The sequence below is a fragment of the Streptomyces sp. NPDC050738 genome, from assembly GCF_040654175.1.
Classification (GTDB): Bacteria; Actinomycetota; Actinomycetes; order Streptomycetales; family Streptomycetaceae; genus Streptomyces.
Genome location: NZ_JBFAHN010000001.1, coordinates 584,354 through 698,388, shown reverse-complemented (window position 1 = coordinate 698,388; position 114,035 = coordinate 584,354). Strand labels below are relative to the sequence as shown.

The following is a 114,035-nucleotide window of genomic DNA, read 5'->3' as shown; positions in this document are numbered from 1 at the left end:
GCCAGGTGCGTCAGTTCGCCGTCGCCGGTCTGCTCGGCTGCCGCGACGAGCTCCTCCGCGCGGGCGTTGCGGAGCAGACCGCCCGGAGCGCTGTGGTTCTCCCATATCGCCTGGCGTACCTCGGCGGGGGTCGGAGTGCTCAACTCGGGTCCTCCTGGGCGGCGTCGGTGGCCGGGCGGTCGAGGGGATGGGTCGCCCACTCCAGGAGTCCGAGGAAGGACCGGTTGAGCAGGGCGGAGTCGGCGGGCCGCAGCGGCCGCTGGGCCATCAGCAGCGCCTGCCCGTACAGCGATTCGACGGCGGTGCCTGCCAGTTCGGCGTCCGGGATGGCGGCGATGCGGCGCACCAGCGGGTTGTTGTGGTTGAGGACGAGCCTGGCCCGGGGCGCCGAGCCGCGCAGCGCGCCGAGGATGTCGGTCCACAGCGCGTCGGCGTCGGCCTCCACGGCCGCGCGGTCGCGCTCGTGGCGGGCCTGGCGGTCGTCGAGGAAGAGCGCGGGGACCGTGACCGGCTGGAAGGCGCGCAGCGCGACGTCGCAGCCGAGCGGGTCGAGCGTGGTGCGGGCGGTGGCCAGGAAGGAGGCCAGCGCCAGCTCCTGCTGCGGGGCCACCGGGTCGAGGTGGGCGGTGACGGCGCCCGCGTCCAGCTCGGCGACGCTGACCCCGTCCCTGATCTGCGGCAGCATCGCGACGAGCTCGGCGTCGTACGTGTACCCGCCGTTGATCACGCCCAGTCCGTGCGCGGCGGCGATCGGGGCGACCTGGCGGAACTCCTCGACCGTGCGCGTGTAGTGCACCTCGGGGTAGGCGCGTACGAAATCGTCCAGCGTCACCCGCCCGTCGCTGGTCTCGAACGGCAGCCAGGGCAGCATCAGTTCCAGCAGATCGCTGTCGTACCTGGCGAGGGACTTCACCCCCAGGTGGTGCACGGCCAGGAAGGAGGCGAGCCGCTCCGGATCCCCCGCGGCGAGCTGTGCGAGCCACTCCCTGATGCGCCCGCCGAGCGCCTCGCGGACGGCGGCGAGGGTGTCGTCGTCGTAGAGGTTCTCGCGGGACGCGGTGGGGCGCAGGGTGTCGGTGTCCAGGACGACGCGGACGAAGAACGCCCAGTCGGGCAGCAGGTTGTCGGCCCGGTCGGTGAGCAGCATCCCCTTCAGATAGACCCGGTGACTGGCGTGGTGGGCGGGGCTGGTGGCGGCAGGCAGGACGTAGGCGACACCGCGCACGCCGGCGACCGGCAGGTCCAGGTCGACGGTGTCCAGCGGTGTGAAGCCGAAGACCTTGGCGCAGTGCCCGGCGAGGGCGACCCGGCGGGCGACCGGTGTCGGGTACGGGCGGTCCCACACGGCGGGCCGGTCGGTGACGGGGCGGGTCACGCCGTCCGGTCCGGTGAAGGTCACCTCGTACGGAAGCAACGAACCGAAGTCCCGCGCGAGTTCCTCGACACGCCGGGGATCCGTCCACTCCTCGGCGCCGGGCCGCGCCTCCAGATAGACGGTGGTGCCCGGCTCGGTCCTGGCCTCGTCGGGAAGGGTGCGCACGGTGTACGAACCGTCGTCGGTGGCCAGCCATTCGACGGGCGGCAGCTCGGGCGTACGGGCCGAGCGCGAGACGACCCGGATCTGCCGCGCCACCACGAAACAGGCCAGCAGTCCGATGCCGAACTGCCCGAGGAACTCCTGTCTGGCGCTCTCCAGACCGTCCCGCTTGGAGGAGCGGCCGATGGTGGCGAGCAGCGTGTGCACCTCTTCGGAGGTGAGGCCGATGCCGGAGTCCTCGATGGTCACCACGCCGGCGGCCGTCACCGAGAGCCGGATACGGACGGGGGCCCGCTCGTCCTGGGCGAGCCGCGCGGTGGAGGCGTCCACGGCGTTCTGCAGCAGCTCGCGGACGTAGACGCGCGGGCTGGAGTAGAGGTGGTGCGACAGCAGATCGACGAGGCCCCGGAGATCCACTTGGAAGGTGTTGGCGGCAGAGGCCGTGGCATCGGTTGTTTCGGGCGTACGGGAAGAATTCACAGGCAGTCACCTCGCGTGCTCATGCGCGGGGTCGGGCGATCGCGGGGTCCCCCCTCACGCATCGCGACGGGCCCGGCCCTGGAGCCTCACGAGGCAGTCAGGACGCGGTAGTTGGAAGCCATCGTAGGACCGGGCACTGACAATGCCCACGGAGATTCCGAGTGACGATCTTCGGCCAAGTCCGCCCCGGCCCCACTCATATGTGCGCCACCTCGCACGCCCGTGCGCTTTGTGCGGGAGAATGGATCTGTGACCTCAGCTACCGGCCCTGCCCCCGCCACCCCTGCCGCTCCCGTCCAGCCTCGGCTGATCGCCACCGATCTGGACGGCACCCTGCTGCGCGACGACAAGTCGGTCTCGGACCGTACGATCGCCGCGCTCGCCGCGGCCGAGAGAGCCGGGATCGAGGTCTTCTTCGTCACCGGCAGACCGGCCCGCTGGATGGACGTCGTCAGCGAGCACGTCCACGGCCACGGCCTGGCGATCTGCGGAAACGGCGCCGCCGTCGTGGATCTGCACGGGGGCCCGGGAGAGCACCGCTTCGTCGAAGTCAGGCCGCTGGAGCGGACCACCGCCATCATTGTCGTCGACATCCTGCGCGCGGCGGCCCCCGACACCTCCTTCGCCGTGGAGCGGACCGGCGGTATCCACCACGAGCTGGCCTATCCGCCCATGCACCTGGACCCCGCAGCGGGCATCGCCCCCGTCGAGAAGCTGCTCGCAGAGAACGCGGACGTCGCCGATCAGCCCGTACTGAAGATCCTCGCCCACCACCCCGAGCTGTCCCCCGACGCCTTCCTGGCCCTGGCCCGCAGCGCGGTCGGCGAGCGAGCCTCGATCACCCGCTCCTCACCGACCGCCCTCCTGGAGATCAGCGGCCCCGGCGTCTCCAAGGCCTCGACGCTGGAGCTGTGCTGCGCCGAGCGCGGCATCGCGCCCGCCGAGGTCGTCGCCTTCGGGGACATGCCCAACGACATCGAGATGCTGACCTGGGCAGGCACCTCGTACGCCATGGGCAACGCCCACCCGGACGTCGTGGCCGCGGCCTCGGGACGCACCGTGGCCAACAACGAGGACGGCGTCGCGGTCGTCATCGAGCAGATCCTGCACGGCCTTTAGGCCCCGAGGCCCCTACCGCAGCCTGACCCCGTGCTCCCGCAGCCACGGCACGGGGTCGATCCCCGACCCCAGGTACGGAGTGAGCCGCACCTCGAAGTGCAGGTGCGGCCCGGTGGAGTTGCCCGTCGATCCGGCCTGCCCGATCCACTGCCCCGACCTGACCTTCTCGCCCTGGTCGACGGCGGCCGCCGACAGATGCGCGTACTGCGTGAAGTACCCGCCCGGATGCTGGATCACCACCTCGATCCCGAAGCCGCCCCCGCAGCTCACCGACGCCACCCGCCCCGCACCGGCCGCCCGTACCGGAGTGCCCAGATCCACGGCGAAGTCCTGCCCGGTGTGCCGGTGCGCCCAGTGCGATCCCGCACTGTCGAAGCCCGCCGACAGGCCGTACGAGACGACGGGCGTCACCCAGGGCCGCGCGGATCCCCCGGTGTCCATCCGGACCGGCCCCGCGCACCGCCCGGCCGCCACACTCCGCGCGGCCTCCGACTGCAGCCGCTGCCGCGCGTCCTGCAGCTTCGCCTCGACGGACTGCTTGATCTCCGCGAGCCGCTTCTGCCGTACGGCGAGCTTCCGCCACGCCGCCCGCGCCGCCCCCTCGGCCTCCGCGTAGCTGCTCTCCGCCAGCTGCGCCCGCTCCATCATCCGCGAGAACGCCGCATCGGCCTGCTCGGCGAGCTCCATGCCGCGCAGCATGTCCTCGGGGCTGTCGGCCATCAGAAGCTGCACGGGATACGCGATCGCGCCCGACCCGCTGCGGTACTCGGCCCGCGCGACGAGCCCCATCTGGTCGTGGAACACCGCGAGTTCACGCCGCTTGCCCGCCAGCAGCCGCTCCATGGTGCGGGCCCTGGAACGCTCCGCGTCGGCAGCGTGCCTGCCGCGTTCGTACGAAGCCGTGGCCGTCGCCGCCTGGTCGTAGAGCCGCGCCACCTCGGCCCCGGTACGGGGCCCGTCCGAAGCCGAAGCGGCGGAGACGGGCAGGGCCGGCAGCAGGCACAGCACCGCGACCAGCAGCCTGCGGGGAAGTCGGTAGCGCATCCACGGATCGTGACCCCGCCGCAGGACAATTCTCCGTATTTACGGCTCACTCAGCGCCACTTGGCCTACAGCGGCACTTCCCATACCACCGTCGCGCCCGGCCCGCGACCGCCCTCCAGGCCGGGCCCGTGCCAGCTCGATCCGCCCAGCGATTCGGCGCGCCGGTTGAGATTGCGCAGCCCGCTGCGCCGCCCCCCTTCCGGGATGCCCACGCCGTCGTCACAGACCGAGAGACGTACCGCGTCACGCCCGTCCTCGAGATGCGCCGTCGCATCGACGACGACCTCGATCCTGCTCGCCTCCGCGTGCCGGAACGCATTGGACAGCGCTTCGCGCAGCGCCGCGATCAGGTTCTTCCCGGTCAGCTCGTCGACCATGGTGTCCACCGCGCCCAGGAAGCGGTGCGCGGGCTTGAAGCCGAGCGGCACGGCCGCCATGTTGATCTCCCGCAGCACGCGGGTACGCAGCCCGGACGGGGCCTCCGCGGGCCCCTGCTGGAGCGCGAAGATGGCGGTGCGGATCTCCTGGATCGTCACGTCCAGCTCGTCCACCGCCTTGCCGACCCCGGTCTGCACCTCGGGCACCATGGACCTGCGCTGGGCGCTCTCCAGCATCATCCCGGTGGCGAAGAGCCGCTGGATGACGAGGTCGTGCAGATCGCGGGCGATCCGGTCCCGGTCCTCGAAGACCGCGAGCCGCTCCCGGTCGCGCTGTGCCTCGGCCATCATCAGCGCGAGCGCCGCCTGCGAGGCGAACTGGGTGGCGAGGGTCCGCTCCGCCTCGGTGAAGGGACGGCCGCCGCGCACCCGCGGGGTGGCCAGCGCACCGAGGACCCGGCCCCCGCTGTGCAGCGGCAGCATCATGCTCGGTCCGTACCGCTCCGCGAGGCTGGTGACCATCCGGGGGTCGGTCGCGGCATCGTCCACGAAGACCGCCTCACCGGCCAGCAGCTTCCCGACGACCGGGCTGTCCTGCGGGATGATCACGCCCAGCGCGTCTCGCGGGTGGTCCGAGGAGATGGCCACGATCTCCAGGCCGCCCTCCTCCGAGGCCGCGGGCAGCAGCACCAGCCCGGCGTCCGACGCGGCGAGATGGCGGGCCTGTTCGGCCACGACGGCGAGGGCGTCGTCCGCGTCGCCGCCGGCCAGCAGCGCGGTGGTGACGGCCACCGAACCGTCGATCCAGCGCTCGCGCTGGCGCGCGGCCTCGTACAGCCGCGCGTTGCCGATCGCGATCCCGGCCTCGGTCGCGAGGACCCGCACCATGTGCAGGTCGTAGTCGTTGAACTCGCCCCCGCCGTTCTTCTCGGCGAGATACAGATTGCCGAAAATCTCTCCCTGCACCCGGATCGGAACACCCAGGAAGGTCCGCATCGGCGGATGGCCCGCCGGGAATCCCGCCGAGCGCGGATCGGTGGTCAGATCCGCCAGCCGTACGCTGTCCGGCTCGTGGATCAGCGCGCCGAGCAGCCCCTTGTGCCCGTCGGGCCGCCTCCCGATCGCCGCCGCCTGCTCGGCGGTGACCCCGTACGTGACGAAGTCGGAGAGCCCCGTGGACTCCTCGTCGACGACCCCGATCGCGGCATAGCGTGCGTCCGCCAGCTCGGCCGCCGTCTCGCAGATCCGGTCCAGCGTGGAGTGCAGTTCGAGCCCCGTGCCGACCGAGCGCATCGCTTCGAGCAGTTGCGGCACCCGCGCGGTGAGCTCGGTGGAGAGCCCCTGAAGGCTGCGGGTCGCCCGGGTGGCGGCTTCGAGAGGATCCCTGGGATCCGGCGCTGACATGCCCTTGAGACTAGTTAGTCCCATTTGTTGAGGAAAGTCGGCCCGGGGAAAGCCGGGTACCGACCAGATCGCCCTCCCGCTCGCGGTCCAGCATCCGCCGCAGCGGCCCCTCGCTCCCCGCCAGCTCCGCATGGCTGCCGCGCTGCACCACGCGCCCGCCGTCCAGCACGATCACCTCGTCCACACCCTCCAGGCCCTTCAGCCGGTGCGTGATGATCACGGTCGTGCGCCCCCGGGTGGCGGCGAGCAGATCCGCCGTCAGCGCGTCCGCCGTCGCCAGGTCGAGGTGCTCGGCCGGCTCGTCCAGTACGAGAACGGGGAAGTCGGCCAGCAGCGCACGGGCCAGCGCGAGCCGCTGGCGCTGACCTCCGGAGAGCCGGGCGCCGTGCTCGCCGACCAGGGTGTCGAGCCCGTCGGGCAGCTCGTCGGCCCAGTTACCGAGGCGGGCGCGCTCCAGCGCCTGGCGCAGTTCGGCGTCGGTGGCACCGGTCCTGGCCAGCCGGAGGTTCTCCCGTACGGAACTGTCGAAGAGGTGCGCGTCCTGCGCGCACAGCCCGACGAAGCCCCTGGCCGTGTCCCCGTCCAGCGAGAAGGCGTCCGTACCGCCGAGCGTGTACGTCCCCGCCTCCACGTCCAGGAATCGCAGCAGCACCTGGGCGAGGGTGGTCTTCCCGGCCCCCGAGACGCCGACGACGGCGACCCGCTTGCCCTCGTCGAGCCGCAGGTCGAATCCGCTCAGCGCCGTACGGTCCGCTCCGGGATACCGGGCGCTCAGCCCGCGCAGTTCCAGCGGGAAGGGCGAGGCGGGAGCGGCGGCCGGCTGCTCGGGCTCGTGTACGGGAAGAGGCGCTTCCAGCACCTCCATGACGCGCTCGGCGCTCTTGCGGACCCGCTGGCGGTACTGCACGGCCAGCGGCAGCCCCGTGACCGCCTCGAACGCGGCCAGCGGCGTCAGCACGATCACCGCCAGCTCCACTCCGGCCAGTTGCCCCTCGCGCACCGCGCTCACGCCCACCAGTGCGGCCCCGGCCACCGTCAGCCCGCACAGCAGCGCGATCAGGCCGCCGCCGAGCGCGGTGGCGCCGGCGCCCCTGGAGGCGATCCGGGTCAGGTCCCGGTCGGCGTCCCTGGCTCCGCGCAGCCGCGCGGGCAGGGCCCCGGCCACGGCCAACTCGGCGTTACCGGTGAGGAGATCGACGACCCGCGTCGCGAGCAGCCCGCGCGCGGGCGCCAGTTGACGCTCGGCCCGGCGTGCGAAGGCTCCGGTCACCAGCGGCACCCCGACCCCCGCGGCCAGCAGCCCGGCGGCCAGCACCGCGCCCGCGGCGGGCAGCAGCCAGGCCACGAACCCGCATGTGCCGACGGACACGACCACAGCGGCGCCCGCCGGCAGCATCCAGCGCAGCCAGTAGTCCTGCAGCGCGTCCACATCGGCCACGAGCCGCGACAGTAGATCCCCGCGCCGGGCCGTGCGCAGCCCCGCGGGGGCGATCCGCTCCAGCCTGCGATAGACCGAGACGCGGAGCTCGGCGAGCATCCGCAGCACGGTGTCGTGCGAGACGAGACGCTCCATGTATCGGAAGATGGCCCGCCCGATCCCGAAGGCGCGGGTGGCGGTGACCGCGACCATCACATAGAGCACCGGCGGCATCTGCGAGGCCCGCGAGATGAGCCACCCCGAGGTGGCCATCAGCCCCACGGCGCTGCCCAGCGCAAGCCCCCCGAGCACCAACGCCCAGGCCAGCCGCCCCCGTACGCCCCGGGCGCCGCCGCGCACCCAGGCGAGAGCAGAACGCGCGGACCCTTCCACGGGAGGCCGCTGGGGCTCCGGCGACTCCTCCCGTACCGGAACCGCTGCCGCGGATGCCGTCAGATTCTCCGCGGTGCCTGCGGGCCGAGGCACCGCGGCGGCCGCCCCCCACGACAGTTCCACCACCCGGTCGGCCACCGCCAGCAGCACCGGCCGGTGCACGACCAGCAGGACGGTGCGGCCCGCGGCCAGCCTCCGTACCGCATCGACGATGCCCGCCTCGGTCTCCCCGTCCAGCGCCGCCGTCGGCTCGTCGAGGAGCAGCAGCGGGCGGTCGGCGAGGAAAGCCCGTGCCAGGGCGAGGCGTTGGCGCTGACCGGCCGAGAGCCCCGCGCCGTCCTCGCCCAGCATGGTGTCCGCACCCTGGGGGAGTGCGGTCACGAAGTCGTACGCGCCCGCGTCCCTCAGCGCACCGAGGACCGCCGCGTCGTCCGCGTCAGGACGCGCGAGGCGTACGTTCTCCGCGATCGACCCCGCGAAGAGATACGGCCGCTGCGGCACCCAGGCGATCCGCTCCCGCCACCGCCCGGCGTCGAGGTCCGCAAGGTCGGTGCCACCCACCCGCACCCGGCCGCCCTGCTCCGGCACGGCGAATCCCAGCAGTACGTTGAGCAGCGTCGTCTTGCCCACCCCGCTCGGCCCGGTGACCGCCACGGTCTCTCCGGGTTCGACCACCAGCGACAGCGAGTCGAGCGACGGCTGGGCACGGCCTTCATGCCGTACCGATACGTTGTCCAGCTCCAGCCGCAGCGAGCCCGGCACGTCCTCCGTGCCGCCCGCGGGCAGCGGCTCTTCCAGTACGGCGAAGATCTCCTCCGCCGCCGCGAGCCCCTCGGCCGCCGCGTGATACTGCGCCCCCACCTGCCGCAGCGGCAGATACGCCTCCGGGGCCAGGACGAGGATCACCAGTCCCGTGTAGAGGTCCAACTCCCCCTTGACCAGCCGCATCCCGATCGAGACCGCGACCAGCGCGACCGACAGGGTGGCCAGAAGCTCCAGGGCGAACGAGGAGAGAAAAGCGATCCGCAGCGTCCGCAGCGTCGCCAGGCGGTACTCGTTCGTGATGGCCCTGACCGACTCGGCCTGCGCCTTCGCCCGGCCGAAGACCTTCAGCGTCGGCAGCCCTGCGACGACGTCCAGGAAGTGCCCCGACAGCCGTGACAGCAGCCGCCACTGACGGTCCATCCGGGACTGGGTCGCCCAGCCGATCAGCATCATGAAGACGGGGATCAGGGGCAGCGTCCCGGTGATGATCGCCGCGGACACCCAGTCCTCGGTGACGATCCTCGCCAGCACCGCGACCGGCACGACCACAGCGAGCCCCAACTGCGGCAGATAGCGCGAGAAGTAGTCGTCCAGCGCGTCGACTCCACGCGTGGCCAGCGCGGTGAGCGACCCCGTCCGCTGCCCGTTCAACCAGCCGGGCCCCAGCGCGGCGGCCCGCTCCAGCAGCCGCCCCCGCAGCTCGGACTTGACCGCCGCACTGGCCCGGTGGGCGGCGAGTTCCGTCAGCCAGGAGACGAGCCCGCGCCCGGCGGCGACAGCGCCGAGCAGGAGCAGGGGCGTCCGCAGTCCGGCGACACCGTCACCGTGCTGGAACGCCCCCACCACCACATCGGCGATGAGCATCGCCTGGGCGACGACCAGCCCCGCTCCGGCGATCCCCAGCACCACCACCGCCCCGAGGAAGAGGCGGGTGGCACGGGCGTACCTGAGCAGGCGCGGGTCGATCGGTTTCACGTGAAACATCCCTCACATGGAGAGCCGGAACTGCAACTAGTGCGCGACTTCGGCGATGTGCTGCGTACCGATCCGCTTGCGGAACACCCAGTACGTCCAGCCCTGGTAGAGCAGCACGAGCGGCGTCATGATGCCCGCGACCCAGGTCATCACCTTCAGCGTGTACGGACCCGAGGCGGTGTTGTCGATCGTCAGGTTCCACTCCTCGTTGAGCGAGGACGGCATGACGTCGGGTGCGAGCGCCAGGAAGATCGTCGCGACGATGGCGGCGATCGCGACCCCGGTGAGCGCGAACGCCCAGCCCTCGCGGGCCTTCGCGTTCATCAGCAGTGCGCCGACGAGCGCCACGACCACCACGCACAGCGTCGCCAGGGTGGCGCCGTTGCCGCGTTCGCTCTGCAGCCAGATCAGGAAGCCGGCCCCCAGCAGCAGCGTGAGGACGCCGGCCTTGAGGGCGAGCGCCCGTGCCCGCACCCGGATGTCCCCGACGGTCTTCAGCGCCGTGAACACCGCTCCGTGCAGCGTGCACAGGCCGACGAAGGCAAGGCCCCCGAGTAGGGCGTACCAGTTGAGCAGGTCGCTGAACGAACCGGCGTAGTCCTGATCGGAGTTGATCGGCACGCCGTGCAGCATGTTGGCGAACATCGCGCCCCACAGGAAGGGGAGCAGCAGGGAGCTGACGAAGAGCACCAGTTCCCAGTTGCGCTGCCAGCTCTCCTGCGGCCGCTGGTGGCGGTACTCGAAGGACAGCACACGCACGATCAGCAGCAGCAGCGCCAGCACGAGCAGCAGATAGAAACCGCTGAAGAACGTGGCGTACCAGACCGGGAAGGCGGCGAACATCGCGCCCGCCGCGGTGAGCAGCCACACCTCGTTGCCGTCCCAGACCGGACCGATGATGTTGATCAGTACGCGCCGCTCGGCCCGGTCACGGGCGAGCAGCCGGGTGAGGATGCCGACCCCGAAGTCGAAGCCTTCGAGGAAGAAGTAACCGGTCCACAGAACGGCGATCAGAAGGAACCAGAAATCGTTGAGGCCCATGGCGAATCTCCTCTCAGTACGCGAAGGTCAGGGGCTTGTCGGCATCGGCGTCGTCGTCGCCGCCGGAGGGGCCGCGCAACGTCGGGTCCTTGGCGGGCGGCTGCTCGTCGGTGTCGGGACCCTTGAGGATGTACTTGCGCATCAGCCGTACGTTGATCCAGAACAGCACCCCGTACAGCGCGGTCAGCGCGGCGAGCGAGATGGCCATCTCCGTCTGGCTGACACCGGGGGAGACCGAGTCCGCGGTCCTGATGAGCCCGAAGACCGCCCAGGGCTGACGGCCCATCTCGGTGAAGATCCAGCCGATGGAGTTGGCGATGAACGGGAAGTACAGCGAGAACATCCCGACCCGCCAGCCCCACTTGGTGATCGTCGGGCCGAGCTCCCGCTTGTTGGTGAGCATCAGCCTGGGGATCTCGTCCTCGGCGGTCCGGTGCTCCGGTAGCAGCCACTTCTTCTTCCGGGTGAGCCAGAATCCGGCGCCCGCCGCGACAGCCGCGGTGAGGCCGATGCCGATCATCAGCCGGAATCCCCAGAAGGTGACGAAGATGTTGGGGATGTAGTCCGAAGGACTGCCGCCGTACTTCTCGGCCTCGGCCGCGGCGGTCTCGTTGATGCCGGGGACGCAGCTGTGGAAGTTGTTGTCGGCGAGGAAGGAGAGCAGGCCCGGAAGCTGTATTTCAACGGAGTTGTGTCCCTCGCTGACGTTGCCCACCGCGAAGATGGAGAACGGAGCAGGGCACTCGGTGTCCCACAGCGCCTCGGCCGCGGCCATCTTCATCGGCTGCTGCTTGAACATCACCTTGGCCAGGGAGTCGCCGGAGAGCGCGACCAGAACACCCGCGATCATCGTGACGACGAGTCCGAGCCTGAGCGAGGTGCGCAGGGTCACGGTCCGCTTCCGGTCGACCTCCTCGCCCGCGTCCTTGCGCTTCTTGATCTTCCACAGCAGATAGCTGGAGACACCGATCATGAAGGCGCCGCCGGTCAGGAAGGCCGAGGACATGGTGTGCGCGAACTGCCAGATCGACGTGTCCTGGAAGAGCACGCGGAAGACGTCGTTGAGGCGGGCCTGGCCGGTGACCTTGTCGATCTCGTAGCCGACGGGGTGCTGCATCCAGGAGTTGGCCGCCAGGATGAAGAACGCCGAGGCCATCGTGCCGATCGCCACCAGCCAGATGCAGGCGCAGTGGATCTTCTTGGGCAGCTTGTCCCAGCCGAAGATCCACAGTCCGATGAAGGTCGACTCGAAGAAGAAGGCGATGAGCGCCTCCATGGCGAGCGGTGCGCCGAAGACGTCACCGACGAACTTCGAGTAGTCCGACCAGTTCATGCCGAACTGGAACTCCTGCACCAGACCGGTCGCCACACCGATCGCGATGTTGATGAGGAAGAGCTTTCCCCAGAACTTGGTGGCGTGGAAGTACTTCTCCTTCCCGGTCCGCACCCACGCGGTCTCGAGCCCGGCGGTGAGCGCGGCGAGCGAGATCGTGAGCGGTACGAACAGGAAGTGGTAGACGGTGGTGATGCCGAACTGCCATCGCGCCAAGGTCTCCGGCGCCAGAGCTAGGTCCACGTCGTCAGTCTCCTTATTTCGCCGTGGTATCAGCGGCAGTCTGCCCCTTTGATCCCAGACATCGAGGGAGGAAACGGGACACGCTTGTGAACGCGTTCACATTCACAAGCAATTATGGCGCACACACATTCGGCACGACGAAGGCGGGGTCCCCTAAGAGGACCCCGCCCATGTCACGAACGTACGCAGACGACTTACAGCTCCTTGCGGAAGGCCTCGGCCGCCTTCAGGAAGAGATCGTTCGCCTCGGTCTCGCCGATCGTGATCCGGATCCCCTCACCCGCGAAGGGCCGCACCACGACCCCGGCCTTCTCGCACGCGGCCGCGAAGTCGCCCGTACGCTCCCCCAGCCGCAGCCACACGAAGTTGGCCTCGGTCTGCGGGACCGTCCATCCCTGGCCGCTCAGCGTCTCGGCCACCCGGGTGCGCTCGGACACCAAGGAGCCGACCCGGCCCATCAGTTCGTCCTCGGCGCGCAGCGAGGCGACCGCCGCGTCCTGGGCGAGCTGGCTCACCCCGAAGGGCACCGCCGTCTTGCGGAGCGCGGCCGCCACCGGCTCGTGCGCGACGGCGAAGCCGACCCGCAGGCCGGCCAGTCCGTACGCCTTGGAGAAGGTGCGCAGCACCGCCACATTGGGCCGGTCCCGGTAGAGCTCGATGCCGTCGGGCACCTCGGTGTCCCGGTTGAACTCCCGGTACGCCTCGTCCAGCACCACCAGCACATCGCCCGGCACCCGGTCCAGGAAGCGCTCCAGCTCGGCCCTGCGCACCACCGTTCCGGTCGGGTTGTTCGGGTTGCAGACGAAGATCAGCCGGGTCCGCTCGGTGATCGCGTCGTACATCGCGTCCAGGTCGTGCTTCTCGTCGGCGTCCAGCGCCACCTTCACCGAGGTCGCCCCGCTGACCTGGGTGATGATCGGGTACGCCTCGAAGGACCGCCAGGCGTAGATGACCTCGTCGCCGGGGCCCGAGGTGGCCTGCAGCAGCGACTGCGCGACGCCCACGGAGCCCGTGCCGGTGGCCAGATGCGAGACCGGCACCCCGAAGCGCTCGGCCAGCTCGTTCATCAGCCCCGTGCACGCCATGTCCGGGTAGCGGTTGAAGGTCCCGGCCGCGGCGAGCGCACTCTCCATCACACCGGGCAGCGGCGGATAGGGGTTCTCGTTCGACGACAGCTTGAACGCGACCGGACCGCCCGCCGCGGCGGGCTTTCCGGGCACGTACGCGGGCACTGAATCCAGCGCGGCACGCAGCTTGGGGCTCTTCTCGCTCACAGCGGTCTCTCCTCGGCTCGAATACTGCTCACCCTATGAGGATTCCCCGGTGCTGCGAAGAGCCGAGTGCGACGGGCGTACGGAGAGGGGGAGCGCTCCCCGCCCTGGCGCACGCCGGTGGCTCACGCCGTGGCGCGCGTCCCCCGTAGAGGTGAGTTGAGACCTCATCGAAACATCGACCATGGGGCAGGCCCACACGGGTCGATGGGCGTCACTCCACCCTCCGTCCCCTCAACTCCCATGGCATCGAAGGGATTTGACCGTAAACGACCATGCAGAAACGTGACTGCTCGTGGGTGCATATGCACGCGGCCCCAACGGCCCACATCGCCCTACTATCGGCCTGCCATGACAGCAGCAGGGAAGCACCAGGTGAGCCGGGCGGAGACTCCCCGCAGGCCCGGACGGCAGGGACGAGCGGGCATCAGGGACGTGGCCGCCGCGGCCGGTGTCTCCATCACGACCGTCTCCGACGCCCTCAACGGCAAAGGGCGGCTCCCCGATGCCACCCGCCGCCATGTCCGCGAGGTCGCAGAGAGACTGGGCTATCGCCCGTCCGCGGCGGCCCGCACGCTCCGTACCGGCAAGTCCGGCCTGATCGGCCTGACCGTGACCACATACGGGGATGAACCTTTCACCTTCACCGAATTCGCGTACTTCGCCGAGATGGCCAGAGCCGCCACCTCCGCCGCGCTCGCACGCGGCTATGCCCTAGTCATCCTGCCCGCCACCTCACGCCACAGCGCCGTGGACGTCTGGTCGAACGTCGCACTCGACGGAACCGTCGTGATCGACCCCTCCGACCACGACCCGGTCGTCACCGAACTCGTACGCCAGGGCCTTCCCGTCGTCTCCGACGGCCGCCCGGCGGGCACCCTGCCCGTCACGGCATGGGTCGACAACGACCACGAAGCCGCGGTGCTCGACATCCTCGACCATCTCGCCGCCGCCGGGGCCCGCCGTATCGGGCTGCTCACCGGGACCACCACCGACACCTACACCCGGCTCTCCACCCAGGCCTATCTGCGCTGGTGCGAGCGGGTCGATCAGGACCCGGTGTACGAGTCCTACCCGGCCCACGACCCCTGCGCGGGCGCGGTGGCCGCGGACCGCTTACTCGCCCGACCCGACCGCCCCGACGCCGTCTACGGACTCTTCGACCCCAACGGCACCGATCTGCTCGCCGCGGCCCGCCGCTACGGCCTGCGCGTCCCCGAGGACCTGCTGCTCGTCTGCTGCAGCGAATCCACCGTGTACGCCAACACCGAGCCGCCCATCACCACACTCTCGCTCAAACCCCGCAGGATCGGCACCGCCGTCATCCAACTGCTCATCGACGCCATCGAGGGCATCGAGCACGACCGGCCCGTCGAGCAGGTGATACCGACCGAACTCATCGTCCGGACGTCGTCCCAGCGACGCCCGCCGCGCACCACGGTCAGTCCGCCGCGCTCCCCCGCGCCGGACAACTGATCAGGCCATTCAGGAAAAATCACACCGAATCAACCCGTCAACCGTGGGCGCACCCGGATTCAACACCCCTGGTGCGTCACACAGGACGAAGCTCATTCCTATGATGGGCGGACGACACCGTGGACGACCCCGACCTGGAAGGTCCGACCGGTGCACGGCGGCGCGACGGTGGTGGAGGGGTCGATGACTCAGGGGGCCGGTCTGGAACCCACGGTGCGGACGGCTGCGGAGCCCGACTACTCCGTGCCGCCCGCGTACGCGCATGCATACGGATACGAGGGCGAGGAGCCTGCGGAGGCGGAGCCCGAGGGCTACACCCCCACTCAGCGCGATCTGCCGGTCATCGGCCGCGAGGGCCCCGGCGACACGGTCCCGGTCCCGACCGTCATCGAGGCCGCGCTCCCGGACGGTGAAGGCGGCCCGCTCTTCGTCGTCGGAGACGTCCACGGCTATCTCGACGAGCTGATCGACGCCCTCCAGGCGCAGGGCCTGATCGACGCCGAGGGCAACTGGTCGGCGGGCAACGCCCGCCTCTGGTTCCTCGGCGACTTCACCGACCGCGGCCCCGACGGCATCGGCGTCATCGACCTCGTGATGCGCCTCTCCGCCGAGGCAGCGGCCGCCGGCGGCTACTGCAAGGCCCTCATGGGCAACCACGAGCTCCTGCTGCTCGGCGCGAAGCGCTTCGGCGACACCCCGGTGAACTCCGGCGCCGGCACCGCCACCTTCCAGGCCGCCTGGCTCCTCAACGGCGGCCAGAAGGCCGACATGGACCGCCTCCAGGACGTCCACCTCCAGTGGATGGCCCGCCTGGACGCCATGGAGCTGGAGGACGACCACCTCCTGATGCACTCCGACACCACCGCCTACCTCGACTACGGCGACTCCATCGAGGCGGTCAACGACACCATCCGCGAGACCCTCACCCGTAATGACGCCGACGAGTGCTGGGACCTCTTCCGCAAGCTCACCAAGCGCTTCGCCTTCCGCGACGAGGACTCGGGGCCCAGCGCCGTCCAGGAGCTGCTCGGCGCGTACGGCGGCCGCCGCGTCGTCCACGGCCACAGCCCCATCCCGTACCTGCTCGGCCAGGTCGGCACCGAGGACGGCGAGGAGGAGTCGCGGCCGGTCGTCGAGGGTCCTCATCTGTACGCGGACGGACTGGCCATCGCCATGGACGGCGGAGTGACCATGGCCGGAAAGCTACTGGTCGTCCAACTCCCCCTGCATAACTGATCGCTGACGGGGAAGGCGCAGGAAAAGGCGCCGGGCGGGCGCGAACGGAGTGTTTTAGGGAAACCCCCTGTCACCCCGTGCCGTAACGGCTCTACCATCGGCTTATCCGTAGCAGGTTCTCCTCCGCTTCCGCCCAACTGCCCGTCACCAGACGGGCGCCCGGCCCTACGGAGCATCGGGGGATGCACATGAACAGCGCTCCGCACCTGCTGACCGAGGACCGCCCGGAGTTCGAGCGGATCCTCGACGAGGCACTGCGCACCGCGCACGACCGGCCCGATCTCGAAGGAGTCGGCCGGAGACTCAACACCGAGCAGCTGCGCACCATGGTTCTGGACGCCGGATCGATCGTCACCCAGGCCGCGTCCGCAGAGTACGAGCACTTCGTCAAGGTGCGCCAAGAGCTGCGCACGCCCGAAAGCCCCTCCATACGAGGCTCCGTGCTCGCCCCTGCGCTGGGCGAAGCGGCAGGGGAAGGCGCGGGCCTGGGCGCCGTCGTGGCCGTACTGGCTCCCGTTCTCGCGGGCACCGCCGCCCTGATCTTCCTTCTGGTGGGCTACATCCTCAAGCTCATCAGCCCACCGCCCGGCTTCGCGGACACCCTGATCACCGCGGGCTGGTTCTTCGGCGCACTCACCGCGCTGGCCATCCTGGTCGCGGCCGGCGGGCTGCTGCTCACCGCGCTGCGCAACGGTGCGACCGAGGTGCACGCCGAGGAGGAGCAGGAGGGCGACGAGCTCTCCGAGGAAGTGGCGCGGGCCCGTGACGCCTGGCGCCACGCACTCCTGGAGCGGGGCATACTCCCCTTCCTGCGCGACGCCCTGGCCGATCCGAGCGTCGACCCGACGGCCCCCGCTCCGTACCGCCCGGCGGGCCGCATCCCCAACCTCGGCTACAGCCGCCCCGACTTCGCCAGCCCCGACGAGGGCTCATCGGGCCAGCACCCCAGCTTCACCAGCCCGGACTTCACCAGCCCCGACTTCGGCGGCCCCGACCACCAGCCGGAGTGAACCGGCGGCCGGGGACTGCCTGTTGAGGCCCCAGCGAATCAGTCGGCGATGGGCAGATAGACCCGGTTGCCGGACGCGGCGAACTCCTTCGACTTCTCCGCCATCCCCGACTCGATCTCCTCCTGCGTGCCCCCGTGTTCGCGCCGGATGTCCTGCGAGATCTTCATGCTGCAGAACTTCGGCCCGCACATGGAGCAGAAGTGGGCGGTCTTCGCCGGCTCCGCGGGCAGCGTCTCGTCGTGGAACTCCCGCGCCGTGACCGGGTCGAGGGCCAGATTGAACTGGTCCTCCCAGCGGAACTCGAAGCGGGCGTCGGAGAGCGCGTCGTCCCAGTCCTGGGCGCCCGGGTGCCCCTTGGCGAGGTCCGCCGCATGGGCCGCGATCTTGTAGGTGATGACGCCGGTCTTCACGTCGTCACGGTTGGGCAGACCGAGGTGCTCCTTGGGCGTGACATAGCAGAGCATCGCCGTGCCCCACCAGGCGATCATCGCCGCACCGATGCCGGAGGTGATGTGGTCGTAGGCGGGCGCCACATCGGTGGTCAGCGGCCCCAGGGTGTAGAACGGGGCCTCTTCACAGATCTCCTGCTGGAGGTCGATGTTCTCCTTGATCTTGTGCATCGGGACGTGTCCCGGGCCCTCGATCATCGTCTGTACATCATGACGTTTGGCGATCGTGTTGAGTTCCCCGAGGGTCCTCAACTCCGCGAACTGGGCTTCGTCGTTGGCGTCCGCGATCGACCCGGGCCGCAGCCCGTCGCCGAGCGAGTACGTCACGTCGTACGCCGCGAGGATGTCGCTGAGCTCCTCGAAGTTCTCGTAGAGGAACGACTCCTTGTGGTGCGCCAGGCACCAGGCCGCCATGATCGATCCGCCGCGCGAGACGATCCCGGTCTTGCGGCGTGCGGTGAGCGGTACGTACGCGAGACGGACGCCCGCGTGCACCGTCATGTAGTCGACGCCCTGCTCGGCCTGTTCGATGACCGTGTCCTTGTAGATCTCCCAGGTCAGCTCCTCGGCCCGGCCGTCCACCTTCTCCAGGGCCTGATAGAGCGGCACAGTGCCGATCGGGACGGGGGAGTTGCGCAGCACCCACTCGCGCGTGGTGTGGATGTTGCGGCCGGTGGACAGGTCCATGACCGTGTCCGCGCCCCACTTGGTCGCCCATGTCATCTTGTCCACCTCCTCCTCGATGGAGGAAGTGACCGCCGAATTGCCGATGTTGGCGTTCACCTTCACCAGGAACCGCTTGCCGATGATCATCGGCTCGATCTCCGGGTGGTTGACGTTGGCGGGCAGCACGGCCCGGCCCGCCGCGATCTCCTCGCGCACCACCTCGGGGGAGACGTTCTCGCGGATCGCGACGTACTCCATCTCCGGGGTGATCTCCCCGCGCTTGGCGTACGCGAGCTGGCTCACCGCGCGCCCCTCGCGCCCCCTGCGGGGCTGGCGCGGACGGCCCGGGAAGACCGCGTCCAGGTTGCGTAGCCCCCCGCGCGGCGAGGTGTGCTTGATCCCGTCGTCCTCGGGGCGGACCGGGCGGCCCGCGTACTCCTCGGTGTCACCGCGCCCGATGATCCAGTTCTCCCGCAGCGGGCTGAGGCCGCGGCGTACGTCGGTGTCGATGGTGGGATCGGTGTACGGACCCGACGTGTCGTACAGCGTCACGTCCTTGCCGTTGGTGAGGTGCACCTGACGGACCGGCACCCGGAGATCGGGGCGCGAGCCCTCCACATAGCCCTTGTGCCAGCCGGGCGTGCGCCCGGTCTCGGCCGCTGTGTCCGTTGTGTCCTGGCTGACGGCAGGCGTGTGTGCATCTGCTGTGGTCATGAGACCTACTCCCTACGCCGGCATTACCCGGTAACAGGTTCGGCGGTCGGCGCAGCTGGTGTGCTGTCAGCGCCCTCTCAGCCCGGTGCTCCGAGCTCCCGCGTGTGCAAAGGTGCCCCCACGCTAGCGTCATGTCTGGCGCGGTGAACAGAGGGCCCCCCTCGTTCTTGCGATGATCGGGCGGTGACTTCTCCCCACGACACGCACGAGGCGCACGGCCACTCCCACAGCCACGGCCCCGCGGCGCCCGTGTCCCGGCATCTGCGCAAGGTGATCGCCGCGGTCCTGATCCCCTTCGCCGCAGCGGTGGTTGTCGGTCTGGTGGTGCTGTGGCCCGGCGGTGCGCCCGAGCACGCCCGCACCGGTGTCGGCTTCGACCAGCAGACCCAGCAGGCCAAGGTGACGCAGGTGGAGAAGGTCGACTGCAAGGACGTGAACGCCGCACAGAACCAGTCGTCGTCCTCGACGTCCTCGACGCCCGAATCCAACTCATCCAGTTCATCGGGCACCTGCGAGAAGGCGACCGTCGAAGTCACCACCGGCGACGACAAGGGCCGTACCTTCACCACCATCGTCCAGCCCGACTCACCGCGGCAGTTGCACGAGGGGCAGAAGGTCGTCGTGGCGTACGCGCCCGATGCCCCGCACGACCTGCAGTACTCGGTGACCGATGTGAACCGCAAGGTCCCGATGGCGGTGCTCGCCGCCATCTTCGCGGTGGCCGTGGTCGTCGTGGGCCGGATGCGCGGAGTGATGGCGCTGGTCGCGCTCGCCGTCTCCTTCGCGATCCTCTCCCTCTTCATCCTCCCCGCGATCCTGCACGGATCGAACCCGCTGCTCGTGGCGGTGGTCGGGGCGAGCGCGATCATGCTGATCGCCCTCTACGCGTGCCACGGCCTGACCGCCCGCACCTCGGTCGCGGTCATCGGCACCCTGATCTCCCTGCTGCTGATCGGGCTGCTCGGCTCGCTCTTCATCGGCTGGGCGTATCTGACCGGCAACACCGACGACAACACCGGTCTGATCCACGGTCTCTATCCCCACCTGGACATGAGCGGCCTGCTGCTCGCCGGCGTCATCATCGGCTCGCTCGGTGTCCTCGACGATGTGACGGTCACCCAGACCTCCGCCGTATGGGAGCTGCACCAGGCCGATCCGTCGATGGGCCCACGGGCGCTGTACCGCGCCGGCATCCGGATCGGCCGCGACCACATCGCCTCCGTCGTCAACACCCTCGTACTCGCCTACGCGGGTGCTGCCCTGCCGCTGCTGCTGCTCTTCTCCATCGCACAGAGCAGCGTGGGCATGGTCGCCAACAGCGAGCTGGTCGCCGAGGAGATCGTACGGACGCTGGTCGGCTCGATCGGTCTGGTCGCCTCGGTCCCGGTGACCACGGTGCTCGCGGCGCTGGTCGTCTCCGCGGACCGTACGGGACCCCAGGCCGCACCTGATTCCGTACACGTACCCGTACGCAGCGGAAAGGGCGGCGGGGGCCGCCGCCGCAAGGCCTGAACCGGCTGCGGCTCAGCTCAAACCCCCAGCGCCTAGCCCGCGTTCTCCTCGGCGAGAATCCGCCCCAGCGCCTCTTCGAGATTGCCTTCGAAGTCACCCAGCGTGCGCTCCTGCCCGAGCGGCACGAGCTTGTCCGTACGGTCGAGGAAGGCGATCAGCGGGGCCGTGCCGGCCTTGAAGAGCGCACTGTCCTCGCCCACTTGAAGCCGGATGTGGACGTCGGCGAGCGACTCGGGGTCGGTCGGCGCGATGTGCACATCGCCGTCCCCGGTAGGTGCGTTGATGCCGTCGAGCAGCAACTCACGCCCGAAAGCCCAGGTCACAGGCGCATCTCCGGGCAGATGGAAGGTCATCCGGATCGCGTAGGGGTCTGGCGCCTCGTACCGGAGCTCCACCGGAATACGGAACGAGAGCTCCTCGGAGACGAGAAAGCTCATCATGACCTCTGCCTGAACCGAATCGCGCATGTACCTCTACCCCGCAGTGGATGCCGTGTTGGAACAGAAGGATTGGCCGGGAATCTTCCCCCATGGCCCTCTTGACTTAATCGTGCTGTAAGCGCTACCAGATCACAAGGAGTGATATTTCAGATACTGATAGAGAACGCCAGCGTCCGTAGGAGTGTCCCGACTTCGGACCGTAGTCGGTCGACTGCGGGGAGGAGTTGACCGGCCTGGTGTGCGGGGAGAGAAATGGCCATCGTCGCGGCGCCGGAGCCGGCCGTGATCGGAATCGCCGCACAGACCGTGCCCAGGGCGTACTGCTCCCGCTCGACCACGGGTTGCATGCGCTCCATGGAGGCCAGCCGATCCAGCAGCGTGGACCGGTCCCGTACGGAATGACAGGTCACCGGCCGCACCGGATGGCGGTCCAGATGGTCCCTGCGGGCCTTCTCGTCGAGCTGGCTCAGCAGACACTGCCCGATCGCATGGGCGTGAGCCGTCTCACGGAAGTCCGCCCACTCCGAGACGGCGGGTGAGTCAGGGGTGTCGGAGACGGCGACGATCTCGATCTCCCCGTCGCGGTAGATACCGAAGTAGACGGGGGCGCCGATCGCGTCGCGCCAGTGCGCGAGCGACTCGACGATCGAGGTGCGACGGTTCTGCAGCGCTCCGCCGCCCGCCAGCCGCTCGGCGGCCGGCCCGTACACGAACACACCGTTCTCGCGGCGCAGATAGCCCTCATGGGTGAGGGTGCGCAGCAGGTGGTACGCGGTCGGCAGGGGAAGCCCTGCCTCGCGTGCGAGCTGTTTGGCGGGGGCTCCGTCCCGATGGGAGCCCACAGCCTCCAGCAGTCTCAGAGCCCGTTGCACCGACCCGATCAGGGTGGGTACCGCGGTTTGAGGCGTTGGCGTCGTGGCCAACTTTTCACCCCCAGGCGTGGACACCGCCACCCGCAAACCGCAGGTCACAGCGGTTCCGGGCCTTGGTTCCCAGGGGGCAGCAGAGGCCTGCCACTCTATCCGGAGCCCTTGAGGGGGTGAGGGGGAAAGCGTCTTCCGTTCCCTCACCCGGGCTAACGGCCGTACGGGCTACCAGTCGCTGCGCGAGTCCGAGGAGGACGACATGAACTTCCGTACGACATAGATCAGTCCGCCGACCAGGGCGACGAAGATCAGCGCCTTGAAGAGCAGGGCCACCACGACGCCGATCACCCAGGTGATCAGGGAACCGAACACGACCAGGGCGATGACGGGCACCGCGACCCACTTCACCCACCACGGCATCCCCGCGAATATCTCCCGAACCGCCATCGCCCTTACCTCTTCCTGGTGTCTGCAGACCTCGTGGTCTTCTGCTCTCGATGCTAGAGGCGGCAGGGGTGGCAGCGGGGCCCTCGCAGCCCTTGAACTCCCCTGACGCGACCCCTACGGGACCGGGGGTCCCCAGGGGCCGAGCCCTCAGCCCTCGGGTGGAGAGAAGACCACCAGGACCCTCAGATCCTCCGAGATGTGATGGAACTTGTGCGCCACACCGGCCGGTACGTACACCACCGAGCCCCGCGCGACCTGCGTCGTCTCCATCCCGACCGTGATCGAGGCGCGGCCGCTCGCCACGAAGTACACCTCGTCCTGGGCGTGCGGCTGCTGAGGGTCGCCGGCGCCCGCGTCGAGCGCGTACAGACCGACCGACATGTTCTTTTCGCGCAGGAACTGCAGATACGCACCGTCGTTGGCAGCGCGCTCCGCCTCCAGTTCGTCCAGCCGGAATGCCTTCATGGTCCGTCCGCCCCTGCCCTTGTACCGATCATGTCTGCCACGATCAGACACATGAAGAATTTCGTAGTCAAGACGGTCGCCAACGCGGCCGCCCTCCTGGTCGCCATCTGGCTGGTCTCGGGCATCACGCTGACCGGCGACTCCACCGGCGGCAAGGCATGGGCCCTGATCCTCGTGGCGCTCGTGTTCGGGCTGGTCAACTTCCTGGTCAAGCCCATCGTGAAGCTGCTCACCCTGCCGCTGTTCATCCTCACGCTGGGGCTGATCACGCTGGTGGTCAATGCCCTGATGCTGCTGCTGACGTCCTGGCTGGCCGACAAGCTGAACCTGGACTTCCACGTCGACGGCTTCTGGGCCGCTCTGGTCGGCGGACTGATCATCTCGATCGTGGCATGGGCGATGCACATGATCCTTCCCGACAACGACTGAGCGTGCGGCATGAGTGAAGCGGGAGACGGGACGCGGGCCGTACGCGCCGGCCTGCCCGCGCCCGTGCAGTACGAACCCGCCCTGCCGGGCCCGGTCTTCGCCGCCCATTACCACCTCTCGGGCGACCCGACCGGGCCGTACACCTACGGCCGGGACACCAACCCGACGTGGACACACCTCGAAGCGGCCATCAGCGAGCTGGAGTCACCGGGGGAGCCGGCCGAGACCGTCGCCTTCGCCTCCGGGATGGCCGCCGTCTCCGCGGTACTGCTCTCCCAGGTGCGCGCGGGCGATGCGGTGGTGCTCCCCGACGACGGGTACCAGGCGCTGCCGCTGCTGCGCGCGCAGTTGGAGGCGTACGGCGTCGAGGTGCGCACCGCGCCGACGGCGGGGGACGCGCAGCTGTCCGTGCTGCGGGGCGCCAGGCTGCTGTGGCTGGAGACGCCGTCCAATCCGGGGCTCGATGTGTGCGATGTACGGCGGCTGGCCGCCGCGGCACACGCCGGCGGGACCCTGGTCGCCGTCGACAACACCCTGGCCACCCCGCTCGGGCAGCGCCCGCTCGAACTGGGCGCCGACTTCGCGGTGGCCAGCGCGACCAAGGGGCTGACCGGGCACGGGGACATCCTGCTCGGCTACGCGACCTGCAGGGACGCGGAGCTGGCGGCCCGGGTGCGCACCTGGCGCAAGGTCGTCGGGGCCATCCCCGGGCCGATGGAGGCCTGGCTCGCACACCGCTCGCTGGCCACTCTCCAGCTGCGCGCGGACCGGCAGTCGGCCAACGCCCTGGCACTGGCCGAGGCATTGGCAGGGCGCCCCGAGGTGAGCGCACTGCGCCACCCCGGACGCCCGGGCGACCCCTCGCACCGGACCGCCGTGGCCCAGATGCGGCGCTTCGGCTGCGTGGTCTCCTTCGTACTGCCCGACCGGGAACATGCCGAGCGCTTCCTGCTCGCGCTGCGCCTGGTCGACGACGCGACGAGCTTCGGCGGCGTACGGTCCACGGCCGAGCGGCGCGGAAGGTGGGGCGGCGACGCGGTGCCGGAAGGTTTCATCCGCTTCTCGGCGGGGGCGGAGGACACCGGTGACCTGGTGACCGATGTGCTCAGGGCGCTGGACGAGGCGGCCCAGCGGTAACACCCCTACGTAAGACGGACGGTCCGAGCCTCCCCCCTCATGGCTCGGACCGTCCCGGTTCCGCGCGCGAAGAACCGCCCCATCAAGGCTAGTTGACTCTGCGTCAGTGTCCAATCACAGTAGCGACAGAGACCTATCGACATATTTATAGTTGGCTCGGCCGGGGCAGCTTCCGGAGGACGTCTTCGCAGCGAACCGGACAGGAGGGCAGGGACATGGATCTCGCCCTGCTCCGCACCTTCGTCACCGTGCACAGGGCCGGTTCCTTCACCCGTGCCGCCGCCCTGCTGGGACTCTCGCAGCCCGCGGTGACCAGTCAGATACGCACCCTGGAGCGGCAGTTGGGCCGCCCCCTCTTCCTGCGCCAGGCCCGCGGCGTCACCCCCACCACCATCGGCGACGAACTCGCCCACCGGGCCGCCCCGCATCTGGACGCCCTGGTCGAGATCACCGAGACCGGCCTCGCCGACGAGGCGGGATCACGCACCCTGCACCTCGCAGGACCGCCCGAGTTCACCTCCCTGCGCGCCCTGCCCGCGCTCACCGCCCTCGTCCCGCAGGGCCTCGCCCTGCGGGCCACCTTCGGCACCGCGGAGGAGACCCTGGAGGGGCTGGCGGCCGGCCACCACGATCTGGCGATCACCACGGCCCGGCCGCGCGGCGGGCTGCTCACCGCGGTCGCCCTCTGCGACGAGGAACACGTACTGATCGCCGCCCCGCGCTGGGCCGCCCGCATCGGACCCGGAGTGCTGCGCCATCAGGGCCCTTCCGTACTGCGCGAGCTGCCGGTGCTGGAGGTCCACGAGTCGCTGCCGCTGGTCTCCCGCTACTGGTCCGCCGTCTTCGACGCCCGTCCGGCCGCGACAGGGACGGTCGTGGCGCCGGACCTGCGGGCGGTGCTGCAGGCGGCGGTGGCCGGCGCGGGTCTTGCCGTACTGCCGCGATATCTGTGCCAGGAGGCCCTGGAACGCGGGGAAGTGGTGGCGCTCCTCGATCCGCCGGTACCTCCGCTGCGCACCTATTTCCTCGCGGTACGCACCGGCACGCTCGCGCTGCCGCACATCGCGCGGGCGCAGGACTGGCTGCTGCGCGCTGCCGCCGACTGGTCCTGACAGCTGTTCGACAGCGCCCGGAAAGTTTCGGAACGGGCCAGGCGGGCCACTCTCTTGCCATGACCGAACGCCCAGTGGTCAAGCGCACCGCACGCGCCATCCTGCTCGACGGCGCCGACCTCGTCCTCATCAAGCGGACCAAGCCCGGAGTGGATCCGTACTGGGTGACGCCCGGCGGAGGGGTCGAGCCGGAGGACGCCACCGTCGTCGATGCCCTGCACCGTGAGGTGGACGAGGAACTCGGCGCGAAGGTCACCGATGTCGTGCCCTGCTTCGTCGACACCGTCGAGCACATCCCCGAGGGCGGGGGCCCGACGGGTGTGAAGGTGCAGCACTTCTTCGTCTGCCGCCTGGAGTCGATGGATCCCTCCCGGCGGCACGGGCCCGAAATCGACGAGCCCTGCGGGGAGTACGAGATCGTCCGTGTGCCCTTCAGCCGGGTCGGGATCGCGGCCGTCCATCTCGTACCGCTGTCGCTGCGGCACTACCTGGACGGCAACATCGAGGGCGTACGGGCGATGCACGCGCCCGATCTGGGCTGACCGCTAGTCGCCCGTGGCCACGAGCTCCTCGACGCCGTCGTGGCGTATCCGCTCGAAGGGGACGCCGACGTTCTTCAGTGCGTCGAGACTGCTGCGGATCATGCCGGGCGGGCCTGACAGGAAGGCGTCGTAGGAGTTCCACGGCCCGTACTCCCGCACGACGTCCGGCAGTTGGGTGCCGCTGTCCACCACCGTGCGCACCTTCAGCCAGGAGTGCGCCTGCTGCAGCCTGCGCATCGTGTCGAGGTCGTACAGGTCGTGGTCGCTGCGGGCCCCGTAGAAGACTTCCACCGGGCGCTTCTCGCCGTGCTCCGCGACATCCTCGACGAGCGCCTTGATGGGCGCGATGCCGGTGCCGCCGCCCAGGCAGAGCATCCCGTTGACGGTGGTGTGGTCGACCGTCATCGAGCCGCCGGGCGGGCCGAGCCGGAGGATGTCGCCCGGGCGGGCCCGGTGGACCAGCGCTCCGGAGACCCAGCCGGCCGGAACCGCCTTGATGTGGAAGGAGAGCAGCCCGTCGGCGCGGGGCGCCGATGCGAAGGAGTAGTGCCGCCATATCCGCGGCCACCAAGGGGTCTCCAGGGTGGTGTACTGCCCGGCGAGAAAGGGGTACGGCTGGTCGGGTCTGAGCGTGACGACCGCTATCTCGGGTGTCCGCAGATCGTGCGAGACGACCTCGGCGAACCACCAGGGCGGCGCGCGGCGCTCGCTCTCGGCGGCCGCGTCGATCATCACCTGGGACATCTTCGTGTACGCACGGACCCAGGCGGCCTGCGTCTCCGCGCACCAGGTCCTCTCCGCGTACCGGGTCAGCGCCCCGATGAGAGCCTCGCCGACGGCCGGGTACTGCTCGGGCCTGGTCCCGTACTTGCGGTGCCCGCGGCCCAGGTTCTGCAGATAGGCGGCCAGGCGGTCGGAGTCGTCGAGGTGGTCCGCGGCGGTCAGCAGGGCCTTGAGCAATCGGTCGCGCTGGGAGTCCATGGCGGCCGGGAACAGCGATCTGACCTCGGGGTGGGCGATGAACAGCAGCGCGTAGAAGTACGAGGTCACCTTGTCCGCGACGGGTGCGATCTCCGCCAGGGTGCGGCGGATGAGCAGGGCGTCACGGGAGGCGCCGAGCGGATCCGGCTCGGGATCGGGCTCGGGCTCGGGATCAGGCGGGTTCACCTGGCCGGCCGGAGGAGCGGGGGCCGGCCCTCTGAACCAGCCGCCATCGGCCGACGTCGTGGTCGGAGCGTCCATACCCGTGCCTCGCCTCAGAACCTCGGCCGCCGTTCTCGTGGTCGGAGGGTCTCAGGCGTCCGGACCTCTGCGGACAAAGAGCGGGAAGTCCGGGTACTGGAGGTCGCTTTGTGGTTAGGCTCCGGTGCCCTGTGTCATTCCCGGGTCATCCCTGGATCAGCGCGTACGCCTCACGGAGATCGCCTCCCGCATAGGTGTGGGTGGCCAGTCGGGCGACGTGGTGGTCGGCGTTGACCGCCACCGACACCGGTACGGCGCCGAAGAGGTCCACGTCCGACAGCGAGTCCCCGTACGCGACACAGTCGTCCCTGCCGACCCCGAACTCCGTACAGAGCCGGTCGGCCACCAGCACCTTCGCGGCCGGGCTGAGGATCCCCGCAGGATCCACGGGGCGGGTGAACGGCACGTCGGGGAAGCGCGAACCGTGCGCCGCGTGCGCACCCCAGCCGAGCAGCCGCTCCACGAAGAACGACGGCGAGAGCGAGATGACGGCGCAGTAGTCGCCGCGCTCGCGTATCTCCCGCCACACCTCCTGGATCCCGGTCAGCCATGGCGCCGTCTCGAAGGCCGCCGCCACATGCGCCACGGTGAGGTCCGTCCACAGGGCATGCGCCCTCAGTGCGTACTGCGGTGGGCCGATGAGGCCGGTGGAGAGCTCCCTCTCCAGCTCCCCGATCTCCTCCAGCAGCCCCAGCTGCCGGGAGAGCTCCACCGGGGCCGCCGATCCGCGGATCAGCGTGCCGTCCAGGTCAAAGAGATGAAGTCGCGCCATGTGTGCCGACGCTAGTACAGAGGCCTGCGTGCTGGGGAAGACGCCCCCGCTCCTGCTTCCCGGCGCCGTGTTTCACGTGAAACACGATGCCGGCATCCCGGAAAGCGGTGGACGCCGTCCCGCCGCATCGGACAGCCTGACCCCCATGCCCTCACTGCTCGCCGAACTCTCCATCCGCCGGCTGACCCTCGGCGACCTCATCTCCTGCTCCGACCTCTCCGAGGACCGCGGCTGGCCGCGCGAGGAGCACAAGTGGGGGCTGCTGCTCGCGGCAGGCACGGGTTACGGCATCGACGACCCGTCGGGCAAGGGCCTGGCCACCGCCTGCGTGGTGACGTCGTACGGGCCCGGACTGGCCGCCATCGGAATGGTGTTGGTGGCCGAGCGCCATGCCAGGCAGGGCGTGGGCCGGCGCCTGATGAAGCACGTGCTCGCCGAGTACGCGGGCACCCCGCTCACCCTGCACGCCACCCCGCACGGCCGTCCTCTTTACGAGGAGCTCGGCTTCGTGACGACAGGCCGGGCCGAGATGGTCCGGGGCCACTTCCGCCCGTCGGGACCGGCGCCCACCGTCGCCACCCGCCCGGCCACGGCGGACGACCTGCCCGCGATCCTGCGCCTGGACGCCGAGGTCTTCGGCGGCGAACGCACCCATGTGCTCACCCGCCTGCCGGCCTTCGCCGACCAGCTCCGGGTCGCGGAGGACGCGAACGGCATCATCGGCTACGCGGCCGCCTGGCCCAACATGGACACCCAGGTCGTCGGCCCGCTCATCGCCCGTGACACGGAGACGGCCAAGGCGCTGGTCTCCTCCCTGGCGGAGGGGACGGACCGCCCCTTCCGTACGGACGTCGACGTACGCCATGAGGAGCTCCTGAACTGGCTGAAGGAGAACGGCCTGGAGCCGGTCTCCTTCAACGCGGTGATGACCTATGGGATCCCCGCCCTCCCGGGCGACTGGACCCGCCGCTTCACGCCTCTGACGGTTGCGGCCGGCTAGGGGCGTCCGCGGACCGCTCGGCGGCGTGGGCGCCGGCGACGATCCGGCTCCGGGAGACGCTTCGCCGCTCGAGGCCGCTGGAGACGACGGCCAGCACCAGCGCCGAGGCCGCGAGGACCGCCCCGACCCAGTTGGGCGCGGTGTAGCCGAGCCCGGCCGCGATGACGATCCCGCCGAGCCAGGCGGAGAGCGCGTTGCCGAGGTTGAAGGCACCGATGTTCACCGCGGAGGCCAGTGTCGGCGCCCCGGCTGCCTGGTCGAGCACCCGCTTCTGCAGCGGCGGTACGGTCGCGAAGCCGAGCCCGCCGATCAGGAAGATCGTGACGGCGGAGGCGATCTGGTGGTGCGCGGTGACCGTGAAGAGCGCCAGCACCAGGGCGAGGCCGCCCAGGGAGATGTACAGCATCGGCATCAGAGCCCGGTCGGCGAACTTCCCGCCGATGAGGTTGCCCGCGACCATGCCGAGCCCGAAGAGGACGAGCAGCCAGGTCACGGAGGACTCCGAGAAGCCCGCGACGGTGGTCATCATCGGCGAGATGTACGTGATCGCGGCGAAGACCCCGCCGAAGCCGAGCACCGTCATCGCCATGGCGAGCAGCACCTGCACATTGCGGAAGGCCGCGATCTCGTGGCGCAGATGTACGCCCTCGGGCCGGGGCTGCTCGGGGACGAGCTTGGCGACGCCCAGCAGTCCGAAGACCCCGAGCGAGGCGACGATCAGGAACGTCAGCCGCCAGCCGATGTCCTGCCCGATGAGCGTGCCGAGCGGTACGCCGACGACATTGGCCATGGTCAGACCGGTGAACATCAGGGCGATCGCCCCGGCCTTCTTCTCGGGGGCGACCAGATCGGCCGCGACCACCGAGCCGATGCCGAAGAAGGCGCCGTGGGCCAGGGAGGCGACGATCCGTCCGGCGAGCATCACGCCGAAGACGGGTGCGAGCGCCGAGATGACGTTGCCGACGATGAAGAGCCCCATCAGCAGCATCAGCATCTTCTTGCGCGAGATGCGGGTGCCGAGGGCGGTCATCAGCGGGGCACCGGCGACGACACCGAGCGCGTATCCCGTGACGAGGAAGCCTGCGGTCGGGATCGAGACCTGGAAGGTGTCCGCGATCTGCGGCATCAGCCCCATGATCACGAACTCGGTGGTTCCGATACCGAACGCCCCGATGGCGAGGGCGAGGAGCGCGAGTGGCATGGGGTTTCACCTTCCCGAAAAAGTTTGCACGAGCGCCTTACATGCAGAGACAATACTTGCAGACGCCGACTAATTGCAAACGCGGGCTATTGCGCCAGTGCCCTATCCTGGATCCCAGCCGCTCCGGCACGCAGGAGGAGAAGAACGCCATGACAGCCACCGATCCCGCACTGACCGCCCTCTCCCAGGGCTGGTGCGCCCTTTCCCTGCTGCACGGCCGCATCGACGGCCATATCGAGAAGGCGCTGCAGACCGGACACGGGCTGAGCGTGCGCGAGTACTCCCTTCTCGACGTCCTGAGCCGACAGCACAGCGGCCCCGGCGGCCACCTCCAGATGAAGCAGGTCGCCGACGCCGTCGTCCTCAGCCAGAGCGCCACGACCCGCCTGGTCACGCGCCTGGAGGACCGGCACCTGCTGACCCGCTACCTCTGCGACACCGACCGCCGCGGCATCTACACCGATGTCACCGAGGCCGGCCTCGCCCTGCTCGCCAAGGCCCGCCCGACCAATGACACGGCGCTGCGCGAGGCCCTCGACGAGGCCGCGAAGAATCCGGAACTGGCCCCCCTGGTACGGGCGGTCGAGGAGCTGAAGGCCCCCGCCCCGGCCGCCGTATAGCCTCCAGACCATGAGCGACCTGGAGATACGCCCCGCGGCCCCGTCCGACATCCCCGCGATCGTGGCGATGCTCGCGCACGACCCGCTGGGCGAACAGCGCGAGTCCCCCGACGACCTCGCCCCGTACGAGGCCGCCTTCGAGCGCCTGGCGGCGGACCCGAACCAGTACCCGACGGTCGCCGTCCGCGACAACCGCGTCGTCGGCACCCTCCAGCTGACCGTGATCCCCGGCCTCTCCCGCCGCGGTGCCACCCGTGCGGTCATCGAGGCCGTCCGCGTCCATGCCGACGAGCGCGGCAGCGGCCTCGGCACCCAGCTCATCGAGTGGGCGATCGCCGAATCCCGCCGCCAGGGCTGCCAGTTGGTCCAGCTGACCTCCGACATCTCCCGCGCCGACGCCCACCGCTTCTACGAGCGGCTCGGCTTCACCGCCTCCCACGTGGGATTCAAGCTCCAGCTCTGACCTACAGGCCCCGCCACCCGCCCTCGTCCACACCACCGGGGACGGCATCTCCGGCCTCGTACGGCTGCCGTACGTACACGAACGACCCGAGGTCCAGATGGCTCACCGAGCCGTCCTCGCGTCGCACCACCCGCAGCGTCTCCCCCAGGTGGTAGCCGTCCAGGCCGGTCCAGGTGCCGTCCTCCTCCGCACGGAAGCGCGAGCCCCGCCCGGGGCCCCGCAACGGGCTGAGCTCGACCGCGCCCTCCGCCGCCACCCGCAGCACGTAGGCGTACGTCCCCCAGTACCAGGGCCCCGTCAGCGCGAGCAGCGCCTGGTCGATGCCGGGCAGCGGCCGCCACGGCTCCGGGATCCTCGGCTCCGCATCGGCCGTGATCCGCACCAGATCCGCCGCGACCGCGCCGACCGCCACCCCCGACGTCGCATTGGCCAGCACGACGGCCGCCACACCGTCCTCCACGCTCACCCACAGCGTGGCGACGAACCCCGGCAGCGACCCCGTGTGCCCGGCCAGCGTCCGCCCGTCGCGCCGCGCCAGCTGCACCCCGAGCCCATAGCCGGCGTCCCAGTCCCCGGCACCGGGCGGCGCCGACGGTGTCCGCATCTCCCGTACGGAATCCGCGCTCAGCACCCGCTCGTCGCCCTCCGCGAGGAAAGCGGCAAAGCGACACAAGTCACCCGCCGTGGACCACAGTTGTCCCGCGGGCGCCATCAGTCCCAGGTCCTCGGACGGCTCCGGCAGCATCACATCCGCCCAGGGGTGCACCGCCCAGCCGCCCGCGGCCGGCGCCTCGGCCTGTGCGCTCGTACGGTGCATGCCCAGCGGCAGACAGACCTCGCGCCGCACCACCTCGGCCCACGGCTCGCCGCGTACGGCCTCGATCAGCGAACCCAGCAGCGTGTAACCGGGGTTGGAGTAGTGGTGGACCCGCCCGGCCGGGTGCGGCCCCGGGCGCTCGCCGAGCACGTCGGCGAGCTCGGGGCGCTCCGTTCCCGGCGTCCGCTCCCACCATGCGCCCGGGGTCTCCGCCGCCAGCCCCGCGGTGTGGCCGAGCAGCTGAGCGATCGTCACATCCCCCGCGCCCGTGCCGGGAAGGTGCTTCTCCAGCGGATCCCCGAGGTCGAGCAGCCCCTCGTCACGCAGCCGCAGCACGACAACGGCGGTGAACGTCTTGGTGATCGACCCGATCCGGTACTGCGTGTCCGCATCCGGAGCATGCCCCTCCACACACGTGCGCGCACCGGACCACACGAGCTGCCCGTCGCGCATCACCGCCCCGACCAGCGAGGGAGCGCGCCCTTCGGTCTGAGCGGTGGCGATGCGGTGCAGCAGGGCCCGTTGGGTCGTCGGAAGAAGTTCGGGGAATGCGGAAGAAGTCATGGTCGAGAGGTACCCCAACAGCCCGTACCCGTCGACCGATTAAGCCTCTGTGTCAGGTCTGCGCCATGTCCACGAAGCGCGAGTAGTGGCCCTGGAAGGCGACGGTGATCGTCGCGGTGGGGCCGTTACGGTGCTTGCCCACGATGATGTCCGCCTCGCCCGCGCGGGGTGACTCCTTCTCGTACGCATCCTCGCGGTGCAACAGGATCACCATGTCCGCGTCCTGCTCGATCGAGCCGGATTCACGCAGGTCGGAGACCATCGGCTTCTTGTCGGTGCGCTGCTCGGGGCCACGGTTCAGCTGCGAGAGCGCGATCACAGGCACCTCCAGCTCCTTGGCCAGGAGCTTGAGGTTTCGCGACATGTCGGAGACTTCCTGCTGACGGCTCTCGGACCTCTTGGACCCGCCCGCCTGCATCAGCTGCAGATAGTCGATCACGACGAGCTTGATGCCGGCACGCTGCTTGAGCCGGCGGCACTTCGCGCGGATCTCCATCATCGACAGGTTCGGGGAGTCGTCGATGTAGAGCGGGGCCTGGGTGACGTCCGGCATACGGCGGGCGAGGCGGGTCCAGTCCTCGTCGGTCATGGTGCCGGAACGCATGTGGTGCAGCGCGACACGGGCCTCGGCCGACAGCAGGCGCATCGCGATCTCGTTGCGGCCCATTTCGAGCGAGAAGATCACGCTGGGCAGGTTGTGCTGGATCGAAGCGGCACGGGCGAAGTCCAGCGCCAGCGTCGACTTACCCATGGCGGGACGGGCCGCGATGATGATCATCTGGCCGGGGTGAAGGCCGTTGGTGAGCTGGTCGAGGTCGGTGAAGCCGGTCGGGACGCCGGTCATCTCGCCGCTGCGCGAGCCGATCGCCTCGATCTCGTCCAGCGCACCTTCCATGATGTCGCCGAGCGGCAGATAGTCCTCTGTGGTGCGCTGCTCGGTGACCGCGTAGATCGCGGCCTGGGCCGAGTTGACGATGTCGTCGACGTCGCCGTCGGCGGCGTATCCCATCTGCGTGATCTTCGTCCCGGCCTCGACCAGACGCCGCAGAACCGCCCGCTCATGGACGATCTCCGCGTAGTACACGGCGTTGGCGGCCGTCGGCACCGACTGGACGAGCGTGTGCAGATACGGCGCCCCGCCGACCTTGGTGATCTCGCCGCGCTTGACCAGCTCGGCGGCGACCGTGATCGGGTCGGCCGGCTCGCCCTTGGCGTAGAGGTCGAGGATCGCCAGGAAGACGGTCTCGTGCGCGGGGCGGTAGAAGTCGTTGCCCTTGAGGACCTCCACCACATCCGCGATGGCGTCCTTGGAGAGCAGCATGCCGCCGAGCACGGACTGCTCCGCGTCGATGTCCTGCGGGGGGACCCGCTCGAAGGCCGAGGCACTGCCGCCGTCCCAGGCGCCGTTGTCCCCGCCCCGGTCGTGCTGCTCTCGACCGTTCGCCTGGGCCTCACCGCGCTGCCTGCGGGCGGGCAGACGGTCACCAGGACCGCTGTCGGCCCAGGGGTCGTCCAAGGGCTCGGAAATGCTCACCGGGCCGCCTCCTCCCGTCCGCTCCGCGGACCTCGCCGTGCCACTCTTTCTTACGGCACGGCTCTGACAAATGAGACGCCCGGCTCCGATTCCGGCGCGTCGGGCGACGGTCCACGGTAGGCCTGTCGCCGACGTCAGCCAATCTGGTTATCCACAGGCCCTGTGGGTGACGGACCCGTTGCTGTGGAGAACTCCCCAAAACCTGTGCACGACACGGGGGACAGCGCTGTGGACAACAATTCACCCCCACCCAACCACCCCACTTGACCTGCACTTTTATCATCCACCGGCTGTGGGGGAGAAAAACTTTCCCAACCGGACCAAGATCGCGACAAACAGCACACAGCCGAAGCGGAAACGAACCACCAAGTAAGGATCGCAGAGGCATTGCATCTCTTACCTGTGGAAGATTAGATTGATCCCCATGGCACAGGCCCCCGCTCCACCGAAGCGCAGCAGACGACTCCACGACCGGGAGATCATCTCCCTCGCCGTCCCCGCCTTCGGCGCGCTCGTCGCCGAGCCCCTCTTCGTCATGGTCGACAGCGCCATCGTCGGCCATCTCGGCACCCCGCAACTGGCCGGTCTCGGGGTCGCGGCGGCCCTCCTCACCACCGCCGTGAGCATCTTCGTCTTCCTCGCGTACGCCACCACGGCCGCCGTCGCCCGTCGGGTCGGCGCCGGCGATCTCCAGTCGGCGATCCGCCAGGGCATGGACGGCATCTGGCTCGCCCTGCTGCTCGGCGCCGCCGTCATCGCCGTGGTCATGCCCACCGCCCCCTGGCTGGTCTCCCTCTTCGGCGCCTCGGACACCGCTTCCCCCTACGCGGTCACCTATCTGCGGATCTCCAGCCTCGGCATCCCCGCCATGCTGGTCGTCCTGGCCGCCACCGGCGTGCTCCGCGGCCTCCAGGACACCAGGACACCCTTGTACGTCGCCGTGGGCGGCTTCGCCGCCAACGCGGCTCTCAACGCCGGTCTCGTCTACGGCGCCGGTCTCGGTATCGCGGGCTCCGCCTGGGGCACGGTGATCGCCCAGTTCGGAATGGTGGCCGCCTATCTGGTGGTGGTCGTACGAGGAGCGAGACGGTACGGCGCCTCGCTGCGCCCCGACGCCGCGGGAATCCGCGCCTGCGCCCAGGCCGGGGTGCCCCTTCTCGTCCGCACGCTCTCGCTGCGAGCCGTCCTGCTGATCGCCACAGCCGTCGCGGCCCGGATGGGCGACGCGGAGATCGCGGCCCACCAGATCGTTCTCTCCCTCTGGAGCCTGCTGGCCTTCGCACTCGACGCCATCGCCATCGCGGGTCAGGCGATCATCGGCCGCTACCTGGGAGCCGACGACGCCAAGGGCGCGCAGGAGGCCTGCCGGCGCATGGTCCAGTGGGGAATCGCCTCAGGAGTGGTCCTCGGCATCCTGGTCGCCGTCGCCCGCCCGCTGTTCATCCCCCTGTTCACCAGCGACGCATCGGTCCAGGACGCCTTGCTGCCCACCCTGCTGGTGGTGGCCGTCACCCAGCCGATCGCCGGGATCGTCTTCGTGCTCGACGGCGTACTGATGGGCGCGGGCGACGGCCCGTATCTCGCCTGGGCCATGGTGCTCACGCTGGCCGTCTTCACTCCGGTCGCCCTGCTGGTCCCCGCCCTCGGCGGCGGGCTGACCGCCCTGTGGTGGGCCATGACCCTGATGATGGCGGTCCGCCTGGTGACCCTCTGGCTGCGCGCCCGCTCGGGCCGCTGGATCGTCACCGGCGCCACCCGCTGACCTGCTGCCTGGTTGCCCTGTGCCCTGTGCCCTGTGCCCTGTTTCACGTGAAACAGGCCGAGTGTCCGACCGGGGGGCCGGGGGTCGTCCCCCGGAAAGCACAGCACGTGAAACAGCATGCGAAACAGCAAGAGGGCCGCACCCCGTGGGGTGCGGCCCTCTCTACTGCTCTACGAGCAATTGCTGCGATCAGGCAGCAACGACCTCGACGCCGAGCTTCGCAGCGACGTCGGCGTGCAGACGCACGGAGACATCGTGGGAGCCGAGAGTCTTGATCGGCGAACCGAGCTCGACACGGCGCTTGTCGACGACCGGACCACCGGCGGCCTTGATCGCCGAGGCGATGTCGGCCGGGGTGACGGAGCCGAAGAGACGGCCGGCGTCGCCGGAGCGAACAGCCAGACGGACCTTCACGCTCTCGAGCTTGGCCTTGACCTCATTGGCCTGCTCGATCGTCGAGATCTCGTGGATCTTGCGGGCGCGGCGAATCTGCGCCACGTCCTGCTCGCCACCCTTGGTCCAGCGGATCGCGAAACCACGCGGGACCAGGTAGTTGCGGGCGTAGCCGTCCTTGACGTCAACGACGTCGCCGGCCGAACCGAGGCCAGCGACCTCGTGGGTGAGGATGATCTTCATTTTTCGGTCACCCTTCCCTTATCGCGCGGTGGACGTGTAGGGCAGCAGCGCCATCTCACGGCTGTTCTTCACAGCCGTGGCGACGTCACGCTGGTGCTGCGTGCAGTTGCCGGTCACGCGGCGGGCACGGATCTTGCCGCGGTCGGAAATGAACTTCCGCAGCATGTTCGTGTCCTTGTAGTCCACGTAGACGGTCTTGTCCTTGCAGAAAGCGCAGACCTTCTTCTTAGGCTTGCGCACAGGCGGCTTCGCCATGGTGTTTCTCCTGTGTGATCAAGAAGTGGGGAACGAGCTGCCCTAGAAGGGCGGCTCGTCCGAGTAGCCGCCGCCAGAGTTGCCTGCACCAGAGTTACCGGCGCCACCGGAGCTTGAGCCCCAGCTGCCGCCGCCCTGCTGCTGACCGCCACCGGCCGGCGCGCTGGTGGCCCACGGGTCGTCGGCGGGTGCACCGCCACCGCCCTGCTGGCCTCCGCTGGGGGCTCCGCCCCAGTTGCCGCCGCCCTGCTGGCCGCCGCCTCCGCCGCCGTAACCACCCTGGCCGCCCTGCTGACCACCGCGACCGCTGGTCTTGGTGACCTTGGCCGTGGCGCTCTTGAGACTGGGGCCGACTTCCTCGACGTCCAGCTCGTAGACCGTGCGCTTGACGCCCTCGCGGTCGTCGTACGACCGCTGCTTCAGCCGGCCCTGCACGATGACGCGCATGCCTCGCGTAAGCGACTCCGCGACGTTCTCCGCCGCCTGACGCCAGACCGAGCAGGTGAGGAACAGGCCTTCGCCGTCCTTCCACTCATTGGTCTGCCGGTCGAAGATGCGGGGTGTGGACGCGACACGGAACTTCGCGACCGCCGCACCGGACGGGGTGAAGCGCAGCTCGGGGTCGTCGACGAGATTGCCGACGACCGTGATGACGGTCTCGCCTGCCATGGGTGAACCTCTCGGCGGGGATTGCTTCTGGCTGCTTGTTGCTACTCGGACCCGATGACCACTGAGCTAGAAGCTCAGTGGGTCTCGGGACGGAGGACCTTGGTCCGGAGGACCGACTCGTTCAGGTTCATCTGTCGGTCGAGCTCCTTGACGACTGCGGGCTCGGCCTGCAGGTCGATGACCGAGTAGATGCCCTCAGGCTTCTTCTTGATCTCGTAAGAGAGACGACGACGGCCCCAGGTGTCGACCTTCTCGACCTTTCCGTTGCCCTCACGGACGACGGAGAGGAAGTTCTCGATCAACGGGGAGACAGCGCGCTCCTCGAGATCGGGGTCGAGGATGACCATCATTTCGTAGTGACGCATGTAGAACCCACCTCCTTTGGACTCAGCGGCCACGGTCGATCCGTGGCAGGAGGGTCGTGATGCGTATGCAACGGTATCGGCCACCACTGACAATCCACCTCCCTGAGGAGGGGGCTCGGCTCGTGGTCAGGGCAGACACCGGCGCAGACCGTACAGAGTACCTGCACAGTGGCTTCCGGTTGAAATCCGGCGGTCAGGGGAGCCACTCTGTACACATCGGGTGTGTGCGGCGCTACTCTGCGCCGCCTTATGCCAGGAGGTGCCTCATGGCACAGGCAATTCGACGCAACCCCTCCGCTTCCCTCTTCGCCACGGACGGCAAGCCGCATCCGTTGCAGGACACCCTGGTCGCCCTGACCGTGGTGCTCGGTGCGGTTGCCTTCGCCACGTCGTTCTTCCACAACCTGCACCTGCTGAGCTCCTGGGCGGGGCTGGCGGGGATCCTCACCGGTGCGTACGGGATGTTCGTCTCGGTCACGACCCGCGAGCGGTTCCTGGTGATCCTCGGACTCGGCGCCTCTGCCGTCGGCTTCTTCATCGCCATGGCCCACGGCGGGCTCTTCGGCGGGGTGGTGGGCGGCTAGCGGCGCCCACGGTCCCCTCACTCCCCCTGCGGCCAGACGGGGCGCAACCCCGGCGCAGTAGGCTTCGGCGCGAGACACGCCTGCCGAGGAGCGCCCCGTATGAGCCTGACCCTGAGGACCATCAGCCGAGAGCAGCATCTGGCCTACATCCAGAGCCTGCCGTCGGCGAGTCACTGCCAGGTCCCGGCATGGGCAGACGTCAAGACCGAGTGGCGCTCCGAGAGCCTGGGCTGGTTCGACCCGTCCGGACAGCTCGTGGGCGCGGGCCTGGTGCTCTACCGGCAGCTGCCGAAGATCAAGCGCTACCTCGCCTACCTCCCCGAGGGCCCGGTCATCAACTGGTACGCGCCGAACCTGGGCGACTGGCTGCAGCCGATGCTGGCGCACCTCAAGAACCAGGGCGCCTTCTCGGTGAAGATGGGCCCGCCCGTCGTCATCCGCCGCTGGAACTCGACCGCGATCAAGTCCGGCATCCAGGACCCGGACGTGAAGCGGCTGCGCGACGTCGAGGCCACCCACATCGAGCCGCGCGCCTTCGAAGTCGCCGACAGGCTGCGGAAGATGGGCTGGCAGCAGGGCGAGGACGGCGGCGCCGGTTTCGGTGACGTACAGCCCCGCTACGTCTTCCAGGTGCCTCTCGCCAACCGCTCCCTGGACGATGTCCTCAAGGGCTTCAACCAGCTGTGGCGGCGCAACATCAAGAAGGCCGAGAAGGCCGGCGTCGAGGTGGTCCAGGGCAGCTACGAGGACCTCGCCGAGTGGCAGCGGCTGTACGAGATCACGGCAGAGCGCGATCACTTCCGGCCGCGCCCCCTCTCGTACTTCCAGCGCATGTGGACCGTCCTCAACACCGAGGACCCCAACCGGATGCGCCTGTACTTCGCCCGCCACAACGGAGTGAACCTCTCCGCGGCGACGATGCTCGTCGTCGGCGGACACGTCTGGTACTCCTACGGCGCCTCCGACAACATCGGCCGCGAGGTCCGGCCCTCGAACGCGATGCAGTGGCGGATGCTGCGCGATGCGTACGCCATGGGCGCCACTGTGTACGACCTGCGCGGCATCTCCGACTCGCTGGACGAGACCGACCACCTTTTCGGCCTGATCCAGTTCAAGGTGGGCACCGGCGGCGAAGCCGTCGAGTACGTCGGCGAGTGGGACTTCCCGCTCAACAAGCTGCTGCACAAGGCGCTCGATATGTACATGTCGCGTCGCTGACATCCCCGTAAGACCGTTCATACCTCTCATACACCGCAGCCACCAGAAAGGTTCCGGGCCCGGCCATGGCGCTCTCCCTCTACGTCGACACCGCGCGCTGGCGGGCGCACCAGAAATCCGTGACCGAGCAGTTCCCGGGGATAGTGCCGGTCTGCAAGGGCAACGGCTACGGCTTCGGCCATGAGCGGCTCGCCGACGAGGTGACCCGTTTCGGTTCCGACATGCTCGCCGTCGGCACCACCTACGAAGCCGCCCGGATGAAGGACTGGTTCGGGGGCGACCTGCTCGTCCTGACGCCCTTCCGCAGGGGCGAGGAGCCGGTGCCGCTGCCGGACCGGGTGATCCGTTCGGTCTCTTCCGTCGACGGCGTGCACGCGCTCGTCGGCGCCCGCGTCGTCATCGAGTGCATGAGCTCGATGAAGCGCCACGGCGTCGCCCAGGAGGACCTCGGCCGGCTGCAGTCGGCGATCGACGACGTACGGCTCGAAGGCTTCGCACTTCACCTGCCGCTGGACCGCACCGACGGATCCGACGCGGTCGAGGAGGTCATCGGCTGGATGGACCGGCTGCGTTCCGCCCGTCTCCCCCTGCACACCATGTTCGTCAGCCATCTGCGTGCCGAGGAACTGGCCCGTCTGCAGCAGCAGTTCCCGCAGACCCGCTTCCGCGCCCGTATCGGCACCCGGCTGTGGCTGGGCGACCACGAGGCGACGGAGTACCGCGGCGCGGTCCTGGACGTCACGCGCGTCTCCAAGGGCGACCGCTTCGGCTACCGCCAGCAGAAGGCCGCCTCCGACGGCTGGCTGGTGGTCGTCGCGGGCGGCACCTCGCACGGAGTCGGACTGGAGGCACCGAAGGCGCTGCACGGGATGATGCCGCGGGCCAAGGGCGTGGCGCGGGCCGGTCTGGCGACCGTGAACCGCAACCTGTCGCCGTTCGTATGGGCGGGCAAGCAGCGCTGGTTCGCCGAGCCGCCGCACATGCAGGTGTCGATCCTGTTCGTGCCCTCGGACGCACAGGAGCCGCGCGTGGGCGACGAGCTGGTGGCCCATCTGCGGCACACGACAACACAGTTCGACCGTCTCGTCGACCGCTGAGCACGCAGCCGAGCACGTAGCCGAGCAGACCGCGAAAAGGCTCCCCCGGATCCAGCCGGGGGAGCCTTTTCATGCGTGCCGTGAGGTCACGGTCACGGCTGTTTCCAGTGCTCCGCACCCCACTCCACGAGCTGCTCTTCGTAGTGGTGCGCCGCATGCCGCGGCGGATGCGCCGCCGCCCCCAGCACGAACTCGTCCGGCGCCCCGTCCAGCACACCCCCCGACGGGTCGTCGGAGCCGTCCTTGCGTACGACGTCGCGATCCGGCATGAGGATGTCCCGCACGATCACCGCGCAGAGGTACAGCGTCCCCGCCAGGTGCAGGATGATCGCCCACTGGTAGCCGTCCTGCGGCAGCCCCTTGGGCTTGTCCCCGCTGCCGATGTACGCCAGGTACAGCCAGATCCCCAGGAAGTACATCGACTCGCAGGCCTGCCAGATCAGGAAGTCCCGCCAGCGCGGCCGCGCCAGGGCGGCGAGGGGGATCAGCCACAGTACGTACTGCGGCGAATAGACCTTGTTGGTGAGGATGAACGCGGCGACGACCAGGAAGACGAGCTGGGCAAGACGGGGGCGGCGCGGCGCCATCAGGGCGAGCGCCGTGAGGCCGCCGCAGGCCAGCAGCATCAGCAGGATCGAGACGTTGTTGACCATGTCGACGTCGAGGCCACCGGGCGCCCAGCGCTGCTGGACGATCAGCCAGAAGGAGCCGAAGTCGACTCCGCGGTCATGGCTGAAGGACCAGAACTTGCTGAACCCCTCGGGCGCCAGGAACATCACCGGCAGGTCCACCACCAGCCAGGCCGCGAAAGCGCCCAGCAGCGCGGTCAGGAACTCCCGCCATTTCCCGGCCCGCCAGCACACCAGGAGGACCGGCCCCAGGATGAGTGCGGGATAGAGCTTCGCGGCGGTCGCAAGTCCGATCAGGATGCCGAACGCCAGTGGCCTGCTGCGCGACCACATCAGCATCGCGGCGGCCGTCAGCGCGACCGCGAACAGGTCCCAGTTGATGGTGGCGGTGAGCGCGAAGGCGGGAGCCAGGGCGACCAGCAGAGCGTCCCAGGGGCGACGGCGGTGGGTGCGGGCGACGCAGGCGGCGATGACCGCCGTACAGATCATCAGCATCCCCGCGTTGACCATCCAGTAGACCTGCTCGCGGTGCTGCATAGAGCCGCCGTGCGGGGTCAGCCAGGAGGCGACCTCCATGAACAGGCCGGTCAGTACGGGGTATTCGAGGTACTGCATGTCGCCGTTGATCTTGTCGAAGTACGGGACCAGATCGTCGGCGAAGCCGCGCCCGACATAGAGGTGCGGGATGTCGGAGTAACAGGCGTGCGTGTACTGGGAGGTGGCCCCCTGGAACCACGCCCAGTCGTAGCAGGGCATCTTCTGCACCATGCCGAGCGCGAACATGCCGATCGCCACGAGGACCACGACCCGTACCGGCGTCAGCCAGCCGTAGCCGGGCCCGGTCCCCAGCCGGGCGAACCGGCCGACGGGCCCCCCGATCAGCTCGCTGCCGGCGGCCGCGACTTCGTCCTGCCGCGTGGGTCGCACGACATCCTGGGGGCCGGGGGCGTCCTCGACGTCTCTGTGCACGCTCGTCATGGCCCACATCCTGCCGTACGCCGCTGTGGGCACGGCGAGGGCCGCCGCAGCTGGTGCTGCGACGGCCCTGGAGCGGCGGGGTGACCGGCTGTCAGCCGGTCGGTCAGCCCCAGATACCACCGTTCCCGTTCCCGTTGCTGCCTCCGTTGTTGCCAGGACTGCTCGTGGTGGCAGATGGCGTGGGGGTGGGGGAGCTGTTGTTGCAGTTCCAGTCCCACTTGCTGCTGCAGGTGGAGGACGGGGTGGGCGTCGGTGTCGGGGTGGGCGTCGGCGTCGGGATCGTGGCTGTCATGGACGGCGTCGGGGTCGGAGTGGGAGGCGGCGTCGGGGCGGGGCTGTGAAGGCCTCCGCCGTAGACGACCTCACCGAGGTCCTCGGCGGGCGGGAAGTCCTCGGACGGTGTGCCGTCGAGCGCTTCGGCCATGTAGTCGTGCCAGATCTGCGCGGGGAACGACGCTCCGTGGATCTTTTCCTTGCCGAAGGTGCCGTACATCTTCTCGAACTTGCGGTTCTTGTTCTTCTCGTTGTCGTCCAGGCGGTACATGTCGATGGCGGTCGACAGCTGCGGGGTGTACCCGACGAACCAGGCGGAGATGTTTCCGTCGGTGGTGCCGGTCTTGCCCGCGATTTCACGGCCGGGCAGCTGGGCCGACGTACCCGTGCCCTTGTCGACCACGGTCTTCAGTACGTCGGTGACATTGCTGGCCACCGCGGAGGAGAAGGCGCTCTTGGTCTTCTGCTCGTGCCTGTAGACCGACACCCCGTTCTTCTCCACCCCGGTGACGGAGAAGGGGTCGTTCTGCCGGCCGTTGTTGGCGAAGGTGGCGTACGCGCCGGACATGCGGATCGCGCTCGGGTTGGAGGTACCGATCGAGAACGAGGGGACGCTGGCGTCAGCCATGGTGCTCTTGTCGTCCTTGAGACCTGCAGCGACGGCCGCCGCCTTCACCCTGTCGGTGCCGACGTCCATACCGAGCTGCACATAGGCCGAGTTGACCGACTCCCGCATAGCCTCACGCAGGTCGATCGCATAGTTGGGCGCCTTCCCGACCGACTGCTTGTCATCGTTCTCCTGCAGCCACTCCTTGCCCTCCTTGTCGGTCCAGTCGCTCCCGTCGAACCTCTTGATCTTCAGGTCGTTCTTGCCGCTGTAGAGGCTCTTCGTCGATACGACGGTCCGCTTGGACCCGTCGTCCGGGTCACGCACGCCATCCGTGAGCGCGGCCGCCAGTACGAACGGCTTGAACGTCGATCCGACCTGGGCGCCGGTCACATCCGCGTTGTTGGTGAAGTGCTTGGTGGCATCTACACCGCCGTAGATGGCCTTGATCGCGCCGGTCTTCACATCCACCGAGGAGCCGCCGAATTGGACGTGGCTGTCCTCGGGCCTCTTGGGATCGCTGTTTTCCTTGCGGACCCTTTTGACAGCCGCTTCCAGTTGATTGACCTTCTTCTTGTCAAAGGTCGTGTGGATCTGGTAGCCGCCCTTGCTGAGGTCGTTGGACGTGATCTTGGTGTTGTTGGTGACGTAGGACTTCGCGAGGTCGACCAGATAGCCGATCTGACCGCTGAGCTGAGCGTTCTTCTTGAGCCCGTCGACGGGCGGCAGCGCCGTGAACTTGGCCCGATCCGCAGCGCTGATGCGCTCGTCCTTGACCATCTCGTCGAGAGTCCAGGACCAGCGCGCCTTGACCCTCGCCGTGTTGTGCTCGGGGGTGGCCTCCGGGTCGATCCCCCGATTGCCCGCCGGGTCGTAGTACGTGGCTCCCTTGAGCAGCGCGGACAGGAAGGCGCACTGGCTCGCGTTCAGGTCCTTGGCGTCCGTATGGAAGTACGTACGGGCCGCCGCCTGGATCCCATAAGCACCGCGACCGTAGTACGCGGTGTTCAGGTACCCCTCCATGATCTCCGGCTTGCCCTTCGTCGTCCCGACCTTGATGGAGACGAAGAGTTCCTTGAACTTACGGCTGAGAGTCTGCGACTGGTCGTCGAGCATCGCGTTCTTCACATACTGCTGAGTGATCGTCGACCCGCCCTGGGTCTGACCGCCCTTGGCCATGTTGACGAGCGCGCGCGTGATGCCCTGGGGGTCGATGCCGCTGTCGGTCTCGAACGTCTTGTTCTCCGCGGACATGACGGCGTACCGCATCTCCTTGGGGATCTGGTCGTACGGAATGATCTGGCGGTTGACCTCGCCGCCCGTGGCGACCATCTGGCTGCCGTCGGCCCAGAAGTAGACGTTGTTCTGTGCCTGTGAGGTCTTGGCGACGTCCGGAACGCTCACCATGGCGTACGCGATCGTGCCCGCGCCCAGCAGAACGCCGGCGAAGCCGATGCAGGTGCCCGTCACGAGCTTCCAGGACGGCATCCAACGCTTCCAGCCGTACTTGTCCGCCCGCGGATAGTCGATGATCCGCTTCTTGGACGGACGGCGCCCACGCCCGGCAGCACCATCGAATCCGCCACCGCCGGCGCCACCGCGCCCACCACCGCCGCGACGACCACCGCCACGGCCTCCGGGGCCGCCCGGCCCCTGCGGGCCGTCGCCGGGTCCGGGTGCACCGCGTCGGCGACTGCCGCCCCCGGTACCCCGCTGGGCGGCGCGCCTGGCTTCGGCACGTCCGCCGTACGGACGCTCCTCACCGTACGAACCGGAGGGCGACCCGGTAGGGGTGGACCTCGTGGGTGCCGCACGGCGGCCGGAGGGCTGCGGTGCAGCCCGCCTGTCCGCGGCGCGACCGCCACCTTGCGGCTGTGGCGGTTTGCGACGGTGCTCGCTCATCGAACGACTACTCCTCGGGCAGGCGAGATCGCCTGGAAGCGGCAGTTGAGTTCCGGTCCCCCCGACATGCGGACCTCTTGGTTCCGAGACAGCTGACGCCCCCTGGCGTCACTCGGTTCCCGGTGGTCTGCATTCCGCACACACTACGCACGGTCAAAACCTGCCGAGTGCCGATGTTCACCCCAAATCAGGCAAGTTGCCTCCTGCGAATTGGTGATGTGACGCCGTTCACGATGACCCCCCTTGCCCCAGACGCAAGGCCGTTCTATCGTGCTGATGTATCGAGTCGATACATCAGCACGGCATAAAGACTTCCGGACGATCCGCGGCAGCCAGAGGGGGCGAAGGATGAGCAGACGCGCAGGCATCCTCGAATTCGCCGTACTCGGCCTGCTCCGCGAGTCCCCGATGCACGGCTATGAGCTGCGCAAACGACTGAACACCTCGCTGGGGGTCTTCAGGGCCTTCAGTTACGGGACCCTCTACCCGTGCCTCAAGACGCTGGTCGCGAGCGGCTGGTTGATCGAGGAACCGGGGAGCGCCCCCGAGGACGCCCTGGCCGCTTCACTCGCAGGGCGCCGCGCCAAGATCGTCTACAGGTTGACGGCCGATGGGAAAGAGCACTTCGAAGAGTTGCTCTCGCACACCGGCCCCGACTCCTGGGAGGACGAGCACTTCGCTGCCCGTTTCGCCTTCTTCGGGCAGACGGAGCGTGAGGTGCGGATGCGGGTTCTCGAGGGCCGCCGCAGCCGGCTGGAGGAGCGCCTGGAGAAAATGAGCGCCTCTCTGACCCGGACGCGCGAGCGCCTGGACGACTACACACTTGAGCTGCAGCGGCACGGTATGGAGTCCGTGGAGCGCGAAGTGCGCTGGCTGAACGAGCTCATCGAGAGCGAGCGGGCGGGCCGGGATCAGCGACGATCCCCCGACGCCGGCGCTGCTCAGCAGGACACATCAGGAGATGCGGGCGGCCTGCCCCGGCACCGGGGTGCCACCCCGCCGGATCCGTCCGAAGACACCAAGTAACGAGGTCCTGCAGTCAGCAGGCCCTCATCCACTCAGAACACAGGGAGCACCCGGTATGGGTTCGGTTCGCGTAGCCATCGTCGGTGTGGGCAACTGCGCCGCCTCGCTGGTCCAGGGCGTCGAGTACTACAAGGACGCTGACCCCAAGGCCAAGGTGCCGGGGCTCATGCACGTCCAGTTCGGCGACTACCACGTGGGTGACGTCGAGTTCGTCGCCGCCTTCGATGTCGACGCGAAGAAGGTCGGCCTCGACCTCTCGGACGCCATCGGTGCCAGCGAGAACAACACCATCAAGATCTGCGATGTCCCCAACAAGGGCATCACCGTTCAGCGTGGTCACACGCACGACGGTCTGGGCAAGTACTACCGCCAGACGATCGAGGAGTCCGCCGAGGCCCCCGTCGACATCGTCCAGGTCCTCAAGGACCAGCAGGTCGACGTCCTCGTCTGCTACCTCCCCGTCGGTTCCGAGGTCGCTGCGAAGTTCTACGCGCAGTGCGCCATCGACGCCAAGGTCGCCTTCGTCAACGCCCTCCCGGTCTTCATCGCCGGCACCAAGGAGTGGGCCGACAAGTTCACCGAGGCCGGCGTCCCGATCATCGGTGACGACATCAAGTCGCAGGTCGGCGCCACCATCACGCACCGCGTGATGGCCAAGCTCTTCGAAGACCGCGGTGTCCGCCTCGAGCGCACCATGCAGCTGAACGTCGGCGGCAACATGGACTTCAAGAACATGCTGGAGCGCGACCGCCTCGAGTCGAAGAAGATCTCGAAGACGCAGGCCGTCACCTCGCAGATCCGTGACCGCGAGCTGGGCGAGAACAACGTCCACATCGGTCCGTCGGACTACGTGGCCTGGCTGGACGACCGCAAGTGGGCGTACGTCCGCCTCGAGGGCCGCGCCTTCGGCGACGTCCCGCTGAACCTCGAGTACAAGCTCGAGGTGTGGGACTCCCCGAACTCCGCTGGTGTCATCATCGACGCCGTGCGCGCCGCGAAGATCGCCAAGGACCGCGGCATCGGCGGCCCGATCCTCTCCGCGTCCTCGTACTTCATGAAGTCCCCGCCGGTGCAGTACTTCGACGACGAGGCCTTCGACAACGTCGAGAAGTTCATCAAGGGCGAGGTCGAGCGCTAAAGCTCCTCCATCGACTGATCGTTGAGGGTCCCCGGGCAATCCGCCCGGGGACCCTCTCCGTATGTGACTCTTGCGACTATGGCCGTCGTTCGTGATCTTCGCGTGCTGCTGCGCCTGTCCGGATTCCGGCGGCTGCTGGCGCTTCGGCTGCTCTCGCAGTCGGCCGACGGCGTCTACCAGGTCGCGCTCGCCACCTATGTGGTCTTCTCCCCGGAGAAACAGACCTCCCCCGCCGCCATCGCCTCGGCCATGGCCGTCCTCCTCCTCCCGTACTCCCTGATCGGCCCGTTCGCCGGCGTCCTCCTGGACCGCTGGCAGCGCCGCCAGGTCTTCCTGTACGGAAATCTGCTGCGGGCCGTCATGGCGAGCGGCACGGCCCTGCTGATCCTCGCCTCGGCCCCCGACTGGCTCTTCTACGCCTCTGCCCTGAGCGTCACCGCGGTCAACCGCTTTGTCCTGTCCGGGCTTTCGGCCGCCCTGCCCCGCGTCGTCGACCCCGGCCGGCTCGTCATCGCCAACTCCCTCTCCCCGACCGCCGGCACCCTCGCCGCGACCCTGGGCGGCGGACTGGCTCTGGGCGTACGGGTACTGGCCGCGGACTCCGACGCCGCCGTGGTCCTCCTGGGCGCCTTCCTGTACCTCTGCGCCGCCCTGTCCTCGCTCCGTATGTCACGCGAACTGCTCGGCCCCGACCAGGAGTTGCTCCAGCCCCGCCTCGCCGCCGCCCTGACGTCCACCGCACAAGGGCTCGTCTCCGGTGTACGACACCTCGCCGAGCGCCGCTCCGCCTCCCGCGCCCTGGCCGCGATGACGCTGATGCGCTTCTGCTACGGCGCGCTGACGGTGACGGTGCTGATGCTGTGCCGGTACGCCTGGACCACAGAGGAATCCGAAGGCCTGGCCCTGCTCGGCATCGCGGTCGGAGTCTCGGGGGCCGGGTTCTTCCTCGCGGCGGTGACGACCCCCTGGGCGGTGGGCCGGCTCGGCCCGTACGGCTGGATCGCGGCCTGCGCGGGATCGGCGGCCGTACTGGAACCGGCGCTCGGCCTCCCCTTCGAGCCGGTCCCGATACTGATCGCCGCATTCGTCCTCGGCCTGGTCACCCAGGGCGCGAAGATCTCCACCGACACGGTGGTCCAGTCCTCGGTGGACGACGCCTATCGGGGACGGGTCTTCTCCCTCTACGACGTCCTCTTCAACGTCGCCTTCGTGGGGGCGGCAGCGGTGGCGGCACTGATGCTCCCGCCCGACGGGAAGTCGGTCCCGCTCGTCGTCACGGTTGCCCTGATCTACGCGGCGGTTGCTGCGCTTATGTTCCGTTTTCGCCGCGGGTAAGTGTCACATCAAAGCCACAGAGCCTCTCCAGGCTGCAGAAACCCCGAATCGGACCGGTAACTTACGGTCGTCAACGACGCGCCAGTGCGCCTTTCCGAGGGGGACCTCCATCATGTCCACACCGCCGCCACAGGGTCAGAACCCGTACGCGCAGCAGCCCACCACCCCGTACGGCCAGCAGCCCCAGGGCGGCAACCCCTTCGGCCAGCAGCAGCCCGGGGTCCCCCCGCAGCAGCAGCCCCCGTACTTCAACCAGGGCGGCCCGATCCCGCAGGCCCCGGTGGGGCAGCAGACCGGCAGCGGCAAGGCCAAGAAGATTCTGCGCATCGTCATCCCGGTGGCCGTCATAGCCATCGTCGCGGTCACCTGGTTCGCCAACCGTGACGGCGCGAGCTCCGCGTCGGTCGGCGACTGCATGCACCGCGGAAGCGCCAGCGCCACCGACCCCGATCTCAAGGTCGTCGACTGCAGCGACGCCAAGGCCCAGTACAAGGTCCTGGCCAAGATCAAGGGCGACTTCAGCCGCACCGAGGCCTCGGCGAAGTGCACTGAGGCGGTGAAGGATGCCTTCCAGTACACCTACACCCAGACCAACAGTGGCTCGAGCTTCCTTCTCTGCATCGCGGAGTACAAGAAGTAGTCAGCACAGGCGAAGGGGCGGTGTTTCACGTGAAACACCGCCCCTTCGTCGTGCCACCGCCCACCATGTTTCACGTGAAACATGCACTCAGCTCTGCTGTGCGGCCCACCACTCCTTGAGCGCCGCGGCAGCCGCCTCGTGCTCCATCGGCCCGTTCTCCAGCCGCAGTTCCAGCAGGAACTTGTACGCGTTCCCGATCACAGGCCCGGGGCTGACGCCCAGAATCTCCATGATCTGGTTGCCGTCCAGGTCGGGCCGGATCGAGTCCAGCTCCTCCTGCTCCTTCAGCTGCGCGATGCGCTCCTCGAGCCCGTCGTAGGCACGCGACAGCGCGTTCGCCTTGCGCTTGTTGCGCGTGGTGCAGTCCGAGCGGGTCAGCTTGTGCAGCCGTTCCAGCATCGGACCCGCATCACGCACATACCGGCGTACGGCGGAATCGGTCCACTCTCCGGTCCCGTAACCGTGGAACCGCAGATGCAGCTCGACCAGCTTGGTGACGTCCCTGACCATGTCGTTGGAGTACTTCAGCGCGGTCATACGCTTCTTCGTCAGCTTCGCGCCCACCACCTCGTGGTGGTGGAAGGAGACCCGGCCGTCCTCCTCGAAACGACGGGTCTTCGGCTTGCCGATGTCATGCAGCAGCGCCGCCAGTCGCAGCACCAGGTCGGGCCCGTCCTGCTCCAGGTCGATGGCCTGCTCCAGCACGGTCAGCGAGTGCTCGTAGACGTCCTTGTGCCGGTGGTGCTCGTCGCTCTCCAGCCGCAGCTCGGGAAGCTCGGGAAGCACATACGCGGCCAGGCCCGTGTCGACGAGCAGTGCCAGTCCCTTCCGGGGATTCTCCGACAGCAGGAGCTTGTTGAGCTCGTCCCGTACCCGCTCGGCCGAGACGATCTCGATGCGCTCGGCCATGGCCGTCATCGCAGCGACCACCTCGCCGGCGACCTCGAAGCCCAGCTGCGCGGCGAAACGCGCCGCCCGCATCATGCGCAGCGGATCGTCGGAGAACGAGTCCTCAGGGGTGCCGGGCGTGCGCAGCACCTTCGCCGCGAGGTCTTCGAGCCCGCCGTGCGGATCGATGAACACCTTCTCCGGCAGCGCGACAGCCATCGCGTTGACGGTGAAGTCGCGGCGTACAAGGTCCTCTTCGATGGAGTCGCCGTACGAAACCTCAGGTTTGCGCGAGGTCCGGTCGTACGCCTCGGACCGGTAGGTCGTGACCTCGATCTCAAAGCCCTGCTTCTGACAGCCCACCGTGCCGAAGGCGATCCCGACCTCCCACACCGAGTCCGCCCACGGCCGGACGATCTGCAGTACGTCCTCGGGGCGGGCGTCGGTCGTGAAGTCCAGGTCGTTGCCGAGCCGGCCGAGCAGCGCGTCCCTGACCGAGCCCCCGACCAGCGCGAGGCTGAACCCGGCCTCCCGGAATCGGCGGGCGAGGTCGTCGGCGACCGGTGACACACGCAGCAGTTCACTGACCGCACGGTGCTGCACCTGGCTCAGGGCACTGGGGTTGTCTTCATTGGCATTCGGCACAACAGAAAAGGGTACGTGGCCCCAGCTGCCCGAGCGTCCCAGTTTCCGTGCCGCCCCGGTCACTCTTCCGATCATGTAGAACAGTCCGCGGCACTTCGCCACAGTGGGCCTCGTTACCATGCGTGGACGCACAACCGACGACCACTGAACGACGACGAGGGACGGGCGAGCGCGTGGCCGAGGCGGCAGACTTCCAGGGGACGGCTCCCTCACCTGCCCGCCGGTGGCTTCGGCGCACGGCAGCAGCGGCGGCCGGCGCCCCACTCGTAGCGGCCCTGATCTGCGGTTACGCCGCCGGTCCCGCACAGGCGGCGCCAGCGGCCTCGGGCTCCGGATCGGTAGAAGTCTCCCTCGATTCCCTCTCTCCCAGCGCCCCCGTGACAGGTGACACGGTCACCTTCACCGGCACGGTGACCAACAAGGGCAAGGAGACCGTGACCGGGGCCCATGTCGGGCTGACCGTGGGGCCGCGTCTCTCCGGACGTTCCGCGATCGACGACGCGTCGAAGCGCACGGGGTACACCCCGGGGGTCGACCCGGCGGAGATCGGCGGCAAGTACACGGTCAAGTTCCCGAAGCTGGCCACCGGCATCAGCCAGGACTTCACCCTCTCCGTCCCGGTCAGCAAACTGGATCTCGGGGAGGACGGTGTCTACCAGCTCGGCGTCACGCTCTCCGGGGAGACCTCGGGTTCCCAGTACGACCAGGTTCTCGGCATCCAGCGGACCTTCCTCCCCTGGCAGCCCGACGCACAGGACAAGAAGACCCAGCTCACCTATCTCTGGCCGCTGACGTCCCGGACGCACCTGACGGCGGAGACCGGTTCCGACGAACAGCAGACGCCGGTCTTCGCCGACGACAAGCTGGCCGCCGAACTCGCCCCCGGCGGGCGGCTGGAGCAGATGGTCTCGCTGGGCAGCACGCTGCCCGTCACCTGGGTGATCGACCCTGACCTTCTCGCCACGGTCGACGCGATGACCAGGAGCTCCTACCAGGTCAAGTCCGGCGACACCACGGTCGCGGGCAGGAACCAGGCAGTCGCCAAGAAGTGGCTGAGCTCCCTGGAAGATGCCGTACAGGGCCAGAAGGTCATCGCGCTGCCCTTCGCCGACCCGGACCTCGCCTCGCTCGCCCACCACGGCAAGAACGTGCCCAGCGCCCTGAGCCACCTCCAGCGCGCCACCGAGGTGGCCGTCACGACCGTGGAGACGGTTCTGCACGTCACGCCGTCGACCGACTTCGCCTGGCCGGTGAACGGCGCTGTGGACCCGTCGATCATCGATGTGGCGACCTCCGCCGGCGCGCACAACGTGATCGCGCGCAGCGACAGCCTCGAGGAGACGGCCGGCCTGCCGTACACGCCCACCGCCGCCCGCCCGATCGGCAGCGGCACCACCGCCGTGGTCGCGGACGCCAGGCTCTCCACCACCTTCCAGGGCGACATGTCGAAGGCGCGGAGCTCCACGCTCGCCCTGCAGAACTTCCTCGCCCAGACGCTGGCGCTCACCCTTCAGGACACGGAGAAGCAGCGCAGCATCGTCGTCGCCCCACAGCGGACCCCGTCGGCCTCCCAGGCCCAGTCCATGGCCGCCGCACTGCACGCCCTCGATTCCCAGCGCTGGACCCAGCCGACCGATCTGGTCACGGCTTCGAAGGCAGCCCCCGACGCCCGTGCCACGACCCGGGTTCCCAGTACTTCCTCGTACTCCGGCGCCCTGCGCTCCCAGGAACTGCCGGCCCAGGCCTTCCAGGACGTGCGGACCACCCAGACCAGCCTCGACGGCTTCAAGGTCGTCCTCACCCTGCCCGACCGGGTGGTCACCCCCTTCGGCAACGCGATCAATCGCGATCTCTCGACCTCCTGGCGCGGAAACGCGACGCAAGGCCTGGCTTACCGCTCCGGGGTGCAGCAGTACCTGACGAGCCTCACCGGACGAGTCCAGATCGTCCAGAAGTCGGACATGACGCTCTCGGGGCGCAGCGCGACGATCCCGGTGACGGTGCAGAACAAGCTGGTCCAGGGCGTCGGACATCTGACACTGCGGCTGAGGTCGGAGAACCCGACCCGCCTGCACGTCGGAAAGTCCAAGGACTCCATCGTCGAGCAGCAGGTGGAAGTCGACGGCGGCCACAGCCAGACGGTGAAGTTCACCACCACCGCCAACGCCAACGGCCCCATCACGGTCTACGCCCAGCTCTACACCGACGACGGCACTCCGTACGGCGAGGCAATGCCCTTCACCGTCAACGTCTCCGAGATGCCCGCGAACGTCATGCTGGTCATCGGCGGCGGCGTGCTCCTGTTGCTTCTCGCAGGGGTACGGATGTACACCCATCGCAAGCGCGCCGCCGCACGTGAGGCCGCGGCCGGGGGTGACATCCCCGAGCAGCCGGGTGACCCGACACCGGACACCCGACCGGAAAGCGGGGACCCTGCGGAGGCTAGTGAGAAGGTGGACCGTTGAGCGATCGATGTCGTGGCCGGTCGGCCGGGGACGATGAGGTGGGGTACCGATGAACGCGCCGTACGACGGTGACCGCGGCCAGGGTGCCGGGGGTGCAGATCCGGCGGGACAGGTGCCCCCGTCGCAGCCTGCCTCGGACCAGTACCCCCAGGCTCCGTACGCTCAGCCTCCCTACACCCAACCTCCGTACGCCCAGGACCCGTACCTCCAGGACACGTACGACTACGACCCCTACCGGGCTCAGGACCTCACGGCCCAGGACCCGGTGACCGAAGCGCTCTACGACCAGGCGGCCCACCCGCCGCCCCCGCCCGGCACCTGGGCGGACCCCCAGCCGCTCTACCAGCAGCCGGCCTCGCCGCAGTACGCCCCCAATCCCCAGGTGTGGGCCCAGACGCCCCCTCCTGAGCCCGAGGGCCCCTCCCGCTTCCTCCCGTACGGCGACGACGCGACCACCCAGTTCGTCGGCCTCGACGACCTGGTGAGCCAGGCCGCCGAGCGGCCCGACGAGCAGGACGCTTTCGCCTATCTCTTCCGGGACCAGCAGGGCACGGCGCCGAATCCCGCGCCCACCCCTGAGCCCGAGCCCGTCGCCCCCGTCCCGCCCAAGTCCGGTGGCCGCGCGTCGGGCATCCTGAAGTCGAGTGCGGTGATGGCAGCGGGCACGCTGGTCTCCCGCCTCACCGGCTTCGTACGCACCATGGTCATCACCGCCGCCCTCGGCGCGGCGACGCTCGGCGACGCCTTCACCGTGGCGTACACCCTGCCGACGATGATCTACATCCTGACCGTCGGCGGCGGCCTCAACTCCGTCTTCGTACCCCAGCTGGTGCGTTCGATGAAGGAGGACGAGGACGGCGGTGAGGCCTACGCCAACCGTCTGCTCACCGTCGTCATGGTCGCGCTCGGCGTCATCGTCGCCGTCGCGGTCTTCGCAGCGCCCCTGCTCATCCACCTGATGTCGTCGACCATCGCCAACGACCAGGCGGCCGACAGTGTCGCCGTCGCCTTCGCCCGTTACTGCCTGCCCACCATCTTCTTCATGGGTGTGCACGTGGTGATGGGCCAGATCCTCAACGCACGCGGCAAGTTCGGCGCGATGATGTGGACCCCGGTCCTCAACAACATCGTCATGATCTTCACCTTCGGCATGTTCATCTGGGTCTACGGCACCTCCGCCGAGTCCCGCATGGGCGTCGAGACCATTCCGGCCGACGGCATCCGGCTGCTGGGCATCGGCACGCTGCTCGGCCTCGTCGTCCAGGCGCTGGCGATGATCCCCTACCTGCGCGAGGCGGGCTTCCGCTTCCGCCCCCGCTTCGACTGGCGAGGCCACGGCCTGGGCAAGGCGATGAAGCTCGCCAAGTGGACCGTCCTGTTCGTCCTCGCCAACCAGGCGGGTGTCCTGGTGGTCACCCAGCTCGCCACCGCGGCAGGCCACGCCTCGGGCCGGGACGGCGCCGGCATCATGGCGTACTCCAACGCCCAGCTCATCTGGGGCATGCCGCAGGCGATCATCACCGTCTCCGTCATGGCAGCCCTGCTGCCGCGCATCTCCCGCGCCGCCCACGACGGCGACCCGGGCGCGGTCCGCGACGACATCTCCCAGGGCCTGAGGAACTCCGCGGTGGCGATCGTCCCGGTCGCCTTCGCGTTCGTGGCCCTGGGTGTGCCGATGTGCACCCTGCTCTTCTCCTCGAGCGGCGTGCAGGCGTCACAGTCCATGGGATACGTCCTGATGGCCTTCGGCCTCGGCCTCATCCCGTTCTCCGTGCAATACGTGGTCCTCCGCGGCTTCTACGCCTACGAGGACACCCGCACGCCCTTCTACAACACCGTCATCGTCGCCGCCGTCAACGCGGCGGCCTCCACGCTCTGCTACGTCGTACTTCCGGCCCAGTGGGCCGTCGTCGGCATGGCCGCCTCGTACGGACTCGCCTACGCCGTCGGTGTGGGCGTGGCCTGGCGCAGGCTCAGCAAGCGCCTCGGCGGCGACCTGGACGGCACACACATCCTGCGGACGTACGCACGCCTCTCCCTGGCCTCCATCCCGGCAGCCGTCGTAGGCGGGGCTGTGGGCTTCGGAATCACCCGGACGCTGGGCCACGGCGCTTTTGCCTCGCTGGCGGCCCTGATCGCCGGGGGAATCGTGCTCCTGGGTGTGTTCTTCATCGCCGCCAAGCGCATGCGGATCGCGGAGCTGAATTCGATGGTCTCCATGGTCCGCGGGCGTCTCGGGCGCTGATCCTGGCAGAAGCGCACAACCATCGTCCGTCGTCGTGTGTCGTGCATAGCGCCGGACTGTGGGCACAATTGGCATGACTTTGCAGACTGGCTGACAGCGCGCAACGGATGGGGAGGCAGGAGCGACGGTGGCGGAACGAAGCACGGCTGCCGTCGACGTGGCCGACAACAGCGGCGATGAGCCGCTGTCCGCCAAGGCGGGCAAGGCCACGGCCGACGGGGTGGCGGAGTCCCACGACACGGCTGACAAGAACACGCAGGACACCGGGAGCGACCAGAAGAGCCCTGAGCCTTCGGTCGCGACACCGGAACTGCACAGCGGTCACAAGCTGGCCAGACGCTACCGGCTCGAGGAGTGCGTCACCCGTCTGGACGGTTTCAGCAGCTGGCGTGCGGTCGACGAAAAACTCCGCCGCGCCGTCGGAGTGCACCTTCTTCCCGCGGACCACCCGCGAGCCCGGCCCGTCCTGGCCGCAGCACGCTCCTCAGCGCTGCTCGGGGACCCGCGCTTCGTGCAGGTCCTGGACGCTGTCGAGGAGAACGATCTCGTCTACGTCGTCCACGAGTGGATGCCGGATGCCACGGAACTGACCTCGGTGCTCGCCTCCGGTCCGCTGGAGGCCCACGACGCGTACCAGCTCGTCAGCCAGATCTCCCAGGCCATGGCCGCGGCCCACCGCGAGGGCCTGGCCCACCTGCGGCTCACCCCCGGCGCCGTGCTGCGGACGTCCAGCGGTCAGTACCGCATCCGGGGGCTCGCCGTGAACGCCGCCCTGCGCGGCATCAGCTCCGACACTCCCCAGCGCAGCGACACCGAGGCGATCGGCGCCCTCCTCTACGCCTCGCTGACCCAGCGCTGGCCGTACGAGACGGACGCCTACGGCCTCTCCGGCCTGCCCAAGGGTGTCGGCCTGATCCCGCCCGACCAGGTACGGGCAGGAGTCCACCGCGGTCTGGCCGAGCTCGCCATGCGCGCGCTCGCCAACGACGGTGCCACCGCCTCCCGCCAGGAACCGCCGTGCACCACGCCCGACGAGCTGGCGAAGGCCGTCGGTGAGATGCCGCGCATCCGCCCGCCGGAGCCCGCTTTCACTCCGCCGCCCGAGTACCAGCGCACCACCTACCAGCAGGGCACCTACGGCCGCCCCGCGGCCGGCCCTGGACCCGCCGTCACCCAGCCCGTGGCCGCCCCGCCCGCCCCGCTGCAGAGCCGCACCGGCAAGGCCCTCAAATGGGCCGTCTCGGCGCTCCTCATCGCTGCGCTCGGCCTCGGCAGCTGGCAGCTCGCGGACACGCTCCTGGACCGCAACAAGAAGTCCGACGATCCGGATACGTCCACCACTAACAGGGGTGGAGGCGGCAGTGACGGCGAGAAGAACTCCCTGCCGCTCGCGGTGAAGGGTGCCGCGGAGTACTACCCGGACGGCAAATCCCAGCACCCCGGCGACGTCAAGAAGACCTACGACGGAGACACCTCGACGTACTGGCGGACCTACTCCTTCAAGGACGGGCCGGATTTCAAGCCGCCGTTCAAGGAGGGCGTGGGCATCATCTACGACCTGGGCTCGGCCAAGAACGTCTCGGCCGCGTCGATACTGCTGCACTATGGCGGCGACCACACCACGGTCTCCTTGTACGCGGCGGATTCACTGGCCCCGTCGGCTCCGCTGAACTCGATGAAGAAGATCGCGTCCACCGACACCACGGGAACCACCGCACAACTGAAGACCGGCCAGAAGGCCAGTACCCAGTACGTTCTCGTCTGGATCACGGCAATGCCGTACTCCCCGAAGGACCAGTACAGCGGCGCCGGTTACAAGCAGGCCATAACGGATGTGAAGTTCACCGGCTGATCAGGCCGTCAGGGAGGGGGCTCACCGTTGGACGACGCCGCGCTCGGCACCACAGGCGACCAGGCCCTCCTGGCTGCCCATGTCGCCGGCGACCCCGACGCCTTCGGTGAACTCGTCCGCCGCCACCGCGACCGCCTCTGGGCGGTCGCGCTGCGGACCCTGGGCGACCGCGAGGAGGCCGCTGACGCCGTCCAGGACGCCCTCGTATCCGCCTACCGTGCCGCCCACACCTTCCGCGGCCAGTCGGCCGTCACGACCTGGCTGCACCGCATCACCGTGAACGCCTGTCTCGACCGGGCGCGCAAAGCAGCCTCCCGAAAGACCTCGCCCATGCACGACACGGAGCGCCTCGAGCAGTTGCTGGAGCCCAACGAGTCCGCCGAGGCTCCCGCCGTGCGCCAGGATCTCCACCGGGAGCTGCTGGAGGCTCTGGGAACCCTTCCCGCCGAGCAGAGAGCGGCGCTGGTGCTGGTCGACATGCAGGGATATCCCGTAGCGGAGGCGGCTCGCATGCTGGACGTACCGACGGGGACCGTGAAGAGCCGCTGCGCCCGCGGCCGGGCCAGACTGCTGCCCCTGCTTACCCATTTGCGTAACGAGGAAGGCGAGGCCCCCGGGACGGCCGGGGGAAGGAACCGGACGCGGGGGACATCCGTCCCACCACCGGCATCGGGACCACGAGACGCAGGACCGAGCGATCCGGCGGCTACGAAGGGCGGAGGTGGGCGCGCGTGACATCCACGGCCGACACGACTCAGCACCCGGACGTCTCGGAGATCTCCGATCTCACCGAAGGTCTGCTTCCGCCGTCCCGGACCGCCGACGTACGCCGGCACCTCGACGAGTGCACACTCTGCGCCGAGGTACGCATCTCGCTGGATGAAATTCGAAGCCTGCTGGGTACCCTGCCCGGACCGCAGCGCATGCCGGACGACGTCGCGGGCCGGATCGATGCCGCGCTGGCCGCCGAGGCGCTCCTGGACACCACCTCCGTCCCCCATCAGACGACACATGTTTCACGTGAAACATCGCCCACTGCGCAGCCTTCGGAGACGCCTGCGGCGGACAGGCCCGCAGGACGGTCCAGTGCGGCCACCGGACCTGGTCGTGCCCATCCCACACGACGCCGCCGGCGCAACGCCGTACTCGGTGCGGCTTTCGGTGCCGCTCTGATCGGAGCAGGCGTCTTCCTGGTGCAGTCGGTGCATCCCTCGGGGAGCGACCGCGCCGCGTCGAAGCCAGCAGACGATTCGTTCGCTGCCGACGGGCTGGAGGACAGGGTCCAGTCTCTGCTTGTCACCGGTTCCGGTTCGAGTTCCGGCACGGACAGTCCGTCGTCCGCGAAGGGCACATCGCCCTCCCTCGGCATCAAATCCAATTCCCCCAAGGTCGCGCCGCTTGTCCACGTGCCACCGTGCGTCCAGGCCGGAATCGGGCGGGACAACGCGCTGGCGTCGCAGCGAGGCACGTACGAAGGCGCAAAGGCCTATCTCGTAGTGCTACCGCACCCCACCGACCCGGAGCTCGTCCAGGCCTACATCGTCGATGCCACCTGCGTCGACACCGGTTCGCCGGCCAAGGGCAATGTGCTGCTGACCCGTTCCTACGCCCGCCGCTGACCATCTCGGGAATGCGAGCCCCGTAGGATCCGTTGGGTGGGATGAGAGTCCACTGGACCAGCCCCCAGTAGGCAGCAGGCAGCCCGCAGAGACGAGGAAGAAACCCGTGAGCGACGTCCGTAACGTGATCATCATCGGCTCCGGGCCCGCCGGTTACACCGCGGCGCTGTACACCGCGCGCGCATCGTTGCAGCCGCTGGTGTTCGAAGGTGCCGTCACCGCCGGAGGTGCGCTGATGAACACCACCGAGGTGGAGAACTTCCCGGGCTTCCGCGACGGCATCATGGGCCCGGACCTGATGGACAACATGCGCGCCCAGGCCGAGCGGTTCGGCGCCGAGCTGGTCCCCGACGACATCGTCGCCGTCGACCTGACCGGTGAGATCAAGACGGTCACCGACACGGCGGGCACGGTTCACCGGGCCAAGGCCGTCATCGTGACGACCGGTTCACAGCACCGCAAGCTCGGCCTCCCGAACGAGGACGTGCTTTCCGGTCGCGGTGTCTCCTGGTGCGCCACCTGTGACGGCTTCTTCTTCAAGGACCAGGACATCGCCGTTGTCGGCGGTGGCGACACCGCGATGGAGGAGGCGACGTTCCTCTCGCGCTTCGCCAGGTCGGTCACCATCGTCCACCGTCGTGACAGCCTCCGCGCTTCCAAGGCGATGCAGGAGCGTGCCATCGCCGACCCGAAGATCAAGTTCGCCTGGGACAGCGAGGTCGCCGAGATCCACGGTGAGCAGAAGCTCTCCGGTCTGACCCTGCGCAACACGAAGACAGGGGAGACGTCCGAGCTACCGGTCACCGGGCTGTTCATCGCCGTCGGGCACGACCCGCGCACCGAACTGTTCAACGGCCAGCTGGACCTGGACGACGAGGGCTACCTGAAGGTGTCCGCGCCGTCGACTCGTACCAACCTCGCTGGTGTCTTCGGTGCCGGAGACGTCGTCGACCACACCTACCGACAGGCGATCACAGCCGCGGGCACGGGTTGCTCCGCCGCCCTCGACGCCGAGCGGTTCCTCGCCGCTCTCGCCGACAGCGAGAAGGCCGCTGCCGCCACAGTCTGACCGACACCTTCCCCACCCCACACCCCAAGAAAGAGGAGGCCGCCGTGGCCGGCACCCTGAAGAATGTGACAGACGATTCCTTCGAGCAGGACGTTCTCAAGAACGACAAGCCTGTGCTGGTGGACTTCTGGGCTGCCTGGTGCGGCCCGTGCCGCCAGATCGCCCCGTCGCTCGAGGCCATCGCGGCCGAGTACGGCGAGCAGATCGAGATCGTCAAGCTCAACATCGACGAGAACCCGGAAACCGCTGCCAAGTACGGCGTGATGTCCATCCCGACGCTCAACGTCTACCAGGGCGGCGAGGTCGCCAAGACCATCGTCGGCGCGAAGCCGAAGGCCGCGATCCTCCGCGACCTCGAGGGCTTCATCGGCGACGAGGCCAAGGCCTGACGCACACCACGTTTCACGTGAAACAGGGGCCGCCCTTCTGGGCGGCCCCTGTTTTTGGCTTCTGTGAGAGCGATCCTCACAGCGGCCGCAGAACGGGCTCCTTCTGCACCGCGCCAAGGAGACGGTCCAGGGCAAGCTCCACGTCCTCTTTCCAGGACAGTGTTGTACGCAGCTCAAGCCTCAGCCGAGGATGGACAGGGTGCGGCCGTACGGTCTTGAAGCCCACGGCCAGCAGATGGTCGGCGGGCAGCACACACCCCGGCTCCTTCCAACGGGCATCTCCGAACGCTTCGATCGCCTTGAAGTTCCGTCGGAGCAGATCCTTGGCGACCGTCTGCACCATCACCCGTCCAAGACCCTGGCCCTGATATCCCGGCATGATCCACGCCGTGATCAACTGCACGGCATCCGGAGAGACGGGGCTGGTGGGGAAGGCCGTGGAACGCGGCACATAGGCCGGAGGCGCGTAGAGGACAAAGCCCACCGGTACGTCATCCACGTAGGTGACTCTGCCGCAGGACCCCCACTCCAGCAGAACAGCCGAAATCCAGGCTTCCTTCTCCAGTTCAGGCGTGCCTGCCTTTACCGCAGCTTCTCCACTGACCGGATCAAGCTCCCAGAAAACGCATGAGCGGCAGCGCTTGGGGAGGTCCGGAAGGTTGTCCAGTGTGAGCGGTACGAGCCGACGCCCCATGAAGGCTGTTCCTCACTTCCTTCGCCTGCCGCGCTACGGGCGGCTGTGAGCACGGTCCGTTCCCTGAGCAGACTGCCGACGAATCCGCCGACTGCCCCCAGCCCCAGACCAGCGGTCACCAGACGAGTGCGGCTCACCGATTGCATGGGCCCCGCCCTCCCTCCGAGATGGATCAAGGTGGATGCGCCATACCCAACGCATCGTATCCATCCCGCCATCGCACGCATACCGTGAGAAAGCAAAGGGCGGGTCGTGTCCGGTACGCACCGGACACGACCCGCCCTTGCAGCGGATTCGCGGACTCAGTCCTCGTCGCTCTCCGCAGCGGCTTCGGCCTGTCCCTTGTCCATGACCCTGCCCTCACCGGGGGCCAGCGATCCCAGAATGCGGTCCAGATCCTCCATCGAGGCGAACTCGACGACGATCTTTCCCTTCTTCTGCCCCAGGTCGACCTTCACTCGCGTCTCGAAGCGATCCGAGAGGCGCGAAGCAAGATCGGAAAGCGCGGGCGACAGCCGGGTACCGGCACGCGGCCCCTTTGCCTTGGCCGAGCTCTGCGGGCGTGACCCCATCAGAGTCACGATCTCCTCGACCGCACGCACCGAGAGACCCTCGGCCACGATGCGATGCGCCAGCCGGTCCTGCTCGGCCGAGTCGTCCACGGAAAGCAGCGCCCGCGCATGCCCTGCGGAGAGCACGCCGGCGGCGACCCTTCGCTGTACCGGCGCAGAGAGCCTCAACAGACGCAGCGTGTTGGAGACCTGCGGCCGCGAGCGGCCGATCCGGTCGGCCAGCTGGTCATGCGTGCAGTTGAAGTCCTTGAGCAACTGGTCGTACGCCGCAGCCTCTTCCAGGGGGTTCAGCTGCGCACGGTGGAGGTTCTCCAGCAGCGCGTCCAGGAGAAGCTTCTCGTCATCGGTCGCGCGGACGATCGCCGGGATCCGCTCCAGCCCCGCCTCACGGCAGGCACGCCAGCGCCTCTCACCCATGATGAGCTCAAAGCGCTCGCTGCCCACCTGCCGTACGACGACAGGCTGGAGAAGCCCTACCTCCTTGATGGAGGTCACCAGCTCGGCGAGGGCATCCTCGTCGAACACCTCGCGCGGCTGCCGCGAGTTGGGGGTGATCGAGTCCAACGGCAGCTCGGCGAAGTACGCGCCAACCTGCTGCGTCGACTCCGCGGCAGCATCCGGCGATGCCTCCTGCGGCGGCACTGTTTCACGTGAAACAGCGCCCGCGGGCAGAGCGGTCACCTTCGCCGCCGCCACCCCGCGCTCGGCTGTCAGTACCGGAACAGCCCCCGGAGACATGGACGCGCCGCCGGTGGACGGACCCGGCCTCTCCTGTGGGGCATTGGGGATCAGCGCGCCGAGCCCCCGCCCCAGCCCTCTACGTCGCTCGCTCACTGGATCCCCTCCGACATGCTCTGCTGGCTGTTCTGACTGCCCGTGTGCGCGTGCTGAGCGTCGTAGCTCACGCCGACCCCTCGCAGCGCGATCTCACGGGCCGCTTCAAGATACGACAGTGAACCGCTGGATCCCGGATCATAGGTGAGCACCGTCTGCCCGTAACTGGGGGCTTCCGAGATACGCACGGAGCGCGGAATGCTCGTACGGAGCACCTCGCGGCCGAAATGGCTGCGTACTTCGTCGGCCACCTGAGAGGCAAGGCGGGTCCTGCCGTCGTACATGGTCAGCAGGATCGTCGACACATGCAGATCGGGGTTGAGATGTCCCCGCACCAGGTCAACGTTCCGCAGCAGCTGCCCCAGCCCCTCCAGCGCGTAGTACTCGCACTGGATGGGGATCAGCACCTCGGCACCGGCAACCATCGCGTTGACGGTCAACAGACCCAGCGAGGGAGGGCAGTCGATGAGGATGTAGTCCAGCGGCTGCTCGTACGCCTGGATGGCCCTCTGCAGGCGGCTCTCACGGGCCACCAGAGAAACCAGCTCGATCTCGGCACCGGCCAGATCGATGGTGGCCGGCGCACAGAAGAGACCCTCGATGTCCGGGACCGGCTGTACGACCTCGGAGAGCGGCCTGCTCTCCACCAGCACGTCGTAGATCGAGGGGACTTCGGAATGATGGTCGATCCCCAGCGCCGTCGAGGCGTTGCCCTGTGGATCAAGGTCAACCACCAGAACGCGTGCGCCGTGCAGCGCAAGCGACGCGGCAAGGTTGACCGTCGTAGTGGTCTTACCGACCCCGCCCTTCTGATTGGCAACCACCATCACGCGTGTCTGCTCCGGCCGTGGAAGCCCTTCGCCGGCACGGCCAAGGGCTTCCACCGCCAGTTGGGCAGCACGACCAATAGGGGTGTCGTCCATCGGGGGCGGTGTTTCACGTGAAACATCCTCCCCCGCCGACTCGGTACGGGGACCGGGGACCGGATCGGTCTTCGGTCCCGCGATGTTGGCGTCGGACCGCAAGGATTCACTCTCCTCGACTTCAGGCTCGCAATGCACAGAGCCTGTCATGCTTTCGGGGTTGTGAACCAGCGAGGCATGTTCTTCTGTGGATGAATCCACCTTTGTGGACAACCCCGTGGCCCCAAAGGGCTTCCGGTCACGCGGCGAGGATGCCGCACGACCGCGACTGATGATCCCATGCAGCAGAGAGCGACGTTTCACGTGAAACACGATGCCTGGGGTGTCACCCCAGACCGCTCCGACACTCCGAAATGCATACGTTTGGAAGCTTGCATGGAGCCGATCAGCGTCGTCGGCGCGTACGGCTCACCCGTGCCGCCTTGGCCCGCTTCGCTGCGAAGCGGACACCGCCAGGGCTCTCCCCGACCTCGACCCGGACCACGGTGGACAGGGGATCGACGATGCCCTCCCCGACCTGCAGCACCTCGGTCTCCACCACGCCCAGCTTGCTCAGTGCAGCCCGGGCGCCCTGGATCTCTTCCTCTGCCGTGTCGCCCTTGAGCGCCAGCATCTCCCCGTAGGGACGCAGCAAGGGCACGCCCCAGCCGGCCAACCGGTCCAGCGGAGCGACCGCTCGCGCCGTCACCACATGCACCGGGGGCAGCTTGCCGAGAACCTCCTCGGCCCGTCCACGGACCACTGTCACATGGTCCAGGCCCAGCATCTCGACCACTTCCTGAAGGAAGTTGGTACGCCTCAGCAGTGGCTCGAGCAGAGTGATCTTCAAGTCCCGGCGGACCAGTGCCAGCGGAATGCCGGGCAGACCCGCCCCGGAACCGACATCGCAGACCGTGACGCCTTCGGGGACGACCTCCGAAAGCACCGCACAGTTCAGCAGATGCCGCTCCCAGAGCCGGGGCACCTCGCGCGGGCCGATCAGGCCCCGCTTCACGCCCGCATCAGCCAGGAGCTCGGCGTACCGGACAGCCTCCGGGTAGTACTCACCGAAGACCGCGTGCGCTTCTTCCGGCGCCTGGGGGAGCTCTGCTTCCTCCGTCACGGGGAGACCGTCCTTCCGTACTGCACTACCGCACTCGGGTGGATGACTATCAGGCTGACAAAGTTCGGCCCCGCCTGCGAACAGACGGGGCCGACAGAACGATTGAACCGGTCAGGCCGGCAGGACGACGACGAAGCGCTGGGGCTCCTCGCCCTCGGACTCGCTGCGCAGGCCCGCGGCCGCGACCGCGTCATGCACGACCTTGCGCTCGAAGGGCGTCATCGGCTCGAGCTTCACCGGTCCACCGGAGGTCTTCACCTCGTCGGCGGCCTTGGCCCCCAGTGCGGCAAGCTCTTCGCGCTTCTTGGCCCGGAAGCCCGCGATGTCCAGCATCAGCCGGCTACGGTCCCCGGTCTCCCTGTGCACGGCGAGCCGGGTGAGCTCCTGAAGAGCTTCCAGCACCTCGCCGTCACGGCCCACGAGCTTCTGCAGATCGCGGCTGTTCGCGTCGCTGATGATCGATACCGCAGCCCGATCGGCCTCGACATCCATGTCGATGTCACCGTCGAGGTCGGCGATGTCGAGCAGACCCTCGAGGTAGTCGGCCGCGATCTCGCCTTCCTGCTCCAGGCGGGAAACAGTGTCGACGCCTTCGGCGGGGGCGGAGGTAGTGGTGCCTTCCGTCACGGGAGGGGCTCCTTCTTACTTCTTGGACGGGTGCTTGGGCCGCTGCTGGCCCTTGCGCTGCCCGGGCTTGGCTTGGCGTGAGTTACCGGAGGCCTTGGACCGCTGCGCAGGCTTGGTGTCCTGCGGCTCGTCCTTCTTCTCCAGTGAGGTCTTCTCCGCGGCGTCGGATTCCTCGACGACCGACTCAGAGGCCTTGGCAGCGCCCTGCTGGGCCCCACCCGTCTGACGCTGCGACTTGGACTGACGCTTGGGCTGCTGGCGCTTGGGCGCGACGTCCGCGTAGGTGCCGCCGTCCGCCTCGGCTGCCACAGCGGCATCGCTCTTCTCCACCGTGCCGTCTGCCAGGGCGACAAGCCCTGCCTTGCTCAGCGTGGTGATGAACTTGCGCTCGGCATCATTGCGGTCCTTCGTCTCCTTGGAGGCGACGCCCTTGACGATGATGCGCTCGTGGCGCGTACGTGCCTTGCCGTGCGTGACCAGGTGCTTCTGCATCCGCTCCAGCAGACCGGACTGTGCGGCGCTGCCCGGAGTCGGGTTGCGGTGGATCACGAACATCTGCTGGCCCATGGTCCACACGTTGGTGGTCAGCCAGTAGACGAGGACACCGACCGGGAAGTTGATGCCCATGACGGCGAACATGACCGGGAAGACGTACATCAGCATCTTCTGCTGCTGCATGAACGGCGTCTTGACCGTCATGTCGACGTTCTTCGTCATCAGCTGGCGCTGCGTGTAGAACTGCGACCCCGACATCATCACGATCATGATCGCGGTGACGATGCGCACGTCGGTGATGGAGGCGCCCAGCTTGGCGACCTCGGCCGCGCTGTCCATGAACTTCGACGCCAGCGGGGCACCGAAGATGTGCGCCTTGCGAGCACTCGCGAGCAGCGGCTCGTCGATGACGCCGATGGTCTTGCCCGAGGCGATCGCCGAGAGCACGTGGTAGAGGGCAAAGAAGAACGGCGACTGCGCCAGGATGGGAAGGCACGAGGAGAGCGGGTTTGTACCCGTCTCCTTGTACAGCTTCATCATCTCTTCGGACTGACGCTGCTTGTCGTTCTTGTAGCGCTCCTGGATCACCTTCATCTTCGGCTGGAGCGCCTGCATGCCACGGGTCGACTTGATCTGCTTCACGAAGAGCGGGATCAGGCAGATCCGGATCAGGACCACCAGGGACACGATGGAAAGGCCCCAGGCCCATCCGGTGTCAGGGCCGAAGATCCATCCGTAGAACGTATGGAACTGGACGATGACCCAGGAAACAGGCCAGGTGATGAAGCTGAACCAGCCGGCGATCGTATCCACTAATCAGGCTCCTTGAGCATTGGGCGAGGTCTCTGCGGCCGGGCCGGTCTCCTGACCGGAGTGCCCGCCCTTGCTTGTCCGCCACGCGTTGCGCAGCGCTTCGTGCCAACGTGGACGTCTACGGGGTGCGACATGGTCCACACCGCCCGGCGACCACGGATTGCAACGCAGGATGCGCCAGGCGGTCAGCGCCGTGCCCTTCACCGCGCCGTGCCGGTCGATAGCCGTATATCCGTAGTGGGAACACGACGGGTAGTACCTGCAGACGGGACCCAGAAGAGGGCTGATCGTCCACTGGTACAGCTTGATGAGAGCCAGCAGCGGGTACTTCATCGCGCGCCCCCTCCCAGCAGCCGCTGAAAGGCGGCATCCAGGTCTCGGGCCAGCTGTGCATGGTCGGCGTCACCCGCTCCGGGCAGCGCCCGTACGACCACCAGGCTACCGGGGGGCAGCTGGAGCAGCCGGTCACGCATCAGATGGCGAAGCTTGCGCTTCACCGCGTTGCGGACGACCGCTCCGCCCACTGCCTTGCTTACGACGAAACCCGCACGTGTCGGGGGAGTGACCTCCCCGGGCACATGCGGGTCCGTTGAACCGCTACGCAGATGGACGACGAGAAGCGGGCGGCCTGCCCGGCGACCCTGTCGTACCGCGGTCGCGAAGTCCTCGCGCCGCCTCAGCCGATTCTCGGTAGGCAGCACGTCATAACCTGTACGAGATCAGGCGGACAGGCTGCTGCGGCCCTTGCCACGGCGGTTGGCCAGGATGGCGCGGCCGGCGCGGGTACGCATGCGGAGGCGGAAACCGTGGGTCTTGGCGCGACGACGGTTGTTCGGCTGGAAGGTGCGCTTGCTCACTCGGGGGCTCCAGAAATGAATCGGTGGTGGCGGGACATCGCCTGGCTGTCACCGTGCGCCCACGAGGAAGCTCGCGTATACGCCCGTGTGCACCGCTACACGATCAATGAAGATCGTGATCTTTGCCCATCGGAGGCAGGCGGCAGCAGCCATCGACAACTCGACCTGGTCACGGTACGCGCGGCTACGCCATCCGGTCAAACCAGGCGGTCACCGGGGCCGACTGTCCCCAGCCTGTGGACAACAACTTGAACGTCGTCAGCTGCCGCGACTACCGTGGCTGAACTTGCCTGCCTTCACACCCCGTCCCGAGAACCACACATTCGTGGGACCTTCGAGAGAGCGTGCCCTGTGGCTGACGTACCTGCCGATCTTGCCGCAGTGTGGCCACGCGTGCTCGAGCATCTCCTCGGCGAGGGCCAGCAGAACATCGCCCCCAAGGACAAGCAGTGGATCGAACGGTGCCAGCCGCTTGTTCTGATCAACAACACCGCACTCCTTGCCGTCCCCAATGAATACGGCAAGCAGGTACTCGAAGGACGGCTCGCCCCGCTCATCAACGAGATGCTGACTCTCGAGTGCGGCCGCCCGACCCGGATCGCGATCACGGTCGACGACACGATCGGCGAGCCCGCTCCGCCGGCACCTCCCGTGCAGCAGCAGCCGCACTACCCGTCGCCCCCGCAGCTCGACGAGCCGCGCCACATCGACACCTACGAGGACTACGGTCGCCGGCCCGCTGACGACGGAATGCCGACCGCCCGGCCCGCCTACCCGGACTACCAGCAGGAGCGCCCCGACCCCGGCGCCTGGCCGCGTACCCAGGAGGATCTCTCCTGGCAGCAGCAGCGCCTCGGCGGGTACCAGGAACGCGACCCCTCGCCGGAACAGTGGCGCGAGCCGTACGCACCTCCCCGGCAGCATCCGTCGCAGCAGCCTCAGCACGACTACCGGCAGCAGCCCGAGCGGCAGCAGTACGAGCAACAGCGCCCCGAGCACGGTGGTCCCGGCAGCCACCGGGACCACCGCGACGCCCAGGAGCAGCAGGGCCCGCGCCACGGCGGCGGACCCGGCTCCCCGATGCCGTCCGGCGGCGGCCGGCCCGGCCCGCTGGCCGCACAGCCCGCGCCCGCCGCGGGACCCGGCGAGCCGCACGCCCGACTCAACCCGAAGTACCTCTTCGACACCTTCGTCATCGGCGCGTCCAACCGCTTCGCGCACGCCGCCGCGGTGGCGGTGGCCGAGGCGCCGGCGAAGGCGTACAACCCTCTGTTCATCTACGGGGAGTCGGGGCTCGGCAAGACCCACCTGCTGCACGCCATCGGGCACTACGCACGCAGCCTCTATCCGGGCACCCGGGTGCGGTACGTGAGCTCGGAGGAGTTCACCAACGAGTTCATCAACTCCATCCGCGACAGCAAGGGCGACACCTTCCGCAAGCGCTATCGCGATGTGGACATCCTGCTCGTCGACGACATCCAGTTCCTCGCGAGCAAGGAGTCGACCCAGGAGGAGTTCTTCCACACCTTCAACACGCTCCACAACGCCAACAAGCAGATCGTGCTCTCCTCCGACCGGCCGCCCAAGCAGCTGGTGACCCTGGAGGACCGGCTTCGCAACCGCTTCGAGTGGGGTCTGACCACCGACGTACAGCCGCCGGAGCTGGAGACGCGCATCGCGATCCTTCGCAAGAAGGCCGTACAGGAGCAGCTCAACGCCCCGCCGGAGGTGCTGGAGTTCATCGCCTCCCGCATCTCGCGCAATATTCGCGAGCTGGAGGGGGCGCTGATCCGGGTGACGGCCTTCGCGTCGCTCAACCGGCAGCCGGTGGACCTCGGCCTCACCGAGATCGTGCTGAAGGACCTGCTCCCGGGCGGAGAGGACTCGGCTCCCGAGATCACGGCGAGCGCCATCATGGCGGCCACCGCCGACTACTTCGGGCTGACCGTGGAAGACCTCTGCGGATCCTCGCGCAGCCGCGTGCTGGTGACGGCCCGGCAGATCGCGATGTACCTCTGCCGTGAGCTCACCGACCTCTCACTGCCCAAGATCGGGGCGCAGTTCGGCGGCCGCGACCATACGACCGTGATGCACGCGGACCGCAAGATCAGGGCGCTGATGGCCGAGCGCCGGTCCATCTACAACCAGGTCACCGAGCTCACCAACCGCATCAAGAACGGCTGACACAGCAGCTTTCAGGGGCCGATCGAGCCCCTCGAAGGGCGTCCGGGGACGAACTCCCCGGGCGCCCTTCGTCGTTCCGGGCCCCGCCTCTGTTCGAATACCTGGGCGCGGGAGAGTGTTCTCCACAGATCTTGGGGCCTGAGGCCGTCCACACCCTGGGGACTGCCGAGTTGTCCAGATTATGTCCACAGGGGCGGTTGCTGAGACTTCATCACACCTGGTCAGGGGGCTGTGGATTTGTGGCCAACCGGACCCCACAGGCTGTGGACAGAATTTTCATCCACAGGGGCCGGGACGAGTTGTCCACCGGCGGCCCACAGGGTTGGCCGTCTTGTCCCCAACTTCTCCACACCCTTGTCCACTGTTCGGCAACGAAACGCCCGAGGTCACTGGGTCGAGTGAAAGCGGTCACACCAAGGGGGTCGGTTGGGCTGTGGGGAACGTGGGTAAAGCTGGGGACAGCGCTGGGGAGAAGTACCCCCGTCCTGTGCATCGGGTGTGCAGAACTTTTCGATGTCCACAGATCGGCCGGGTTTTCCACCGGCTCCACCCACAGGCACGGTGGACAAAGAAGCTTACCTGACCTGCGAAAACAGGGTTTTCCACCGTTTCCACAGGCCCTACTACTACTACCCCCTAGAGTTAGCTGGAATTTCGCTTCGAAGTGGGGCCTGTGCACAACTCGGCGCCGGAGCCTCCGAAGCTGCTTGTCGCGACTTGACCCCGACTCGCACCGAGTGTCGGTGGCTGCTGTCAGACTGTTCCCCGGCAACAAGCCGACGACGAGGCCAGCAGGGCAGCGAGCAACAGCAGGAGGCGGTTCCGGTGAAGATCCGGGTGGAGCGCGATGTACTCGCCGAGGCGGTGGCCTGGACGGCACGCAGCCTCCCGGCACGTCCGCCGGTGCCCGTTCTTGCGGGCCTTCTGCTGAAGGCGGAGGAAGGCACTCTGAGCCTCTCCGGCTTCGACTACGAGGTCTCGGCACGGGTATCGGTCGACGCAGAGATCGAAGAGGACGGCACGGTCCTGGTCTCGGGGCGACTGCTCGCCGACATCTGCCGAGCGCTTCCGAACCGTCCGGTGGAGATTTCCACAGACGGTGTACGAGCGACCGTGCTCTGTGGGTCCTCGCGGTTCACACTCCACACCCTGCCTGTGGAGGAGTACCCGGCCCTGCCGCAGATGCCCACCGCCACGGGCACCGTCCCCGGTGAGGTCTTCGCTTCTGCTGCCGCCCAGGTGGCCATTGCCGCCGGCCGCGACGACACGCTGCCCGTCCTCACCGGTGTGCGGATCGAGATCGAGGGCGACACGGTCACCCTGGCCTCCACCGACCGCTACCGCTTCGCGGTCCGCGAGTTCCTGTGGAAGCCGGAGAACCCGGAAGCCTCCGCGGTCGCCCTGGTGCCCGCCAAGACGCTCCTGGACACTGCCAAGTCGCTGACCAGCGGCGACACGGTCACGATTGCGCTCTCGGGCTCCGGATCCGGCGAGGGTCTGATCGGCTTCGAGGGTGCCGGGCGGCGTACGACCACCCGCCTCCTCGAGGGTGACCTGCCGAAGTACCGGACGCTCTTCCCGACGGAGTTCAACTCGATCGCCGTCATCGAGACCGCGCCGTTCGTCGAGGCCGTCAAGCGTGTGTCCCTGGTGGCCGAGCGGAACACTCCGGTACGCCTCAGCTTCGAGCAGGGCGTGCTGATCCTCGAGGCCGGTTCCAGCGACGACGCACAGGCTGTGGAGCGAGTCGACTGCAAGCTCGACGGGGACGACATCTCGATCGCCTTCAACCCGACGTTCCTGCTGGACGGGCTCAGCGCGATCGACTCCCCGGTCGCCCAGCTCTCCTTCACGACCTCGACGAAGCCGGCGCTGCTCAGCGGCCGCCCCGCGGTGGATGCCGAGGCGGACGACGCGTACAAGTACCTGATCATGCCGGTACGTCTGAGCGGCTGACCCCGCAGGTGTGTACCTGCGTCCCGGCGTAGGCTCGGACGCAGGTACGAAACGCCACCACGTCACTAAGGATCTTCTGATGGAGCTCGGTCTCGTCGGCCTCGGCAAGATGGGCGGCAACATGCGCGAGCGCATCCGCCGCGCAGGCCACACCGTCATCGGTTACGACCGCAATCCGGACCTCGCGGATGTCAACAGCCTGGAAGAGCTTGTGAGCAAGCTCAAGGGTCCGCGGGTCGTCTGGGTGATGGTCCCGGCAGGTGCCGCGACCCAGTCCACCGTCGACGAACTCGGTGAACTGCTGGAGCCGGGCGACATCGTCGTGGACGGCGGCAACTCCCGCTGGACCGACGACGAGAAGCACGGCGAGGAGCTGGCGGCCAAGGGCATCGGCTTCGTCGACTGCGGCGTCTCCGGCGGCGTCTGGGGCCTGGAGAACGGCTACGCGCTGATGTACGGCGGGGACGCCGAGAACGTCGCGAAGGTGCAGCCCATCTTCGACGCCCTCAAGCCCGAGGGTGAGTTCGGCGCGGTCCACGCAGGCAAGATCGGCGCCGGCCACTTCGCCAAGATGGTTCACAACGGCATCGAGTACGCCATGATGCAGGCGTACGCCGAGGGCTGGGAGCTGCTGGAGAAGGTCGACTCCGTCACCGACGTGCGCGAGGTCTTCCGCTCCTGGCAGGAGGGCACCGTCATCCGTTCCTGGCTGCTCGACCTGGCGGTCAACGCGCTGGACGACGACGAGCACCTGGACAAGCTCCGCGGGTTCGCCGCCGACTCCGGCGAGGGCCGCTGGACCGTCGAGGCCGCGATCGACAACGCCGTACCGCTGCCCGCGATCACGGCATCGCTCTTCGCCCGCTTCGCCTCCCGCCAGGACGATTCGCCGCAGATGAAGATGATCGCGGCGCTGCGCAACCAGTTCGGCGGCCACGCGGTCGAGAACAAGAAGTAAGTCAGCAAGCAGGGGGAGGTCGGACCGCACGCATGCACGTCACGCATCTGTCGCTGGCCGACTTCCGCTCGTACGCCCGGGTCGAGGTCCCTCTCGATCCGGGCGTCACTGCGTTCGTGGGCGCCAACGGCCAGGGGAAGACCAATCTGGTCGAGGCCGTCGGCTATCTGGCGACGCTCGGGAGCCATCGGGTCTCCTCCGATGCGCCGCTGGTGCGCATGGGCGCAGACCGGGCCGTGATCAGGGCCGCCGTCACGCAGGGAGACCGCTCCCAGCTGGTGGAGCTCGAGCTCAATCCCGGTCGGGCGAATCGAGCCCGTATCAACAGGTCCTCCCAGGTCAGGCCGCGGGACGTGCTGGGGATCCTACGTACGGTGCTGTTCGCCCCCGAGGACTTGGCCCTGGTCAAGGGCGACCCGGGTGAGCGCCGCCGGTTCCTGGATGAACTGATCACTGCCCGTTCACCGCGCATCGCGGGAGTGAGGGCCGACTACGAGCGCGTGCTGAAGCAGCGCAACACCCTGCTGAAGTCGGCCGCCATGGCACGCAGGCACGGCGGCCGGTCGATGGATCTGTCCACGCTCGACGTCTGGGACCAGCATCTGGGGCGCGTGGGCGCGGAGTTGCTCGCGCAGCGGCTGGACCTGATCGCGACGCTGCAGCCGCTGGCGGACAAGGCGTACGAGCAACTGGCCCCGGGGGGTGGGCCGGTGGCACTGGAGTACCGCAGTTCGCTGGGCGAGGGCATCGAGGGTGCGCAGACGCGTGAGGAGCTGTACGAGCTGCTGATCGCGGCGCTGGTGGATGCCCGGAAGCAGGAGATCGAGCGGGGGGTGACGCTGGTCGGACCGCATCGGGACGATCTGGTGCTGAAGTTGGGGCGCCTCCCGGCCAAGGGGTATGCGAGCCACGGCGAGTGCTGGTCGTACGCGCTGGCGCTTCGGCTGGCTTCGTACGACCTGCTGCGCGCCGAGGGCAATGAGCCGGTGCTGGTGCTCGACGACGTCTTCGCCGAGCTGGACGCGCGGCGGCGGGAGCGGCTGGCGGAGCTGGTGGCACCGGGTGAGCAGGTACTGGTGACGGCAGCGGTCGACGATGACGTTCCCGGCGTGCTCGCAGGTGTGCGCTACGGCGTGACGAACGGTGCGGTGGAGCGACTGTGAGCGAGCAGCCGTCCTCCCCCGCCGAGCAGCCCAAGGTTCCTGAGCCTTCCGGGGTCGATCTGGCACGGGTCGCGCTGCGCGCGGCGAAGGAGCAGGCGAAGGCGCGGGGCGCGGCAGCTCAGGAGAAGAAGCAGGCCAAACGGGGTGGACTGCGGTCGGGGGCCCGCGCCGACGGGCGTGATCCGTTGACGCTGGGCGCTGCGATCAACCGGTTGATCACCGAGCGCGGCTGGGAGACGCCGGCTGCGGTGGGCGGAGTGATGGGGCGGTGGCCGCAGATCGTCGGGGAGGACCTGGCGAAGCACTGTGTCCCGCTGCGCTATGACGAGGAACCCGATGAGCGGGTGCTGACCGTGCAGTGCGATTCGACGGCGTGGGCGACACAGTTGCGGTTGCTGGCTCCCCAACTGGTCGCCCGGCTGAATGCGGATCTGGGGCACGGCACGGTGCGCCTGATCAAGGTGCTGGGGCCGGGTGGGCCGCCGCAGCGGTTCGGGCGGCTGCGGGCGCCGGGGAGCACGGGTCCGGGCGACACCTACGGGTGAGGTTCGGCGGCCGACGCTGTTTCACGTGAAACATCCGTGTCGCGCGCGAGGCCGTGTGAAATCCGGGGCTTCCGGTGCGTACCGCTGCCCGGTGTGTGGGCCGTGAAACCGGTGGTGGGCGGTGAGGCGTCCCTCACCGTAGTGGGTGGTTGACAGCCCGAAGCGCTGAACGCCCGCGTGAGCCTCTTGGAGCCCCATCCCGGATATGGGGAGTCGGACGGAGGAGGTTCAGGGCGGCACATGTGGACTCAGGTACCGGCAAACCCCCATTCGGGTCGGCGCTACCGGTAGACTGGGCAGCAATCCCGTCAGCTTGCGGGACACGTCGACAACACGCTGAACGACGCAGCCGTTCCCGCTAGCCCGGAGATCGGCTTGTGCTGTGCCAGAAAGGGCGCTTCGTGGCCGATTCCGGCAACCCCAACGAGAATCTTCCCTCCACTGCCGGCGAGAACGGCGAGGTCACCACCTCGTACGACGCCAGCGCGATCACCGTCCTCGAGGGTTTGGACGCTGTTCGCAAGCGACCCGGCATGTACATCGGCTCGACCGGTGAGCGGGGACTCCATCACCTCGTGTACGAGGTAGTCGACAACTCCGTCGACGAAGCCCTGGCAGGGCACGCGGACACGATCGACGTCACGATCCTCGAGGACGGTGGCGTCCGCGTCATCGACAACGGCCGAGGCATCCCTGTCGGCATCGTCCCCTCCGAGGGGAAGCCGGCCGTCGAGGTCGTACTGACCGTGCTGCACGCGGGCGGCAAGTTCGGCGGGGGCGGTTACGCCGTCTCCGGTGGTCTGCACGGTGTCGGCGTGTCCGTCGTGAACGCGCTGTCGCAGAAGGTCGCCGTCGAGGTCAAGACCGACGGCCACCGCTGGACGCAGGACTACAAGGTGGGCGTCCCGACCGCGCCGCTCGCCCAGCACGAGGCCACGGATGAGACCGGCACCACGGTCACCTTCTGGGCCGACGGCGACATCTTCGAGACGACCGAGTACTCCTTCGAGACGCTGTCGCGGCGCTTCCAGGAGATGGCCTTCCTGAACAAGGGCCTCACCCTGACGCTGACCGACGAGCGCGAGTCGGCGAAGGCGACGGTCGGCGCGGACACGGCGGACGAGGCGGACGACGAGCAGGTCCGCACCGTGAAGTACCACTACGAGGGCGGCATCGTCGACTTCGTGAAGTACCTCAACTCGCGCAAGGGCGAGATGATCCACCCGACGGTCATCGACATCGAGGCCGAGGACAAGGAACGTCTTCTCTCGGCCGAGATCGCGATGCAGTGGAACTCGCAGTACAGCGAGAGCGTGTACTCCTTCGCGAACACGATCCACACGCACGAGGGCGGTACGCACGAAGAGGGCTTCAGGGCCGCGATGACGGGCCTGGTCAACCGGTACGCGCGGGACAAGAAGATCCTGCGCGAGAAGGACGACAACCTCTCCGGCGAGGACATCCGCGAGGGCCTGACGGCGATCATCTCCGTCAAGCTGGGCGAGCCGCAGTTCGAGGGGCAGACCAAGACCAAGCTGGGCAACACGGAGGCCAAGACCTTCGTGCAGAAGGTCGTGCACGAGCACCTCACGGACTGGTTCGACCGCAATCCGAACGAGGCCACGGACATCATCCGCAAGGCCATCCAGGCACAGACGGCCCGTGTCGCCGCCCGCAAGGCGCGTGACCTCACCCGTCGCAAGGGCCTGCTGGAGTCGGCGTCGCTTCCCGGCAAGCTGAGCGACTGCCAGTCGAACGACCCGACGAAGTGCGAGATCTTCATCGTCGAGGGTGACTCCGCCGGCGGTTCGGCGAAGTCCGGCCGTAACCCGATGTACCAGGCGATCCTGCCCATCCGAGGCAAGATCCTGAACGTCGAGAAGGCGCGGATCGACAAGATCCTGCAGAACACCGAGGTCCAGGCGCTGATCTCGGCGTTCGGTACCGGTGTGCACGAGGACTTCGACATCGAGAAGCTCCGCTATCACAAGATCATTCTGATGGCGGACGCCGACGTCGACGGTCAGCACATCAACACGCTGCTGCTGACCTTCCTCTTCCGCTTCATGCGGCCGCTGGTCGAGGCCGGGCACGTGTACCTCTCGCGCCCGCCGCTCTACAAGATCAAGTGGGGCCGGGACGACTTCGAGTACGCCTACTCGGACCGGGAGCGCGACGCGCTCGTCGCACTCGGCAAGCAGAACGGCAAGCGGATCAAGGAAGACTCGATCCAGCGCTTCAAGGGCCTCGGCGAGATGAACGCCGAGGAACTGCGTGTCACCACGATGGACGTCGACCACCGTGTCCTCGGTCAGGTCACGCTCGATGACGCGGCCCAGGCCGACGACCTGTTCTCGGTGCTGATGGGTGAGGACGTCGAAGCACGGCGCTCCTTCATCCAGCGCAACGCCAAGGACGTTCGGTTCCTCGACATCTGAGTCGGTCCGTCGCTGACCGCTTCGAAAGGATTTTGACCAGCAATGGCCGACGAGACTTCCCCCGTTACCGAGGGCCCCGCAACCCCTGAAGCAGACCAGCCTGCCATGCGGATCGAGCCCGTCGGGCTCGAGACGGAGATGCAGCGCTCGTACCTCGACTACGCGATGTCCGTCATCGTCTCGCGTGCGCTTCCCGATGTACGGGACGGGCTGAAGCCCGTGCACCGCCGCGTCCTGTACGCGATGTACGACGGCGGATACCGGCCCGAGAAGGGCTTCTACAAGTGCGCCCGCGTCGTCGGTGACGTCATGGGTACGTACCACCCGCACGGCGACTCCTCGATCTACGACGCCCTGGTCCGCCTGGCGCAGCACTGGTCGATGCGCATGCCGCTGGTGGACTCCAACGGCAACTTCGGTTCCCCGGGCAACGACCCGGCCGCCGCCATGCGGTACACCGAGTGCAAGATGATGCCGCTGTCCATGGAGATGGTCCGGGACATCGACGAGGAGACCGTCGATTTCAAGGACAACTACGACGGCCGTAACCAGGAGCCGGTGGTTCTGCCGGCGCGCTTCCCGAACCTGCTGATCAACGGTTCGGCGGGCATCGCGGTCGGTATGGCCACCAACATCCCGCCGCACAACCTCCGTGAGGTCGCGGCCGGCGCACAGTGGTACCTGGAGAACCCGGAGGCCTCGCACGAGGAGCTCCTGGACGCGCTGCTCGAGCGCATCAAGGGCCCGGACTTCCCGACGGGCGCGCTCGTCGTAGGCCGTAAGGGCATCGAGGACGCGTACCGCACGGGCCGTGGCTCGATCACGATGCGTGCGGTCGTCGCGGTCGAGGAGATCCAGGGCCGCCAGTGCCTGGTGGTGACGGAGCTCCCGTACCAGACCAACCCGGACAACCTGGCGCAGAAGATCGCCGACCTGGTGAAGGACGGCAAGGTCGGCGGCATCGCGGACGTCCGTGACGAGACCTCGTCGCGTACGGGCCAGCGCCTGGTCGTCGTGCTCAAGCGCGACGCCGTCGCCAAGGTCGTGCTGAACAACCTCTACAAGCACACCGATCTGCAGTCGAACTTCGGCGCCAACATGCTGGCGCTGGTGGACGGGGTGCCGCGCACCCTGTCGATCGACGCGTTCATCCGCCACTGGGTGACGCACCAGATCGAGGTCATCGTCCGGCGTACGAAGTTCCGCCTGCGCAAGGCGGAGGAGCGCGCCCACATCCTGCGCGGTCTGCTCAAGGCGCTGGACGCGATCGACGAGGTCATCGCGCTGATCCGGCGCAGCAACACCGTCGAGATCGCGCGCGAGGGCCTGATGGGCCTGCTGGCGATCGACGAGATCCAGGCGAACGCGATCCTGGAGATGCAGCTGCGCCGGCTGGCCGCTCTGGAGCACCAGAAGATCACGGCCGAGCACGACGAGCTGCAGGCCAAGATCAACGAGTACAACGCGATCCTCGCCTCGCCGGAGCGTCAGCGCACCATCGTCAGCGAGGAACTGGCGGCGATCGTCGACAAGTTCGGCGACGACCGGCGCTCCAAGCTGGTGCCTTTCGACGGTGACATGTCCATCGAGGACCTCATCGCCGAGGAAGACATCGTCGTCACCATCACCAACGGTGGCTACGTCAAGCGCACCAAGACCGAGGACTACCGCTCGCAGAAGCGCGGCGGCAAGGGCGTACGCGGGGCGAAGCTGAAGCAGGACGACATCGTCGACCACTTCTTCGTCTCCACCACGCACCACTGGCTGCTGTTCTTCACGAACAAGGGCCGGGTCTACCGCGCGAAGGCGTACGAGCTCCCGGACGCGGGGCGCGACGCGCGCGGGCAGCACGTCGCCAACCTGCTGGCTTTCCAGCCGGACGAGCAGATCGCACAGATCCTCGCGATCCGCGACTACAACGCGGCGCCGTATCTGATCCTGGCCACCAAGGGCGGCCTGGTGAAGAAGACGTCCCTGAAGGACTACGACTCCCCCCGTTCGGGTGGTGTCATCGCCATCAATCTGCGGGAGACCGCGGACGGCAGCGACGACGAGCTGATCGGCGCCGAGCTGGTCTCCTCCGAGGACGATCTGCTGCTGGTCAGCAAGAAGGCGCAGTCGATCAGGTTCACCGCAACGGACGATGCGCTGCGTCCCATGGGGCGTGCGACCTCGGGCGTCAAGGGCATGAGTTTCCGTGAGGGAGACGAACTGCTCTCGATGAATGTCGTCCGGCCGGGTACGTTCGTGTTCACCGCCACCGACGGCGGGTACGCGAAGCGCACCCCCGTCGACGAGTACCGCGTCCAGGGTCGCGGTGGCCTTGGTATCAAGGCCGCCAAGATCGTGGAGGACAGGGGCTCGCTCGTCGGCGCGCTGGTGGTCGAGGCTACGGATGAAATCCTCGCCATCACGCTCGGCGGCGGTGTGATTCGTACGCGAGTCAATGAAGTCAGGGAGACGGGCCGTGACACCATGGGCGTCCAACTGATCAACCTGGGCAAGCGCGATGCCGTCGTCGGTATCGCTCGTAACGCCGAGGCCGGCCGTGAGGCCGAAGAGGTCGACGGCCCCGATGGGGACGAGATCGACGAGGCCACGGACAGCGCGGCCGAGGTGGTGGACGAGGGCACCGAGCCTTCGGCCGGGGAGCACGAGGAGTAGAGCGTGAGTGGAGCCACGGGCGCCGGAGCGGCCGCTTCCGGAGCTGGAGCACATGGTGCCCGTGGCCCTGCCGCGGACTCCCAAGGGGGAACGGTGACGGACACCCGGGGGGCGCAGCCCCAACCGCAGAGTTACGAGGCGCAGCCTCAGCAGCCTCCGTACCAGCCGCCACAGGCGTATCCCGCGCCCCAGGGCGGCGGGGGTACGCACGGCGGGCACGGCGGGCAGCAGCGCGCCGGTGGCGCTCAGCAGACCGGTGCGGTGCGCCGGCCGCGTACGGGCGCACGGACCACTCCGCGGACGCGCAAGGCGCGGCTGCGGGTGGCCAAGGCCGATCCGTGGTCGGTGATGAAGGTGAGCTTCCTGCTCTCCATCGCGCTGGGGATCTGCACGGTCGTGGCGGCCGCGGTGCTGTGGATGGTCATGGACGCCATGGGGGTCTTCTCCACGGTCGGCGGCACGATCAGTGAGGCCACAGGATCCACCGAGAGCAGCGGGTTCGATCTTCAGTCGTTCCTGTCGCTGCCGCGGGTGCTCCTCTTCACGTCGGTCATCGCCGTCATCGACGTTGTGCTGGCCACGGCGCTGGCGACGCTCGGGGCCTTCATCTACAACCTGTCGGCAGGGTTCGTCGGCGGCGTGGAGCTCACCCTCGCCGAGGACGAGTAGAGCTGCGGGTATCGATTTTGGGACTGGCCCTGAAGTGCGCTAATCTTCAGGGGCAGCGCGGGGCTATAGCTCAGTTGGTTAGAGCGCATCCCTGATAAGGATGAGGCCACAGGTTCAAATCCTGTTAGCCCCACTTGCACAAAGGCCCCCCGGCGATCTAGTCGGGGGGCCTTTGACATCTACGGCTGACATCAGCCGATAAGCGGGTCTTCCAGGAGTTCGGCGAGCATCGTCACCGCCTCGCGTTCTCCGTCGCCAACCACCTGCGTGTAGATGTCCATGGTCATGCCGATCTGGCTGTGCCGCAGGATCGCCTGCGCCACCTTGGGATGGACCTTCAAGAAGGCGAGCAGAGTTGCACAGGTCTTCCGCGCGATCCTGACTGTGATCCGCCGCACACCAGACCGCGTGACGAGCCGATCGAAACTCCGCGAGAAGCCCACGGGGTCGATAAGACCACCATGCTCGGCGGAGAAGACCACGTCGTGATCCGGCTGCTGATTCCAGGCACCGGTAGCCAAGGTCCGTTCCAGTTCCTGGAGCTTCCGGCGTTCCGCCAAGGCTTGGGAGCAGAAGTCGGGCAGAGGCAGCACCGCCTGTGACGACTCCGTTTTGAGGTCCTTCAGTACCAGACCGACGCCCTTGACCCGCTGCACCTGCTTGGTTGGGGTGAACTGGCCATTCTCAAAGTCGATGTCCTGCCAGCGCAGCCCCAGCACCTCACTGCGACGGAGCCCAAGAACGAGCACCAGCACGCAGGCCGCGTAGAGGCGGTGAGCACGCGCCGTCCGCAGGAAGGTGATTGCTTCGCGTGCGTTCCACGCCTTGCCTCTGTCGGTGCTGACCTTCGGCATGTCCACCAGCAGCGCGACGTTGCGCGTTAGTAGCTCTTCCCGAACGGCCCGGTTGAGGGCGTTGCGCAGCGTACGCAGCACCTCGAAGCGGGTAGCAGCACCGACCTTGGCGCCCTTGAGTGTGGCCATGAATGCGCGGAGTTGGGCGGGCGTCAGCCGGATCAAGGGCTTCTTGTCGAGGTTGGGCAGCAGGTAGAGCCGGACCTTGGACTCGTACTTGACGTATGTGTTGTGTTCGCGATCCGGCTTCACGATGTGCTCAAGCCAGTAGGTCAGCCACTCCCCGACCGACCAGGCCCGCGAAGGCACGGGTACGCCGTTGCGCTCCTGATCTTGTAGCTTCCCGAGCTTCTCCGCCGCTTCGTCGTACGTCGCGCCGTAGACGTACTTCCGCACGCGGATTCCATCGCTGTTAGTGACGTACGCCGCCCCCTGATAGCGACCGTCCGCGCGCTTTGTGATCGTGCCCCCACCATTGGGGCGACGCTTGGTCATCGGCCCCCCGCTTCGATCCGATTGCGGATGTAGTCCTCTATCGCCCCCGCAGGGATTCGACGGCACCCACCGTCCGTGAAGGACACGAGTCGCTTCGAACGGATCAGGTCGTAGACCTTTGAACGTCCATACTTCAGCCGCGCCATGACCTCCGGCACGGTCAGCACCTCAGGCGGGGCGGTGGTCATGTTGCGGCTCCCTTCAGAGCGGGTCGGTCTTGCATGGCTTCACGGGCGGTCTCGCGGTTGACGCGGATGTCTTCCGCGATCGATGCAGCAAGGGCGGATTCCCCGGGAGTGTGGCCGTGTCCGGCGTAGGTCCAGTGGGCCAGGACGAGGGTGGTGTCCGGGTCGGGCAGGCCCAGGGCTTCGCGTTGTTCGGCGGCGCGGTACTCGGCACGCACGGAGCGGCGCTCGGCGAAGGTCCGGGAGTAGTGGCGGGACTTGGTCAGGAAGTGGCCGCGGAAGCCGAGCATGTGAGCCCAGGCCCACAGCCGGTAGGCGGGGTAGAGGGGTTCGAGGTCCCAGCACGCGCGGATCAGGCGACGGGCGTGGTCGGGGATGTGGTGTTGGTCGAGTTCGGCCAGCTCCCCGATGCGGCGGTCGAGGGTGCCGGTGGTCTCGGCTGCCTTGGTGGCGTACTTGGCGACGTAGGAGGCAACGGCCCCTTCGGTGATGTCGTCCCCGTCGTTGAAGGCTTGGACGGGCCGGATATCGAGCTGTTTACCCCAGGCCAGGACTCGGCTCGGTTGGTCTGAAACGGCCGGCACGCGAGCGGTGACGTAGGGATGAGCGGCAGCGCTCTCGATGCACGCGGTGAGGAGTTCGAGGGTTGCCCAGCGCGGGGGTGAGGTGTCGGGACCATCGGGTCCATCCAGGCGGATCACGGCATGAAAGTGGATTGCACCGCGCTTCTGGAATTCGGCGACCTTCCCGAACGACAGCCGCGCCGTCTCCTTGAACGCTTTCTGTGTGAGCCCGGCAGCGGCGGCGAGTTCGCGGCGGAGTCGGTTGACGAAGCGGTGCCAGAGCTCGCCTGCGTGGTTGTTGAAGAGCACGGCGCCCGCGTAGTCGTACGAGTGTGGATCGAGCGGGGTGCCCAAGGCCGGGGCGTCCTCGGCATGGCGGGTACCGCAGCGGCAGCGGCCAGTGTCCGGGCGGTTGTGGACCGGCCCGAACGAGGGCGCAGTGAACGTGGCGAAGACCCGTGGCCGACTGCTCACGGTGGCAGGGATGTTCATGGCGTCGTCTCCGGAGAGACCCGCGCGGATCAGGCGGTAGGCGTCTCCGGCGTAGAGGTAGGCGCAAGACGGGCAGCGCGAGGCACGACGGTTTCCACAGGCGACCCGCAGCCGACCACCGGGCTCATCCCCCGTTGAGTACGCGTGCAGGTGCTGACCGGTGGTCTTGTCACGAGTGAGAGTCCAGCCGGTCAGGTGGATCGGATTGGAGCAGCCACCGGTCTTACGGATCTGTTCTCGCCAGCGGTCGAAACCGGGCGCGGAGGCCACCCTCAGCAGATCGCCCAGGGTGGCCGCATCGAGCGTGTCAGCCACGGACGACCGCCAACGCGTCGGCCAGGGCAGGGGAGGAGAGCAGTCCGTCAGGGGGTGTCCACAGGCCGCGTGCACCGGCCCAAGCCAAGGGCCGGGCGAGGGTGTTGACGTTGCTCAGGTGCCAGTGAAAGCGCCCGTGGGCGGACCACAGGGTGCAGTAGCCGTCATCCGCGTGGCAGTTGTCGAGGAGGGCGACGGCGAGGACGGCGCCGCGGGGGAAGGGGCGGTGCAGGAACGGGCGGCACATGGGTGCCGTGCCCGCGTAGGGGTCCACGGTCTGCCCGGCGTGGATCAGGACCGGGCCGCGGTACTCGGTAGGCCAGGAACGGTTCTCGATGCGCTTGGTCCCGTAGGCGATGCAGGACGCCCAGGGCTGCCATAAGGTCAGCGCCCTCACCGCGGTCATGGTCGTCATGCCACACCCACGTTCACCGGCCGGACGATGAGGCGGCGGGGTGTGCGGCCGGTGCCGTGGCAGGCCGGGCAGATCACGGGAAGCACGTGGCGGGAGCCGTCGGTGTGGAGGGTGCCGGTGGTGATGGCGACGATGGGGAAGCCGTCGCAGTCCGGGCAGATCGGGCGCGCGGGGGTGGGGCGGTCGGTCATCATGGTTGTTCCTTCCGGTTCAGTGGATCGGGCAGGAGTGCGGCGCCCGGGCGGCGGAAACTTGGCGGTGGAAGCCGCCCGGGGGCCGGTCAACGGTGGTTGGTTGGTGGGTTGTTGAGCATCGAGCGCAGCACCACGGCGAGCAGCGCGAGCGATCCCGCGGTGACGGCGACGGCGAGGAACATCGAGACCAGGACCGCACCGACCACCAGGACGACGCCGGTTCCGCCAACGGCGAGGGCGATCACACCGCCTGTGGAGAGCTGCACACCCGTGCGCGCCGGAGCAGCCGGAGCGGGGGCCGGGTTGTGGTTCTGGCAGGCGCACGGAGCCGAGTACTGCGGCTGGACGGGGGCCGCGGGGATCACGGCGGTGGGTTGGATCACCGGGTAGACGGCGCCGGTCGGGGTCGGGTTGGTCGGGTACTGGGGCTTGAACATGGTCTTTCTCCCTTCGGGGTTGGGGATCACTTGCCGGTCTGGTTGATGACGTCCACGCCGGACCGGGTGCCGGAGTCGATGGCGGGGGCCAGGAAGGTTCCTTGGAGGTAGAAGCCGAGGAGCAGCAGGACGACCACCAGCCAGCCGCGGACGTGCAGGTACTTGACGGCAGCCCAGGCGATCAGGGCCAGGACCAGGACGAAGGGCAGGGAGATGGTCATCGGGCTTGCCTTTCAGGTGAGTTGGGATGCGATGGCGTCAGCGAGCTGAGGGGCGACACCCAGGCGGGCGCGCAGCGTCTCGGCGTCGATCGGGGCACCGGTGGCGGTGCGGTGTGCGGTGGCGACCTTTTGGGCGTGGTCCAACAGCGCGGCAGGGACCGGAACGGCGGCAGGCAGCGCAGCCGGAGTAGGTGCCGGAGCGGGGGTTTCCTCGCGCTCCAGCGATGCGGACTGTGCCGCGGGAGCGGGGGTCGATTCGGCCGGCACGGTTGCCGACGGGTCGGAGCCGGGGCGGGGTGCGTGGGCGAGGAGGGTGCCGCCCATGAACGCGAGCGCGGGCCATCCGGCCACCAGGAACCGCAGCCATGCAGGGGTGTTGGCGAGGTCGAGGAATCCGGCCGTTGCCACGTTCGCACCCAGGGAGGCGGTCAGGGCGACGAGGAACCAGCACCACGCCAGGCGGGACGGGCCGGTTGTGCGCAGGCGGCGCCATGCGGCGACGAGGAGGAGATCCACGCTGATCGGGTAGGCCCAGGCTTTCCACCCGTGCTGTCCGGCAGCGTCGGCAATGTCGTGGAGGTGAGCGAAGGACAGGGCCCCGGCGATCACGGCCTGTACGAGCACGGCGTCCATGCGCAGGTTGGCTTTCATCACGGGTTCCCCCTTCCAGGGTGTTGGGGCCGGTGCCGGGCGGGGACTCTGTGTCCGGCCGCCCGGCAGCGGCGGTGATCAGTCGGTGTCGGGGTTGAGGCCGGAGCCCAGGCAGTTCAGGCAGAAGCCGTTCTGTGTGCCGACCACGCGGCGAGCGCGGCCGAGGCGGACGGGTACGGGGATCTCTCCGGTGCCCTTGCAGACCGGGCAGTCGGCGGGGCGGTGCTTGCGCGGGGCGGCCTTGCGAGCGGTCACGGCGGTGTCCTCATTCCGGCTTGAGGCATGGGAGGGGTAGGGACCTGGCGCGAGGCGGTCACGCCGACCGGGGGTTGAGGCGAAGTACTACGGGGTGCCCGGGACGGCGACCGGCGCCGGAGCCGGGGCAGGAACACCCGCGATGTGCTGTGGCCGGTATGCGGCCAGGGCGGGAATGTCCGGGGTCAGGTGCGCGAACTCGCGGCAGACCGCGGCGACTTCACCGATCTTTGTCTTCGGGGTGCGGATACGGGACCAGCCACCGGAGGAGTCACCGGCAATGGCCGTGCCCGCGCGTTCGGAGGCGATCGCGGTGGCCGCGGCGACGGCGAGTTCGTTGATGTCGCCCAGGCCCATTTCGGCAGTCTGCTTGTCGTTGCAGCGGTGCACCACACGCCCGGAGAGCTGGGCGCGCAGGGCGGTTGCGCCCTTGCCGAGTTCGGAGCCGAAGCGCTGCCCGCACACCTCCAAGTGGATGCCGACGGCGCGGGCCAGCTGTGCGAGGCGAACCAGTTGGGTGACCATGTGATCGCGGCGTACGGCATCCGCGCGGGAGACGGTCAGGAAGAGTTCCGCGATCTCATCGATCAGGCACACGATCGGCACCGGCCGGAGCTTCTTGGGCAGGCCCCAGATGTCCGAGGTGATGTCTTCCAGAGGGGTGCCGGGGGCGATGCCCTGATGCAGGCACAGCAGGTCGAAGCGCTCTTCCATCTCGATCACGAGTGCGTCGAGCAGGCCCTCAGCCTCAGCCGAGGTGATCGCAAGAGCCGTCAGCCGCGGAGCGAACGCGGACTGTTCCACACCGCGCTTGCAGTCGATCCCGACCAAGGCCACGTCCAGCGGCGCGAGACCCTTGATCAAGCAGCGCTGATACATCGACTTGCCGGACTTGTTGGCGCCCAACGTGAGCGCGTGCGGGATGTCCTGGTAGTCACGGACGTACGGCAGACCGTCTTCCCGCAGCGCGACGGACACGGCCAGAGGGCCAGCGGCCAGACGGCGCGGCATCCTCACCCGGGCCAGGACATCGAAGCCGGTCAGGCGGATGTCCACCACGCCCGGTTTGACCTCACGGACGTGCACGGAGTGAACGGCCCAGGCGTGCCGCAGGCGTTCAGCGGACTTGACGACATCGTCCGGTGTCAGGCCCGCGGCCAGACGAAGCCGCAGACGCAGGCCGGTAGCGGTCGGGCGCAGGCTCCGGATGTGCGGGATACGGGGCTTGGCCACCGTCGCATCGCCGGGCGAGGCCATCTTGTGGGCGAAGACCTTCCACCAGGGCGGGTCAACGATCAGTTCGCAGGCTTCCATGGTCGAGCGCCAGGCGGACAGCACCCGGTAGAGCGCGGCGGGGAAGCCCACCAGGGTCCAGTACACGGCCGGAGCCTTGACCCGGGCGAGGAGGAGCAGGGCGGTCAGGATCACCGCCAGTACTAAGAGCGTCGATGCGGACATGGCGATCAGCCCTTGCCGTTCGACATGGCAGGAACCTGAACGGCGGTCACGGCCGCGGCTCGGTAGCTGATGCCGTGCCCGAAGTCGTTCTCCCACGGGCGGGCGACCAGACCGGGCAGAGCGACGGGGACGCCGGGGAAGAGGTCCGGCTGCACACCATCTTCAGCAACCACGATCGTCAGCGCGTCCGGGCGGCCGTCCACGATCACAGCCACGTTCACGTTGAACAGGGTCCGGCCGGTCTGGCGGTCGGTCGCGATCTCACCGGTCTCCCGGTTCTTGATCTTCGGTTCGGGGGCCTGAATGAGCATCACCGTCATGGCGGTGGTGTCTACGGGGATCTGACGCATGATGAGACTCCCTTGAAAGAGGGGTAGGGAGCGGTGCGTTGCTTGGCGGTAGTGCACCGCTCCCGGCTTTTTAGTCCCCAGCATGGGGACTCTTTCTGCCTCAGAGCATGGGGCGGATGAGTCCGCTTGTCAAGGACTAAGACGTCCCCCGATAATGGGAGGCATGGACCTGCATGAAGTGATCCGCAAACGACGAGGCGAGCTGGGAATCTCGCAAGCTGACTTGGCCGCAGCGGCAGGCGTTGACCGCCGCCAGATCCGGCGATACGAGGCAGGCGAGCAACAACCAGTCCTGTCCGTCGCCGTGGCCATCGCGCACGCCCTTGGGATCACCGTCAACGAGTTGGCAGGCCAACCCGCACACCGCATCGACCTGTCGGGCACATGGTGGATGTCCTGGCAGACCTCCCGAGACGGCGAGGAAGCCATCGCTGTGCAAGAGGTCAACTTCGCCCAGCAAGAGGAGTTGATCCACCTCGACACGGTGGCCCGAGGCCTCAGCGCCGAGAAGGGCGGCTACCACTGGCGTGGTGAGCTCCGGCTGTGGGACCAAGAAGTCCTCATGGGCTGGTATGTGGCCAACGACGGCCCCGTACGGTCAAAGGGAACTCTGTACTTCGTGCTGCATCCCCATGGGGGCACCATGTCCGGCCGGTGGGTCGGACTCGGCTACGACAGCAAGATCATGACTGGTTGGGGAACGGCAGCTCGAACCAAGGACGAAGCCCTAGAGCTGAATGCGAGGCTCCGAGAGGATCAAGGAACGTCCCTATGACAGATGTCTGTGCAGTGCTGATCACCGCACCCGATGCCGAATGGCTCGCATCCTTCGTACGCGGGCTAGTCGAAGATCGTCTGTGCGCATCCGGGAACATATCTCCAGTCAGGTCCATCTACAGATGGGAAGGCGAAGTCCACGACACGGGCGAAGCCTTGGCCATCGTGCGTACGGTGCCGGACCGTGTCCCGGCGATCATGGATCGGACACTTCGGGAGCACCCCTACAAGGTGCCCAGCGTCATCACGATGCCGATCAGCGATGCAACTCCCGCCTACCGGGCGTGGATCATTGAGCAGTCGAATCCGGCGTAGCCGGGCGCGGACAGAGTTTCCCTACATCATCAAGTGCTCGCTGCGCTCGCGCGGTCGGTGCCGACCCCGCAGGTTGGATCATTGCCAACCCATCCGCCGATGACGCCCCTGGTGAATCATCGGCCGCTCCCGGACCACGCACCCCCGCCGCCCCGATCCGACCTCTGGTAGGGGAAAACGGCATGGGCGAACTCATCGAGCGCAGCAGCAGGCCCCACCCCTTGCCGAAGCCCGTGCAACCAGGATGACGGAGTCAATCGATCTCAGGGAGTCGAGTGCCGCGCAAGCGCGGCGGCGCCGGACGGACGCCGCCGCGCGGCTCCCACAATGCCTGCGTCAGTGGGGCCGCGCGGCGTCGCCCGTCCGCGCCCACAAGGGGGCGAAAACCAGCACTGGGCTTGGCTGAGGGGGAGCCTGAGAGTGCAGGTGAAGGACGCGTTGTCTTTACCGATTGAGGCCGGATCGTGGCGACGGATGTACGCGGTCCGAAGCTGCCTGATTCCCGGGCGTTCATACAGCCCGCTGACCCACCGCGGGGCACCACCAAACGGCCGGCACGGGCTTGAGGAGCGGGAAACCCTGTCCGTGGTCGGGGCGGTCGGTTCCACGGCTTTACCCACCTCCCCGGTTCGGGTCCCGCGTCGAGCAAGACCAGGGGGCCACTCGGTCACATTGCGGGCAGGGGTGAAGCCTGCCCGAGTCGCTGGCAGCGTACGGCCCCCTGATCATGCTCAACCCCAAACCGGGCAGGACACCGGCCAAAGCCGCTACACCGACCGCGCTGTAACCTGCGGTCATCGAGGGGTGTCGGGAGGGCAAAGCATGGGCTCAAGCGAGATCAAGCTGATGCGCGGGGACCTGCTGCTAGGAACTCTCACTGAGGACGGGTGCGACATGCCGTTCTTCCTCGCGGAGTTCAGCCCTGGTCCTGGCTGGGAAGCAGTACAACCGATCTTCGAGGCTTGGACGACTTCCCTGGACAGCCACGACCCAGCTACCGATCCGGAAGCACGAGCCGTCAGCGACGCCTTGCACGCTGTCCATTGCTTGGGCGCGACGCTTGTGCCAACCGATGGCCGACCAGTCATCGAGGACTTCATCATCCACGTTCGTGGAACGAAGGCCACCTACCGGTACTGATCCGAAGTTCCTGACCCCGAACCAGGCAGGACACTGCTCACAGTCGCTTCGCCGACCTCCGAAATTGGGTGCGGCAAAAATTGGCGATCAAGCAACCGAGACCACTACGGTCGAGACGCCCGCCAGCCCCTGCCGGAATCCGCCACAGGGGGTGCAGTAGATCGATGCCGGAGCCAAGACCACGGCTCTCTACTGCGAGGGAGGATCGGGGTCCGGCCCGGTCCACCGCCATCCCTCGATGGCACGAGCTGTCAAGAGCCCAGGGGTTTGCTGACATCACCGGCTGACACCAACGGGCCCGAATCCTGCCGATCAGGGGCAGACCTGTACGCCCGCGTAGGCAGTCAAAACGGTGAGAACCCTTGGGGCGACTGGCCTCCATGATCGACCTGATAAGGATGAGGCCACAGGTTCAAATCCTGTTAGCCCCACCACCGCCTGCACCGCAGGTCAGAAGGCCGGTAGATCCCCCTGGATCTACCGGCCTTCTACATGTGTGGATCTGCAAAAGCCCAATGGAAGCCCAAACTCGCAGCGCCGTTGATGTCACAAGCTCGGCGAACTGATGTCAGCCAATCTCAACCCGCACTGCGCGCGCTGAGTAAGCGCCGCTGCGGGCGGTAGCGGCGAGCCAGACGTCTGGCAGGTAACCGGCACGAAGCCCTCTGTGCCATCCGTGCAGAGTGGCGGCCACGGCTATGGCTCAGTCCTCTGCGAGGCGGGCCTGTACTCGCGGGTCTCGCGCAATGGCGTCAGGCAACACTGCGTTCCGGAAACTTCGGGCCCCGAGAAGTTGCTCAATGGACAGCTTCGCCGTCGCCATCCCAGCGCCGGTCAGGAACGCGCCCTCCAAGTTGGCATTCATCAGGTCCGCATCCTCCAGATGGGCACTGATCAGAATCGCATTCTCCAGGTGGGCCCCGACCAGGCGCGCGCCGACTAGGTGGGCCCCGAGCAGGCGCGCGCCGACTAGGTGGGCCCCGAGCAGGTCAGCGCCTTCCAAGTGAGCCTGAACTAGGTTCGCTCGCGCCAGCTGGGCATTGAACAGGTCCGCGCCCTCCAGATGGGCCTTGAGCAGTTGGGCACTCTCTAGGTAAGCCTCGCCCAGCCGTGCGCCCTTCAAGTGGGCATAGGACAGGTCGGCACCGCACAAGTTGGTCCGTTGCAGGTTCAATGCGAAAGACTCTTCGCGCTCAAGCCTGCGACCGAGGACCGTTGCTGCTGCCTGGACATGCTCAGAAGGTGTGGCTCCGTCTCCGACCGCCCACGGTTCGTTGGCAGTCGGTAGAGGGGCGTGCTCGCGGATGAACGCGGCGAGCACCTCGACAACGGTGGCGCTGTCTTTCGGTGAGTCGCGCATGATCCGTTCAAGGGCGTAGATCCCGCCCAACTGCCGTGTGAGATTCTCTGCCGCCAGCAGACCGATCGCGGTGGCGTAGCGGTCGGTCACCTGGCCCTCGCGGGTCAGCTCGGCCTGTTCGCGGTCCTTCTCCCGGGTGTGCTCGAAGAGTTCTCGGGTGTGCCGGAAACTGCGGTCGGTGTAGTAAAGGCCCAGGCTGGCGACGACGCCGGCCCCGACCGCGATGATCACTGTTCGGAAGCCGGTGATCACAGCGGCTCTACCTGGGGTCAGCCCCGGTCCCAGGTGCCCCGCATCAGCCCACCAGGGGCCCTTCCACAGCAGCAGCACGAACACCGCGACGCCCAACAATGCGGCGACCCATCCCCCAAGGCGCTTCTTCATGCTGGCGGTCTTACCCGCGAGGGCACCGCGGTTGGGCGTGTCCGCACGATTGGTGCCGAGGCGTGACGTGGTCACCGCTCCGGCATATGACACCTCCTCCCTATGCCTCCCGAACCTGCGGCCACCGGTCTACCCTGTGCACCAGAACGCCCCCTGCCGATGTAAGCGGCAGGGGGCGTCTGGGTCCGGCCAGGTACCTCCCGAGTACTGACCGGGGCCTGTGGACAACTGGGTGGGTTATCCCCAACCGACGTCGTCCGTCGACGGCACGGGAGACGGTGTAGAGACAACCGCCGCAGGCGCGTCTCCGTCCGCCGGCGGAGCTCCCCACCCAACATCCGCCGCAGGGACGGGCTGAGGGGTATCCGCTGCTGCCATTCCAGCCACGCCCAACGCTGCTGAGACGGCGAGCGCCACGCCCGCCGCCGCGATTCCGAATCTAGACACCGAACCTCCAAGCCTCGAACACGTCTCCGTCACCGAACCTGCACCTTAGGCTGACACGTGGGGAGAGAGCGGCACAGGGAAACCCCCGTGCCGAATCACGCAGTGCGGGAATCGCACCGCAACTGGGGGGCCAGATGACCGAGTTAGACCGTCCAGAGGTAGGGCAGCACCTACCCCTGCTGGACGAGGACGAGCAGACCTACAAGAACATCGCCGCCGGCGTCGCTGTCCCACCAGGGCCGAGCACGGACCGGCTCATCGCCCGCGGCCTTATCGGCGCTACTGGGAGCGCTCCCCTCTCCTTCTTTGCACGGGACCCCAGAGAGGCAGTGGACGCCTTCCTGACGGCCACGCAAGCCCGCCTGGCCCTCCTGGCCGACCAGATGGCTCAACTCCCCTCCCTTGAGGCCCTCGTGGCCCACTACGACCCCTACCGGCTCTACGGCGGCCCCGGCAGCGAGTTCCTGCCCATGGACCAAATGAACGAGCGCATCGGCTACCTCACCGCGGCCGCCACCGACGAGATCCTCACCGCCCAGCCGGACGCCCCCTCCGACCGGGACCCCCAGGTCGTGCGGATGGGCATCGACCGCACCGTCGCGGCCCTGCACCGCGGTGTGGACGTCCGGAGCCTCTACACCTCCGCCGCCTACCAGCACGCGCAGACCCGGGAGACCGTGGCCGAGCTCGTCGAGGCCGGCGCCGACGTCCGCGCCTACGGCAGCCCCTTCCCCCGCCTGGTCCTCATCGGGAGGCGCCACCTTTTCATCGACAACCACGTCACCGCGGACTCCGATCCGAACTGCGGGTGGCACGTCACCGACCGTGCATCCGTCATGTGGATCAGGGCCTCCTTCCGGATGACCCTGGACCAGGGCACTCCGTGGCGCGACCTCGACGAGCTCCTGGCGGCCGCGGTCACGTCCGATCGCCACCGGCGGATCCTGCGCGTCCTGGAGGACGGCTACTCCCAGCAGCAGGTGGGTCCGCGCATCGGGCTGAAGGAGCGGACGGTCAACAAGGAGTTGAAGAACCTGCGGGAGGAACTGGCGCGACTTCACGGGGCGGAGGGGCCGTGGTCGATGTATCAGGTAATGGCCTGGTGGGGGCGGAGCCCTGAAAGGGATCTCTGAACGTCGAACATTCCGAACACAACGTCATGGTCTCGTGTGCACGTGGGCATACTCCAGAAACGGAAGCACTCGGACTGAGTAAATTGGCTGTGGGAAACGTATGGGCCCCGACCCTGCGTTTGACGCACAACCCGCATCAGCCCGGTGTGAGGTGCTCGGGAGGCCCTCCGCCGGAAGCAGAAGCCCCCTGCCGTGTTCGCCGGCAGGGGGCTTCATGCTGTTCACAGTAAACCGCCCCGCCTCCGGTAGCGGGGGCGGGGCGGCCAGGATCGACTATTTTCGCCGAATCCCTTGCGGGCGGAGCGGACGCACATCACACTCTGCCCGCACTCAACCACCCCACAAGGGCGGCGAGTTCGGGTGTGCGTCGGGTCCGGGACGCATGCATGCGTACAAGTAGGTGGTAGCGCTTACTATCGCGGAATCGCGAGCCGCTTCGGTAGCTATCCCGTCGGCATATTCCAACATGCGTAGAAATGCTGGCCAGTTGGCCGAAAATCAATCCTTGAGCCGACTGACGGTTCAGCCAGTAGCGGCCGCACGAACGAGCAGCGTGCCGATCTCCCTCGGGCCAGGCGGCGGCCGTAGCACCTGCGCCGCCATCAAGGTGAACCCGTGCTCGTGAAGGATCTCCCTCCACCGCTCCGGTTCGTAGTCCCACCGCCGAACGACCACCGGGTCCTGGTCAGGCCTCCGATTGATGTACGAGGCCTGGCATCCGTAGCAGTCCACGATGGGCGGACGCTGCGAGAACGCGAGGACGCCCCCACGGCGCAACCGTCGGCGGATCGCAGGGAGCAGAACGCCCGGATCGCTGAACCACACCGCCCCGAACACCGAGTACACGGCATCAAAATCCTCGCTCGTCCCCTTGAGAAACTCGAGAGCGCTTCCGTGGCGGAGAGCCATCCCGTCGCGGGCTCCCCAGCGTTTGGCTGCGCGGAGCTGGGCGAGGGAGATGTCGACACCGACGGCGCGCGCCCCGAGTGTCGAGATGTGCGCCAAATTACCGCCCTTTCCGCAGCCCAGATCCAGCACGGAGGCGCCCGGTCCGATGCCCAGCACCTCGGCCCCCGGGCCGTGGGCCGGGTATTGGGTCCAGTTGAACCACGTTGCGTCGCTGCCCCCGCTCGCGGGGCGTCGATCACGCTTCTGCTGCGCATACGTATCCATCGCGGAGGTGTCTGGCACTGCCTGCTCCGTTCTGAGGGAAGCCGCCCGGCGTGCGGCCGGGCGGCTTGAGAACAAGGGGCGAACCGATCCAGGAATGGCGCTACGCCTCTCTGCCGCTGACAGGGAGGCGGGCGGCCTTCACCTGGATCCAGAGCCGACGGCCCTCGCGGCAGTGGTGAGGTGCCGAGCAATTCGTGCCCACCTGCCCACACGCGGCCCGGCAGCCCTGGGCGTGGTCCAGGAATCGCCGGTATATCGCGTCGAAGCTCCGACGATCCGTCACCGTGCTCACAGCGACGCCGCCAGACGCTTCTCGCCGACCAGCACCAGGTCGCGGATCAGGCCGGGGTCGCACAACTCGTGCCGCGAAACGAAAGGGACAGACCAGTAGGTGATGAGCTGAGGAGCCATCCCGCCGACTTCCGGGATGCCTACGACCGTGCCTTCACCGACCCACTCCGCGCCCTTGGTTGCCGGCCAGGGTGCGGCCCCGGTCGGAGGGACGAGTGCGTAGTACCGGTGGCATACGGGGTCGCAGATGACCGGGCCGTCGAGGCTTTCGGCGAGGACGTCAGAGATGGTGCTGGGGTCCGTGCTCGACGTAGCGGCCTCCACCAGTTCCCGTGAAAGGCGGATGACACAGAATTCGCGGCCCAGAGGCAGTGCAGCAACCCGGTGAATTGCCCAGGCTCCGTGAGCGCGATCGGGGTCGTCGAGGGTCGAGGCAAGCCATTCGGCGACGGCTCTTTCAGTGCCGAACTGGGGGTTCACGGAAGCTCCCGGGCGTCGATCGATTCGGATGCCTCAACATTCGCAACCTGGGGCCCAGCCGTCACGGTCACCCGTGCCCAACTTTTTTGGCCAATCGAGAACTCCTTGACCTGCTGAAAGAACGTCAAGTGGTCTCGGCCTTGGACGAGTTGCGGCATCAAATTCTGGAGGTCGCCACCGTCGGCAGTGACGACCTGGCTACCGTGAGGGAATCCCCCCGCACGCTGGGAGAACCCATGACGTCACAGCCCAGACCGGGCAGCAAAGCGCAACGCGACGCCCTCCGCCACGAGATGCTCGACGCCGGATGCACTACCGCAGAGATCGCCGTGGAGATGCGAGGCCGATGGCACATGCGGCCGCGCGAGGCATGGCGGCACGCGCACGGATGGACGCTGCAGGAGGTTGCCAACCGCATCAACGAGGGCCCAGGCATGGCGGCCGACGCGAGCCTCGTGAGCAAGTGGGAGAAGTGGCCGGGGCTGAGCTCGCGGCGCCCGAGCCTGCCAGTGTTCGTAGCGCTCGCAGAGGTCTACGGCTGCACCGTGGAGAACATCCTCGACATCGAGGACCGACGCGCGCTTCCGGACAACGACCTGCGAATCCTTCAACACCACCCACAAGAGCAGGGCGCTGCCGAACCAGCGTCCTCGCCTCCACCTCTGCCCGTCGAGCCTGAGACCGATCGCGTCCTCGCGGCCGCCACGGAATCGGCGAGCTGGGCACAGTGGGCGGAGGCCACCAACGTCGGTGAGATCGCCATGGAGCAGATCCTCGCCGACGTGCGCACGCTCGCGCACGACTACCTGACCGGCGACGCACTGCAGCTCTTCGCCCGCACACGCACCCTCCGCGACAGGGTTTTTGCGCTCATTGAGGGACACCAGCCGCCGCGCCAGTCCGCGGACCTCTATGTGTCCGCCGGCTACCTGTGCGGGCTCCTGGCGTGGATGTCCTCCGACCTGGGAAACCTCCGCGCGGCAGACACCCACGGCCGGACCGCCTGGCTGTGCGCCGAGAACGCCGGACACGACGGGCTACGGGCCTGGGTCTGCTCCACCCGATCCAAGGTCGCGCTGTGGGATGGACGGTTACGCGACGCGGTGAATCATGCTCGTAGAGGCGCGCTCGTGACTGTCGACGGGACGGTCGGTGCGCTGCTCGCCTGCCAGGAGGCGGACGCCTGGTCGCTCCTCGGTGCCGCCGTCGAGGCTGAGGGAGCGCTCAGCAGGGCCATGAACGCGCGGAGCGTGATGGTGGGGGGCGACGAGATCGGAGGGTTGTTCTCCTGCCCCGAGGCGCGCCAGGAGAACTATGCGGCAGCCGTGCACCTTCGGATCGGACAGCCGGCGGCCGCGCTGCGCGAGACGCAGACCGCACTCCGCCTGCTCGCCACAGAGCCGGTCCGCGCGTACGGCACCGAGGCGCAGATCCACATCAGCCAGGCCACCGCGCTCCTGGGCTGCGGACAGCCAGAGGGAGTCATGGAGGCACTCCTCCCGGTCCTGGCCATGCCACCCGAGCGACGCATGGGGCCTGTCACGCAACGGATGCTGGAGCTCGCCGCAGCCATGTCCCGGGATCCATCTGCGCTTGCTGCAACGACAGTTGTCGCACGGCAGACCATCGTCCAATGGTCCGAGGATTCGGCCCCGAGGTGCCTTGCCCTCTCGTCAGGGGAGGGGCCCTCCTGATTTGATCTCACGCATGACCTCTGCACCTGAGCACATGCGTGATCACTGGTGGTGGCGTCCGGGCTGGCGCGAGGGCCGAAGTTTCTACACCTGGCACCTCACATTCGAGAGCGAGCCAGAGGTGCATCGCTTCGCGGCCGAGTACCGGGCTGCTGTGGCGCCCGTGGGTGGGCTGGACCTGATCCCGGATAAGTGGCTGCACCTGACCATGCAGGGCGTCGGTTTCGTCGGTGAGATCGAGCAGGCGGTCGTTACTGAGATCGCGATGGCGGCGCGCGACCGGCTGGCCGCAGTGCCGGCCTTCGACGTCACGCTCGGACGACCAGTCGTAGACCCGGAGGCGATCCTCGTCCCCGTCCAACCGGACGAGCCTGTGCGTGCTGTGCGCGACGCGATCCGCGCGGCAATCGGCGACGTGCTCCCTGACGTACCTGAGCAGGCCGCCGGGTTCCGGCCCCACGTCTCCATCGGGTACAGCAGCGGTACGGGGCCGCTGGCCCCGTACGAAGCTGCAGTTGAGGCGGCGCGGATCGAGCCCGCGGCGGCGCGGATCACTCACGCGGACCTCATCGTGATCAACCGGGATCACCGCATGTACGAGTGGGAGGACTTCGCTCAGATTCCTCTCGGCTGATGCGCGTGCAGGGCGGGACGCTGACTTACGCGGCCTCCGCCTGGTCGTCCGCCTGGTCGTGGACGTGCTTCAGGGCTGTCCGGGCGTCCACGCGAGACCCGGCCTCGACCGTTTCCCAGTACGGGTGCGTGACCACCTTGGTGGCGAGTTCGAGCACGAGGGCGCGGAGACGGGCGAGCTCTGTGGCCTGCTCTGGGGTGTATCCGGGCGAGGCCGGGCGGGGGTGGTTCCGGCGGTACCAGTGGGATTTGTCATCGACCTCGTCCAGAGGTTCGGCGCCGAGCGGGAGGGTCAGGGCGAAGGCTTGATGTTCCGCCTGGGCCTTGTGGAGGTCGAGCTGGGCGGCGCTGAGGTCATCGGGGAAGGCGAAGTTGGGCACAGAGCGGATGGTACGCCTGTTCGAATTCGATCTTGGGTTGCCACACCGACAACCCGCCCAGATGTGACAGAGCGCTTCAGGTGACAGGAGAGCATCTGAGTCGGCGGCTCCGTCCGATGTAGTTGGCGGGCAGCTGCTTGGTACTCAAGCCGAAGGCGGCGAGCCGTCACCGTCACCGCTTGCAGCGTCACCGTGCTCGCTGGTGGACTGCCACAAGCGCTCTCCAAGTTCGAGGAGGCGTTCCATGTCTGCGGTGCTCCGGCCGCAGACCTCGGTGACGCGGTCGCCGACCTCAACTCGGATGCGAGCATTCTTGTGCCTGTCGACGATGGCGTTGATTCCCGTACGGAGGGTCAACCAGACGCCACTGCCGCCGAACACCACGATGAAGAGCTGGTTAGCGTCGAGGCCGAATTCTGAGCCAAAGCTGGCGTCAGCCCCCTGCTCTTCGAACTGCGTGAGCAGGACACGAGCGAGGCCAGGCGTAGCACGCACCGCGACTTGCCCGGTGGATGCCCAGTTGGGGTCGATGCGTAATCGCAGGACACCTGGTTCGGCGGGGGGAGGTTCGGGCATTGAGTCGTGAGCACTAGTCATGGGCGGAGAGTAGGGCTGTATTCGCTCGGTGTCTGTGCCTCGCATGGATGGTCCTCAGCCTTCGCGACTCAGCCCGCCAACTCAGCTGCTCACCCGCCACCTGAAGCGCCCAGCCGCACCAGAGAACCCCAGCGCCTCAGAAGCTCAAACGCCACTGTCAGTACCCACCCGTACGCTCACCAACATGTCCCGCACACCTCTCGGAACTGGCTCCGCGCGCCCCGACGCCGCCGCCACCAACGACCAGATCCGCGCCCTCGTCGACGCCGGAGCGCTCTCCGCCGACGCCTACGAGCAGCTGCTCATCCAGTGGGCTGCCGCCGCGCCCGCCGATTACATCCCCGCGGCCTGACCCGAGCACCACGAAGCGGCCCCCTGCCACGCCCTCAGGCGCGGCAGGGGGCCATCTCAATCCTTGGCCACCGGGTCGTTCCCAGGCTCGCGCTGCACCCGTATGACCGTCTGCGTGAGCTGCATGATCAACGCGGCGATCAGCAGCAGCACCACGGTCCGCGCGATCCGCAGCACCGCGGCGATCGCGCCGTCGGGCCAGAAGGTGATCAGGACCGTGTACGTCCCGAGTAGCCCGATCACTGTGACCAGCGCCATCAACCGCCGCCCCGTCGGTGTCGTCACCCACGGGGCGCGCCGGTGGTACGTCCACGTGAACCACCCGCAGGACACTGCGACCAGCCCGCTCGCAACGACATTGATCAGCTGGGCGATCCCCAAATCCGATGTCATCGCCCGGCCTCCAAGGTCCGGCGGATCATCTCGCCGAAGTGATTTCGTTGACGCCACCCCCGCAGGTCGGCGGCCACCGCCTCCGCTTGAGGGCGGGTCCGCTGGACCTCGTCGAGCCCGGTCTTCGCCTCGGCCAGAGCTCCCGACGCCGCTCGCTGCCCTGGTGTCACCTGCGGCTCCTGTCGCTCATGCCGGTGGCGCAGGCACTTGATCCACAACCGCAGCATCTGCCGTCACCCCCTGCCCCGAGGCAGGAGGATGGGCAATCGCAGCCATGAGATGGCCGGCTGTACGTGAGAGCTCCAGGAGCTCCCCCACCTGGTCCTGGGCGTCCCGGCGCGCGCTCGACTCCGTCAGTGCGGTATCGCGCCAGGTGTCTCGCTCGCGGACCAGCTCCTGGCGCCGTGCCTCGGCACCGGTCCGCTCGTCCTCAAGGACACGCCGCGGGACCAGGCGGCCGGTAAGGATCATCACGACGACCAGGGCAACGATCGCGCCGGCCCCGCCCTGGACGACGTTGATCCCGAGGAGGTCGCCCACTCACTCGCTCCGAACGGTGGTGGAGCCGGGCGACGTCGCAGCCTCGATCCCCGGCGCGATTCCCGCGGGCTTCCACAGGGAGTGGTAGGAGGTGCCCACCGCGACGGCCGCGATCAGCAGGTTCGTGGCCACCGTGGCCGCGTGGAGGGCGTCGTTGAAGTACGCCGTGCCCACGCCGATGAGGAGCGACGCCAGGAGCATGAAGAAGGCCCGGGCGGGTCCGGACCATCGCGGCTGCTGCACCACGGCGATGGCCGGCGGTGACACGAAGCCGATGAACAGAGCCCACAACTGCGGATTGGTCATTGGTTCCTCACTTCTTCCGGAGGCCGTTGGCGACCTCGAACGCGTACTGCCAGGTGAGAGGACCGCAGAGCCCGTCAGCGGGCCCGAGAGCGGTGACGTAGTGCTGCTGGAGCGCCTTGACCTTCGCCAGGTCGAGGGCGGTCATGGTCCGTGACGGACCGACCCGGTACGCGGGCCCCCACGCGCCGCGCTGCAGCCACGTCTGGAGGGTGAGGGCGCGCTCGCCGGTCGCGCCGAGGAGGAAGTACTGGCGGCCGGGGAAGGCCGGCAGCTTTGGCGTCGTGCTGGTCGGCGACCACCGCCAGGAGGCCGCGGCCTTCCCGCCCCGGTAGTCGTGGGGGTCGGCGGTCGGCGGGCAGACGTTGTCGGGGAACGTGGGCGCGAAGTACCCGACGACTTTGGTCGCACGGCGGGCCATCTTGTGCGACCAGACGCCGTTGCCCTGCCCGTTGTCGGCGGCACCGTCCTTGATCGAGTTGCCGCCCTTGAGGTACACGGTGTCCGCGTCGAAGCCCACCACGAGCTCGGTGTGGCTGTTGCCGAGGTTGCACCAGGCGCCGACAGACGGGTACTCCGACCACTGCCCATGGACCCGGGCCCAGCTCGAGAACGCGACCACGTTGTCCAGCTTCGGGACAGCCTGGTCCAGGCCCACGTCGTGGTACATGTCCCAGTCGAAGATCACGCACCACGGAACACCGTCCTCGCCGTACTCCCGCCCGAACGGGGTGTGGTTGTCCCACCCGTCGAGGCTGTTCCACCCCTCGTACACCCGCTCCGGCACGCTCATCACGTGGTCGACGAGGGTTCTCCACTGCGACATATCAGTCCTCCCTGGGCCAGGAATGCGAGAAGCCCCGGCAAAGGGCCGGGGCTTGGGACGGGGTAGTTCAGGCAGAGAACCGGAAGAGGTTCATGGTCGAGTTCACGGATTGGGATCCGCCGATCGATGTGGCGAGCGTGCCGCCGGAGTTCTGCCAGCAGGCGATCTCTACGTAGTCACCCACGCTGAGTTGTGTGGTCGTAGCCGTGCACGCCGACCCCCCGTTGGAGCCCTGCGGAGCGGTCTGAATCATGGAACCGGGTACGACTACACCGTTGACCAGGATCATCAGGGTTCGGGTGCCGCTTGCGCTCGTTGCGAAGCACACTGAGCCGTTGATGTAGAAAGTTCCGGCTGTCTGGCACACGTACCGCGAGGTGTTGGCGACGGTGGAATGCCCGCCGTCCGAGTCGATGATCTCTGTGTCCATGGTGAGAGGTACCGCCGTCGTGCCCGTGCCAATGGCCTGGGTGACGCTGCTGTAACCCTTGAACCGAACTGGTGCGAAGAGGTAGTTGAGGCCTCCGAGGATGTTCGCGTTCCACAGGGCAGACGTCCAGAAATTGCCCGGAGCCTCGGTGGGGATTGTGGGGATGGTGGCCACAGGCACCTCCTAGTCAGTACGCGAATGCCGCCGAGTCGAACCGGCTGGACCCATCGAAGGCCGTCGGGTCGGTCACGCCGGCAGGGAGCGGCTCGTTGATCAGGTCACCTGCGGTGTGGGCCTTCGTCGTGGCCGCGGTGAGCGTGAGCGTCGCGGAGGTCCAGCCCGGCGACGTCGCGCCGACCGACAGGATCGTGACCGTCTCCTGGTTGGTCGTGGTCTGCCCGAGAACGATCTGCTGGCCAGGTCCGAGCTGCGTAGCGAGCGGGTTCGCGGTGTCCGCCGAGGCGTTGACGCTGATCGAGGTGACGCCGGGGGCCACCGTGGTGCGGAGAGTGGTGTGCCAGGCCGCGAACGCCGCGTACGGCGTGAGGTCTACCGGCGACAGTTGGAGCGTCCACGTCGCCTCTCCCGCGTCGTCCCACGACGTAGCGATGTTCTCCACGAAACAGTCCAAGGTGATTGACGGGGCGCCGTTCGGCCGGCGCACCACCTGGACTCGCATCCCGAGCTCCAGGCCCAGGCAGACCGGCCACATGGCAGGAAGCGCCGAGGGGTGCAGCACGATCGATGACAGCCGCGACACCGCCTGCCGGTACCGGCTCAGGAAGTACCCGGCGGCGTCCTGGCATTCATCCGCAGACGATGAGTTGATCGTCCGTTCCAGCGTTCGCTCGAAGTAGGCCGTAATCGATGCTGCGTCCTGAGCTGCGAACTTCTGCCCAGTGGACTCCTGGGTGACGGAGATCTTGTTGCTGATGTGGGTGGCATCGAAGTCCAGCTGGGCGTCCTCATACGGCCACTCGCCGTTCGCGGTGTCCTCGCCGAAGACGTAGGCAGGAACGAGGGAGTTGTAGCGGGTCGCCCGGGACCGAAAGGTGAGGGCACCGCCTCGCGACACGTAATGCTGGCCGCCCTCCGTATCCACGACGCCCTGAAGTGCCGATACGGCGTCCTGCCCGTCCGTGGCGGCCGCGCCCATGCTCGTGGTCAGCCCGGCTTCGGTCACTGCCGTGCTCGTGTACCCGGCGTACCGCAGAATCCGTTTGTAGCGGGTGTCTGTGGACTCCCCGGCGCACGAGTTCTTCCACGCGTCGTAGATGGCCGTGACCGACGGGCCATCCAGTTTCGACGGGAACTCCGCAGCGAAACTCAGATCTCCCTTGAAACTGTAGGTGGTGCCGTTGCCGACCGTGGCGTCGACGAAGTTGCCGAGGTTGTCACCGATGATGTCGGTCGGCTGGAAGGCGGGACCGACCGAGTAGCTAGCACTCACCCCGTCGAGAGCCACGAAGGCCACCGAACTGACGGGATCATGCCCGAACATCGCCAGATGCCAGTTGCCATCGATCACATTCGTGCTGCCAGCCGCCATACCGATGAATCCTGTGGATGGCCCAGCGAGGATCATCGCGAGATGACCGGAGTCATCGACCTGCAGAAAGACCCGCGATCCGGAGGGGTTGCCTGCGGCACGCTGGCGGTCCATCGCGGACCACATCACCGCGGCGTACACCGGAGTAGGACCTGTGTAGCGAAATGCGAGCATCCGTGTCCAGGCTGCGGTTGCCGGGCCCTTGATCCCGGCAAGACCCAGGCTGAGGAAGGTTGCTGGGGAGGTGAGGGTGGTGCCCGGATTCGGATTGTTCACCGTGACCACGGTGCCTGCCGACCCGGTGTACGTTCCGCCCGGCGACGCAGAGGTGACAGCGGTTCCCCACACCAGACTGCCCGGACCGTACTTGGACACCCCCAACTGCGCGCCCGGATAGTTTCCTGTTGCGTCGCTCGCCGAGGTGCTGCCCTGAGGATCGTCCAGCTTGTACAGGAACCGCGGGGCGTGGGAGCTGATCTCCTGCGTGAGCGGGTCAGACAGCTGGACCTGGGAGAGCAGGCTCAGCGCGTCAACGGTCGTGGGCTGCTGCAGGCCGTAGGAGCCCCCACCCTCCCAGGAACTAGGCCACCGCTCGACGAATCCCGTGTACTGCGGGTACCAGACACCGGGGCACACCCAGGCGGACGACTGGGTACCCTCCTCCAGCTGCCAGCCGTCCACCTGAGCCGAGCACGTCACGCCAGGCGCGGCGACGATACGGACCCCGATGAGTAGGGCTGCGGGGTTCATCGGCGCCGTCCCCGTCACCGTCAGGGTGCTCCAGTTGGCCGTGGCCGACCCCGTGAGCGTCACGGTGCTGCCAGGGACCGCCGCGATTGTGACGCCGGCTGCGTCCGTCCACTCGACATAGGGGTAGACCTGTACGGAGCTCGACGCCGTGATGTTCCGGACCCGGACGGTGTGTGTGTAGGCCCGACCAGGCTCGACCGGTGGCTGCCTCGTGAATACGAGACTGGTCGCCGCGATGGCGGACGTTGGCACCGCGAACTGCATGACGGTGCTGCCCTGCCACGCCTTCGTGCTCGTTACGAAGCTTCCGCCGGTGTTGTCGGTGGAGCTGTAGATCGCCGGGCCGGTGTTGCTGCTGTCGATGCCACCCAGTGGCTGACCCCCGAGGTCGCCCGCGGTGGCCTGCGCCTGGCGCAGCAAGTTGATCGTGGCGGGCCATTCGGCGCCCACCTGGTACGGCTGGTAGGGCTGGATGTGCCCGGACCACGGGCCTGCCGGGTTGGTCGGGTCGAAGGCGCCGTCGGGGTTCGCGAGGGTCAGGCTCGTCTCGCCGGCGCGGACCTGGTCGAGCTCGTACTGCCGGCCTCGCCCGGTGGAGAAGGTGCCGCGGGTCCGCCGGGTCACGTCCACGAAGGAGCTGTTGGGGCTGTTACCGCCGTTGCAGTTCCATTGTGGTCCCCAGGCGTGCTGTAGCCGGGGCCAGTTCGGGTTGTACTCGGCTCGGCCGCCGCCCTGTGTGTTGACGTGGGCCATCCAGGCGACCAGGCCGGCGAACTCTGTTGCTCCTGCGCTGGTTTGGAGCGCGAAGGTCATTGCGACTGCGCTCGCGGCCCAGCTGTATGCGGATGAGGTCAGGGTGGCCCAGGTGAGGCCGTCGGTGGAGGCCTCGGCGTACCAGGTGCCGGCGTCTTCCCGCAGGCGCCACCAGCGGTGGGTGTCTGGGGAGTAGGTGGCGAGCGTCGTGGTGACGGTGGTCCCCGCGGTCTGCAGCGTGAACTTGAAGGCGCCCGCCTCGAGTCGGAGGGCGACCGAGTTGTTCGCGTCCACCGTCAGCTTGAAGATCGTTTTGGTGTTGCCGAGACCGTTCGGCACTGCGCCGATCTGGGCGCTGATCTTCGAGGAGGTCGCGTCGTACAGGCCGCTCCCGAGCGTGTTCGTGGCGCCCGACGTGGTGGGTTGCGCCAGCGTGACCACGTCGTTCACGGTGTCGACCGTCACCGCGCCTCCGGTGACATTGCTCCACAGGGCTGTGTTCAATGTCGGCGCGGTGATCGGGTCGACGAGCGTGGACAGCTTCGGGTTGGGCATCAGGCACCTCCGTGGTGTCGCAGCGCCGGGCCAGAGGTGTGCAGCTGCGATGTTTCACGTGAAACACCGAAGCACCTACGGGGCCCTTGTGGTCAGCGCTTGTACTGCGCGTACGTGGACGGGTTGCGCCCGCCACGCTGCAGGAATCCCTTCTCCACCACGTCGACCAACCTCTTCTCCGTGAGGACGGAGCCCTCCACGTTGACGTGAGTCACGTGGTGGTGGTGCACCACTTGCTGTCGCCCCGCCCCGAGACCGGGGAGGGCCCCAGCCCCGGCGGGCACGAGCCTGGCACCGGACAGGCTGCCGGCGCTGGTCACCTGGGAGGCGAGGGTGCTCGCCGCCGTGGTGGCGTAGTGGGCGGCCGCCGTGACGCCCTGGGCAAGCCCCTGCGGGATGAAGGCACCGATGTCCGAGAAGACCCGGCTGGGCGACTTGATCTTGAGGGCTTTCTTGATGGCCGCGGCCATCTGCTTCGCGATGCGCGCCATCTGGGCGTTGATCGCCTTCTCCTGCGACGCGAGTCCCTTCACCAGGCCCTGAGCCGACTTGATGCCCGCCCCGTACATCGAATCCGCGACCGCCGACCCGGTGGCGTTCGCCGCAGATTTCAACGATGCCTGCATCGCGTTGACCTGCTTGATCTGCGACGACGACGCCGAGGACAACGCGAGTGCCGTTGCGCCGCCCTGCTCGACACCGGCGCCGGCGATCTGCGCGATCAACTCCGAGCTCAAGCCCTTCTTCCGGAGCTGGTCGAGCTCGGCGGCGAAGGCGCGCCCCTTCTGGACCTGGGCCTGCATGTTCGCGACCACATCGCTCGCGTTGACCGCGCGGCTCTCATCAGGGGCCGCGGTGACCACCGAGGTGCCCTGCATGATCGACGAGGCGATGCTGTTCCGCTCATCCGTCCACGACTTCTGGAGTGCAGCCAGCTTGGCCTGCGCGGCTTTCAGTTTCGTCGCCACGCTGTCGCGCTTCGCCGCCAGGCCCCGGAGGACCTTGTCCTCGCGCTTCGCGTACGCCTCCAGCTTCGCGACCGTCTTCAGGTGCGAGCTCACCCAGGCGTTCATGGAGCGCCCGGACTTGGTGCTGCCCGAGGTGTGCAGGTCAGCGATCCGGTTCCGCGTCTGGATCATCAGCGACTCGATGCGCTTCGTCGCTGCCTTGACCTTCGCCGTCGACCCCGTAAGGCCGTCCACGAGCCCGGTGTTGATGTAAATACCGAGGCTGCGGAACACCTTCGACGGACTACTGATCCCGAGGGCCGACTTGAAGGAGTTCGCCGCGGAGTGCGCGATCCCGGACAACACCGAGCTCACGTTGATCGACCGGATGCCACGCAGGAGACCCCGGAGCATGTCTGCGCCCGCGCTGACCAGCAACCCGCCGAGACTGCCGAGTCCCCCTCGCATGCGCCCAGGCAGTGCCCGCACGAAGGTGAGCACGCTGTTCCCGAGAGATTTTGACCCTGCCAGGAACCGGCCCCAGGCGGCAGACGCGAGCCGGCCGAGCAGGCCAGTCAGGGAGACCATCGCGGACAGAACACGACCGGGCAACCCGGCTACCCAGGACACCATCTGCGCGCCCACCCGGACCGCTGTGTGGTAGGCCCCGGTGAACGCGCCGGAGATCTTCGACCAGTATTTGGTGATGAGCAGGACCGCGATACCGATCGGTCCCGTCAAGATCGCCAGCAGCAGTGGCCAGTGAGCCTTCACGAAGTCGACGACCCAGCCCACCGCCACGGAGATGCCGTGGAAAGCGGCGTTCACCCCGTCGTGAAACCAACCGACCTTGGTATAGGCCCAGATGAACCCAGCAACGAGGGCTGCGATCGCGAGCACGACGAGCATGATCGGGTTGGCCGACATCGCCGCATTCAGCAGCCACTGAGCGACCGTCGCGGCCTTCTCGGCGATGGCCGCAGCGATGATCCTCACGCGCTGGACAGCCCACGCCACCCCCGAGCGGACCGCAGCCGCCGTAGCAATGGCTGTCGACCGCGCCAGGGAGAGAGACGCTGCGCCCGCAGCGCGCATCGCCCCAGCGGCGGAGCGGGCGCCGCTGGCCATTGACGAGAGCGCAGCGCGCCCACCGCGCGCGGCGAGGCCTCCAACGGCCTTGCCGACGTCGAGCGTCGCCCGCCCCATGGATTTGGCGCCGGTGATGCCTGCATTCCACCCGCGCCGCAGGATCCCCCCGAACGACCCAGCCCGGCCGCTGAACGAGGACTGCGCGACCTGTGCCGAGCGGAAGCCCTGCACGATCCGGCCCGTTCCCTGAACGGCCGAGACCCCCATCCGTCCGAACGTGGCGACGGTCCGGGCGCTGGCCATGACGAGCTTGGCGGCGTACGCCACAACGGACAGGAGCAGGACGCCGCCGATGATCGCGGCGAGCGCGGTCGCCGCATCCTTGTGGCGGCCGAAGAAGTCGATGGCCGCGGTGATGACCGGCAGGAGTTTCGTGCCGATCTCGATGGCCAGTACGGAGACGGTCTGCTTCGCCTTCGCGAGGCGGACGTTGAAAAGCTGCTGCGTCGCATCCCAGCCTTCGACGTCCTTCGTCGCGTGGTGGAGGGACTCTCCGACCTTCTTGACCCGCTCGTTGTAGCCCTCGGTGTTTTCACCGGTGAGCTGCAGCGAGGTGTTGAGCCCGATGGCGCCACCGAGCATTTTCTTCATCGCTTCGGTGTACGTCTGGGCCGCCGGCCCACCGCGCTTCAGTTCCGCGCTGAAGCCATGAGACTTCTCGTACAGGGTCTTGAACTGCGCACCCAGGACGTACTGGCTGTCCGGGAGCTTCTTGATCTCCTTGCCGTACGAGGCAACCGAGATCGATCCGGACTGGAGCTGTGAGGCGAGGCTCCGCACCGGCGCCGGCATGGAGCTGAGCATCGTCTTGAGGTTCGCCGAGGCCTGCTTCGTCTGGTTGAACGACGACAGCAGCAGTGTTCCGGCGGGGCCCATCTTGCCGAGGACGGTCCGCGACAGCATGTCGAATGTTCCCGACAGGCCGCGGCCGCCGTGGTCGACGTCAGCGAGGCCCTTGGCCACGTCCGTGCTGGACAGGCCCAGGCGCTGCATCTCCTGGACGGCGACGTTGTTAGGGGCGGCCAGGGCGCGGATGGTCGCGCCGAGTTCCTGGGTGCCCTCGCGCGCTGATGTGCCGTGCTGGGTGAGCGTTGCGAGCGCGCCGGAGACCTCGGCGAAGCCGACCTTGTTTGCGCTGGCGATCGGCAGGACGGTGGACAGGGAGGCCGCGAACTCCTCCATGGTCATCTTGCCTTCGCCCGCCGCGGTCTTCATGGCGTTCATGACCTGGACAGAGTCCGAGGCCTTGAGGTGGTACGAGGCCATGACGCTGGTCATGGCGTTCGTGACCGACTCCAGCGAGGCGTTCTCTTCGCGCGCACCCTGAGCAGCGGCCCGCAGGACCTTCAGGCCGTCCGCACCGCGGATACCGGCCTTCTCGACCTGGTACATGCCTTCGGTCAGGTTGTGCCAGTCGGTGCCTGTGCCCTTCGCGATGCCGAGGATCCCGGCCCGGACCGTCTTCAGCCCGCCCAAGGTCTCGCCGGCAGCGGTGTGCAGGACCATCGTCTGGGCCTCGAAGTCGCCGGCCATCTTCACCGAGGCCGCAGCGACACCCAGGCCAATCAGCGACACCGACTTCCCCACCCGGGCTGCCCCGGCGAATGCAGTGGCGCCAGCCGCGCGCATCCCGGCGGCGGTGCCGTCGACCTGGGCCCGGGCCTCGCGCATCGTGGAGCGGAGCTGGGTGATGTCGCCCAACATCCGTACGACGACCGGGGGCAGGAGTCCGCCGCCTCCGCCACCACTCATGTGCCCCTCCCCTCATCTGGGTTGGGGCCGCGCGAGCAGCCAGCAGAAATCCCGCTACGTCAGCGGGGCAGTGTTCAGTTGTCGATCAGTGGTGGCTGATAGCCGCAGCCCAAGCCGCGTAGTAGGTACGTCCGATCACCCCGCCCGCGACCAGCTGGTCGTACGCCGGCGCGACGTACGGGCGCGGCGGGAGCTCCGCTCCGCGCCCTGCGGTGCCGCCGAGCTCCTGGATCCGTCCGTACACCGCGGTGGGCCCGATCTCCGCCATCCACGTCCCGCGCCCGACGGGCACCGGGCCAACGACTTTGATCGAGCGGCGGAGCGTTCCGGTGACCAGGCTTGGCGGATCCCCTGGGGCCGACGGGGTCGGGGTCCCCTTGGGGTGGCTGCTCGTTGTGAGCATCCGCTTGATGGCGCCCTCGGCCAGATGCGCCGCGTGCGCGGTTGCCACCCGAGTCGCTTTCTGGATGGCGCTATCCATTGCGGAGAGCGCCCCGTGGAGCTCGGAGAGCCCTGTGATCTGGACGCCGCCGGCCATGCGGTCACCTCGCGCTCCGGGTCTCGCGCTCGGCGTCGCGCCTTGCTTTCTCCTCGGCGTCCTCGCGGACCTTGTCGACGACCATGGCCATCTCGACCCACACCCCGTCCAGCCAGGCAGGAATCCGGTCCACGACCTCGGGCGGCCACCGGTATCGCTCCGCGTACCAGACGTAGTCGACCGCCTGGTCGTACGCCGTGTTTCCCCGCTCCTCGGCGGGGAGCGGGCGTCCCTCCAGCCGGGCCCTTACTCGGCGGAGGGCACGGTAGGGGACGCCGGATCCGCGACCTGCTCCGGAGTCGGCTCCGACTTCTTCGGGAAGATGAGGTCCCGTGCCGCCTCGGTAATCTCCATCAGCCGCTCGTCGTCATTGAGCGGGAGGAGCTCCAGACTCTCAGGAGAGACGGACGGGAGCGGGAGCTCGTACGACCAGGCCACGACCAGGACCTGGAGCAGGCCGTCGGTGAGGTCGTACCCGGTAGCCATCGGGTTCTCGATGTCCGAGATCCCGCGCATCACCTTCTTCTTGTCGCCGCGAAGCATCGTGGCGGGGTCTCGGAGTTCGACCCAGGCCCCGGAGGGCAGGGTGAGGCGTTCGGACATGAGGTCTCCAATGAGGGTGTGAGGGTGGGAGAGGACAGCGCCAGAGGGTCAGAAAGTCCCGGGGGCGACGTTGCAGGTGACGGACACCTTGATCGGGCTGTAGCCGCCGGAACCGCCCGCGATCGTCGTCGACAACACGGATTTGAAGCTGTTGGAGTACTCGACGGCGGTCTTCGACCCGTCGGGCTCCGCTTCCGTGAACGCGGCGATGCCGATGTCGAACTGGATCGCCGCGTAGGACAACCCTGCGAGACCGTTGTTGATGAGCAACTGGAGCTGCGGCTGGGTGTTGTTCAGCATGTACAGCAGCGGACTCTCGGACGCCGCGACGAAGTTGAGCTTCCCCTCGACCGTCACACCACCGCGCTGAATGACGTACGGCACGCGGGAGCCATTGCCGGTGAAGTACGGGTTCAACTCCCGCTTGAGGTTGATCTCACCGTTGGTGACAGTCGGAATCAGGGTCCCGCCAGTGGCCGGCCCGCCGATGCCGACCGCCATGCGCCAGGACGCCATCGGGACCGTGAGCCCGGGCGCCGAGACCGGCTGAGCGCCGAGCGGTACCGACGGAAAGCTCGTTGCCTTCCCGTCCCAGGTGAAGAGATCACTTTCGGCGTTCCACTTGAAGCCGAGTTCGGACACGCAGGCGCCGGGGTACTGCCGCGCGCCGGACGTCGCGGTCGGGCCGAGAAAATGCGTCAGCGTCTGGCTGATCGGCTGGCCGCTACCGGAGTTGAGCAGGCTGTGCGTGTACGTGTACGGGCCGATCACGGGCACGACGGCCTGCGCGGCAGCGTGCGCGTAGACCAGGCCACCAGCCGGAGAGGTGAGCGGGATGACGTACGGCCCCGAGCCCGTCGGGGTGCCAGTCGTGAAGACCTCCGCCGTCGCACCGGTCCCGATCTGGACCTTCGTTGCGGCCGGGATCGTGGCAACCGTCGAGATGGTCGTCGCCCCCACGGTTCCAGGGGACGAGAGGGTCGTTGACCCGGAACCGGTCGGTGTGCCGGTGACCGCCATGTCCCCGAGGCAGTTCCGCAGGAAGTAGCTGATGGTGTCGATGAAGACTGGTCCGCCGAGGTCGAGTTCAGCGGTACCGGTGCCCAGGATCTGGCCGAAGGCATCGGTCGCCATGCTCCCTCGCCAGGCCTTGTCCTCCAGGAACTTGACGTTGTCCTTGGGCTTGAAGTCCTCGACGAGGATCGTGTCGGTCATGGCAACCGGGGTGCCCTGGATCGCCTCGGCGGCGATGCCGACGAACTGCTTGGCGGGCGCGTACGTGACGGGAGTGCTCACCGTTTACTCCTTGCCGCTGGGGGCCGGCGCGTTGTCCGGCTGCTGGTTGGGCTTCTTGCGGGTCTTGGTCCAGCGGCCGTCAGCGGGCGGCCCCTCCGGCCAGTCGAAGACCGTCGCCGGGCTCTCGGGGGCAGCGGGCCGGCAGGTCAACGGCACGTGCGGGTACACGCATGGGGACTCGGCGGTGAACTCGTAGACGCCCGGCTCCGGCTCCTCCGGCTCGGCCGGCCGTGCCTCCTGCTGCGGGTTCTCGGTAGCCGAGACAGGCTCCGTCGCCGCAGGCTCAGTCGGGGCGGTCTCGGTGTCTGTGGGCGGGGTGGACTTGGACATGGGCCCTCCAGTCGGGCAGCGCAAAACACCCGGCTCGGGGATCTCGCGTCGGGGGATGTGAGCGGGTGTAACTCAGGCCTGGACGAACTCCACTGCGGCGAACCGCATGGACAGAAAACCCTTGGTCAGGCCGTCCTTCGTCGAGGGTTGGGCGTACTCGAAGTCGATGCCGTCGCCGCCGCCCTCCGAGACGTGCTCGCCAGCCTGGAACACCACTTGGCCGAGGGTGCGGTCGCGGCGCATCCACTCAACCAGCGCGTCCCGCAGGGCGTACGCGTCGTCCTGGGCGTCCTCCGCGTACGGAGTCCGGGAGCGGAGGTAGCAGTTGAGGACGACCTCGTACACGATCTGCTTCAGGCCGTTGTGCTCGCCGCCGACCGCGCGCCGGATCTCGTGCTGGCGCGGAATCGCGACGACGATCTGGCAGCCCGTACGGGCCCCCGGCTCCTGGCCGAGGAAGTAGTCGGCGTGGTCGTCGTCCTTCGGCCAGGCGCGCCGGATCACGCCCACCGTGCCGATCGGCGACGAGCGATACGTACGCGTCCCCTCGTCGTACTCCCCGCCGAAGTACCCGCAGATGCCATGAATGACCTGCTGCACCGGCATCCAGTCACCTCACCCTGGCGTACGACATGAGGATCCGCCGTGCTTCCTTGACCAGGCCCATGCCGGTCGGGCGGGTGTCGTCTTTGCGGGTCGTGGAGGACGAGTTGTCTGGGAACTCGTCTTCCGCCGTCGAGTCCGGGCGAATGAGGAGCGAGACCGTGTAGAGCACGACCGCCAGCCGCATATCGCCTGGCATCCCCGACAGATCGTGCCCGGCCGCGTGGTCGTAGCGCAGCGCACTGGCCAGGGTCACCAGAGTCGGGAGCGGCGAGGCAGACGGCACCGGTGCCACCCAATCCGGGTGCACAGCCACCGTCTCCTCGACCCCGGGCTCCCAGATCCGATACCGGGCTCCGGGCTCGAGCCCAGTCGGGTCCGTGACCATGATCTGCAGGTCTCCGGCCGTGGCCGGCTCCTCCAGCACGGTCGCCACGTGACCGGCGACGTATTCGACCTGGGCGAAGAGCTCGCCACCCGCGGCCGGCGCCCCGAACTGCAACGACCCAGACCACGCCACCGACGCCCCGGCCATCGGGATGACCATGTTGGTGCCCTGCTCCACCCAGGACCCCGGCGCCGCCACGGTGGTCAGAGCGTTCTGCGACCAGCCGTACCCGACACCGGTGATCTGGCGGACCGGCCCGTGGTCGGCGTGGATGGCGAGCTGCCCGGACCGAGTGGCCCGGGTCCGTTCGCGCTGGTTGTAGAGGTGCGCGCCGAGCGGCTGGTCCGCCTCGTTGTCCGCCCACTCGCTCGCCTGCAGCAGCAGGTTGGTGAGCTCGGCGGTTTGCGCGTCCGGGTCGCTGACCCCGCGGCGGAGTCCGTCGAGGTCGAGGTACGTCGGGTGCGCGGCGAAGGCGGCCGCTGAGACGTACGGGTTGACGGCCATCGCTCACCTCCTGGTGGTCGAGGGCGGTCAGGGGTGGGCCGGGGCTAGTCGAGGTCGCGGGACCAAGTGCCGTGCTCGCAGCCGACGGACGTGACGCCATCGACGGTCGGCCAGCCGGTCGGGAAGTGCTCGCGGCACGGGCGCTCGGTGTCATCCGACGGGTCGGGATCCGGCCCGTCGTCGGCCACGGCGGGCTCCTCCGTGCTCGGTGTCGGGGGAGTTGCCTCTGCACCGTCGTCGCTACCGCCCTCTGCGGTGCCGCCGTCGTCCGGACCGCTGGCGGGAGTGGTCTCCGCCTGCGCCGTCTCGGTCTTCTCGGCGGTGGTCTTCGCCGCCTGGGTACGTCGTGCTGCCATCGGTCAGGTCTCCTTTTCGCAGGTGCCCCCGCAGCGGGAGCAGGTCGTCACGTACGCGGCGAAGCCACAGGCGCCACAGCGGTAGCCGCCGCGCGGGAGGCCGCCGAGGTTCGCGGAGAACGCCCCGGCATCGCGCAGTGCGCGCTCATGCTGGGGGTTGTCGACGGTCACCGTGCCGTCGCGTCCTGCCGTGTACGCGGTGGTGGCGCCGGTCTGGGCGCCCTGGATGTCGATCCCGCGGACTGCGCCGTCGGGCAGGCACAGGCGTGCCATGGGGGGTCCTCCAGAGGGTGAGGTGTCCGACCGCCGGTGCCGGGCCGCGCGGGCCCGGCACCGGAGCGATCAGGCCTTGCGGATGCCGGTGACGGCACCGTTCCAGGCGGGCGCGTAGCAGACCAGCGACCCGAACCAGTAGCTCGACGACTCGAACGCGAACTGATTGACGGGCCAGTCGATGCCCATCATGTCCTGCACGTTGAAGACGGCCCAGACGTCGCTGACCTCGGAGTCCGGGAGCGGCAGGGTGTCCGAGATGATCGGCGCGGTGCCCTGCGGCAGCCACGGGTGCACCTCCACGGCAACACCCTTGCCGGTGACCTCGTTGATGATCGTGGTCACGACGTCGCCGATGGTGACGCCGGTCAGCTGGTCCTGGGTCAGCGTCATCCGGTAGTTGCTGGCCGAGTTGACCTTGAGGGAGTCGGACAGCTGCTTGCGGTCCGAGCCGTTGAGCATGATCCGGTCCGGGTCGGCCTTCACCGCGTCGTACAGCGCGGCGAACGCGGTCTGGAATTCGGAGCCCGGGTTGGTAGTCGAGAGCGCGGCGTTGAGGCGGTTCACGTAGCCCGACTCTGGGCCGGTGCAGATCGGCACGATGCCGTCGTAGCCGGACGCGTACGCCGACGTGTCCCCGGTGACCGTGGACGCTGCGGTGCCCGAGGTCGGGAGCGCCCCGGTGATGGTGAAGAGGTTCGAGCCGGCCTTGCCCGCGAACCAGCGCGACGCGTCACCGGGGTCGGAGCCGCCCGTGGACACGTACACGCGGACACCAGTAGCGCCAGCGGGCAGAGTGACCGAGACGTCCACGACCTGGCCGTTGGTCACGGCCGAGTTCGCGGCCGCGGAGAGCACCGACTGCCCGAAGTCACCAGCATCGCTGGTGGCCTTGACGTAGACGTTGGTCGTCGCGCCGCTGATCCCGACCTCGCTGCCGGCCGCCGAGCGGGCGGTCACTGTGACACCGGTCGGCGCGGCCAGCGCACCGAGGAAACCGGCGCCGGTGCCGCGACCCATGAGGAGCATGCGCTCCTCCAGCAGCATGCTGGAGTACAGCAGGCTGGTCCGGGACAGCTGTCGGATGTCCTGGTAGCCCTGTCCGGCGTACTGCGCGGACCAGGTCACCGCGTCGGAGACGCTGAACTGGGAGTACGGGACGACCTTGTCGTACCCGGCGTACGAGATCTTCGGACCGCGCGCGTAGTACAGCGAGTTCGACGCCCCGGCCGGAGCGAAGTTGTTCTGGGTGGTGTCGACGATG

At 68.2% G+C, this 114,035-nt stretch carries 110 protein-coding genes, 1 tRNA gene and 1 riboswitch (2 of these 112 running past the window's edge); of the genes, 43 read left to right on the top strand and 68 right to left on the bottom strand.

Translation table 11 applies throughout. The annotated features are described in order from the left end of the window. Together AB0H78_RS03440 and AB0H78_RS03435 are read right to left on the bottom strand one after the other, a co-directional pair. Positions 1 to 143: the 5' end (the start) of a tetratricopeptide repeat protein gene (locus AB0H78_RS03440; RefSeq protein ID WP_363232526.1), read on the bottom strand. It extends 2,734 nt beyond the left edge of the window; 143 of the gene's 2,877 nt are visible here — the first part of the coding sequence; it begins with the start codon at positions 141 to 143; its stop codon lies off the left edge, out of view. Then, positions 140 to 2,023, bottom strand: a complete 1,884-nt coding sequence (locus tag AB0H78_RS03435; RefSeq protein WP_363232704.1) for an HSP90 family protein — start codon at positions 2,021 to 2,023, stop codon at positions 140 to 142. Before AB0H78_RS03435 ends, AB0H78_RS03440 begins: the two co-directional genes overlap by 4 nt. Before the next feature lie 243 nt (positions 2,024 to 2,266). On the opposite strand from AB0H78_RS03435, the gene AB0H78_RS03430 reads away from it, so the two are divergent. Continuing rightward, a complete protein-coding gene (locus tag AB0H78_RS03430) occupies positions 2,267 to 3,136 on the top strand; it encodes a Cof-type HAD-IIB family hydrolase (protein ID WP_363232525.1) in 870 nt (289 codons plus the stop codon). 12 nt (positions 3,137 to 3,148) lie between these two features. Here the strand turns inward: AB0H78_RS03430 and AB0H78_RS03425 are convergent, their stop codons facing one another. The 6 genes from AB0H78_RS03425 to hisC all read right to left on the bottom strand — a co-directional run bounded on the left by AB0H78_RS03425 (position 3,149) and on the right by hisC (position 13,402). Next, entirely contained in the window at positions 3,149 to 4,180 is a 1,032-nt protein-coding gene (locus AB0H78_RS03425; protein ID WP_363232524.1) for a M23 family metallopeptidase, read from the bottom strand. Between the two features lie 65 nt (positions 4,181 to 4,245). Beyond that, complete coding sequence (locus AB0H78_RS03420; RefSeq protein WP_363232523.1) at positions 4,246 to 5,961, bottom strand: GAF domain-containing protein; 1,716 nt, start codon at positions 5,959 to 5,961, stop codon at positions 4,246 to 4,248. A gap of 10 nt (positions 5,962 to 5,971) precedes the next feature. Continuing rightward, the gene (gene cydD, locus AB0H78_RS03415) at positions 5,972 to 9,511 is read right to left on the bottom strand and encodes a thiol reductant ABC exporter subunit CydD (protein WP_363232522.1); all 3,540 of its coding nucleotides are present in this window, start codon (positions 9,509 to 9,511) and stop codon (positions 5,972 to 5,974) included. Positions 9,512 to 9,547: 36 nt separating this feature from the next. Next, on the bottom strand, positions 9,548 to 10,552 hold the full coding sequence (gene cydB, locus AB0H78_RS03410) for a cytochrome d ubiquinol oxidase subunit II (protein WP_363232521.1): 1,005 nt from the start codon (positions 10,550 to 10,552) through the stop codon (positions 9,548 to 9,550). 13 nt (positions 10,553 to 10,565) lie between these two features. Continuing rightward, on the bottom strand, positions 10,566 to 12,128 hold the full coding sequence (locus tag AB0H78_RS03405) for a cytochrome ubiquinol oxidase subunit I (RefSeq protein WP_363232520.1): 1,563 nt from the start codon (positions 12,126 to 12,128) through the stop codon (positions 10,566 to 10,568). Positions 12,129 to 12,322: 194 nt separating this feature from the next. Beyond that, positions 12,323 to 13,402, bottom strand: a complete 1,080-nt coding sequence (gene hisC / locus AB0H78_RS03400) for a histidinol-phosphate transaminase (RefSeq protein WP_363232519.1) — start codon at positions 13,400 to 13,402, stop codon at positions 12,323 to 12,325. Positions 13,403 to 13,750: 348 nt separating this feature from the next. On the opposite strand from hisC, the gene AB0H78_RS03395 reads away from it, so the two are divergent. The 3 genes from AB0H78_RS03395 to AB0H78_RS03385 all read left to right on the top strand — a co-directional run bounded on the left by AB0H78_RS03395 (position 13,751) and on the right by AB0H78_RS03385 (position 17,121). After that, complete coding sequence (locus AB0H78_RS03395) at positions 13,751 to 14,875, top strand: LacI family DNA-binding transcriptional regulator (protein ID WP_363232518.1); 1,125 nt, start codon at positions 13,751 to 13,753, stop codon at positions 14,873 to 14,875. 183 nt (positions 14,876 to 15,058) lie between these two features. Next, positions 15,059 to 16,111 carry a metallophosphoesterase gene (locus AB0H78_RS03390; protein ID WP_363232517.1) on the top strand — a complete coding sequence of 351 codons (1,053 nt, stop codon included), beginning with the start codon at positions 15,059 to 15,061 and terminating at the stop codon, positions 16,109 to 16,111. A gap of 182 nt (positions 16,112 to 16,293) precedes the next feature. Further along, positions 16,294 to 17,121: a hypothetical protein gene (locus AB0H78_RS03385; RefSeq protein WP_363232516.1), complete on the top strand. Its 828-nt coding sequence runs from the start codon at positions 16,294 to 16,296 to the stop codon at positions 17,119 to 17,121. A gap of 38 nt (positions 17,122 to 17,159) precedes the next feature. On the opposite strand, the gene thiC is transcribed toward AB0H78_RS03385, so the two are convergent. Next, positions 17,160 to 18,950 carry a phosphomethylpyrimidine synthase ThiC gene (thiC, locus tag AB0H78_RS03380; protein ID WP_363232515.1) on the bottom strand — a complete coding sequence of 597 codons (1,791 nt, stop codon included), beginning with the start codon at positions 18,948 to 18,950 and terminating at the stop codon, positions 17,160 to 17,162. Next, positions 18,943 to 19,062, bottom strand: a riboswitch (TPP riboswitch). It overlaps the preceding gene by 8 nt. A gap of 71 nt (positions 19,063 to 19,133) precedes the next feature. Between thiC and AB0H78_RS03375 the strand changes: the two genes are divergently transcribed. Continuing rightward, on the top strand, positions 19,134 to 20,462 hold the full coding sequence (locus AB0H78_RS03375; RefSeq protein ID WP_363232514.1) for a YibE/F family protein: 1,329 nt from the start codon (positions 19,134 to 19,136) through the stop codon (positions 20,460 to 20,462). 32 nt (positions 20,463 to 20,494) lie between these two features. On the opposite strand, the gene AB0H78_RS03370 is transcribed toward AB0H78_RS03375, so the two are convergent. From AB0H78_RS03370 to AB0H78_RS03355, 4 genes are all read right to left on the bottom strand, one after another. Then, entirely contained in the window at positions 20,495 to 20,929 is a 435-nt protein-coding gene (locus tag AB0H78_RS03370; RefSeq protein WP_363232513.1) for an SsgA family sporulation/cell division regulator, read from the bottom strand. A 119-nt stretch (positions 20,930 to 21,048) separates the two neighbouring features. Continuing rightward, positions 21,049 to 21,774 (bottom strand): helix-turn-helix domain-containing protein, encoded by a 726-nt coding sequence (locus tag AB0H78_RS03365; RefSeq protein ID WP_363232512.1) that lies wholly within the window; start codon positions 21,772 to 21,774, stop codon positions 21,049 to 21,051. A gap of 219 nt (positions 21,775 to 21,993) precedes the next feature. Continuing rightward, entirely contained in the window at positions 21,994 to 22,215 is a 222-nt protein-coding gene (locus AB0H78_RS03360) for a DUF5326 family protein (RefSeq protein ID WP_329120116.1), read from the bottom strand. Between the two features lie 147 nt (positions 22,216 to 22,362). Continuing rightward, positions 22,363 to 22,680: a cupin domain-containing protein gene (locus AB0H78_RS03355; protein ID WP_363232511.1), complete on the bottom strand. Its 318-nt coding sequence runs from the start codon at positions 22,678 to 22,680 to the stop codon at positions 22,363 to 22,365. 51 nt (positions 22,681 to 22,731) lie between these two features. Between AB0H78_RS03355 and AB0H78_RS03350 the strand changes: the two genes are divergently transcribed. The 4 genes from AB0H78_RS03350 to AB0H78_RS03335 all read left to right on the top strand — a co-directional run bounded on the left by AB0H78_RS03350 (position 22,732) and on the right by AB0H78_RS03335 (position 25,900). After that, on the top strand, positions 22,732 to 23,109 hold the full coding sequence (locus AB0H78_RS03350; RefSeq protein WP_363232510.1) for a phage holin family protein: 378 nt from the start codon (positions 22,732 to 22,734) through the stop codon (positions 23,107 to 23,109). 9 nt (positions 23,110 to 23,118) lie between these two features. Further along, positions 23,119 to 24,246, top strand: a complete 1,128-nt coding sequence (locus AB0H78_RS03345) for a cystathionine gamma-lyase (protein ID WP_363232509.1) — start codon at positions 23,119 to 23,121, stop codon at positions 24,244 to 24,246. Positions 24,247 to 24,461: 215 nt separating this feature from the next. After that, positions 24,462 to 25,358, top strand: a complete 897-nt coding sequence (locus tag AB0H78_RS03340) for a LysR family transcriptional regulator (protein ID WP_363232508.1) — start codon at positions 24,462 to 24,464, stop codon at positions 25,356 to 25,358. Between the two features lie 59 nt (positions 25,359 to 25,417). Next, positions 25,418 to 25,900 carry an NUDIX hydrolase gene (locus AB0H78_RS03335; RefSeq protein ID WP_363232507.1) on the top strand — a complete coding sequence of 161 codons (483 nt, stop codon included), beginning with the start codon at positions 25,418 to 25,420 and terminating at the stop codon, positions 25,898 to 25,900. A gap of 3 nt (positions 25,901 to 25,903) precedes the next feature. Here the strand turns inward: AB0H78_RS03335 and AB0H78_RS03330 are convergent, their stop codons facing one another. Together AB0H78_RS03330 and AB0H78_RS03325 are read right to left on the bottom strand one after the other, a co-directional pair. Then, on the bottom strand, positions 25,904 to 27,142 hold the full coding sequence (locus AB0H78_RS03330) for a globin domain-containing protein (RefSeq protein ID WP_363232506.1): 1,239 nt from the start codon (positions 27,140 to 27,142) through the stop codon (positions 25,904 to 25,906). A 145-nt stretch (positions 27,143 to 27,287) separates the two neighbouring features. Next, positions 27,288 to 27,914 (bottom strand): HAD-IB family phosphatase, encoded by a 627-nt coding sequence (locus AB0H78_RS03325; RefSeq protein ID WP_363232505.1) that lies wholly within the window; start codon positions 27,912 to 27,914, stop codon positions 27,288 to 27,290. Between the two features lie 145 nt (positions 27,915 to 28,059). Here AB0H78_RS03325 and AB0H78_RS03320 point away from each other — a divergent pair, with 145 nt between their 5' ends. Beyond that, the gene (locus AB0H78_RS03320; protein ID WP_363232504.1) at positions 28,060 to 28,914 is read left to right on the top strand and encodes a GNAT family N-acetyltransferase; all 855 of its coding nucleotides are present in this window, start codon (positions 28,060 to 28,062) and stop codon (positions 28,912 to 28,914) included. On the opposite strand, the gene AB0H78_RS03315 is transcribed toward AB0H78_RS03320, so the two are convergent. Beyond that, positions 28,886 to 30,115, bottom strand: a complete 1,230-nt coding sequence (locus AB0H78_RS03315) for an MFS transporter (protein ID WP_363232503.1) — start codon at positions 30,113 to 30,115, stop codon at positions 28,886 to 28,888. The genes AB0H78_RS03320 and AB0H78_RS03315 overlap by 29 nt on opposite strands. Positions 30,116 to 30,264: 149 nt before the next feature. Between AB0H78_RS03315 and AB0H78_RS03310 the strand changes: the two genes are divergently transcribed. Then, entirely contained in the window at positions 30,265 to 30,735 is a 471-nt protein-coding gene (locus AB0H78_RS03310; RefSeq protein WP_363232502.1) for a MarR family transcriptional regulator, read from the top strand. A 10-nt stretch (positions 30,736 to 30,745) separates the two neighbouring features. Further along, the gene (locus tag AB0H78_RS03305) at positions 30,746 to 31,198 is read left to right on the top strand and encodes a GNAT family N-acetyltransferase (protein ID WP_363232501.1); all 453 of its coding nucleotides are present in this window, start codon (positions 30,746 to 30,748) and stop codon (positions 31,196 to 31,198) included. Position 31,199: 1 nt separating this feature from the next. On the opposite strand, the gene AB0H78_RS03300 is transcribed toward AB0H78_RS03305, so the two are convergent. Next, positions 31,200 to 32,579, bottom strand: a complete 1,380-nt coding sequence (locus AB0H78_RS03300) for a serine hydrolase domain-containing protein (RefSeq protein WP_363232500.1) — start codon at positions 32,577 to 32,579, stop codon at positions 31,200 to 31,202. 52 nt (positions 32,580 to 32,631) lie between these two features. After that, positions 32,632 to 34,113 (bottom strand): replicative DNA helicase, encoded by a 1,482-nt coding sequence (gene dnaB, locus AB0H78_RS03295; RefSeq protein ID WP_363232499.1) that lies wholly within the window; start codon positions 34,111 to 34,113, stop codon positions 32,632 to 32,634. A gap of 424 nt (positions 34,114 to 34,537) precedes the next feature. Between dnaB and AB0H78_RS03290 the strand changes: the two genes are divergently transcribed. Beyond that, positions 34,538 to 35,875, top strand: coding sequence for an MATE family efflux transporter (locus AB0H78_RS03290; RefSeq protein WP_363232498.1), 1,338 nt, complete (start codon positions 34,538 to 34,540; stop codon positions 35,873 to 35,875). Positions 35,876 to 36,064: 189 nt separating this feature from the next. On the opposite strand, the gene rplI is transcribed toward AB0H78_RS03290, so the two are convergent. From rplI to rpsF, 4 genes are all read right to left on the bottom strand, one after another. After that, positions 36,065 to 36,511 (bottom strand): 50S ribosomal protein L9, encoded by a 447-nt coding sequence (rplI, locus tag AB0H78_RS03285; protein ID WP_363232497.1) that lies wholly within the window; start codon positions 36,509 to 36,511, stop codon positions 36,065 to 36,067. Positions 36,512 to 36,529: 18 nt separating this feature from the next. Next, positions 36,530 to 36,766 carry a 30S ribosomal protein S18 gene (gene rpsR / locus AB0H78_RS03280; RefSeq protein ID WP_003956534.1) on the bottom strand — a complete coding sequence of 79 codons (237 nt, stop codon included), beginning with the start codon at positions 36,764 to 36,766 and terminating at the stop codon, positions 36,530 to 36,532. A 42-nt stretch (positions 36,767 to 36,808) separates the two neighbouring features. Further along, on the bottom strand, positions 36,809 to 37,435 hold the full coding sequence (locus AB0H78_RS03275) for a single-stranded DNA-binding protein (RefSeq protein WP_363232496.1): 627 nt from the start codon (positions 37,433 to 37,435) through the stop codon (positions 36,809 to 36,811). Between the two features lie 74 nt (positions 37,436 to 37,509). Continuing rightward, positions 37,510 to 37,800, bottom strand: a complete 291-nt coding sequence (gene rpsF, locus AB0H78_RS03270) for a 30S ribosomal protein S6 (RefSeq protein WP_363232495.1) — start codon at positions 37,798 to 37,800, stop codon at positions 37,510 to 37,512. Positions 37,801 to 38,066: 266 nt separating this feature from the next. Here rpsF and AB0H78_RS03265 point away from each other — a divergent pair, with 266 nt between their 5' ends. From AB0H78_RS03265 to AB0H78_RS03255, 3 genes are all read left to right on the top strand, one after another. Beyond that, positions 38,067 to 38,384 carry a hypothetical protein gene (locus AB0H78_RS03265; protein ID WP_363232494.1) on the top strand — a complete coding sequence of 106 codons (318 nt, stop codon included), beginning with the start codon at positions 38,067 to 38,069 and terminating at the stop codon, positions 38,382 to 38,384. A 99-nt stretch (positions 38,385 to 38,483) separates the two neighbouring features. Beyond that, positions 38,484 to 39,602 carry a peptidoglycan bridge formation glycyltransferase FemA/FemB family protein gene (locus AB0H78_RS03260; RefSeq protein WP_363232493.1) on the top strand — a complete coding sequence of 373 codons (1,119 nt, stop codon included), beginning with the start codon at positions 38,484 to 38,486 and terminating at the stop codon, positions 39,600 to 39,602. Positions 39,603 to 39,667: 65 nt separating this feature from the next. Then, positions 39,668 to 40,699, top strand: a complete 1,032-nt coding sequence (locus AB0H78_RS03255; protein ID WP_363232492.1) for an alanine racemase — start codon at positions 39,668 to 39,670, stop codon at positions 40,697 to 40,699. Between the two features lie 92 nt (positions 40,700 to 40,791). Here the strand turns inward: AB0H78_RS03255 and AB0H78_RS03250 are convergent, their stop codons facing one another. Next, positions 40,792 to 42,306, bottom strand: a complete 1,515-nt coding sequence (locus tag AB0H78_RS03250) for a glycosyltransferase 87 family protein (RefSeq protein ID WP_363232491.1) — start codon at positions 42,304 to 42,306, stop codon at positions 40,792 to 40,794. Positions 42,307 to 42,409: 103 nt separating this feature from the next. Further along, a complete protein-coding gene (locus AB0H78_RS03245; RefSeq protein ID WP_363232490.1) occupies positions 42,410 to 45,088 on the bottom strand; it encodes a transglycosylase domain-containing protein in 2,679 nt (892 codons plus the stop codon). A 348-nt stretch (positions 45,089 to 45,436) separates the two neighbouring features. Here AB0H78_RS03245 and AB0H78_RS03240 point away from each other — a divergent pair, with 348 nt between their 5' ends. From AB0H78_RS03240 to AB0H78_RS03225, 4 genes are all read left to right on the top strand, one after another. Continuing rightward, positions 45,437 to 46,114 carry a PadR family transcriptional regulator gene (locus AB0H78_RS03240; protein ID WP_363232488.1) on the top strand — a complete coding sequence of 226 codons (678 nt, stop codon included), beginning with the start codon at positions 45,437 to 45,439 and terminating at the stop codon, positions 46,112 to 46,114. Positions 46,115 to 46,169: 55 nt separating this feature from the next. Further along, entirely contained in the window at positions 46,170 to 47,252 is a 1,083-nt protein-coding gene (locus AB0H78_RS03235; RefSeq protein WP_363232487.1) for an inositol-3-phosphate synthase, read from the top strand. Between the two features lie 78 nt (positions 47,253 to 47,330). Continuing rightward, positions 47,331 to 48,587 carry an MFS transporter gene (locus AB0H78_RS03230; RefSeq protein WP_363232486.1) on the top strand — a complete coding sequence of 419 codons (1,257 nt, stop codon included), beginning with the start codon at positions 47,331 to 47,333 and terminating at the stop codon, positions 48,585 to 48,587. A gap of 112 nt (positions 48,588 to 48,699) precedes the next feature. Then, a complete protein-coding gene (locus AB0H78_RS03225) occupies positions 48,700 to 49,227 on the top strand; it encodes a hypothetical protein (protein WP_363232485.1) in 528 nt (175 codons plus the stop codon). Between the two features lie 87 nt (positions 49,228 to 49,314). On the opposite strand, the gene AB0H78_RS03220 is transcribed toward AB0H78_RS03225, so the two are convergent. After that, the gene (locus AB0H78_RS03220; RefSeq protein ID WP_363232484.1) at positions 49,315 to 50,760 is read right to left on the bottom strand and encodes a CCA tRNA nucleotidyltransferase; all 1,446 of its coding nucleotides are present in this window, start codon (positions 50,758 to 50,760) and stop codon (positions 49,315 to 49,317) included. Between the two features lie 173 nt (positions 50,761 to 50,933). Here AB0H78_RS03220 and AB0H78_RS03215 point away from each other — a divergent pair, with 173 nt between their 5' ends. The 7 genes from AB0H78_RS03215 to trxA all read left to right on the top strand — a co-directional run bounded on the left by AB0H78_RS03215 (position 50,934) and on the right by trxA (position 60,399). Next, positions 50,934 to 53,225: a DUF6049 family protein gene (locus tag AB0H78_RS03215; protein WP_363232483.1), complete on the top strand. Its 2,292-nt coding sequence runs from the start codon at positions 50,934 to 50,936 to the stop codon at positions 53,223 to 53,225. Positions 53,226 to 53,274: 49 nt separating this feature from the next. Next, a complete protein-coding gene (gene murJ / locus AB0H78_RS03210) occupies positions 53,275 to 55,470 on the top strand; it encodes a murein biosynthesis integral membrane protein MurJ (protein WP_363232482.1) in 2,196 nt (731 codons plus the stop codon). Between the two features lie 127 nt (positions 55,471 to 55,597). Further along, positions 55,598 to 57,322, top strand: a complete 1,725-nt coding sequence (locus AB0H78_RS03205; protein WP_363232481.1) for a protein kinase family protein — start codon at positions 55,598 to 55,600, stop codon at positions 57,320 to 57,322. A 27-nt stretch (positions 57,323 to 57,349) separates the two neighbouring features. Beyond that, a complete protein-coding gene (gene sigM / locus AB0H78_RS03200) occupies positions 57,350 to 58,057 on the top strand; it encodes an RNA polymerase sigma factor SigM (protein ID WP_363232480.1) in 708 nt (235 codons plus the stop codon). Continuing rightward, positions 58,054 to 58,941 (top strand): hypothetical protein, encoded by an 888-nt coding sequence (locus AB0H78_RS03195; protein WP_363232479.1) that lies wholly within the window; start codon positions 58,054 to 58,056, stop codon positions 58,939 to 58,941. Before sigM ends, AB0H78_RS03195 begins: the two co-directional genes overlap by 4 nt. A 106-nt stretch (positions 58,942 to 59,047) precedes the next feature. Continuing rightward, complete coding sequence (trxB, locus tag AB0H78_RS03190) at positions 59,048 to 60,010, top strand: thioredoxin-disulfide reductase (RefSeq protein WP_363232478.1); 963 nt, start codon at positions 59,048 to 59,050, stop codon at positions 60,008 to 60,010. Positions 60,011 to 60,054: 44 nt separating this feature from the next. After that, the gene (gene trxA / locus AB0H78_RS03185) at positions 60,055 to 60,399 is read left to right on the top strand and encodes a thioredoxin (protein WP_363232477.1); all 345 of its coding nucleotides are present in this window, start codon (positions 60,055 to 60,057) and stop codon (positions 60,397 to 60,399) included. A gap of 76 nt (positions 60,400 to 60,475) precedes the next feature. Here trxA and AB0H78_RS03180 read toward each other — a convergent pair whose 3' ends face one another. The 9 genes from AB0H78_RS03180 to rpmH form a co-directional block, all read right to left on the bottom strand. After that, complete coding sequence (locus AB0H78_RS03180) at positions 60,476 to 61,093, bottom strand: GNAT family N-acetyltransferase (RefSeq protein WP_363232476.1); 618 nt, start codon at positions 61,091 to 61,093, stop codon at positions 60,476 to 60,478. Positions 61,094 to 61,395: 302 nt separating this feature from the next. Further along, positions 61,396 to 62,499 (bottom strand): ParB/RepB/Spo0J family partition protein, encoded by a 1,104-nt coding sequence (locus AB0H78_RS03175; RefSeq protein ID WP_363232475.1) that lies wholly within the window; start codon positions 62,497 to 62,499, stop codon positions 61,396 to 61,398. Then, positions 62,496 to 63,572 (bottom strand): ParA family protein, encoded by a 1,077-nt coding sequence (locus AB0H78_RS03170; protein WP_363232703.1) that lies wholly within the window; start codon positions 63,570 to 63,572, stop codon positions 62,496 to 62,498. The genes AB0H78_RS03175 and AB0H78_RS03170 overlap by 4 nt, the downstream gene beginning before the upstream one ends. A gap of 235 nt (positions 63,573 to 63,807) precedes the next feature. Then, positions 63,808 to 64,524 carry a 16S rRNA (guanine(527)-N(7))-methyltransferase RsmG gene (rsmG, locus tag AB0H78_RS03165; RefSeq protein ID WP_363232474.1) on the bottom strand — a complete coding sequence of 239 codons (717 nt, stop codon included), beginning with the start codon at positions 64,522 to 64,524 and terminating at the stop codon, positions 63,808 to 63,810. 111 nt (positions 64,525 to 64,635) lie between these two features. Further along, the gene (locus tag AB0H78_RS03160; RefSeq protein WP_363232473.1) at positions 64,636 to 65,151 is read right to left on the bottom strand and encodes a R3H domain-containing nucleic acid-binding protein; all 516 of its coding nucleotides are present in this window, start codon (positions 65,149 to 65,151) and stop codon (positions 64,636 to 64,638) included. Between the two features lie 15 nt (positions 65,152 to 65,166). Further along, complete coding sequence (gene yidC, locus AB0H78_RS03155; RefSeq protein WP_363232472.1) at positions 65,167 to 66,459, bottom strand: membrane protein insertase YidC; 1,293 nt, start codon at positions 66,457 to 66,459, stop codon at positions 65,167 to 65,169. A 3-nt stretch (positions 66,460 to 66,462) separates the two neighbouring features. Then, positions 66,463 to 66,792: a membrane protein insertion efficiency factor YidD gene (yidD, locus tag AB0H78_RS03150; protein WP_363232471.1), complete on the bottom strand. Its 330-nt coding sequence runs from the start codon at positions 66,790 to 66,792 to the stop codon at positions 66,463 to 66,465. Next, a complete protein-coding gene (gene rnpA / locus AB0H78_RS03145) occupies positions 66,789 to 67,160 on the bottom strand; it encodes a ribonuclease P protein component (RefSeq protein WP_363232470.1) in 372 nt (123 codons plus the stop codon). The genes yidD and rnpA overlap by 4 nt, the downstream gene beginning before the upstream one ends. 18 nt (positions 67,161 to 67,178) lie before the next feature. After that, positions 67,179 to 67,316, bottom strand: coding sequence for a 50S ribosomal protein L34 (rpmH, locus tag AB0H78_RS03140; RefSeq protein ID WP_003967884.1), 138 nt, complete (start codon positions 67,314 to 67,316; stop codon positions 67,179 to 67,181). A gap of 351 nt (positions 67,317 to 67,667) precedes the next feature. On the opposite strand from rpmH, the gene dnaA reads away from it, so the two are divergent. The 9 genes from dnaA (at position 67,668) to AB0H78_RS03095 (ending at position 80,026) form a co-directional block, all read left to right on the top strand. Next, positions 67,668 to 69,500: a chromosomal replication initiator protein DnaA gene (gene dnaA, locus AB0H78_RS03135; RefSeq protein WP_363232469.1), complete on the top strand. Its 1,833-nt coding sequence runs from the start codon at positions 67,668 to 67,670 to the stop codon at positions 69,498 to 69,500. Positions 69,501 to 70,325: 825 nt separating this feature from the next. After that, the gene (dnaN, locus tag AB0H78_RS03130) at positions 70,326 to 71,456 is read left to right on the top strand and encodes a DNA polymerase III subunit beta (RefSeq protein ID WP_363232468.1); all 1,131 of its coding nucleotides are present in this window, start codon (positions 70,326 to 70,328) and stop codon (positions 71,454 to 71,456) included. Positions 71,457 to 71,535: 79 nt separating this feature from the next. Continuing rightward, a complete protein-coding gene (gnd, locus tag AB0H78_RS03125) occupies positions 71,536 to 72,414 on the top strand; it encodes a phosphogluconate dehydrogenase (NAD(+)-dependent, decarboxylating) (RefSeq protein WP_363232467.1) in 879 nt (292 codons plus the stop codon). 32 nt (positions 72,415 to 72,446) lie between these two features. Beyond that, positions 72,447 to 73,577: a DNA replication/repair protein RecF gene (gene recF / locus AB0H78_RS03120; RefSeq protein ID WP_363232466.1), complete on the top strand. Its 1,131-nt coding sequence runs from the start codon at positions 72,447 to 72,449 to the stop codon at positions 73,575 to 73,577. After that, positions 73,574 to 74,122, top strand: coding sequence for a DciA family protein (locus AB0H78_RS03115; protein ID WP_363232465.1), 549 nt, complete (start codon positions 73,574 to 73,576; stop codon positions 74,120 to 74,122). Before recF ends, AB0H78_RS03115 begins: the two co-directional genes overlap by 4 nt. A gap of 377 nt (positions 74,123 to 74,499) precedes the next feature. Continuing rightward, positions 74,500 to 76,560: a DNA topoisomerase (ATP-hydrolyzing) subunit B gene (gyrB, locus tag AB0H78_RS03110; protein WP_363232464.1), complete on the top strand. Its 2,061-nt coding sequence runs from the start codon at positions 74,500 to 74,502 to the stop codon at positions 76,558 to 76,560. Between the two features lie 42 nt (positions 76,561 to 76,602). After that, the gene (gene gyrA, locus AB0H78_RS03105; RefSeq protein ID WP_363232463.1) at positions 76,603 to 79,224 is read left to right on the top strand and encodes a DNA gyrase subunit A; all 2,622 of its coding nucleotides are present in this window, start codon (positions 76,603 to 76,605) and stop codon (positions 79,222 to 79,224) included. A 93-nt stretch (positions 79,225 to 79,317) separates the two neighbouring features. After that, positions 79,318 to 79,893: a DUF3566 domain-containing protein gene (locus tag AB0H78_RS03100; protein WP_363232462.1), complete on the top strand. Its 576-nt coding sequence runs from the start codon at positions 79,318 to 79,320 to the stop codon at positions 79,891 to 79,893. 59 nt (positions 79,894 to 79,952) lie between these two features. Further along, positions 79,953 to 80,026: transfer RNA gene (locus AB0H78_RS03095), tRNA-Ile, on the top strand. 58 nt (positions 80,027 to 80,084) lie between these two features. On the opposite strand, the gene AB0H78_RS03090 is transcribed toward AB0H78_RS03095, so the two are convergent. The 11 genes from AB0H78_RS03090 to AB0H78_RS03040 all read right to left on the bottom strand — a co-directional run bounded on the left by AB0H78_RS03090 (position 80,085) and on the right by AB0H78_RS03040 (position 86,778). Further along, on the bottom strand, positions 80,085 to 81,242 hold the full coding sequence (locus AB0H78_RS03090) for a site-specific integrase (RefSeq protein WP_363232461.1): 1,158 nt from the start codon (positions 81,240 to 81,242) through the stop codon (positions 80,085 to 80,087). Further along, positions 81,239 to 81,430, bottom strand: a complete 192-nt coding sequence (locus AB0H78_RS03085) for a helix-turn-helix domain-containing protein (protein WP_363232460.1) — start codon at positions 81,428 to 81,430, stop codon at positions 81,239 to 81,241. Before AB0H78_RS03085 ends, AB0H78_RS03090 begins: the two co-directional genes overlap by 4 nt. Further along, on the bottom strand, positions 81,427 to 82,797 hold the full coding sequence (repSA, locus tag AB0H78_RS03080; RefSeq protein ID WP_363232459.1) for a replication initiator protein RepSA: 1,371 nt from the start codon (positions 82,795 to 82,797) through the stop codon (positions 81,427 to 81,429). The genes AB0H78_RS03085 and repSA overlap by 4 nt, the downstream gene beginning before the upstream one ends. Continuing rightward, positions 82,790 to 83,212, bottom strand: coding sequence for a hypothetical protein (locus tag AB0H78_RS03075; RefSeq protein ID WP_363232458.1), 423 nt, complete (start codon positions 83,210 to 83,212; stop codon positions 82,790 to 82,792). Before AB0H78_RS03075 ends, repSA begins: the two co-directional genes overlap by 8 nt. Next, a complete protein-coding gene (locus tag AB0H78_RS03070; RefSeq protein WP_363232702.1) occupies positions 83,209 to 83,403 on the bottom strand; it encodes a hypothetical protein in 195 nt (64 codons plus the stop codon). Before AB0H78_RS03070 ends, AB0H78_RS03075 begins: the two co-directional genes overlap by 4 nt. Before the next feature lie 89 nt (positions 83,404 to 83,492). After that, positions 83,493 to 83,843 carry a SpdD-like protein gene (locus AB0H78_RS03065; protein WP_363232457.1) on the bottom strand — a complete coding sequence of 117 codons (351 nt, stop codon included), beginning with the start codon at positions 83,841 to 83,843 and terminating at the stop codon, positions 83,493 to 83,495. Positions 83,844 to 83,869: 26 nt separating this feature from the next. Beyond that, complete coding sequence (locus AB0H78_RS03060; RefSeq protein WP_363232456.1) at positions 83,870 to 84,064, bottom strand: hypothetical protein; 195 nt, start codon at positions 84,062 to 84,064, stop codon at positions 83,870 to 83,872. A gap of 12 nt (positions 84,065 to 84,076) precedes the next feature. Next, positions 84,077 to 84,715, bottom strand: a complete 639-nt coding sequence (locus tag AB0H78_RS03055) for a DUF2637 domain-containing protein (protein ID WP_363232701.1) — start codon at positions 84,713 to 84,715, stop codon at positions 84,077 to 84,079. Positions 84,716 to 84,793: 78 nt separating this feature from the next. After that, entirely contained in the window at positions 84,794 to 84,970 is a 177-nt protein-coding gene (locus tag AB0H78_RS03050; RefSeq protein ID WP_363232455.1) for a hypothetical protein, read from the bottom strand. 87 nt (positions 84,971 to 85,057) lie between these two features. Next, the gene (locus AB0H78_RS03045; RefSeq protein ID WP_363232454.1) at positions 85,058 to 86,428 is read right to left on the bottom strand and encodes an FtsK/SpoIIIE domain-containing protein; all 1,371 of its coding nucleotides are present in this window, start codon (positions 86,426 to 86,428) and stop codon (positions 85,058 to 85,060) included. A 5-nt stretch (positions 86,429 to 86,433) separates the two neighbouring features. Next, complete coding sequence (locus AB0H78_RS03040) at positions 86,434 to 86,778, bottom strand: hypothetical protein (protein ID WP_363232453.1); 345 nt, start codon at positions 86,776 to 86,778, stop codon at positions 86,434 to 86,436. A 163-nt stretch (positions 86,779 to 86,941) separates the two neighbouring features. Between AB0H78_RS03040 and AB0H78_RS03035 the strand changes: the two genes are divergently transcribed. The 3 genes from AB0H78_RS03035 to AB0H78_RS03025 all read left to right on the top strand — a co-directional run bounded on the left by AB0H78_RS03035 (position 86,942) and on the right by AB0H78_RS03025 (position 89,010). Beyond that, on the top strand, positions 86,942 to 87,553 hold the full coding sequence (locus AB0H78_RS03035; RefSeq protein WP_363232452.1) for a helix-turn-helix transcriptional regulator: 612 nt from the start codon (positions 86,942 to 86,944) through the stop codon (positions 87,551 to 87,553). Further along, positions 87,550 to 87,870 (top strand): divalent-cation tolerance protein CutA, encoded by a 321-nt coding sequence (gene cutA, locus AB0H78_RS03030; RefSeq protein WP_363232451.1) that lies wholly within the window; start codon positions 87,550 to 87,552, stop codon positions 87,868 to 87,870. The genes AB0H78_RS03035 and cutA overlap by 4 nt, the downstream gene beginning before the upstream one ends. 822 nt (positions 87,871 to 88,692) lie before the next feature. After that, positions 88,693 to 89,010, top strand: coding sequence for a hypothetical protein (locus tag AB0H78_RS03025; RefSeq protein ID WP_363232450.1), 318 nt, complete (start codon positions 88,693 to 88,695; stop codon positions 89,008 to 89,010). Positions 89,011 to 89,713: 703 nt separating this feature from the next. Here AB0H78_RS03025 and AB0H78_RS03020 read toward each other — a convergent pair. Continuing rightward, the gene (locus tag AB0H78_RS03020; RefSeq protein ID WP_363232449.1) at positions 89,714 to 90,829 is read right to left on the bottom strand and encodes a pentapeptide repeat-containing protein; all 1,116 of its coding nucleotides are present in this window, start codon (positions 90,827 to 90,829) and stop codon (positions 89,714 to 89,716) included. Between the two features lie 701 nt (positions 90,830 to 91,530). Here AB0H78_RS03020 and AB0H78_RS03015 point away from each other — a divergent pair. Continuing rightward, complete coding sequence (locus AB0H78_RS03015) at positions 91,531 to 92,334, top strand: hypothetical protein (RefSeq protein ID WP_363232448.1); 804 nt, start codon at positions 91,531 to 91,533, stop codon at positions 92,332 to 92,334. Positions 92,335 to 92,856: 522 nt separating this feature from the next. Here the strand turns inward: AB0H78_RS03015 and AB0H78_RS03010 are convergent. After that, on the bottom strand, positions 92,857 to 93,525 hold the full coding sequence (locus tag AB0H78_RS03010; RefSeq protein WP_363232447.1) for a class I SAM-dependent methyltransferase: 669 nt from the start codon (positions 93,523 to 93,525) through the stop codon (positions 92,857 to 92,859). 270 nt (positions 93,526 to 93,795) lie between these two features. Further along, positions 93,796 to 94,278 carry a hypothetical protein gene (locus AB0H78_RS03005; protein WP_363232446.1) on the bottom strand — a complete coding sequence of 161 codons (483 nt, stop codon included), beginning with the start codon at positions 94,276 to 94,278 and terminating at the stop codon, positions 93,796 to 93,798. A gap of 236 nt (positions 94,279 to 94,514) precedes the next feature. Between AB0H78_RS03005 and AB0H78_RS03000 the strand changes: the two genes are divergently transcribed. Further along, entirely contained in the window at positions 94,515 to 95,972 is a 1,458-nt protein-coding gene (locus AB0H78_RS03000; RefSeq protein ID WP_363232445.1) for a helix-turn-helix transcriptional regulator, read from the top strand. A 34-nt stretch (positions 95,973 to 96,006) separates the two neighbouring features. After that, the gene (locus tag AB0H78_RS02995) at positions 96,007 to 96,606 is read left to right on the top strand and encodes a 2'-5' RNA ligase family protein (protein ID WP_363232444.1); all 600 of its coding nucleotides are present in this window, start codon (positions 96,007 to 96,009) and stop codon (positions 96,604 to 96,606) included. Positions 96,607 to 96,631: 25 nt separating this feature from the next. Here AB0H78_RS02995 and AB0H78_RS02990 read toward each other — a convergent pair whose 3' ends face one another. Both AB0H78_RS02990 and AB0H78_RS02985 read right to left on the bottom strand, forming a co-directional pair. Then, complete coding sequence (locus AB0H78_RS02990; protein ID WP_363232443.1) at positions 96,632 to 96,985, bottom strand: hypothetical protein; 354 nt, start codon at positions 96,983 to 96,985, stop codon at positions 96,632 to 96,634. A gap of 144 nt (positions 96,986 to 97,129) precedes the next feature. Then, positions 97,130 to 97,582, bottom strand: coding sequence for a hypothetical protein (locus AB0H78_RS02985; RefSeq protein WP_363232442.1), 453 nt, complete (start codon positions 97,580 to 97,582; stop codon positions 97,130 to 97,132). Between the two features lie 184 nt (positions 97,583 to 97,766). Between AB0H78_RS02985 and AB0H78_RS02980 the strand changes: the two genes are divergently transcribed. Beyond that, positions 97,767 to 97,934, top strand: a complete 168-nt coding sequence (locus tag AB0H78_RS02980) for a hypothetical protein (RefSeq protein WP_363232441.1) — start codon at positions 97,767 to 97,769, stop codon at positions 97,932 to 97,934. A gap of 56 nt (positions 97,935 to 97,990) precedes the next feature. Here the strand turns inward: AB0H78_RS02980 and AB0H78_RS02975 are convergent, their stop codons facing one another. The 18 genes from AB0H78_RS02975 to AB0H78_RS02890 all read right to left on the bottom strand — a co-directional run. Beyond that, positions 97,991 to 98,326: a hypothetical protein gene (locus AB0H78_RS02975; RefSeq protein ID WP_363232440.1), complete on the bottom strand. Its 336-nt coding sequence runs from the start codon at positions 98,324 to 98,326 to the stop codon at positions 97,991 to 97,993. Then, positions 98,323 to 98,496: a hypothetical protein gene (locus AB0H78_RS02970; RefSeq protein WP_363232439.1), complete on the bottom strand. Its 174-nt coding sequence runs from the start codon at positions 98,494 to 98,496 to the stop codon at positions 98,323 to 98,325. Before AB0H78_RS02970 ends, AB0H78_RS02975 begins: the two co-directional genes overlap by 4 nt. A 16-nt stretch (positions 98,497 to 98,512) precedes the next feature. Further along, positions 98,513 to 98,866 carry a hypothetical protein gene (locus tag AB0H78_RS02965; RefSeq protein ID WP_363232438.1) on the bottom strand — a complete coding sequence of 118 codons (354 nt, stop codon included), beginning with the start codon at positions 98,864 to 98,866 and terminating at the stop codon, positions 98,513 to 98,515. Continuing rightward, a complete protein-coding gene (locus AB0H78_RS02960) occupies positions 98,867 to 99,172 on the bottom strand; it encodes a hypothetical protein (RefSeq protein WP_363232437.1) in 306 nt (101 codons plus the stop codon). A gap of 7 nt (positions 99,173 to 99,179) precedes the next feature. After that, positions 99,180 to 99,995, bottom strand: coding sequence for a hypothetical protein (locus tag AB0H78_RS02955; protein ID WP_363232436.1), 816 nt, complete (start codon positions 99,993 to 99,995; stop codon positions 99,180 to 99,182). Positions 99,996 to 100,062: 67 nt separating this feature from the next. After that, positions 100,063 to 100,599: a hypothetical protein gene (locus AB0H78_RS02950; protein WP_363232435.1), complete on the bottom strand. Its 537-nt coding sequence runs from the start codon at positions 100,597 to 100,599 to the stop codon at positions 100,063 to 100,065. Positions 100,600 to 100,612: 13 nt separating this feature from the next. Continuing rightward, positions 100,613 to 104,032: a hypothetical protein gene (locus AB0H78_RS02945; protein ID WP_363232434.1), complete on the bottom strand. Its 3,420-nt coding sequence runs from the start codon at positions 104,030 to 104,032 to the stop codon at positions 100,613 to 100,615. Between the two features lie 92 nt (positions 104,033 to 104,124). Beyond that, positions 104,125 to 107,880, bottom strand: coding sequence for a phage tail tape measure protein (locus tag AB0H78_RS02940; RefSeq protein WP_363232433.1), 3,756 nt, complete (start codon positions 107,878 to 107,880; stop codon positions 104,125 to 104,127). Positions 107,881 to 107,965: 85 nt separating this feature from the next. Beyond that, positions 107,966 to 108,418 carry an HK97 gp10 family phage protein gene (locus AB0H78_RS02935; RefSeq protein WP_363232432.1) on the bottom strand — a complete coding sequence of 151 codons (453 nt, stop codon included), beginning with the start codon at positions 108,416 to 108,418 and terminating at the stop codon, positions 107,966 to 107,968. A 4-nt stretch (positions 108,419 to 108,422) separates the two neighbouring features. After that, on the bottom strand, positions 108,423 to 108,551 hold the full coding sequence (locus tag AB0H78_RS02930) for a hypothetical protein (protein ID WP_363232431.1): 129 nt from the start codon (positions 108,549 to 108,551) through the stop codon (positions 108,423 to 108,425). Between the two features lie 113 nt (positions 108,552 to 108,664). Beyond that, positions 108,665 to 109,021: a hypothetical protein gene (locus tag AB0H78_RS02925; RefSeq protein WP_363232430.1), complete on the bottom strand. Its 357-nt coding sequence runs from the start codon at positions 109,019 to 109,021 to the stop codon at positions 108,665 to 108,667. A gap of 48 nt (positions 109,022 to 109,069) precedes the next feature. Continuing rightward, positions 109,070 to 110,317, bottom strand: coding sequence for a hypothetical protein (locus tag AB0H78_RS02920; RefSeq protein ID WP_363232429.1), 1,248 nt, complete (start codon positions 110,315 to 110,317; stop codon positions 109,070 to 109,072). Between the two features lie 3 nt (positions 110,318 to 110,320). Beyond that, positions 110,321 to 110,647, bottom strand: coding sequence for a hypothetical protein (locus AB0H78_RS02915; protein WP_363232428.1), 327 nt, complete (start codon positions 110,645 to 110,647; stop codon positions 110,321 to 110,323). Positions 110,648 to 110,719: 72 nt separating this feature from the next. After that, complete coding sequence (locus tag AB0H78_RS02910; RefSeq protein ID WP_363232427.1) at positions 110,720 to 111,253, bottom strand: hypothetical protein; 534 nt, start codon at positions 111,251 to 111,253, stop codon at positions 110,720 to 110,722. Between the two features lie 4 nt (positions 111,254 to 111,257). Continuing rightward, positions 111,258 to 112,142, bottom strand: coding sequence for a hypothetical protein (locus AB0H78_RS02905; protein ID WP_363232426.1), 885 nt, complete (start codon positions 112,140 to 112,142; stop codon positions 111,258 to 111,260). A 44-nt stretch (positions 112,143 to 112,186) separates the two neighbouring features. Next, the gene (locus AB0H78_RS02900; protein WP_363232425.1) at positions 112,187 to 112,498 is read right to left on the bottom strand and encodes a hypothetical protein; all 312 of its coding nucleotides are present in this window, start codon (positions 112,496 to 112,498) and stop codon (positions 112,187 to 112,189) included. 3 nt (positions 112,499 to 112,501) lie between these two features. Next, positions 112,502 to 112,771, bottom strand: a complete 270-nt coding sequence (locus tag AB0H78_RS02895; RefSeq protein WP_363232424.1) for a hypothetical protein — start codon at positions 112,769 to 112,771, stop codon at positions 112,502 to 112,504. Positions 112,772 to 112,840: 69 nt separating this feature from the next. Next, on the bottom strand, positions 112,841 to 114,035 hold the 3' portion of the coding sequence (locus AB0H78_RS02890; RefSeq protein WP_363232423.1) for a hypothetical protein. It continues 524 nt past the right edge of the window; 1,195 of the gene's 1,719 nt are visible here — the last part of the coding sequence; its start codon lies beyond the right edge, outside the window — the gene reads right to left on this strand; its stop codon occupies positions 112,841 to 112,843.

Coding starts and splice junctions, on each gene's coding strand:
- AB0H78_RS03425 (WP_363232524.1), bottom strand. CDS start 4,180: ATGCGCTACCGACTTCCCCGCAGGCTGCTGGTCGCGGTGCTGTGCCTG.
- AB0H78_RS03420 (WP_363232523.1), bottom strand. CDS start 5,961: ATGTCAGCGCCGGATCCCAGGGATCCTCTCGAAGCCGCCACCCGGGCG.
- cydB (WP_363232521.1), bottom strand. CDS start 10,552: ATGGGCCTCAACGATTTCTGGTTCCTTCTGATCGCCGTTCTGTGGACC.
- AB0H78_RS03395 (WP_363232518.1), top strand. CDS start 13,751: ATGACAGCAGCAGGGAAGCACCAGGTGAGCCGGGCGGAGACTCCCCGC.
- AB0H78_RS03390 (WP_363232517.1), top strand. CDS start 15,059: ATGACTCAGGGGGCCGGTCTGGAACCCACGGTGCGGACGGCTGCGGAG.
- AB0H78_RS03385 (WP_363232516.1), top strand. CDS start 16,294: ATGCACATGAACAGCGCTCCGCACCTGCTGACCGAGGACCGCCCGGAG.
- thiC (WP_363232515.1), bottom strand. CDS start 18,950: ATGACCACAGCAGATGCACACACGCCTGCCGTCAGCCAGGACACAACG.
- AB0H78_RS03370 (WP_363232513.1), bottom strand. CDS start 20,929: ATGCGCGATTCGGTTCAGGCAGAGGTCATGATGAGCTTTCTCGTCTCC.
- AB0H78_RS03360 (WP_329120116.1), bottom strand. CDS start 22,215: ATGGCGGTTCGGGAGATATTCGCGGGGATGCCGTGGTGGGTGAAGTGG.
- AB0H78_RS03355 (WP_363232511.1), bottom strand. CDS start 22,680: ATGAAGGCATTCCGGCTGGACGAACTGGAGGCGGAGCGCGCTGCCAAC.
- AB0H78_RS03350 (WP_363232510.1), top strand. CDS start 22,732: ATGAAGAATTTCGTAGTCAAGACGGTCGCCAACGCGGCCGCCCTCCTG.
- AB0H78_RS03345 (WP_363232509.1), top strand. CDS start 23,119: ATGAGTGAAGCGGGAGACGGGACGCGGGCCGTACGCGCCGGCCTGCCC.
- AB0H78_RS03340 (WP_363232508.1), top strand. CDS start 24,462: ATGGATCTCGCCCTGCTCCGCACCTTCGTCACCGTGCACAGGGCCGGT.
- AB0H78_RS03335 (WP_363232507.1), top strand. CDS start 25,418: ATGACCGAACGCCCAGTGGTCAAGCGCACCGCACGCGCCATCCTGCTC.
- AB0H78_RS03330 (WP_363232506.1), bottom strand. CDS start 27,142: ATGGACGCTCCGACCACGACGTCGGCCGATGGCGGCTGGTTCAGAGGG.
- AB0H78_RS03325 (WP_363232505.1), bottom strand. CDS start 27,914: ATGGCGCGACTTCATCTCTTTGACCTGGACGGCACGCTGATCCGCGGA.
- AB0H78_RS03320 (WP_363232504.1), top strand. CDS start 28,060: ATGCCCTCACTGCTCGCCGAACTCTCCATCCGCCGGCTGACCCTCGGC.
- AB0H78_RS03315 (WP_363232503.1), bottom strand. CDS start 30,115: ATGCCACTCGCGCTCCTCGCCCTCGCCATCGGGGCGTTCGGTATCGGA.
- AB0H78_RS03310 (WP_363232502.1), top strand. CDS start 30,265: ATGACAGCCACCGATCCCGCACTGACCGCCCTCTCCCAGGGCTGGTGC.
- AB0H78_RS03305 (WP_363232501.1), top strand. CDS start 30,746: ATGAGCGACCTGGAGATACGCCCCGCGGCCCCGTCCGACATCCCCGCG.
- AB0H78_RS03300 (WP_363232500.1), bottom strand. CDS start 32,579: ATGACTTCTTCCGCATTCCCCGAACTTCTTCCGACGACCCAACGGGCC.
- AB0H78_RS03290 (WP_363232498.1), top strand. CDS start 34,538: ATGGCACAGGCCCCCGCTCCACCGAAGCGCAGCAGACGACTCCACGAC.
- rplI (WP_363232497.1), bottom strand. CDS start 36,511: ATGAAGATCATCCTCACCCACGAGGTCGCTGGCCTCGGTTCGGCCGGC.
- rpsR (WP_003956534.1), bottom strand. CDS start 36,766: ATGGCGAAGCCGCCTGTGCGCAAGCCTAAGAAGAAGGTCTGCGCTTTC.
- AB0H78_RS03275 (WP_363232496.1), bottom strand. CDS start 37,435: ATGGCAGGCGAGACCGTCATCACGGTCGTCGGCAATCTCGTCGACGAC.
- rpsF (WP_363232495.1), bottom strand. CDS start 37,800: ATGCGTCACTACGAAATGATGGTCATCCTCGACCCCGATCTCGAGGAG.
- AB0H78_RS03265 (WP_363232494.1), top strand. CDS start 38,067: ATGGCACAGGCAATTCGACGCAACCCCTCCGCTTCCCTCTTCGCCACG.
- AB0H78_RS03260 (WP_363232493.1), top strand. CDS start 38,484: ATGAGCCTGACCCTGAGGACCATCAGCCGAGAGCAGCATCTGGCCTAC.
- AB0H78_RS03255 (WP_363232492.1), top strand. CDS start 39,668: ATGGCGCTCTCCCTCTACGTCGACACCGCGCGCTGGCGGGCGCACCAG.
- AB0H78_RS03250 (WP_363232491.1), bottom strand. CDS start 42,306: ATGACGAGCGTGCACAGAGACGTCGAGGACGCCCCCGGCCCCCAGGAT.
- AB0H78_RS03245 (WP_363232490.1), bottom strand. CDS start 45,088: ATGAGCGAGCACCGTCGCAAACCGCCACAGCCGCAAGGTGGCGGTCGC.
- AB0H78_RS03240 (WP_363232488.1), top strand. CDS start 45,437: ATGAGCAGACGCGCAGGCATCCTCGAATTCGCCGTACTCGGCCTGCTC.
- AB0H78_RS03235 (WP_363232487.1), top strand. CDS start 46,170: ATGGGTTCGGTTCGCGTAGCCATCGTCGGTGTGGGCAACTGCGCCGCC.
- AB0H78_RS03230 (WP_363232486.1), top strand. CDS start 47,331: ATGGCCGTCGTTCGTGATCTTCGCGTGCTGCTGCGCCTGTCCGGATTC.
- AB0H78_RS03225 (WP_363232485.1), top strand. CDS start 48,700: ATGTCCACACCGCCGCCACAGGGTCAGAACCCGTACGCGCAGCAGCCC.
- murJ (WP_363232482.1), top strand. CDS start 53,275: ATGAACGCGCCGTACGACGGTGACCGCGGCCAGGGTGCCGGGGGTGCA.
- AB0H78_RS03180 (WP_363232476.1), bottom strand. CDS start 61,093: ATGGGGCGTCGGCTCGTACCGCTCACACTGGACAACCTTCCGGACCTC.
- AB0H78_RS03170 (WP_363232703.1), bottom strand. CDS start 63,572: ATGACAGGCTCTGTGCATTGCGAGCCTGAAGTCGAGGAGAGTGAATCC.
- yidD (WP_363232471.1), bottom strand. CDS start 66,792: ATGAAGTACCCGCTGCTGGCTCTCATCAAGCTGTACCAGTGGACGATC.
- gnd (WP_363232467.1), top strand. CDS start 71,536: ATGGAGCTCGGTCTCGTCGGCCTCGGCAAGATGGGCGGCAACATGCGC.
- recF (WP_363232466.1), top strand. CDS start 72,447: ATGCACGTCACGCATCTGTCGCTGGCCGACTTCCGCTCGTACGCCCGG.
- gyrA (WP_363232463.1), top strand. CDS start 76,603: ATGGCCGACGAGACTTCCCCCGTTACCGAGGGCCCCGCAACCCCTGAA.
- AB0H78_RS03090 (WP_363232461.1), bottom strand. CDS start 81,242: ATGACCAAGCGTCGCCCCAATGGTGGGGGCACGATCACAAAGCGCGCG.
- AB0H78_RS03085 (WP_363232460.1), bottom strand. CDS start 81,430: ATGACCACCGCCCCGCCTGAGGTGCTGACCGTGCCGGAGGTCATGGCG.
- AB0H78_RS03075 (WP_363232458.1), bottom strand. CDS start 83,212: ATGACGACCATGACCGCGGTGAGGGCGCTGACCTTATGGCAGCCCTGG.
- AB0H78_RS03070 (WP_363232702.1), bottom strand. CDS start 83,403: ATGACCGACCGCCCCACCCCCGCGCGCCCGATCTGCCCGGACTGCGAC.
- AB0H78_RS03065 (WP_363232457.1), bottom strand. CDS start 83,843: ATGTTCAAGCCCCAGTACCCGACCAACCCGACCCCGACCGGCGCCGTC.
- AB0H78_RS03060 (WP_363232456.1), bottom strand. CDS start 84,064: ATGACCATCTCCCTGCCCTTCGTCCTGGTCCTGGCCCTGATCGCCTGG.
- AB0H78_RS03055 (WP_363232701.1), bottom strand. CDS start 84,715: ATGAAAGCCAACCTGCGCATGGACGCCGTGCTCGTACAGGCCGTGATC.
- AB0H78_RS03045 (WP_363232454.1), bottom strand. CDS start 86,428: ATGTCCGCATCGACGCTCTTAGTACTGGCGGTGATCCTGACCGCCCTG.
- AB0H78_RS03040 (WP_363232453.1), bottom strand. CDS start 86,778: ATGCGTCAGATCCCCGTAGACACCACCGCCATGACGGTGATGCTCATT.
- AB0H78_RS03035 (WP_363232452.1), top strand. CDS start 86,942: ATGGACCTGCATGAAGTGATCCGCAAACGACGAGGCGAGCTGGGAATC.
- cutA (WP_363232451.1), top strand. CDS start 87,550: ATGACAGATGTCTGTGCAGTGCTGATCACCGCACCCGATGCCGAATGG.
- AB0H78_RS03025 (WP_363232450.1), top strand. CDS start 88,693: ATGGGCTCAAGCGAGATCAAGCTGATGCGCGGGGACCTGCTGCTAGGA.
- AB0H78_RS03000 (WP_363232445.1), top strand. CDS start 94,515: ATGACGTCACAGCCCAGACCGGGCAGCAAAGCGCAACGCGACGCCCTC.
- AB0H78_RS02995 (WP_363232444.1), top strand. CDS start 96,007: ATGCGTGATCACTGGTGGTGGCGTCCGGGCTGGCGCGAGGGCCGAAGT.
- AB0H78_RS02985 (WP_363232442.1), bottom strand. CDS start 97,582: ATGACTAGTGCTCACGACTCAATGCCCGAACCTCCCCCCGCCGAACCA.
- AB0H78_RS02980 (WP_363232441.1), top strand. CDS start 97,767: ATGTCCCGCACACCTCTCGGAACTGGCTCCGCGCGCCCCGACGCCGCC.
- AB0H78_RS02975 (WP_363232440.1), bottom strand. CDS start 98,326: ATGACATCGGATTTGGGGATCGCCCAGCTGATCAATGTCGTTGCGAGC.
- AB0H78_RS02960 (WP_363232437.1), bottom strand. CDS start 99,172: ATGACCAATCCGCAGTTGTGGGCTCTGTTCATCGGCTTCGTGTCACCG.
- AB0H78_RS02955 (WP_363232436.1), bottom strand. CDS start 99,995: ATGTCGCAGTGGAGAACCCTCGTCGACCACGTGATGAGCGTGCCGGAG.
- AB0H78_RS02945 (WP_363232434.1), bottom strand. CDS start 104,032: ATGCCCAACCCGAAGCTGTCCACGCTCGTCGACCCGATCACCGCGCCG.
- AB0H78_RS02940 (WP_363232433.1), bottom strand. CDS start 107,880: ATGAGTGGTGGCGGAGGCGGCGGACTCCTGCCCCCGGTCGTCGTACGG.
- AB0H78_RS02935 (WP_363232432.1), bottom strand. CDS start 108,418: ATGGCCGGCGGCGTCCAGATCACAGGGCTCTCCGAGCTCCACGGGGCG.
- AB0H78_RS02925 (WP_363232430.1), bottom strand. CDS start 109,021: ATGTCCGAACGCCTCACCCTGCCCTCCGGGGCCTGGGTCGAACTCCGA.
- AB0H78_RS02915 (WP_363232428.1), bottom strand. CDS start 110,647: ATGTCCAAGTCCACCCCGCCCACAGACACCGAGACCGCCCCGACTGAG.
- AB0H78_RS02910 (WP_363232427.1), bottom strand. CDS start 111,253: ATGCCGGTGCAGCAGGTCATTCATGGCATCTGCGGGTACTTCGGCGGG.
- AB0H78_RS02905 (WP_363232426.1), bottom strand. CDS start 112,142: ATGGCCGTCAACCCGTACGTCTCAGCGGCCGCCTTCGCCGCGCACCCG.
- AB0H78_RS02900 (WP_363232425.1), bottom strand. CDS start 112,498: ATGGCAGCACGACGTACCCAGGCGGCGAAGACCACCGCCGAGAAGACC.
- AB0H78_RS02895 (WP_363232424.1), bottom strand. CDS start 112,771: ATGGCACGCCTGTGCCTGCCCGACGGCGCAGTCCGCGGGATCGACATC.